The organism is Porphyrobacter sp. THAI-01a (assembly GCF_056868655.1).
This window is the reverse complement of record NZ_CP180579.1, coordinates 1,979,023-2,088,602: the sequence shown is the minus strand read 5'-3', so window position 1 is coordinate 2,088,602 and position 109,580 is coordinate 1,979,023. Positions and strand designations below refer to the sequence as shown.

At 69.1% G+C, this 109,580-nt stretch carries 108 protein-coding genes, 5 tRNA genes, 1 other RNA gene and 1 pseudogene (2 of these 115 only partly in view); 63 read left to right on the top strand and 52 right to left on the bottom strand.

Annotated elements, in window-relative coordinates:
* Positions 1-224: the 3' portion of a M20/M25/M40 family metallo-hydrolase gene (locus ACMX37_RS10170; RefSeq protein ID WP_483145811.1), read on the top strand. Its footprint begins 1,192 nt before the window's first position; 224 of the gene's 1,416 nt are visible here — the last part of the coding sequence; its start codon lies off the left edge, out of view; its stop codon occupies positions 222-224.
* A 26-nt stretch (positions 225-250) separates the two neighbouring features.
* Here ACMX37_RS10170 and ACMX37_RS10165 read toward each other — a convergent pair whose 3' ends face one another.
* From ACMX37_RS10165 to ACMX37_RS10110, 12 genes are all read right to left on the bottom strand, one after another.
* Positions 251-1,792 carry a methyl-accepting chemotaxis protein gene (locus ACMX37_RS10165; protein ID WP_483145810.1) on the bottom strand — a complete coding sequence of 514 codons (1,542 nt, stop codon included), beginning with the start codon at positions 1,790-1,792 and terminating at the stop codon, positions 251-253.
* On the bottom strand, positions 1,789-2,091 hold the full coding sequence (locus ACMX37_RS10160) for a hypothetical protein (RefSeq protein WP_483145809.1): 303 nt from the start codon (positions 2,089-2,091) through the stop codon (positions 1,789-1,791). Before ACMX37_RS10160 ends, ACMX37_RS10165 begins: the two co-directional genes overlap by 4 nt.
* Entirely contained in the window at positions 2,081-2,368 is a 288-nt protein-coding gene (locus ACMX37_RS10155) for a hypothetical protein (RefSeq protein WP_483145808.1), read from the bottom strand. Before ACMX37_RS10155 ends, ACMX37_RS10160 begins: the two co-directional genes overlap by 11 nt.
* A 2-nt stretch (positions 2,369-2,370) precedes the next feature.
* Entirely contained in the window at positions 2,371-2,811 is a 441-nt protein-coding gene (locus tag ACMX37_RS10150; protein WP_483145807.1) for a chemotaxis protein CheW, read from the bottom strand.
* Between the two features lie 22 nt (positions 2,812-2,833).
* A complete protein-coding gene (locus ACMX37_RS10145; RefSeq protein WP_483145806.1) occupies positions 2,834-3,217 on the bottom strand; it encodes a response regulator in 384 nt (127 codons plus the stop codon).
* 18 nt (positions 3,218-3,235) lie between these two features.
* Positions 3,236-3,805: a chemotaxis protein CheD gene (locus ACMX37_RS10140; protein WP_483145805.1), complete on the bottom strand. Its 570-nt coding sequence runs from the start codon at positions 3,803-3,805 to the stop codon at positions 3,236-3,238.
* A complete protein-coding gene (gene cheB, locus ACMX37_RS10135) occupies positions 3,802-4,866 on the bottom strand; it encodes a chemotaxis-specific protein-glutamate methyltransferase CheB (protein WP_483145804.1) in 1,065 nt (354 codons plus the stop codon). Before cheB ends, ACMX37_RS10140 begins: the two co-directional genes overlap by 4 nt.
* Positions 4,863-5,759: a CheR family methyltransferase gene (locus tag ACMX37_RS10130; protein WP_483145803.1), complete on the bottom strand. Its 897-nt coding sequence runs from the start codon at positions 5,757-5,759 to the stop codon at positions 4,863-4,865. Before ACMX37_RS10130 ends, cheB begins: the two co-directional genes overlap by 4 nt.
* Positions 5,760-5,761: 2 nt before the next feature.
* A complete protein-coding gene (locus ACMX37_RS10125; protein WP_483145802.1) occupies positions 5,762-7,894 on the bottom strand; it encodes a chemotaxis protein CheA in 2,133 nt (710 codons plus the stop codon).
* The gene (locus ACMX37_RS10120; RefSeq protein ID WP_483145801.1) at positions 7,891-8,148 is read right to left on the bottom strand and encodes an STAS domain-containing protein; all 258 of its coding nucleotides are present in this window, start codon (positions 8,146-8,148) and stop codon (positions 7,891-7,893) included. The genes ACMX37_RS10125 and ACMX37_RS10120 overlap by 4 nt, the downstream gene beginning before the upstream one ends.
* Positions 8,149-8,287: 139 nt before the next feature.
* Positions 8,288-10,042 carry a methyl-accepting chemotaxis protein gene (locus ACMX37_RS10115; RefSeq protein ID WP_483145800.1) on the bottom strand — a complete coding sequence of 585 codons (1,755 nt, stop codon included), beginning with the start codon at positions 10,040-10,042 and terminating at the stop codon, positions 8,288-8,290.
* Positions 10,043-10,082: 40 nt separating this feature from the next.
* Complete coding sequence (locus ACMX37_RS10110; protein ID WP_483145799.1) at positions 10,083-12,572, bottom strand: TonB-dependent receptor domain-containing protein; 2,490 nt, start codon at positions 12,570-12,572, stop codon at positions 10,083-10,085.
* 218 nt (positions 12,573-12,790) lie between these two features.
* On the opposite strand from ACMX37_RS10110, the gene ACMX37_RS10105 reads away from it, so the two are divergent.
* Together ACMX37_RS10105 and ACMX37_RS10100 are read left to right on the top strand one after the other, a co-directional pair.
* Entirely contained in the window at positions 12,791-13,906 is a 1,116-nt protein-coding gene (locus ACMX37_RS10105; RefSeq protein WP_483145798.1) for a DUF2332 domain-containing protein, read from the top strand.
* A gap of 138 nt (positions 13,907-14,044) precedes the next feature.
* On the top strand, positions 14,045-16,531 hold the full coding sequence (locus tag ACMX37_RS10100) for a TonB-dependent receptor domain-containing protein (protein ID WP_483145797.1): 2,487 nt from the start codon (positions 14,045-14,047) through the stop codon (positions 16,529-16,531).
* Between the two features lie 80 nt (positions 16,532-16,611).
* Here ACMX37_RS10100 and ACMX37_RS10095 read toward each other — a convergent pair whose 3' ends face one another.
* Complete coding sequence (locus ACMX37_RS10095) at positions 16,612-17,883, bottom strand: HD-GYP domain-containing protein (RefSeq protein ID WP_483145796.1); 1,272 nt, start codon at positions 17,881-17,883, stop codon at positions 16,612-16,614.
* Between the two features lie 127 nt (positions 17,884-18,010).
* On the bottom strand, positions 18,011-19,930 hold the full coding sequence (locus tag ACMX37_RS10090) for a methyl-accepting chemotaxis protein (protein WP_483145795.1): 1,920 nt from the start codon (positions 19,928-19,930) through the stop codon (positions 18,011-18,013).
* 212 nt (positions 19,931-20,142) lie between these two features.
* Here ACMX37_RS10090 and ACMX37_RS10085 point away from each other — a divergent pair, with 212 nt between their 5' ends.
* A complete protein-coding gene (locus ACMX37_RS10085) occupies positions 20,143-21,174 on the top strand; it encodes a response regulator (protein WP_483145794.1) in 1,032 nt (343 codons plus the stop codon).
* 47 nt (positions 21,175-21,221) lie between these two features.
* Positions 21,222-21,926 (top strand): VIT1/CCC1 transporter family protein, encoded by a 705-nt coding sequence (locus ACMX37_RS10080; protein WP_483145793.1) that lies wholly within the window; start codon positions 21,222-21,224, stop codon positions 21,924-21,926.
* On the opposite strand, the gene ACMX37_RS10075 is transcribed toward ACMX37_RS10080, so the two are convergent.
* The 8 genes from ACMX37_RS10075 to ACMX37_RS10040 form a co-directional block, all read right to left on the bottom strand.
* Positions 21,923-22,735 (bottom strand): helix-turn-helix transcriptional regulator, encoded by an 813-nt coding sequence (locus ACMX37_RS10075; protein WP_483145792.1) that lies wholly within the window; start codon positions 22,733-22,735, stop codon positions 21,923-21,925. The genes ACMX37_RS10080 and ACMX37_RS10075 overlap by 4 nt on opposite strands.
* Before the next feature lie 226 nt (positions 22,736-22,961).
* Positions 22,962-23,038 (bottom strand) — tRNA-Pro (locus ACMX37_RS10070).
* An 80-nt stretch (positions 23,039-23,118) separates the two neighbouring features.
* Positions 23,119-23,508: a hypothetical protein gene (locus ACMX37_RS10065; RefSeq protein WP_483145791.1), complete on the bottom strand. Its 390-nt coding sequence runs from the start codon at positions 23,506-23,508 to the stop codon at positions 23,119-23,121.
* Entirely contained in the window at positions 23,505-23,918 is a 414-nt protein-coding gene (locus ACMX37_RS10060; protein WP_483145790.1) for a hypothetical protein, read from the bottom strand. The genes ACMX37_RS10065 and ACMX37_RS10060 overlap by 4 nt, the downstream gene beginning before the upstream one ends.
* A gap of 96 nt (positions 23,919-24,014) precedes the next feature.
* Positions 24,015-25,877, bottom strand: coding sequence for an amidohydrolase (locus ACMX37_RS10055; RefSeq protein WP_483145789.1), 1,863 nt, complete (start codon positions 25,875-25,877; stop codon positions 24,015-24,017).
* A 149-nt stretch (positions 25,878-26,026) separates the two neighbouring features.
* Positions 26,027-26,099 (bottom strand) — tRNA-Ile (locus ACMX37_RS10050).
* An 80-nt stretch (positions 26,100-26,179) separates the two neighbouring features.
* Positions 26,180-27,181: a polysaccharide deacetylase family protein gene (locus ACMX37_RS10045; RefSeq protein ID WP_483145788.1), complete on the bottom strand. Its 1,002-nt coding sequence runs from the start codon at positions 27,179-27,181 to the stop codon at positions 26,180-26,182.
* 27 nt (positions 27,182-27,208) lie between these two features.
* A complete protein-coding gene (locus ACMX37_RS10040) occupies positions 27,209-28,987 on the bottom strand; it encodes a histidine kinase dimerization/phospho-acceptor domain-containing protein (protein WP_483145787.1) in 1,779 nt (592 codons plus the stop codon).
* A gap of 270 nt (positions 28,988-29,257) precedes the next feature.
* Between ACMX37_RS10040 and ACMX37_RS10035 the strand changes: the two genes are divergently transcribed.
* From ACMX37_RS10035 to ACMX37_RS10015, 5 genes are all read left to right on the top strand, one after another.
* Positions 29,258-29,719, top strand: a complete 462-nt coding sequence (locus tag ACMX37_RS10035; RefSeq protein WP_066525791.1) for an Lrp/AsnC family transcriptional regulator — start codon at positions 29,258-29,260, stop codon at positions 29,717-29,719.
* On the top strand, positions 29,716-30,102 hold the full coding sequence (locus tag ACMX37_RS10030) for a hypothetical protein (RefSeq protein WP_483145786.1): 387 nt from the start codon (positions 29,716-29,718) through the stop codon (positions 30,100-30,102). Before ACMX37_RS10035 ends, ACMX37_RS10030 begins: the two co-directional genes overlap by 4 nt.
* A 45-nt stretch (positions 30,103-30,147) precedes the next feature.
* Positions 30,148-30,609, top strand: a complete 462-nt coding sequence (locus ACMX37_RS10025) for a GFA family protein (protein WP_483145785.1) — start codon at positions 30,148-30,150, stop codon at positions 30,607-30,609.
* A gap of 24 nt (positions 30,610-30,633) precedes the next feature.
* On the top strand, positions 30,634-31,011 hold the full coding sequence (locus ACMX37_RS10020; RefSeq protein ID WP_483145784.1) for a hypothetical protein: 378 nt from the start codon (positions 30,634-30,636) through the stop codon (positions 31,009-31,011).
* A 64-nt stretch (positions 31,012-31,075) separates the two neighbouring features.
* Positions 31,076-31,603 (top strand): hypothetical protein, encoded by a 528-nt coding sequence (locus ACMX37_RS10015; protein ID WP_483145783.1) that lies wholly within the window; start codon positions 31,076-31,078, stop codon positions 31,601-31,603.
* Here the strand turns inward: ACMX37_RS10015 and ACMX37_RS10010 are convergent.
* The 8 genes from ACMX37_RS10010 to ACMX37_RS09975 form a co-directional block, all read right to left on the bottom strand.
* Positions 31,590-32,900, bottom strand: coding sequence for an NAD(P)/FAD-dependent oxidoreductase (locus tag ACMX37_RS10010; protein WP_483145782.1), 1,311 nt, complete (start codon positions 32,898-32,900; stop codon positions 31,590-31,592). The genes ACMX37_RS10015 and ACMX37_RS10010 overlap by 14 nt on opposite strands.
* Positions 32,901-33,132: 232 nt before the next feature.
* Positions 33,133-34,482, bottom strand: coding sequence for an acetyl-CoA carboxylase biotin carboxylase subunit (accC, locus tag ACMX37_RS10005; protein ID WP_483145781.1), 1,350 nt, complete (start codon positions 34,480-34,482; stop codon positions 33,133-33,135).
* A gap of 5 nt (positions 34,483-34,487) precedes the next feature.
* Entirely contained in the window at positions 34,488-35,003 is a 516-nt protein-coding gene (gene accB / locus ACMX37_RS10000) for an acetyl-CoA carboxylase biotin carboxyl carrier protein (RefSeq protein ID WP_483145780.1), read from the bottom strand.
* A gap of 106 nt (positions 35,004-35,109) precedes the next feature.
* Entirely contained in the window at positions 35,110-35,550 is a 441-nt protein-coding gene (locus ACMX37_RS09995) for a type II 3-dehydroquinate dehydratase (RefSeq protein ID WP_483145779.1), read from the bottom strand.
* A 43-nt stretch (positions 35,551-35,593) separates the two neighbouring features.
* Positions 35,594-35,896, bottom strand: coding sequence for an antibiotic biosynthesis monooxygenase family protein (locus ACMX37_RS09990; RefSeq protein ID WP_483145778.1), 303 nt, complete (start codon positions 35,894-35,896; stop codon positions 35,594-35,596).
* A gap of 64 nt (positions 35,897-35,960) precedes the next feature.
* The gene (locus tag ACMX37_RS09985) at positions 35,961-36,374 is read right to left on the bottom strand and encodes a holin family protein (RefSeq protein WP_483145777.1); all 414 of its coding nucleotides are present in this window, start codon (positions 36,372-36,374) and stop codon (positions 35,961-35,963) included.
* 71 nt (positions 36,375-36,445) lie between these two features.
* The gene (locus tag ACMX37_RS09980; RefSeq protein WP_483145776.1) at positions 36,446-37,348 is read right to left on the bottom strand and encodes an HpcH/HpaI aldolase/citrate lyase family protein; all 903 of its coding nucleotides are present in this window, start codon (positions 37,346-37,348) and stop codon (positions 36,446-36,448) included.
* 54 nt (positions 37,349-37,402) lie between these two features.
* Complete coding sequence (locus ACMX37_RS09975) at positions 37,403-39,529, bottom strand: TonB-dependent receptor plug domain-containing protein (RefSeq protein ID WP_483145775.1); 2,127 nt, start codon at positions 39,527-39,529, stop codon at positions 37,403-37,405.
* A gap of 224 nt (positions 39,530-39,753) precedes the next feature.
* On the opposite strand from ACMX37_RS09975, the gene ACMX37_RS09970 reads away from it, so the two are divergent.
* The 3 genes and pseudogenes from ACMX37_RS09970 to ACMX37_RS09960 all read left to right on the top strand — a co-directional run.
* Positions 39,754-40,236 (top strand): (2Fe-2S)-binding protein, encoded by a 483-nt coding sequence (locus ACMX37_RS09970; RefSeq protein WP_483145774.1) that lies wholly within the window; start codon positions 39,754-39,756, stop codon positions 40,234-40,236.
* Positions 40,236-42,500 carry a xanthine dehydrogenase family protein molybdopterin-binding subunit gene (locus ACMX37_RS09965; RefSeq protein WP_483145773.1) on the top strand — a complete coding sequence of 755 codons (2,265 nt, stop codon included), beginning with the start codon at positions 40,236-40,238 and terminating at the stop codon, positions 42,498-42,500. The genes ACMX37_RS09970 and ACMX37_RS09965 overlap by 1 nt, the downstream gene beginning before the upstream one ends.
* Positions 42,497-42,982 (top strand): annotated as a pseudogene (locus ACMX37_RS09960) (nucleotidyltransferase family protein); the annotation flags it as partial. The gene ACMX37_RS09965 and the pseudogene ACMX37_RS09960, both read left to right, overlap by 4 nt.
* A gap of 26 nt (positions 42,983-43,008) precedes the next feature.
* Here ACMX37_RS09960 and ACMX37_RS09955 read toward each other — a convergent pair.
* Both ACMX37_RS09955 and ACMX37_RS09950 read right to left on the bottom strand, forming a co-directional pair.
* Positions 43,009-44,013, bottom strand: a complete 1,005-nt coding sequence (locus ACMX37_RS09955) for an XdhC family protein (RefSeq protein WP_483145772.1) — start codon at positions 44,011-44,013, stop codon at positions 43,009-43,011.
* Positions 44,014-44,123: 110 nt separating this feature from the next.
* Positions 44,124-44,200, bottom strand: a tRNA-Pro gene (locus ACMX37_RS09950).
* Between the two features lie 198 nt (positions 44,201-44,398).
* Here ACMX37_RS09950 and yajC point away from each other — a divergent pair.
* From yajC to secF, 3 genes are all read left to right on the top strand, one after another.
* Positions 44,399-44,728, top strand: a complete 330-nt coding sequence (gene yajC / locus ACMX37_RS09945) for a preprotein translocase subunit YajC (RefSeq protein ID WP_088913888.1) — start codon at positions 44,399-44,401, stop codon at positions 44,726-44,728.
* Positions 44,729-44,790: 62 nt separating this feature from the next.
* Positions 44,791-46,389 carry a protein translocase subunit SecD gene (secD, locus tag ACMX37_RS09940; protein ID WP_483145771.1) on the top strand — a complete coding sequence of 533 codons (1,599 nt, stop codon included), beginning with the start codon at positions 44,791-44,793 and terminating at the stop codon, positions 46,387-46,389.
* A gap of 13 nt (positions 46,390-46,402) precedes the next feature.
* Complete coding sequence (gene secF, locus ACMX37_RS09935) at positions 46,403-47,380, top strand: protein translocase subunit SecF (RefSeq protein WP_483145770.1); 978 nt, start codon at positions 46,403-46,405, stop codon at positions 47,378-47,380.
* Positions 47,381-47,498: 118 nt separating this feature from the next.
* Here secF and ACMX37_RS09930 read toward each other — a convergent pair whose 3' ends face one another.
* Positions 47,499-48,680 (bottom strand): glycosyltransferase, encoded by a 1,182-nt coding sequence (locus ACMX37_RS09930; protein WP_483145769.1) that lies wholly within the window; start codon positions 48,678-48,680, stop codon positions 47,499-47,501.
* Positions 48,681-48,704: 24 nt separating this feature from the next.
* Entirely contained in the window at positions 48,705-49,283 is a 579-nt protein-coding gene (locus ACMX37_RS09925; protein WP_483145768.1) for a helix-turn-helix domain-containing protein, read from the bottom strand.
* Between the two features lie 126 nt (positions 49,284-49,409).
* Between ACMX37_RS09925 and ACMX37_RS09920 the strand changes: the two genes are divergently transcribed.
* A complete protein-coding gene (locus ACMX37_RS09920; protein ID WP_483145767.1) occupies positions 49,410-49,892 on the top strand; it encodes a DUF6456 domain-containing protein in 483 nt (160 codons plus the stop codon).
* On the opposite strand, the gene ACMX37_RS09915 is transcribed toward ACMX37_RS09920, so the two are convergent.
* On the bottom strand, positions 49,885-50,484 hold the full coding sequence (locus tag ACMX37_RS09915) for a uracil-DNA glycosylase family protein (RefSeq protein ID WP_483145766.1): 600 nt from the start codon (positions 50,482-50,484) through the stop codon (positions 49,885-49,887). The two genes, ACMX37_RS09920 and ACMX37_RS09915, sit on opposite strands and share 8 nt — an antisense overlap.
* Positions 50,481-52,316, bottom strand: a complete 1,836-nt coding sequence (locus tag ACMX37_RS09910) for an ABC-F family ATP-binding cassette domain-containing protein (protein ID WP_483145765.1) — start codon at positions 52,314-52,316, stop codon at positions 50,481-50,483. Before ACMX37_RS09910 ends, ACMX37_RS09915 begins: the two co-directional genes overlap by 4 nt.
* Before the next feature lie 119 nt (positions 52,317-52,435).
* Between ACMX37_RS09910 and ACMX37_RS09905 the strand changes: the two genes are divergently transcribed.
* The 8 genes from ACMX37_RS09905 (at position 52,436) to ACMX37_RS09870 (ending at position 58,764) form a co-directional block, all read left to right on the top strand.
* Positions 52,436-53,185, top strand: a complete 750-nt coding sequence (locus ACMX37_RS09905) for an SIMPL domain-containing protein (protein ID WP_483145764.1) — start codon at positions 52,436-52,438, stop codon at positions 53,183-53,185.
* 47 nt (positions 53,186-53,232) lie between these two features.
* On the top strand, positions 53,233-53,541 hold the full coding sequence (locus ACMX37_RS09900) for a PepSY domain-containing protein (protein ID WP_483145763.1): 309 nt from the start codon (positions 53,233-53,235) through the stop codon (positions 53,539-53,541).
* Between the two features lie 121 nt (positions 53,542-53,662).
* The gene (locus tag ACMX37_RS09895; protein WP_088913897.1) at positions 53,663-54,340 is read left to right on the top strand and encodes a response regulator transcription factor; all 678 of its coding nucleotides are present in this window, start codon (positions 53,663-53,665) and stop codon (positions 54,338-54,340) included.
* A complete protein-coding gene (locus tag ACMX37_RS09890) occupies positions 54,291-55,805 on the top strand; it encodes a sensor histidine kinase (protein WP_483145762.1) in 1,515 nt (504 codons plus the stop codon). Before ACMX37_RS09895 ends, ACMX37_RS09890 begins: the two co-directional genes overlap by 50 nt.
* A 92-nt stretch (positions 55,806-55,897) precedes the next feature.
* Positions 55,898-56,515 carry a sigma-70 family RNA polymerase sigma factor gene (locus ACMX37_RS09885; RefSeq protein ID WP_483145761.1) on the top strand — a complete coding sequence of 206 codons (618 nt, stop codon included), beginning with the start codon at positions 55,898-55,900 and terminating at the stop codon, positions 56,513-56,515.
* Entirely contained in the window at positions 56,512-57,480 is a 969-nt protein-coding gene (locus ACMX37_RS09880) for a hypothetical protein (RefSeq protein ID WP_483145760.1), read from the top strand. Before ACMX37_RS09885 ends, ACMX37_RS09880 begins: the two co-directional genes overlap by 4 nt.
* A 124-nt stretch (positions 57,481-57,604) precedes the next feature.
* Positions 57,605-58,159, top strand: coding sequence for a hypothetical protein (locus ACMX37_RS09875; RefSeq protein WP_483145759.1), 555 nt, complete (start codon positions 57,605-57,607; stop codon positions 58,157-58,159).
* A 233-nt stretch (positions 58,160-58,392) separates the two neighbouring features.
* Positions 58,393-58,764 carry a hypothetical protein gene (locus ACMX37_RS09870; RefSeq protein WP_483145758.1) on the top strand — a complete coding sequence of 124 codons (372 nt, stop codon included), beginning with the start codon at positions 58,393-58,395 and terminating at the stop codon, positions 58,762-58,764.
* A 6-nt stretch (positions 58,765-58,770) separates the two neighbouring features.
* On the opposite strand, the gene ACMX37_RS09865 is transcribed toward ACMX37_RS09870, so the two are convergent.
* Positions 58,771-59,079: a chorismate mutase gene (locus ACMX37_RS09865; RefSeq protein WP_483145757.1), complete on the bottom strand. Its 309-nt coding sequence runs from the start codon at positions 59,077-59,079 to the stop codon at positions 58,771-58,773.
* A 69-nt stretch (positions 59,080-59,148) separates the two neighbouring features.
* Between ACMX37_RS09865 and ACMX37_RS09860 the strand changes: the two genes are divergently transcribed.
* The 4 genes from ACMX37_RS09860 (at position 59,149) to ffs (ending at position 63,038) form a co-directional block, all read left to right on the top strand.
* Positions 59,149-60,159, top strand: coding sequence for a polyprenyl synthetase family protein (locus ACMX37_RS09860; RefSeq protein WP_483145756.1), 1,011 nt, complete (start codon positions 59,149-59,151; stop codon positions 60,157-60,159).
* A gap of 19 nt (positions 60,160-60,178) precedes the next feature.
* The gene (gene hrpB / locus ACMX37_RS09855; protein WP_483145755.1) at positions 60,179-62,614 is read left to right on the top strand and encodes an ATP-dependent helicase HrpB; all 2,436 of its coding nucleotides are present in this window, start codon (positions 60,179-60,181) and stop codon (positions 62,612-62,614) included.
* A gap of 15 nt (positions 62,615-62,629) precedes the next feature.
* Entirely contained in the window at positions 62,630-62,908 is a 279-nt protein-coding gene (locus ACMX37_RS09850) for an ETC complex I subunit (protein ID WP_483145754.1), read from the top strand.
* Between the two features lie 35 nt (positions 62,909-62,943).
* Positions 62,944-63,038, top strand: an RNA gene (gene ffs / locus ACMX37_RS09845) — signal recognition particle sRNA small type.
* On the opposite strand, the gene ACMX37_RS09840 is transcribed toward ffs, so the two are convergent.
* Positions 63,037-63,537 (bottom strand): DUF4188 domain-containing protein, encoded by a 501-nt coding sequence (locus ACMX37_RS09840; RefSeq protein ID WP_483145753.1) that lies wholly within the window; start codon positions 63,535-63,537, stop codon positions 63,037-63,039. The two genes, ffs and ACMX37_RS09840, sit on opposite strands and share 2 nt — an antisense overlap.
* Before the next feature lie 132 nt (positions 63,538-63,669).
* On the opposite strand from ACMX37_RS09840, the gene ACMX37_RS09835 reads away from it, so the two are divergent.
* From ACMX37_RS09835 to ACMX37_RS09820, 4 genes are all read left to right on the top strand, one after another.
* Positions 63,670-65,439, top strand: coding sequence for a DNA polymerase III subunit gamma/tau (locus ACMX37_RS09835; RefSeq protein WP_483145752.1), 1,770 nt, complete (start codon positions 63,670-63,672; stop codon positions 65,437-65,439).
* 14 nt (positions 65,440-65,453) lie between these two features.
* Positions 65,454-65,795, top strand: coding sequence for a YbaB/EbfC family nucleoid-associated protein (locus tag ACMX37_RS09830; RefSeq protein ID WP_483145751.1), 342 nt, complete (start codon positions 65,454-65,456; stop codon positions 65,793-65,795).
* A gap of 299 nt (positions 65,796-66,094) precedes the next feature.
* Positions 66,095-68,503, top strand: coding sequence for an endopeptidase La (gene lon, locus ACMX37_RS09825; RefSeq protein WP_483145750.1), 2,409 nt, complete (start codon positions 66,095-66,097; stop codon positions 68,501-68,503).
* Between the two features lie 241 nt (positions 68,504-68,744).
* A complete protein-coding gene (locus ACMX37_RS09820; RefSeq protein ID WP_086740315.1) occupies positions 68,745-69,017 on the top strand; it encodes an HU family DNA-binding protein in 273 nt (90 codons plus the stop codon).
* 89 nt (positions 69,018-69,106) lie between these two features.
* Here the strand turns inward: ACMX37_RS09820 and ACMX37_RS09815 are convergent, their stop codons facing one another.
* A complete protein-coding gene (locus ACMX37_RS09815) occupies positions 69,107-70,018 on the bottom strand; it encodes a hypothetical protein (RefSeq protein WP_483145749.1) in 912 nt (303 codons plus the stop codon).
* Positions 70,019-70,043: 25 nt separating this feature from the next.
* Positions 70,044-70,835 (bottom strand): 23S rRNA (guanosine(2251)-2'-O)-methyltransferase RlmB, encoded by a 792-nt coding sequence (gene rlmB, locus ACMX37_RS09810; protein WP_483145748.1) that lies wholly within the window; start codon positions 70,833-70,835, stop codon positions 70,044-70,046.
* A 171-nt stretch (positions 70,836-71,006) separates the two neighbouring features.
* Here rlmB and ACMX37_RS09805 point away from each other — a divergent pair.
* Positions 71,007-71,092 (top strand) — tRNA-Tyr (locus ACMX37_RS09805).
* Positions 71,093-71,213: 121 nt separating this feature from the next.
* On the opposite strand, the gene ACMX37_RS09800 is transcribed toward ACMX37_RS09805, so the two are convergent.
* Positions 71,214-73,592, bottom strand: coding sequence for a YbcC family protein (locus ACMX37_RS09800; RefSeq protein WP_483145747.1), 2,379 nt, complete (start codon positions 73,590-73,592; stop codon positions 71,214-71,216).
* Between the two features lie 32 nt (positions 73,593-73,624).
* The gene (locus ACMX37_RS09795) at positions 73,625-75,190 is read right to left on the bottom strand and encodes a proton-conducting transporter transmembrane domain-containing protein (RefSeq protein WP_483145746.1); all 1,566 of its coding nucleotides are present in this window, start codon (positions 75,188-75,190) and stop codon (positions 73,625-73,627) included.
* Positions 75,191-75,287: 97 nt separating this feature from the next.
* Here ACMX37_RS09795 and ACMX37_RS09790 point away from each other — a divergent pair, with 97 nt between their 5' ends.
* From ACMX37_RS09790 to pssA, 4 genes are all read left to right on the top strand, one after another.
* Positions 75,288-76,208, top strand: coding sequence for a LysR family transcriptional regulator (locus tag ACMX37_RS09790; RefSeq protein WP_483145745.1), 921 nt, complete (start codon positions 75,288-75,290; stop codon positions 76,206-76,208).
* 98 nt (positions 76,209-76,306) lie between these two features.
* Positions 76,307-77,452 carry a beta-ketoacyl-ACP synthase III gene (locus ACMX37_RS09785; protein WP_483145744.1) on the top strand — a complete coding sequence of 382 codons (1,146 nt, stop codon included), beginning with the start codon at positions 76,307-76,309 and terminating at the stop codon, positions 77,450-77,452.
* A 49-nt stretch (positions 77,453-77,501) separates the two neighbouring features.
* Positions 77,502-78,254, top strand: coding sequence for a phosphatidylserine decarboxylase (locus ACMX37_RS09780; protein ID WP_483145743.1), 753 nt, complete (start codon positions 77,502-77,504; stop codon positions 78,252-78,254).
* Positions 78,251-79,180 (top strand): CDP-diacylglycerol--serine O-phosphatidyltransferase, encoded by a 930-nt coding sequence (pssA, locus tag ACMX37_RS09775; RefSeq protein ID WP_483145742.1) that lies wholly within the window; start codon positions 78,251-78,253, stop codon positions 79,178-79,180. The genes ACMX37_RS09780 and pssA overlap by 4 nt, the downstream gene beginning before the upstream one ends.
* Here the strand turns inward: pssA and ACMX37_RS09770 are convergent.
* The gene (locus ACMX37_RS09770) at positions 79,104-79,382 is read right to left on the bottom strand and encodes a hypothetical protein (RefSeq protein WP_483145741.1); all 279 of its coding nucleotides are present in this window, start codon (positions 79,380-79,382) and stop codon (positions 79,104-79,106) included. The two genes, pssA and ACMX37_RS09770, sit on opposite strands and share 77 nt — an antisense overlap.
* Positions 79,383-79,682: 300 nt before the next feature.
* On the opposite strand from ACMX37_RS09770, the gene rpsB reads away from it, so the two are divergent.
* From rpsB to rpmE, 12 genes are all read left to right on the top strand, one after another.
* Complete coding sequence (gene rpsB, locus ACMX37_RS09765) at positions 79,683-80,465, top strand: 30S ribosomal protein S2 (protein WP_088913913.1); 783 nt, start codon at positions 79,683-79,685, stop codon at positions 80,463-80,465.
* A gap of 125 nt (positions 80,466-80,590) precedes the next feature.
* On the top strand, positions 80,591-81,517 hold the full coding sequence (gene tsf, locus ACMX37_RS09760; protein ID WP_088913914.1) for a translation elongation factor Ts: 927 nt from the start codon (positions 80,591-80,593) through the stop codon (positions 81,515-81,517).
* 145 nt (positions 81,518-81,662) lie between these two features.
* A complete protein-coding gene (gene pyrH, locus ACMX37_RS09755; protein ID WP_483145740.1) occupies positions 81,663-82,382 on the top strand; it encodes a UMP kinase in 720 nt (239 codons plus the stop codon).
* A 20-nt stretch (positions 82,383-82,402) separates the two neighbouring features.
* Positions 82,403-82,960 (top strand): ribosome recycling factor, encoded by a 558-nt coding sequence (gene frr, locus ACMX37_RS09750; RefSeq protein ID WP_285710900.1) that lies wholly within the window; start codon positions 82,403-82,405, stop codon positions 82,958-82,960.
* A 100-nt stretch (positions 82,961-83,060) separates the two neighbouring features.
* Entirely contained in the window at positions 83,061-83,744 is a 684-nt protein-coding gene (uppS, locus tag ACMX37_RS09745) for a polyprenyl diphosphate synthase (protein ID WP_483145739.1), read from the top strand.
* Entirely contained in the window at positions 83,731-84,495 is a 765-nt protein-coding gene (locus tag ACMX37_RS09740) for a phosphatidate cytidylyltransferase (RefSeq protein WP_483145738.1), read from the top strand. The genes uppS and ACMX37_RS09740 overlap by 14 nt, the downstream gene beginning before the upstream one ends.
* Before the next feature lie 7 nt (positions 84,496-84,502).
* On the top strand, positions 84,503-85,669 hold the full coding sequence (dxr, locus tag ACMX37_RS09735; protein ID WP_483145737.1) for a 1-deoxy-D-xylulose-5-phosphate reductoisomerase: 1,167 nt from the start codon (positions 84,503-84,505) through the stop codon (positions 85,667-85,669).
* Between the two features lie 16 nt (positions 85,670-85,685).
* Entirely contained in the window at positions 85,686-86,783 is a 1,098-nt protein-coding gene (gene rseP / locus ACMX37_RS09730) for an RIP metalloprotease RseP (protein ID WP_483145736.1), read from the top strand.
* A gap of 184 nt (positions 86,784-86,967) precedes the next feature.
* Entirely contained in the window at positions 86,968-89,688 is a 2,721-nt protein-coding gene (bamA, locus tag ACMX37_RS09725) for an outer membrane protein assembly factor BamA (protein WP_483145735.1), read from the top strand.
* Positions 89,688-90,377 carry an OmpH/Skp family outer membrane protein gene (locus ACMX37_RS09720; RefSeq protein WP_483145734.1) on the top strand — a complete coding sequence of 230 codons (690 nt, stop codon included), beginning with the start codon at positions 89,688-89,690 and terminating at the stop codon, positions 90,375-90,377. The genes bamA and ACMX37_RS09720 overlap by 1 nt, the downstream gene beginning before the upstream one ends.
* A gap of 20 nt (positions 90,378-90,397) precedes the next feature.
* Positions 90,398-90,874, top strand: coding sequence for a 3-hydroxyacyl-ACP dehydratase FabZ (gene fabZ / locus ACMX37_RS09715; RefSeq protein ID WP_088913923.1), 477 nt, complete (start codon positions 90,398-90,400; stop codon positions 90,872-90,874).
* A gap of 114 nt (positions 90,875-90,988) precedes the next feature.
* Positions 90,989-91,213, top strand: coding sequence for a 50S ribosomal protein L31 (rpmE, locus tag ACMX37_RS09710; RefSeq protein WP_088913924.1), 225 nt, complete (start codon positions 90,989-90,991; stop codon positions 91,211-91,213).
* A 71-nt stretch (positions 91,214-91,284) separates the two neighbouring features.
* Here rpmE and ACMX37_RS09705 read toward each other — a convergent pair whose 3' ends face one another.
* Both ACMX37_RS09705 and ACMX37_RS09700 read right to left on the bottom strand, forming a co-directional pair.
* Complete coding sequence (locus ACMX37_RS09705; RefSeq protein WP_483145733.1) at positions 91,285-91,602, bottom strand: TraR/DksA family transcriptional regulator; 318 nt, start codon at positions 91,600-91,602, stop codon at positions 91,285-91,287.
* A complete protein-coding gene (locus tag ACMX37_RS09700; protein ID WP_483145732.1) occupies positions 91,602-92,237 on the bottom strand; it encodes a prolyl hydroxylase family protein in 636 nt (211 codons plus the stop codon). The genes ACMX37_RS09705 and ACMX37_RS09700 overlap by 1 nt, the downstream gene beginning before the upstream one ends.
* Before the next feature lie 232 nt (positions 92,238-92,469).
* On the opposite strand from ACMX37_RS09700, the gene ACMX37_RS09695 reads away from it, so the two are divergent.
* From ACMX37_RS09695 to ACMX37_RS09650, 10 genes are all read left to right on the top strand, one after another.
* Positions 92,470-92,546 (top strand) — tRNA-His (locus ACMX37_RS09695).
* A 59-nt stretch (positions 92,547-92,605) separates the two neighbouring features.
* A complete protein-coding gene (locus ACMX37_RS09690) occupies positions 92,606-93,673 on the top strand; it encodes a Glu/Leu/Phe/Val family dehydrogenase (protein ID WP_483145731.1) in 1,068 nt (355 codons plus the stop codon).
* Positions 93,674-93,768: 95 nt separating this feature from the next.
* Entirely contained in the window at positions 93,769-94,533 is a 765-nt protein-coding gene (gene ccmC / locus ACMX37_RS09685) for a heme ABC transporter permease CcmC (RefSeq protein ID WP_483145730.1), read from the top strand.
* Entirely contained in the window at positions 94,533-94,673 is a 141-nt protein-coding gene (locus tag ACMX37_RS09680) for a hypothetical protein (protein ID WP_483145729.1), read from the top strand. Before ccmC ends, ACMX37_RS09680 begins: the two co-directional genes overlap by 1 nt.
* 13 nt (positions 94,674-94,686) lie before the next feature.
* Positions 94,687-95,148: a cytochrome c maturation protein CcmE gene (gene ccmE / locus ACMX37_RS09675; RefSeq protein WP_483145728.1), complete on the top strand. Its 462-nt coding sequence runs from the start codon at positions 94,687-94,689 to the stop codon at positions 95,146-95,148.
* Positions 95,149-95,190: 42 nt separating this feature from the next.
* Complete coding sequence (locus ACMX37_RS09670) at positions 95,191-97,176, top strand: heme lyase CcmF/NrfE family subunit (protein ID WP_483145727.1); 1,986 nt, start codon at positions 95,191-95,193, stop codon at positions 97,174-97,176.
* Positions 97,177-97,183: 7 nt separating this feature from the next.
* The gene (locus ACMX37_RS09665) at positions 97,184-97,711 is read left to right on the top strand and encodes a DsbE family thiol:disulfide interchange protein (protein WP_483145726.1); all 528 of its coding nucleotides are present in this window, start codon (positions 97,184-97,186) and stop codon (positions 97,709-97,711) included.
* Positions 97,708-98,136: a cytochrome c-type biogenesis protein gene (locus ACMX37_RS09660; protein ID WP_483145725.1), complete on the top strand. Its 429-nt coding sequence runs from the start codon at positions 97,708-97,710 to the stop codon at positions 98,134-98,136. The genes ACMX37_RS09665 and ACMX37_RS09660 overlap by 4 nt, the downstream gene beginning before the upstream one ends.
* A complete protein-coding gene (locus tag ACMX37_RS09655) occupies positions 98,133-98,780 on the top strand; it encodes a tetratricopeptide repeat protein (RefSeq protein ID WP_483145724.1) in 648 nt (215 codons plus the stop codon). Before ACMX37_RS09660 ends, ACMX37_RS09655 begins: the two co-directional genes overlap by 4 nt.
* Before the next feature lie 140 nt (positions 98,781-98,920).
* Positions 98,921-100,864 (top strand): potassium transporter Kup, encoded by a 1,944-nt coding sequence (locus ACMX37_RS09650; RefSeq protein ID WP_483145723.1) that lies wholly within the window; start codon positions 98,921-98,923, stop codon positions 100,862-100,864.
* Here ACMX37_RS09650 and ACMX37_RS09645 read toward each other — a convergent pair.
* The 5 genes from ACMX37_RS09645 to ACMX37_RS09625 all read right to left on the bottom strand — a co-directional run bounded on the left by ACMX37_RS09645 (position 100,861) and on the right by ACMX37_RS09625 (position 106,252).
* Positions 100,861-101,544 (bottom strand): inner membrane-spanning protein YciB, encoded by a 684-nt coding sequence (locus tag ACMX37_RS09645; protein WP_483145722.1) that lies wholly within the window; start codon positions 101,542-101,544, stop codon positions 100,861-100,863. The genes ACMX37_RS09650 and ACMX37_RS09645 overlap by 4 nt on opposite strands.
* 59 nt (positions 101,545-101,603) lie before the next feature.
* The gene (ftsY, locus tag ACMX37_RS09640; RefSeq protein WP_483145721.1) at positions 101,604-102,530 is read right to left on the bottom strand and encodes a signal recognition particle-docking protein FtsY; all 927 of its coding nucleotides are present in this window, start codon (positions 102,528-102,530) and stop codon (positions 101,604-101,606) included.
* Positions 102,527-103,702 (bottom strand): MiaB/RimO family radical SAM methylthiotransferase, encoded by a 1,176-nt coding sequence (locus ACMX37_RS09635; RefSeq protein WP_483145720.1) that lies wholly within the window; start codon positions 103,700-103,702, stop codon positions 102,527-102,529. The genes ftsY and ACMX37_RS09635 overlap by 4 nt, the downstream gene beginning before the upstream one ends.
* A complete protein-coding gene (dapF, locus tag ACMX37_RS09630) occupies positions 103,699-104,502 on the bottom strand; it encodes a diaminopimelate epimerase (protein ID WP_483148391.1) in 804 nt (267 codons plus the stop codon). The genes ACMX37_RS09635 and dapF overlap by 4 nt, the downstream gene beginning before the upstream one ends.
* Positions 104,503-104,593: 91 nt before the next feature.
* Complete coding sequence (locus ACMX37_RS09625; protein WP_483145719.1) at positions 104,594-106,252, bottom strand: putative bifunctional diguanylate cyclase/phosphodiesterase; 1,659 nt, start codon at positions 106,250-106,252, stop codon at positions 104,594-104,596.
* Positions 106,253-106,442: 190 nt separating this feature from the next.
* On the opposite strand from ACMX37_RS09625, the gene ACMX37_RS09620 reads away from it, so the two are divergent.
* A complete protein-coding gene (locus tag ACMX37_RS09620; protein WP_483148390.1) occupies positions 106,443-106,850 on the top strand; it encodes an EVE domain-containing protein in 408 nt (135 codons plus the stop codon).
* A gap of 139 nt (positions 106,851-106,989) precedes the next feature.
* Complete coding sequence (locus ACMX37_RS09615; protein WP_088913941.1) at positions 106,990-107,160, top strand: CsbD family protein; 171 nt, start codon at positions 106,990-106,992, stop codon at positions 107,158-107,160.
* A gap of 63 nt (positions 107,161-107,223) precedes the next feature.
* Here the strand turns inward: ACMX37_RS09615 and ACMX37_RS09610 are convergent, their stop codons facing one another.
* A complete protein-coding gene (locus tag ACMX37_RS09610; RefSeq protein WP_483145718.1) occupies positions 107,224-108,909 on the bottom strand; it encodes a thiamine pyrophosphate-binding protein in 1,686 nt (561 codons plus the stop codon).
* A gap of 184 nt (positions 108,910-109,093) precedes the next feature.
* Between ACMX37_RS09610 and ACMX37_RS09605 the strand changes: the two genes are divergently transcribed.
* Positions 109,094-109,285 (top strand): hypothetical protein, encoded by a 192-nt coding sequence (locus tag ACMX37_RS09605; RefSeq protein ID WP_483145717.1) that lies wholly within the window; start codon positions 109,094-109,096, stop codon positions 109,283-109,285.
* 2 nt (positions 109,286-109,287) lie between these two features.
* Here the strand turns inward: ACMX37_RS09605 and ACMX37_RS09600 are convergent, their stop codons facing one another.
* Positions 109,288-109,580 carry the 3' portion of an MFS transporter gene (locus ACMX37_RS09600; protein ID WP_483145716.1) on the bottom strand. It continues 1,027 nt past the right edge of the window, so 293 of the gene's 1,320 nt are visible here — the last part of the coding sequence; the start codon falls outside the window, past its right edge; the stop codon is at positions 109,288-109,290.

Below are 109,580 nucleotides of genomic sequence, written 5' to 3'. Positions count from 1 at the left end.
TGCGCGACCAGAAGGGCGCGCTGATCGATCTCCAGCAGGACGGGATGCGCTACTTCGACCTGCACCACACCCCCGACGACACGCTCGACAAGATCGATCCGGTGCAGTTGCGCCAGAACGTCGCGGTGTGGACGATGGTGGTGGGGATCCTCGCCAACGAGGCCAATTCGATCCTGACGGGCGGCCCGATTCCCTCTGCGCCCAAGATCATGCAGGCCCCCTGATACAGCCCGCCGAGTAGCGCCGCCCGTCAGGCTGCTGGGCGCAGGCGCATCGGGCGCGGTTCGCCATCCTCGCGGCGGAAGTGGCTCACCTGTCCGCGCAGGTCCTCCGCCCCGCGCAGCAATTCGACCGAGGCCGCGCTGGTCTGTTCGGCCATTGCCGCGTTCTGCTGCATCCCGCGGTCGAGCAGGCCCATTGCGGCATCGATCTGGCGGATCGCCTCGACCGCGCTGCCCGAGCCCTGCGCGATGCTGTCGACCTGGCTGGCGATGTCGGAGAAGCGGCTCACCAGCGAGCTGAGCAGGGCAACCAGCTGCTGCACCCGCGCAACGCCGAGCGCGACCTCCTCCTTCGAGGTCGCCACCAGCTGCTTGATCGCTCCGGCCGACTGCGCCGACCGCTGGGCAAGTTCGCGCACTTCGCCTGCCACCACGGCAAAGCCCTTGCCCGCCTCGCCCGCCCGCGCCGCCTCGACCCCGGCGTTGAGCGCCAGCAGGTTGGTCTGGAAGGCGATGGTGTCGATGAAGGCGATCATCTCGCCGATCTGGGTCGACGAAGTCTCGATCCGGGTCATCGCCTCGGCGGCGCCGGCAACATCGGCGGCGCCGCTGTCGGCGTCTGCCTTGGCACCGAGCGCGGTGTCGCGGGTCTCGGCCCACAGCCGGGCCTGGGCCTCGACGTCGCGGAGCAGCTCGGCGGCGGTGCGGGCGACGGTCTCGATCGCGGCGGTCTGCTGTTCGGTCTTGCCCGCCAGATCGCCCGAGGCCTCGCGCAGTTCGAGCGCGCCGGTGGCGACCTGATCGGCGGTGAGGGCCACGGCGCCGACCAGCGCGTCGAGCTGCGCACAGGTCTCGTTGAGCAGCGTGCGTGCGCTGTCGTAATCGCCCGGAAAGGGCACCTCGAGCCGACTCGAGAGGTCTCCCGCGGCAAGGGCGCGCAGGCGCTCGGAGAGGTTGACGAGCACGTGCCGCTGCTGCGCGGCAACCGTCTCGCGTTCGGCCTGGCGCTCGGCGTCGATGCTCGCCTGGGCGGAGCGCGCATCGGAGAGGCCGCGTACCAGTGCCTCGAAACGCTGGCACACGATCATCAGGATGCTTGCCTCCATCAGCACCACCACCGCGTGGAACAGCACCCGTTGCAGGTCGGCACCATCGGGAAACACATAGGCCGGGGCGACGAAGTTGAGCAGCAGGTGGTGGAGCGCGATGGTGATGGTGGCGGCGAGGATCACCCGCCAGCAGGCCATGATCACCAGCACCGCGAGGAAGGCGAAGAACACCATGTGCATGTCGATCAGCCAGCCGCCCTTGCTCGCCAGCGCCAGCAGCAGGCCGGCCTGTAACGGCAGGCTTACGGCGATCGAGAGGCGGGCGATGCCGTCGGACCTTTGCCTGAGGGCAAAGGCCGCCGGCGTCACGAGCAGCATCGCCGCCGCCAGCGCGATCGGCGGCTGGCCGGCGAGCAGGCTCCAGAGGATGATGATCGCGGCGACGAGGCCTTCCAGCATCACCAGCAGCCGCACGCCGTTGGCGCGCAGTTCGCTAATCTCGTAGACCGGCACGGGTTTCACTCGGGGCTCCTCTGCGAACAGGCGGGCGCACGCGCTGCGATGGGAAGGATGCCCGATGCGAGGGCGCCGGGCAGGCTGGTGCTGTCGTCGATGCGGGCGATGACGCGGCCGTTCGCAGTATCGAGTGCCAGCAGCGGGGCTCCCGCACGCTCGGCCCAGGCGAGCACCTCGCCGAGATCGGTGGCGCCGAGCGGCACCAGCAGCGCCGCCTGCCCCGGACGCGGCCAAACCAGCGCCGCGACCAGCGCGAAGGCCACGCCCGCGGCGTGCAGGCCGATCAGGGCGCGATCAAGCCGCACCGGCCTCCTCCAGCGCGTGACGCAGATCGCCGAGCCGGATCGCGGCTACCGCGGCGCGGGGATCGGGGGCGGCGAGCACGCCCGCCATTTCGCGCAGCGACTGGGCCAGCCGGTCGATCTGCTGCAGTTGCACCAGATACCGGCCAGCGATATCGGGGTCGCTGCACAGCACTATGCCGAAGGTCTCGGAATCCTCCGCCAGCGCGGCAAGGTGCGCGGCGATGCCTTCGAGCAGGGCCGGAGAGGGAGCCGCACGGGATTCGGCAGGCGGAACCATCCTCAGGCCGCCAGTTCGACCGGTTCGTCCGCCATCAGCCGGGCAAGATCGAGCACCATCACCATGTCCTCGCCCAGCGGGGCGATGCCTTCGAGGAAGTGGGTGATGGTCTCGTGCCCCATCGCGTCGGGCTGCTGGAGCGTCCCGGCCTCGATCCCGACGATGTCGGCGACATCGTGGACGATCAGCCCGCGCATCTGGCCCTCGTGCTCGATGACGATGATCGGGTTGCGGGGGGTCGCCTCGGTCGGCTCCCAGCCGAGCCGGGCGGCAAGGTCGATCACCGGCAGCACCGCCCCGCGCAGGTTGACGACGCCCGCGACATAGTCCGGCACGCGCGGCAGGCGAGTGACGGGCGACCAAGCGCGGATCTCGCGCACGGTCATGATATCGATTCCGAAGCGCTGGCTGGCGATCCCGAAGGTGATGAGTTCGTGGCGCATGGGGACGTTACCTCGGGCAGGGTCAGTGGATCACGCGGCGCAGCGCGGCGGTGAGCTTGTCGGCGTCGAAGGGCTTGACGATCCAGCCCGTCGCCCCGGCATTGCGGGCGCGCTGCTTCTTTTCCTCTGAGCTTTCGGTGGTCAGCACCAGGATCGGGCGTTCGGCATGGAGGGCGCTCGCACGCAGCTTCTCGATCAGGCCGAAACCGTCGAGGCGCGGCATGTTGATGTCGGTGATGATCACGTCGACCTCGTTCGAGGCGAGCCATTCGAGCGCTTCCTGACCATCCTCGCACTGTTCGACCGCGAAGCCGCGCGAGGTCAGGGCGCCGAGCAGCAGCGCGCGCATCGAGGCGCTGTCGTCGACCGTCAGGACACGGATAGTGGCGGGGTTGCTGGCTTGCATGATGTGCTCCGTTTGGCCCTAGAATAGCTCGACCGTCCCAAGTGCCGATTGCGGCCGCCCCAGTGGTTTCTGCGTAGGTGCGGTGTCGGCGGGGACCAGCCGGGCGCGCACCTGCCCGCTGGCGGGGCGGAACTGGATGCGCCGCGCCTGGGTGCCCTCGAGATCCTCGAACACCTTGGGGATGTTCTCGCGCTCGAGGAACTGGCGGGCGAAGGCGGCATTGGCGGTGCCGATCGGCGAGAGGTCGGGATTGAGGTTCGCGCCTCCGTAGAGCCGCGCGCGCATCCGGCTCTTTTGCGCGCCGAGAGAAAGCATCTCGTTGATCAGCAGCTCCATCAGGAACAGGCCGTAATCGCTGTCGAAGGTCTGGTTGCGGACATGGGCCGGCGGCTCGGCGAGCAGAAAGTGGTTCATGCCGCCCACCCGCGCCAAGGGGTCGAACAGGCAGGTCGCCACGCAGCTGCCGAGGATCGTGCTCATCTCCACCCGCGGATCGGTGCTCGCCTTGGCCTCGCCCTGGACGATGGTGATGCGGATCGCCTCGGGCGGTGATCCGGCCGGGGCGGGGAAGGGGGTCATGGCGGTCATGGCGCGGGTGCCTTGTTGGGTGTGAAGATGGCCGGGGCGATGCGATCGAGCGGCAACACCTCGCCGGCCGCGCCGAGCTCGATCGCCGCGCGCGGCATGCCGAAGACGACGCTGCTCGCCTGGTCCTGGGCGATGGTGCGCGCCCCGATGCTGGCGAGCTGGGCCATGCCCTGCGCGCCGTCCTGCCCCATGCCGGTGAGCAGGATGCCGAGCGCCCGCGGCCCGCGGGAAGGCCCGAGCGTGGAGGCGAGCGAGGCGAACAGACGGTCGACGCTGGGGCGGTGCCCGGAGACCGGATCGCCCTCGCGCAGCACGCAGCGCAGGCCCCGCGCACCGGCCGCCGCGACCTGAAGGTGCCGCTCGTTCCCCGGCGCGAGCAGGATCGTGCCGCTTTCGAGCGGCATGTCGCTTTCCGCCAGCATCACCCGCGGGCGCACCGTGCGGTCGAGGGACTGGGCGATGGCCCCGGCGAAGCAGCCGTTGATGTGCTGGACGACGAGGGTGGGCGGGCAATCCGCGGGGAAGCTTGCGAGGACGGTGTGCAGCGCTTCGACCCCGCCTGTCGAGGCGCCGATGACGATGGCCTCGGGCAGGGCGTGGACGGGCGCAGGTGACGGGGCCGGGGCCGAGAGCGTGCGGGCCGGTCGCGCCGGTGCGGGGGCAAACCGCACCCGCGCCGCCTCGCGCACCATCGCCGGCAGGGCGTCGTCGTCGGTTCCGCCTTGGGCCATCCGCAGCTGCGACTTGGGGATGCAGCCCACCGCGCCCAGCTGCAGCCCGCGCACCGTCGCGCTCGCGCCGGCCTCGGTTGCGCTGGACACGAGGATCACCGGCGTCGGGCGCAGGGCCATGATCTTCTCTAGGAAGGACAGTCCGTCCATCCCCGGCATCTCGATGTCGAGCGTCACCACGTCGGGATCGAGCGCCTTGATGAGCTGGCGCGCTTCGGCTGCGTCGGCGGCGGTGCCGGCGACGGTGATGTCGCTCTCGCGCTCGAGCCGGTGCTGGAGCAGCGCGCGCATCAGCGGGCTATCATCGACGATCAGGACGCGGATGCTCATTCTGCGCCCTTCCGGCGGTAGATGGTCGGCCCGACCGGTTCGAGCAGCACCGTCGCGGGGCCGCTGACCCTTTCGGAATGGCCGATGTAGAGATGGCCGCCCGGTGCCAGCTGACGGGCGAAGCGGGCGACCAGATGGTCCTTGGTCGGGGCGTCGAAGTAGATCATCACGTTGCGGCAGAAGATCACGTCGAAGGTTCGCCGCATCGGCCATTCGCCCATCAGGTTGAGCTCACGGAAGCGGACCATCGCCTGCAGCGCCGGATCGATCGCGAGGCGCGGCTCGCCGCCGCCTCCGGCAGCCGGAGTGCACCAGGTGCGCCGCAGCCCTTCGGGCAGGGCTTCGAGCGCGCTTGCCGGATAGGTCGCGCCCCGCGCGCCTGCGAGGGCGTTGACCGAGATGTCGCTGGCGAGCGCCAGCACGCGGCTCTGCGCGATCCTGAGGCCCGCTTCGCGTTCGGGCCCGAGCAGCACCATGAGCAGCGTCCAGATCTCCTCGCCGGTCGAACAGCCCGCCGACCAGATGCGCACCTCCTCGCCGGCCAGCGCGCGGCGCACGAGGCCGGGGCGCAGTTCGGCGGCGAAATGATCGAAGTGATGCGGCTCGCGGTGGAAATAGGTGTGGTTGGTGGTCAGCGCCGCGATCACCGCGGTCAGTCCCTGCGGGTCCTCCTCCAGCGCATCGAGAAAGGCGCCGAAGCTCGTCAGGCCGCTGCGCCGCACCAGCGGGGCGAGGCGCGAATAGGCGAGCATGCGCTTGCGGTCCGACAGGACGATGCCGCTGCGGTCATGGATCAGCGCGGCAATGCGGCGGAAATCGGCTTCGCTGTAGATGGCGGGGCTGACACCGGGCACGATGCTGTCGGTCGCCGCCGCGGCGGAGGGGGCCTGCATGGTCAGGCCGCAGCCGCCAGAGCCATGCCGGCGCCGCCCGCGTGTGCGGCGGTGCTGGCGATGAAATCGACATCGACGATCAGCGCCACCTTGCCGTTGCCGAGGATCGTCGCCCCCGCGACACTGTCGATCTGGCGGTAATGGGCATCCAATGCCTTGATGACGAACTGGCGTTGATCGGTGATCGAATCGACAAGCAGTGCGGCACGGCCGTGGCCTTCGGTCTCGACCAGCACCAGCACGCCCTCGCAGGGGTTCACGACCGCCGCGTTCGCGCCCGTCAGCGCGCCCAGCGGCACGATCGGCACGAAGCTGCCGCGGGCGTTGAGCATCTGGGCGCGGGTGCCCATGCCCTTCACATCGGCGGGGGTGGGCCGGAGGCTCTCGATCACGTGGGTGAGCGGGATCACCAGAGACTGGTCGCCGACCTGCACGATCATCCCGTCGGAAATGGCGAGCGTCAGCGGCAGGGCGAGGCTGAAGGTGGTGCCCTTGCCGGGCACGCTCTCGATGGTGATGCGCCCGCCAAGCTCCTTCACGTTCTGCTTGACCACATCCATGCCCACCCCGCGCCCGGAGATGTTCGAGACCTGCGCGGCGGTGGAGAAGCCGGGGGCGAAAATCAGCTGGTTGATGTCGTCGTCGGTCAGCTGCGCCTCGGGCGCGACGAGGCCGTTGGCGATGGCCTTCGCCAGCACCCGCTCGCGGTCGATCCCGCGCCCGTCATCGGCGATGCGGATGATGATGCGACCCGCCTTCTGCTCGGCCGAGAGGGTGAGGGTGCCCTCAGGGTCCTTGCCCGCGGTGCGGCGTTCCTCCGGAGGCTCGATCCCGTGGTCGACGGCGTTGCGGATGAGGTGGGTCATGGGCTCGGAGAGCCGCTCGATCACGGTCTTGTCGAGCTCGGTGGTCTCGCCGAACACCTCCAGCTTGACGTGCTTGCCGGTCGAGGTGCCGAGTTCGCGCAGCAGCCGGGGGACGCGGCCGAACACCGAGCTGATCGGCTGGGCGCGGAAGGCCATCGCGTGTTCCTGGATGTCGCGCACCAGCGTTTCGATCAGCGCCAGCTCCTCGATATGGGCGAGGTTCTCGTTGGCGAGCCGCTGGGCGAGCATCGCCTGCGCGATCACCAGTTCGCCGACGCCGTCGATCAGCATGTCGAGCTTTCTGAGGTCGATGCGCACCGACTGCGTCACGGGAGCGGCGGCGGCGGGTGTCGCCGGCCCTGCGCCCGCCGGGGCGGCCGGCGCGGGCGCAACCGGCGCGCCGGCAGCACTTTCCGCCTCAGCGGGCGCGGGTGCGGGGGTGGCGGACGCCAAGGGCGGCTGGGGCGCAGCGATGCGCGGGGGCGGCATGGTGCCCTCCGGCCCGTAGGCGACCGCGACCTCGTCACCGACGAAATCGAAGATCTCGGCGACGCTCTCGCGCGTGACATGGCCGGGCATCCGGAAGGTCCAGCCGAGATAGCCCTCGTTCACGGAAAGGCGCTCGAAGGTCGGAATGGCGGCGATGTCGCACAGCTCGCAGGTGCCGCCGAGGTCGCACAGTTCGCGCAGCCACAGCAGCGGCTCGCTGCCCTTGGTCATGGCGCCGGCATGGGGACGGATGTGGACCAGCCAGCTTTCGGGCGCTGCCTCGGGAGCCGGGGCTGGGGCGGCAAGCTCGTTCAGCAGCGCGTCGAGATCGTCGAGCGGATCGCTTGCGGCTGCCACCGGGGCCGCGGCGGGCGCGGGCGGGGAGACGGCAACCTCCCCGCCGTTGCCCGCCCGCGCAGCCTCCAGCCGCGCGAGAAGTTCGGCATCCTCGGGCGGGGTGCCGCCGCCGCGCGCGGCCTCGACATGGTCGCGCAGGCAATCGAGCGCCAGCAGCAGCAGATCGACCAGCCCGGGTTCGAGCGGCACCAGCCCCTCGCGGATGTCGCCCAGCAGGTTCTCGAAGCCGTGGGTGTAGGCGGCGAGCGCAGTGTGCCCGAAGGCGCCGGCGCCACCCTTGATCGAATGCACCGCGCGGAAGATCGCGTTGATCGTCTCGGCATCGTGGGTGCCCTCGCGGCAGGCGGCCAGCCCGCCTTCCGCCGCCTCGAGCGCCTCCTCGCACTCGACGAAGAAGATCTGCCTGATGTCGTCTTCGGTCATGCCGTCACGCCCTCCAGAAGGACGTGGTCGAGACCCGCGAGGCGCAGCGCGGAGGTGAAGGCGTCGCTGGGGTGCCGGATCGCGATCCCGCCCTCGCTGCGCGCTGCCGAGACCAGCAGTTGCAGCATCGCCTGCCCGATCCGCTCGACGCGGGCGGCATCGACCGGCAAGGGCGCGGGCCCGAGCGATTCCGCGATTTCAGGGTAAAGCGCGCTGGCGGCGCTCCGGTCGCAGATGGAGGGAAGAGTGATCATCCTTGCGGCCTCGCTGAGAGAGGGGAAGCAGTCGGCGGCTCCGGCCCCTTGCGGGGTCCGGAAGCCTGTCCAAGGTCATAAGCGACAGGGTTAAAGAGCGGTTTTCGCAGGGCCCGGGGGCAATCCCCTAGCCGCGCGCCTAGGCCGCGAGGGTGCCGCCCCAGCCGCCGCCTGCCGGCCCGGCACGCTCCGTATCCCTGCCGATCCGGAAGCCTGCGAAGGTGGCGGCCAGCTGGCGCGCTTCGTGGTTGAGGTTCTTGGTCGCCGCGTTGGTTTCCTCGACCATCGCCGCGTTCTGCTGGGTCATCTTGTCCATCGCCCCGATCGTCTCGGAGACCTTGCGCAGCGCGATGCTCTGTTCGCTGACGGCATCGGCGATGCTGGTGACGGCCTGCGTCACCTCGCCGACCCGGGCGATGATCGCCTCGAGTGCGGAACCGGTCTCGTTGACCAGCGAGACGCCCGTCTGGACATGCCCGCCGACCGCCTCGACCCGCGACTTGATCTCGCTCGCCGCCTCGGTCGCCCGCATCGAGAGCGCGCGGACTTCCGAGGCGACCACCGAGAAGCCCTTGCCCGCCTCGCCCGCGCGCGCGGCCTCGACCCCGGCGTTGAGCGCGAGGAGGTTTGTCTGGAAGGCGATGTTGTCGATCATTGCGGTGATCTCGGAGATCTCGACGCTCGCGGTCTCGATCTTGCCCATCGCCTGGATCGCGCGGCCGACCACCTCGCCGCCAGTCTCCGCCTCGGCCCGCGCCTCGCGCATCGAGCCGCTGACGCCGACCGCGAGGCTCGCGTTCTGCTCGATATTGGCGGTGAGGCTCGCCATCGTGCTGGAGGAAAGCTGGAGGCGCGCGGCCTGATCCTCGCTGCGGCTGGCGAGGTCGGTCATGGCATGCTCGATCTCGTTCGAGGTGAGGTTGATCGAGCCGATGCTGTCGTTGACGGCCCCCATCGCCTGCGAGAGGCGCTCCATCGCCCCGTTGAAGTCCCGCGCGAGCGCGGCGAAGGCGGGGGGCATGTCGGTGAGGCGCACGGTCAGGTCCGAATCCGCGACCGCCGCCAGGGTCCGGCCGATACGGGCGACCGCCTCCTCGCGCTCGGCCACGGCCTGCTGGCGCTCGACCGCGGCGTCGCGGAACACCAGCATCGCCTGCGCCATCGCGCCCAGCTCGTCGCTGCGCTCGGTGCCGGGAATGGCGATCTCGTTCGATCCCTTCGAAAGGTCGGTCACCGCCCTGGTGAGATCGACAATTGGCTGCGCAATCGACCTGGTCAGCCCGCGCGAGAGCACCAGCGCAAGCCCGATCAGGATCGTGCCGCCGAGGCCGATCGCGACCCATGCCATGGTGATGACACCGGCCTGGCGCTCGGTCTCGGCTGCAATAGCGGCATGCTGGGCATCGCGGATCTCGCGCAAGGGGTTGACGGCATCGGTCACCAGCACCCGCTTGCCCGCCGCACGGATCGCCTCCTGCGCGGCGTCACGGCCGCCGGCCTTGACCACGGCGATATACTTGTCGCCCCAGTCGCGGCGCCATTCGAGCGTCTCCTCGCGCGAGACGCGGGCGAGCTGCTTGAGCGCCGGGTCGGCGAGCGCGGCTTCGAGCTTGCGCGAGGCCTCGTCGTAATCGTCGCGGCCCTCGTAGTAGGACTTGAGGTAGCTTTCGTCGGCGGTGACGAGGAAGCCGCGCATCTGGCTGTTCTGGCGCAGAAGCGCCGTCTCCAGTGCCAGCACGTCGGCGAGGATTTCCTGGCTCGCGGTGTTCCTCGCGGTGACCGAGGAGATCATCGCGAGGCTCACCCCGCAGGCGATCATCACGGCCGCCGCGACGACGTTCAGCGCGATGAAGGCAAAGCCGAGACGGCGCGGGATGTTCATCCGGTCAAGCATGGCGGGGGTTCCTCTCGTCCAGGTTTTCGACGCCTGCCCCTCAGAAGGCGTAGCGCAGGGATGCGGTGACGGTGCGCCCGTTCATGACCTGCGCGTTGGCGAGGCCCGAGGGCGGGATGGTGGGGGCCTGGATCGCGACCACGGCCAGTTCGTCGAAGACGTTGAAGGCGTTGAGCGCGAGCGTCAGGCCCTCGGCGGGGCGGTATTGCACGAAGGGGCTGACGAGGACGTAGCCCGGCTGGCGCAGCTGGTTGGTATCCTGCGCATAGCTCGAGGTGGTGCCGTTGATCACCGCGCCGAAGCTCACCGCCTCGAGCGCGACCTCGGGCCGGGCGAAGAAGGCGAAGTCGGGGATGTGGCGGGGGGTGTTCCCGTCGAAGGCGGGGTCGATCGCGTCCCGGTCGATGGCGGCATCGGTCCAGGTCGCGCCGACGACGAGGGCGAAGGGCCCTTCACGCCACTCGCCCTCGAATTCGAGCCCCTTGGCGCTGTAGGTGCGGTTGACCGGCACCACCTGCGCCTGCCCGGCCGCATTGGCGTTGATCTGGAAATTGCGCTCGTCGGTCGAGGCCCAGAAGCCGGTGAGGAAGGCACTGAGGCCGTCCTTGCGGAATTTCACCCCGGCCTCGGCCTGCTTGACGATCGACACCTGCACGCCCGGATCGCGCGGGCGGCCGGTGACGGGATCGAGCGTTTCGGTGCCGATGGCGTTCTCCGCGCTCGCCCGCCCGCCGCGGCTGTAGCGGGCGAAGGCGGAGAGGTTGTCCGTGAAGCGGTAGTTCACCCCGGCGGAGTAGGAGAGATAGTCGTAATCGTAGTCGACCGGCGCGGGCTGGCTGAGCGGCAGGATCGGCACGGTGCGCTCGGGCACGGAGATCTGCCCGTTGCCGTTGACGTCGATCGGCGCGACGCCGACCCGTCCGGCGCCGAAGTTCGAGGAGAACACCTGCCCCTGCACGTTGCCACGATCCCAGCGGATGCTGGCACCGATGGCGAGCTTGCCGATCTGGTAGTTCACCGAGCCATAGGGCGCGAGGATGTCGTAGGTCACGTCGTAGCGGTTGTGATAGATGGTGAAGGGCAGGCCGACCGCGAAGCCGTAGGCAAGGGTCCCCGCGTCGGTCAGCGGCAGGCCGGCCGCCGTGGCGAGGTTCACCGGCGCGCTGCGCCCGCCGCCGGCGAGGTCCTGCAAGGTGCTGGTGAAGTTCCAGAACATCCTGATGTCCTGGCTCGAATTGTAGACCCCCGCGGTCGTCGTCAGCTTGCCTTCGCCCACGTCCCACACGCGGGTGGCGCGCAGGTCGTTGGTGGCGTTGTCGAGGCTCTCGAGATCGGCATGGATCCGCGCCGAAAGCGCCAGCAGGCGCGCGTCGGTGATGGCCTGGCCGGACTGCGGCCCGGCCGCATATGTCAGGCGGGCCCCCGGGCCGCCGAAGCCGGCGAAGAAGGGTGCCGGCGCCGCCACGAAGGGCACGTTGTCGTTGTATTCCCCGCTGATGTCGGAGAAGCGGAAGCGGTTGGTGACGGTGAAACCGGCGATCTCGAACTGGGCTTCCAGCCCGATCGCCGCGACCCGCGCGGCAAGGCCGTCGCCCGCGTCGAGCACGGTCGGCTGGTTGTTGCGGTCGACCTCGGCATAGGAGCGGGTGAGCGGCGAGAGATAGCCCTGCTCGCGGATGTCATAGCCGGGCAGGAAGCCGATATCAGGGTCGGCATCCGTCCCCCGGATGGTCACGGGCAGGGTGCCGTAATTGGGCTGACGGTCGTCGAGATACTTGCCGTAGAGGCGGATGTAGCCGCGCTCGAACTCGCGCGTGAGGTTGGCCTTGATCTGCCCGCCCTCGAAGCCGTTGAAGCCGATCTCGCGGGGGCCCTCTCCGGTGCGGTAGAAGCCGCCCGCATGGAACCGCCAGCCATCGCCGAGCGGCGCCCCATAGGCGAAATCGATGCGCTTCAGGTCATGGCCAACCCCGCTCGAGACCTGCATGAGGCCGCCCGCCGTCTCGCCGGTCTTGGAGATGAAGTTGATCAGCCCGCCCGGCGAGTTCGAGGCGAATGTCGAGGCCGAGCCGCCGCGGATCGCCTGGACCTGCGACAGCGTGAGGTCGGCGCGCAGGAACTGGTCGATCCCGGCGAACTGGATGTCGCCGAATTCGAGCACCGGCAGGCCGTCCTCCTGCAATTGCAGGAATTTCGAACCTTCCGCCGCCAGCGGCAGCCCGCGGATGGTGATCGCCGAGAAGCCGTCGATGTCGGAGGTCTCGGAGCGGATGCCGGGGATGTTCTGCATGATCCCGGCGATCGAGCTGACCGAGAGCTGGGCGAGATCGTGGTCGTCGAGCACGCTCGCCGAGATGGCGGTGTCGAGCAGGTCGCGGCCCTTGGCGACACCGGTGGTGAAGGCCTTGGGGGAAGGTGCCGGTGCCGGGGCGGCGGCTGTATCTTCGGAGAGGGTCGCGTCCTCCGCCCTGAGCGGGAGTGCGGCGGTGGTGGCGAACAGGGTGGCGACAAAGGCGGTGCAAAGGCGCATGCTTCGGGGAACTCCGGGATTGAGCCAAGTCGGTCGGAGCGTCGCCCTAGAACCGCTCCCTTTAACCGGGCGGCGCGGCGCGGATCGGTAGTGTTACGGGGCAGGCGATGGCCCCCCGAACGAGGCGCCTGCGCGCTTTCCCCTAGGCCGGCAGCCAGACAATTTGCCGGAGCGCGCCCTATGGCTGCGGTTCCTGTCCGTGATCCGAGGCCGCGCGCTTGACGTTCCAATTCCTTCCCGACCAGCTCGCCCTGGCACGGCCCGATCTGGCCGATCGCCCGGGCCGCGCGGTCCGCCAGCTGCGCATCGAGGCGCGCAAGGCCGCCGGTTTCGGCAAGCCGCTGGCCGCCGCCCTGATGGAGTCGCTGGCGCGGGTGCTGCCGCGCAGCGGGCCCGTGTTCGCGTGCATCGAGCACTGGCCGGGCGATCTCGCCAGCGACGGCGTGATCTTCCGGCTCAATGCCGGCCTGCACGCCCTTGCGCTGTCGGGGCAGGCGGAGAGGCTGGGCGCGCTTTATAACCAAGGCCTGCTGCTGCCTCCCGCGCTGCTCGACCGCACGTTGGCGCAGGCGCTTTCCCGCCATGCCGACGCGCTGCTCGGCTGGCTCGCCCATCCCACCCAGACCAACGAGGTCGCGCGCGTGGCGGGCCTTGTCGCCGCGCTGCTCGAACTCGGGCGCGAGCGGGCGATGCCCTGCGAGGTGCTGGAACTCGGGGCGAGCGCCGGGCTCAATCTCAATGTCCAGCACTATGCCGTCCGGCTCGGCGCCGTCGCGGCCTGCGCGCCGACGAGCGCCGTCACGCTGGCTCCCGCGTGGCGCGGGCGCGGGGCGGCTCCGGGCGAGCTGGCGATCACCGCCGCGCGCGGGGTCGATCTCCATCCGCTCGATGTCGCCTTGCCTGCCGACCGCCAGAGCCTCAGGGCCTATGTCTGGCCCGGGGAGGTCGCCCGCGCCGAGCGGCTCGAAGCCGCGATCGGGATCGCGCGCGGCCATCCGCCGCAGGTCGAGGCCGGACGTGCGAGCGCATGGCTTGCCCGCCGCCTTGCAGAGCCCCAGCCAGCGGACACGCGCCGCGTCGTGTTCCATTCGATGGTGCTGCAATATGCCGACGCCGCCGAGCGCGCCGCGATCGATGCCGCCTTCGCCGCGGCGGGCGCGGGGGCGCGGCCCGACCGCCCGCTGGCGCGGGTCGGCATCGAGTGGCGCGCCGACCGCCGCGCGGTCGAACTGCGGATCGCGCAGTGGGAGGGGGCGGGCCACGCGGGCGAGAGCCGCATTGCCGCGCACTGCCACCCCTATGGAGAATGGATCGACTGGCAGGGCCTCGCCTGAAGGCCCTCGGGGCCATTCCCTAGCGTCACTCCCTAGGTGGGGCTTTCAAGCCTGCCAATTCCCGCAGGTCTAACTGGCAGGCTGCACTCGATGAAGCCGGGCCGATCCCGGGCACGGCACAACCGGGGGGAGATTGCCATGAGAACGCACACCAGATTGCTGCTGCTTGCCGCCACCAGCGCCTTCGCCATGCCGGCGCTGGCGGAGGAGAATGCCGAGGCCGAAGCCGAAGCCGAAGCCGTCCAGTCCGCCGCGCCCGCCCGGCCGCCGGCCGAGATCTTCTCGACCGGCATGGCCAAGGGTCGCGACCGGCTCGACAGCGCGACCTCGACCTCCGCCCTCAGGGGCGAGGAGATCGACCGCTTCGGCCCGCGCCCATTGGGCGAGGTGCTGCGCACGATGGCGGGCCTGCGCGTTGCGACCGGCATCGGCGAGGGCAACAACAACTACACCGTGCGCGGGCTGCCGCTGGCGGCGGGGGGTTCCAAATACATGCAGTTCCAGGAGGACGGTCTGCCGGTGCTCGAATTCGGTGACCTCTTCAACGTCGCCACCGACGTCTACCTGCGCAACGACTTCACCGTCGGCGCGATCGAGACGATCCGCGGCGGTTCGGCCTCGACCTTCGCCTCGAACTCGCCGGGCGGGATCGTCAACGTGATCTCGCGCACCGGCGAGCAGGTCGGGGGCCGCGCGCAGGTGACCGCCGGGCTCGACTTTGACGAGAAGCGCATCGACTTCGACTATGGCGCCAAGCTGGGTGCGAACACCCGCATGTATATCGGCGGCTTCTACCGCCAGGGCGAAGGGCCGCGCGACATCGGCTTCACGGGCGTGCGCGGCGGGCAGATCAAGGCCAACATCACCCGCACCTTCGAGGGCGGCTATGTGCGCGCCTATTTCAAGCTGCTCGACGACCGCTCGCCGACCTTCGCGCCCTATGCGGTGAACATCACCGGCACGGATGCCGACCCTACGATCCGCAGCTTCCCCGGCTTCGACCTCAGGCGGGATTCGACGCTCTCGGGCTTCCTCGGGCCGGTCATCACGCTCGATCGCAACAACCAGCCGGTCGCCCTGCCGATCGCCACGGGGCAGAGCGCCAAGTCGCATTCGCTGGGTCTCGAGGCGCAGTTCGAACTCGGCGGCTGGACCCTCACCAACCGCATGCGCTACGCCGCCAACGGCGGCGATTTCAGCCGGATGTTCCCCAACCGCCAGAACACCGTCTCGGCCTTCGCGGCATCGATCGGCGGGGCGGGTTCGACCGCCGCCTATGCCAGCGGGCCGCTCGCCGGGCAGGCGATCCCGGCGGGGAGCGCGATCAACGGCAACGGGCTGCTGTCGCTCTATTTCGTCAGCTTCGTGCGCGCGCGCTCGCTCGACAACTTCACCAACGACCTGCGCGCCAGCAAGGTCTGGGAAGTGGGCGGCGGCAAGCTGACCACCACCGGCGGGCTTTACCTTGCGACGCAGGAGCTCGACACCACCTGGCTGCACACGGCGATGATCGTCGATGCGGCGGGCGGGGGGCGGACCGCGCAGGTCGACATCTTCAACGCCGCCGGGCAACCCCAGACCCTGAACGGCTATTTTGCCTTCGGACGCGAGAGTAGCCTGTTCCGGCGCATCTTCGATGTCGATTACCGCGTGCTCGCGCCTTACGGCTCGGTCAACTTCCACGTCGGCAAGCTCGCGGTCGGCGGATCGCTGCGCTACGACAGCGGGCGCGTGCGCGGGCAGCTGTTCGGGGCCGACCTCGGCGGCGGGCGGCAGGGGCTGACCAGCTTCGACTTCAACCGCGACGGGACGATCAACCCGGCCGAGCGCCGCACCGCCTTCCTCCCGCTCGACCGGCCTGCGCCCGTCGATTACGACTACGGCTATCTCAGCTACTCCGCCGGGGTGAACTACCGCGTGGCCGAGAGCTTCTCGGTCTTCGCGCGCTACAGCCGCGGGGCGCGGGCCAATGCCGACAAAATCCTGTTCACCCCGATCGTCGATCCGCTCACCGGCGGCGTCGCCGTTGGCGACCGCGAGGATGCGGTCACCCAGATCGAGGGCGGCTTCAAGCTGCGCCGGAACGGGATCACCGTCAACGGCACGGTGTTCCATGTCGAGGCCGACGACAAGAACGTGCTCAACGGCGCGGCCAATGCCACCAACCGCTCCTACGAGGCCGAGGGGGTCGAGCTCGAAGGCACCTTCACCCGCGGCGTGTTCAACCTGATGCTGGCCGCGACCTACACCCAGGCCAGGATCACCGAGGACCGGGTCGGGGGCGTCTTCACCGGCCGCGAGCCGCGCCACCAGCCGGACTGGGTGTTCGTCGCGGTGCCGCAGGTCGATCTCGGCCGGTTCGCCGCCGGAGCGAACATCGTCACCATTACCGGCAGCTACGCGCAGGACAGCAACCTCCTGCGGATGCCCGGCTTCACCACGGTCGGCGCCTATGTCGAATACGAACCTGCCGAGAACCTGCGCCTGACGCTCAGCGCGCAGAACCTGTTCGACACGCTCGGCATCTTCGAGGTCAACCAGGCGAGCGTGCCCGCCAACGGCATCGGCTTCGCCCGCGCCGCCAACGGGCGGACCGTGCAGGCCTCGCTGCGCCTCGCATTCTGACGACCGGCACCATCGACGAAACGGGAACGGGCCGGCGAGCGATCGCCGGCCCGTTCTGCTTGCGCCAGGGCGAAACCGGGTCAGGCCTCGGCGTGACTGCGATAGGCGCTGAGGAACACCAGTTCGCGCAGTTGCGCGTGGTCGGGAAGGTCGAGCCCTGCGAGATCGGCGATCCCCGTGATCCGTTCATTGTCGTTCCCGTGGGCGAGCGCGATGCGATAGGGCTTGATGCGCTCGCCCGTCTCGAAGGAATAGAAGGCCTGCACCACGGGGCGCAGCGGGTCCTTGCGGTCCTCGTCGATCACCATGGCGAGCTTGCGGCTGCTCAGCGCGACGAAGGAGCCGACCGGGTAGAAGCCGACCGTCTCGATGAAGGCGCGCAGGATCTCGGCGTCGAAGGCGCCCTCGTCCGCCCGCAGTGCCGCAATCGCCGCCGCCGGGTCGAGCGCCGGTGCGCGGTCCGATCCGGTCAGGTGGAAATCGAAGCTGTCGCAGATCGCCGCCATGCGCGCGACCAGCGGAATGTCCTCGCCCTTGCAGGCCTGCGGAAAGCCGCGGCCGTCCATCCGCTCGTGGTGGAACAGGCAGGCGTCGAGCACCAGTTGCGGCAGATCGCCATCGTTCCTGAGCGCCCGATGGCCGAGCAGCACGTGGCTCTGCCAGACGCGCGCCTCGAGATTGCGGTAATCGCCGCCCGGGGGATCGCTGGCCTGCGGCAGGTAGTTGACCCCGATATCGAGCAGCAGCCCCGCCAGCCCGCAATTGTGGATGTCCTGCGCGGGCAGCTTCAAGCGGTCGGCGAGCGCCACCATCAGTGCGCTGACCGACAGCGCATGGCGGAAGACCGCCTCGTTCTTGAGCTTGCAGCGCATCAGCCCGCTGAAGGCCTGGGGATTGCGCCGCACCGAGGCGAGGATGTCGCTCACCACGGGTTCGACCTTGCGCACGTCCAGTGCCTTGCCGAGGCGCGCGGCGATGAAGGCCCGGTTGAGCCGATCGCGCGCCTGTTCGGCGATCGCTGCGGCGGTTTCCAGCTCCTGCGCCATCGAGACCGGCGAGGTTGCGGTCAGCTGCACCGCGGTGCGTTGCCGGATGCTGCGGATGCGCGCGGCGGACGGCGGGGACGACGGCGCCGGGGCCTTCGCCGGGGGCGTTGCCGACGGAGCAAGATCCCGCCCCTTCGCCGTATCGATCACCACGCTGCGCACCCGGCTCGCCTTGATCGCTGCGAGCCGGTCCGCATCCTCGATCAGGAACTTCGCTTTCCAGAACGGATGCTCGAACCAGCCGCCCTCGAACTTGTGGACGAACATGCCCAGCTGGAGTTCGGCGACGGGGATCTGCTTCAACATCGGTATGTCCTGCTCCCGGTTGTTTCGCGACCCTAGCGATCCGGCCTTGGCAATTTGCAGGGCGCACCCCCGGCAGATCACCTAGGTGCGTGGCAAGGATCGGCGCGAAGCGGCGGCAGCAGAGGCATCAGAACTCGCTCCAGTCGTCCTCGTCGGGAGCCGCAACCGGAGCCGGTGCACGGGCGGGGACAGATTCTGCCTTGCGGGCGAGATTGCCGATCACCGGCGCGGGCGGCGCGCTTGCCGGCTTTCGCGCCGGGGCGGCCGGCGGGCGCGTCTGGCGCGCGGTGGGCGGGGGGGCGGGCGGAGCGAGCGCGGCGGGTGCGGCAAGGCCCTCGGGACCGCCCGCGCTCACCCTGAACTGCGCCACCAGCTCCGCAAGCCGCTGGGCCTCGCCCGAAAGGCTGCGTGTCGCCGCAGTCGCCTCCTCGACCATTGCCGCGTTCTGCTGGGTCATCCGGTCGATGGTGCCGACCGCGACGTTGACCTGTTCGAGATTGCTGGCCTGCGCCGCCGCCGTATCGGCGATCTCGCTGACTTGAGCGGTGACCGCGCCGACCTGTGCGACGATCTCGGCGAGCAGCGTGCCGGTTTCGCCGACGAGGCTCACCCCGTCGCCGACATGGGCGGTGGACTTGTCGATCAGGGCCTTGATGTCGCGCGCCGCCTCGGCGCTGCGCTGGGCGAGGGCGCGCACCTCGTTGGCGACGACCGCGAAGCCCTTGCCCGCCTCGCCGGCGCGGGCGGCTTCGACTCCGGCGTTCAATGCCAGCAGGTTGGTCTGGAAGGCGATCCCGTCGATCACGTCGATGATCTGGGTGATCTCGCGCGCGGACTGCTCGATCGCGCCCATCGCCGCGACCGCCTTGCCGACCACGGCGCCGCCTTCGGTGGCGCGGGCGTGGGTCTGGGCGATGGCGCTGCGGGCGGCGATGGCATTTTCGGCCGACTGGCGGGTGAGGCTGACCGTCGTGCCGACCGAGGCGGCGGTCTCCTCGAGGCTGGCCGCCTGCTGCTCGTTGCGCAGGGCAAGGTCCTCGCTCGCCGCACGGATCTCGTCCGAACTGGTGCGCACCCCGCTCGCGGTCGCGCGCACCGCCCCGATCATCGTCTCCAGCCGGGCAACCGACGCATTGAAGGCCTCCTGCAGCCGTTCATGCTCGCCCGCCGGCATCGAGGAGATGCGGTGGGTGAGATCGCCCTCGGCGAGCCGCGACAGGGCGCCGGAGAGCGTCTCGACCACCTCGGCCTGCACGGCAGAGCGGGCCTTGTCGGACTTGAGCGCGGCGCGGAAGGTCTCGATCGCGCGGGTCATGACGCCGATCTCGTCGTCGCGGTGATGGGCCGTGATCCCGCTGTCGTGGTTGCCCGCCGCCATGTCGCGCATGGTTTCACCGGTGGCCCAGATCGGCCAGAGCATCTTGCGCCGGAAAAACAGGTAGGCCCCGGCCAGCGCGCCGAGGATGACGAGCACTGCCAGGACCGCACCGGCGAGTACGAGCAGGGTCGTTGCGGCGTTCTCTTCGACGACCTCCGCAGACAGGCTTTCGCTGCGCGCCACGAGTGCATCGTTGGCCTTGCGGTGGGCGCGGTAGATCTCGAGCAGCCGCCGGTGGGAAGCGAGGATCGCCGCCTCGTCCCCGCGCCGGACGGCGGGTTTCAAGCTGTTGTTGACTTCGTCCCAGAAGGCTTTGCCGGTCGTTCGCGCATTGTCGGCAATGCCTGCCTTGAGCTCATCTTCGATCGGGCTCTGGGCCCATTTGCGCTCGGCCTCCCAAAACTCCCGCTCGAGCTTGGCCAGCCGCTCTTCGTTGATCGCGTAGGCATCGCGGTGGATGGTCATGATGCTGGCGTTGCCGAAGGCCTCGACCAGGAACATCGGCGGGGGCAGGATATCGGCGCGGAAGTCGGCGAGCGTCGTCTCCCGGCTGTCGAGCGCGCCGCCGTCCCTGATATGATTGACGCCGATGCCGGCGACCATCAGGATCGCCGCCACCAGACCGCCGAGCGCCATGGCGCCGACCCGCGATTTCTCCTCGATGTTCATGTCGTCTCACCCGGTTGCGGCCCCGCGCCTTCCCTCGCATCGGCCCTGTTGGAGACTGCCGTCTATCCGTGGGGGCCATAAGGCCGCTTTGCCGCCAGCCTATGCAGAGGCCCCTAACGGCGCGGGACGGATTTCTTCGCTCTCGCAACGGTAGAGCCTCGCCCTGCACCGCGCCTGCGGGCGTGCCGAATTCATCGAGAGGCTGAGCGAACATGGCCAATGTAAGGGTACTGGTAGTCGACGATTCCGCCGCGATGCGCGCGCTGTTCTGCGACATTCTCGACAACGCCAAGGGCGTGACGGTGTGCGGCACCGCGAAGAATGCCGACGAGGCGCGCGACCAGCTCGAGAAGCTCAAGCCCGACGTCCTCACGCTCGATGTCGAGATGCCCGGGATGAGCGGCATGGAGTTCCTCGAGGAGGTCATGGCGACGCGACCGATGCCGGTGATCATGCTCTCGAGCATCACCCAGGCCGGGACGGGCACCGCCCGCCGCGCGCTGGAGCTGGGCGCGGTGCACTGCTTCCCCAAGCCGCTGCACACCTCGCGCGAGGAGTTCGACGCGACCGTACGCCAGCTCGGCGATATCGTGCTGAGGGCCGCCTCGGGCGAGTTGCAGCCCGGTGGCGGCGGGGGCGCGGAAGGCGGTGCGACCGGCGGCTATCGCAGCGACGGCCGGATCGTGGCGCTCGCCTGCGGGGCTGCGGGGATCGAGACCGCGCGCCAGATCCTCGCCGCCTATGACGCCGGCTGTCCGCCGACCATCGTGCTGTTCGATGCCGATCAGGGCGCGGTCGAGAACGCGATGCGCGCGATGCGCCATTCGCTGCCCTGCCAGCTCGGCGATGCGGTGGACGGCGTCTCGCTGGAAGTGGGCAAGGTCTGGCTGGCGCATGATCCCACCCGCCACGTGATCGTCGAGGCGGGCGAGCCGCCGCGCCTCAGGCTGGTCGAGCGCGATCCGGTGAACGGGTGCCGTCCCTCGGCAGACCTGCTCTTCGGATCGCTGGCAAGGAGCGGCCTGCCCGCGCTCGGGGGCCTTCTGACCGGCAGCGGCACCGACGGGGTGCGCGGCCTTGCGATCCTCGCCGAGGCACAGGGCAAGGTCTTCCACCAGCGCCCCGCCGATTACGCCCCGCGCGACCGCTACGATGCGGTGCGCGCGCAAGGGGTGGAGCTGGCCGACCTCCGGCAGGAGGCGATCCCGGAGTGGATCCTCGCGGCGACCAACGCCGCCGGTTGAGCAGCCCGCTTGCCAAGCGGGCCAAGGCAGCGGACAAGACCCGCACCATGACCCCGCCCAGCGCCCATCCCGACGATCCGCACTATGTCCACCGCACCGGCTGGCTGCGCGCCGCGGTGCTGGGGGCGAATGACGGGATCATCTCGGTCTCATCGCTCATCATCGGCGTGGCGGCGGCGACACCCGATCGCGGGCCGGTGCTGGTGGCAGGCGTCGCGGCGCTGATCGCCGGGGCCATGTCGATGGCGGCGGGGGAGTACATCTCGGTCTCCTCCCAGGCGGATTCGGAAGCCGCCGACATCCGGCGGGAGGCAGAGGCGATCGCCGCCACGCCCGCCGACGAGGAAGCGGAACTCGCCGCTATCTATCGCGAGCGAGGGCTCAGCGCCGAGACCGCGGCGGCGGTCGCCCGCGAGCTGACGGCGCGCGATCCGCTGGCCGCGCATGTGCGCGACGAGCTTGGCCTTGCCGAGCATCTCGCCGCGCGCCCCTTGCAGGCGGCGCTCGCCTCGGGGGCGACATTCAGCACGGCTGCCGCGGTGCCGCTGCTGGCGGCGTGGCTTGCACCGGCAGGGGCGATCATGGCGAGCGTGGTCGCGATCTCGGTGCTCGCGCTGGCGGTGCTGGGCGCGCTGGGGGCGAGGGCGGGGGCGGCGCCGCTGGTCCCCGCGACCCTGCGGGTGGTCGGCTGGGGAATCTTCGCGATGGCGACGACCGCGCTGGTCGGGCGCCTGTTCGGGGTCAGCGTCTAGCAGGCGGGAGTCCCGAGATAGCCCAACTGGGCCGCGCGGAACACCGATTGCGCGCGGTTCACCGCGCCGAGCTTCGCGCAGGCGCGGGTGATGTGGTAGCGCACGCCCGCGTGGCTGCACCCCAGGATGATGCTGATCTCGTAGTCGGTCTTGCCGTGGGCGACCCAGTTCAGGCACTCGATCTCGCGGCCCGTGAGCAGGCCCTGTTCGGGCAGGTATCGCCCGTCGCGGCACAGCGTCGCATAGGCGGTCACGAAGCGGACGATCCGGTCGCCGAAGTCGCCGCTGCATGAATCGAGCGCCCAGTCGAGATCCTCGCCGTCGGAACTCATGCCGACTAGGATCGCCGCGCCCACCTGTCCAAGTGGCATGTGCACGGGCACCACGATGGCCTCACGGCCAAGCGGGCAGTGGTCGAGATCGACGAGGTCGATCTCGTCGAGCAGCCGGTTCGCGGTCGGCGCGTGGATGCCGCGATGCGAGACCAGCACCGGCTCCGCCGCCACCCGCGCCGCGCGCAGCAGCGGCGAGCGCATTGCCCGGTCGCGGTTCTCCCAGGCGGACAGCTCGGCAGCGGTCCAGCCGAAGACGGTCGCGTTGAGGCTGTGCCCCTCGGTGCAGGTCATCGGCGCCAGGCTGGCAAGATCGTGCCAGACCAGCATCCGCAGCCCGAGATCGCTGGCCTCGTGCGCCAGTTGCGCGGCTGCCGGTGCGATGTCGGCGCGGGTGCGCAGGGGCGGGCGGAACGCCTGTATCAGCCGCAGCGGGGTCCGGTCGAAGCGACGAAGTTCCAGCACGTTGGTGGCCATCGGCAATCTCCCTGACGGATGCTTGTCCGAACCCTCCGCCTGTGCTTGGGATCTGACCGCACATGAGGGATTGCCCAAGTGCGACGGCGCGTCCAATGTAAAATTGCAAATTTGCAAAGGCGCACTTTGCAAATTTCGGGCCTGATGGCCGCAAGGGGCAGTTTGCGGGCGGGCGCCCCCGCACGGCGCAGGCGCCCGCCGGCAAATCCGGGGATCATGGGAGAAGTGGTCGGGGAGACAGGATTCGAACCTGCGACATCTTGCTCCCAAAGCAAGCGCGCTACCGGACTGCGCCACTCCCCGACGTGGAGGACGCCTTAGGTTTCCTGCCGCTGCGGGGCAAGGGGCAAGCGCGCTCAGCGGACGCTTGCCCCGGCACGGCCTCAGTCGCGCACGATCTCGCGCACGCCGAGCCCCACCACCACACCCGTGCGCCGCGCCGCGCGCCGGCCGGCGGCGCGGTCGTAGTAGTATTGCTCGCGGCAATAGCGGTCGTAGCCATAGTCGCGGCCGTAGTACTCCATGCACTCCTCGTAGTCCTCGCGCGCGTTCTCGCGGGCCGCGCCGGCCGCGACTTCGGCGGCGACAGTGCCCGCGATCACCCCCGCGCGCCGGGCGTCACGGCGGTTGTCCCAGTCCTCCCAGCGATCGTAATGGCGGTGGCGCCGGTCGCGGTCGCGATCCCAGCGGTCCTTGGCAAGCGCATCTGCCGCGAAGCCGGCGAAGCCGATCGCGGCGATCACCGCGAGGGCGATGGTCTTCGTCCCTTTCATGACACGGCCACCTCGAACAGGCTCGTCTCGCCGGGCTTCTCCGCGGCCGAGCAGGCCTCGAACACGCGTTTGGCGGTGGTCTGCATCCAGGTCTGGCTGAGCGGCTCGATGGCGCCGTCCGTCCTGGCGTAGAGATAGCCGTGGAGCCAGGTCAGCCCGTTGGCGAGCTCGTCCTGCGCGGCGAGAGCAGCATCGTCGGCGGGCTGGCTGGTGGCGACTTCGGCGGTGGCGAGGAAATCGGCGCAGGTGACCCGAGTGAGCGGATCGTCGGGTGCGAGCTTGGGCCTTTCGGCAGGCGCTTGCGCAGCGTCCTCCGCCTCGTTGCCGCCCCCCGTCTCCCCTTGCGGCGCGCAGGCCGCGAGCATCAGCAGCGCCGCCATCGGCCCTGCCAGCATGTGTCGTTTCGTCATGTTTCGCCCTCCCCTCATCAGAAATGCAGCGCCAACCTGGCGCCGAGTGCCAGCGTGCGGCGCATGGCAGAGTTCATCATCTGCGCGTCGCCGGCATTACCGGCGGCCGTCGGCGCGCGCGAACAGCGCGGCGAGCGCGATCGCCGCATCGCCCGGGCACTCGCTCCCGTCTTCGTGCCTGTGGCCCGGGCTGCCCGCGACGAGCGCATGCAGCATCGGGGAGATGTCGGCCGGGGGCGCTTCGGCGCGCTTGCCGGCGGGCATGGCATAGACCGTGCGGCCCTCCTTGATCGTCTCGGCGACCTTGAGCGTGTCGAGCGCCTCGGGATCGACAGCCGTGGGATCGCCGGTGAGGATCACGAAGTCGGCCAGCTTGCCGACCTTGAGCGAGCCTTTGCTGTCCTCCTCGAAGTGCTGGTAGGCGGGCCAGATCGTCATCGCCTTCAATGCGGTGATCACGTCCACCCGCTGGTCGGGGCCGACCACCACCTGCTTGCCGCGGCTTCGGCGGGTGACGGTGGCATCGAGCACCCGCATCGAATCCGGGAAGGCCACCGGGGCATCGTGATGGCTGGTGAAGATCATGCCGCGCTCCCGCGCCCAGCCGGTCGGCGAGATGTTCTGCCCCTCATCCGGCCCGACGGTGTGTTCGAGATGCCAGTCGCCCCAGTAGAAGGTGTGCATCGGGAACAGCGAGGGGATCACGCCCAGCTCCTTGAAGCTGTCCATCTGGTCCTCGCGCAGGAACTGGCCGTGGATCAGCACCGGGCGCCTGGCCTTCATCGCGGGGAAGCGCGCTTGCGCCCCCGCCAGCGCCGCGATCAGCAGATCGGACGCGCGCTCGCCGTTGGAGTGGGTGAGCAGCTGGATATCGTTCTCGGCGGCCCATTTCACCGCGTCGAACACCTGCTCGGCATTGGCCGCGGCATAGCCCGAATAGCCCTCGGGATAGTTGCCGACCGGATCGTAATAGGGCTTGTCGCGCCACGCGGTGAAGCCCTGCGGACTGCCGTCGATGGTGAGCTTGGCCCCCGCGATGCGGACGCGGCCCGCATAGGTGTCGGACCGGTTGGCCTTGATGTAGTCGCGGTCGACTAGCACATCCGGGTAAACCGCCACGTCGATCGCCAGCCCGCCCTCGGCGCCGACCGCGCGGATCACGTTGGCGACATTCGGGATCGCGCGCCCTTCCTGCGCGGTGGTGTAGCCGAACCGTGCCCACAGCTTGGAGCCTTCGCGCACGAAGGTCTTTAGCCCTTCCGGCCCGGCGTTCCTGAGCACCATCGGGATCGCGGTGAAGAACGCGGTTTCCTCCAGCGTGCCGTTGGGCTCGGTGGTGCCGGGCTTGCGCTGGATCACACCGCCTTCGGGGTCCTTGGTGTCGGCATCGTAGCCCAGCAATTCGAGCATCTTGGAGTTGGCCGTGCCGATATGCGCCGACTGGTGGATCACCAGCACCGGGTATTCGGTCGAGACCTGGTCGAGCTCTTCTTTGGTCGGATGGCGCTGTTCGGCCAGCGTGGCGTTGTCATAGCCGAAGCCGATGATCATCCTGCCCTTGGCGACGACGTCACGGTTGGTGGCCTGCCACTCCCTGAGCGTCCGGATCATCGCGGGGATGTCGGTCACATCGCCATCGGGCGCGGCGAGCATGTTGGCCGCCAGCGCCTGCAACCCGCCGAGGAACACGTGCCCGTGGGCATCGACGAAGCCGGGCAGCAGGGTGCGGCCCCTGAGGTCGATCACCTGCGTGCCCTTGCCCTTCAGCTTCATCACCTCGGCGCGGGTGCCGACGGCGATGATCCTGCCGTCGTCCTCGGCGATCGCCTCGGCGCGCATGGCATCGTCTTCCATGGTGATGATGGTGCCGCCGGTCCAGATCCGGTCGGCGGTCTGGGCCATTGCCCCGGTGCTGGCCGACAGCATCAGCGCAGCGGTCGCGTAGTGAAAGGCACGCATCCTGGTTCCCCCGTTTGCCGCCGGCAAGACCGGGGGCGCGATGGAGAGTATCAGATGGCTTGCGCCGGATTGTCGAATTCGGGACAATCTCCCGCGGAAAAGGCCCGGTGCGTCTGTCCTTTGCCGTTCCGGATGATCGCCCCCTCCGGTGGGCCCGGCAGGATTCGAACCCGCGACCTAGCCGTTATGAGCGGCCAGCTCTAACCGCTGAGCTACAGGCCCATGCGCGCAAGGCGCCGGGAGGCGGGGCGATGGCCAGCCTCTACGCGCGCGGAAGGCCGCAGACAAGCGCCGCAGAGCTTCTATCCGCCGGTGGCGGCGATGATGTCGGCGACCGTGCAGGTCGCAACGCCGCGCGCGCCGAGGTGGCGGTAGACCCCTTCGAGCCAGGCGTAGAGCGCCTCGACCTCGGCCTCGTCTGCCGCATAAGGCGTGTGGCCGGGGGCGAGGGTCGGGCTGTGGAACGACAGCACCAGCACCGGCAGGCCTTGGTCGAGCGCGATATCGACCCCGCGCAGCGCCTCTTCGAGCGACACGCCTTCGGGGGTGAGCGCGATGCGTTCCAGCAGACCGAGGCGCGAGAGCGCGCCCATCGCCTTGGGGATGCGCTCGCCGAGCGGCTGCACCTGCCGTCCGGCGCCGCGCAGCAGGCCGGAATGGACGGTCGTGACCGGCAGCTCCAGCAGGCGCATCGCCCCGTCGACCCAGTAGGGCGCGAGCGGGTGGCGGCTGTAGTCCGGCCCGCCCTGGTCGCTGTAATCGAACAGCGAACGGACCGACGTGTCGACCCTGATGCCGGCCCGCTTCAGCAGTTCGGCGGTGTGGGGTCCGAGTCCATAGCGGCCCGCACGGTAGATCAGCGGCGCGCCGCCGAAGGCTGCCTCGATCGCGTCGCGCAGGGCCATGAACTTGGCCGCTTCCAGCTCGCGCGGGAGGTTGCCGGCATAGGAGTTGTGCACGCACACCTCCTCCTCGAAGGGCGGGTTGACCCAGGGGTGGAGCTGCACGCCCACCTCGGCCGTCCCGCGCCGCACCGCATCGCCGATGATCTCCACCGCGCGCGGGTCCTGAACGATCGGCCAGTCGACGAGGTAGACGGGATGCGCCCCGATCCCCTCGCAGAAGGCCTGGAAGCGCGGGATCGCCTCGACATGGCTGAGGCCGTAGCCATCGCGCCGGAAGGGGCCGGTCCAGTCGAATTCCTCCTCGGTATCGACGGTGAGCAGCACCCGCTGGCCGAAGCCGGGGGCGAAGGCAGCGCCGCGCCCGGCGGGCGGCACATCGAGCATCGATCCTGTGGTCATCCCTGCGCCCCCTCCCGATGCCGCCTGTCAGGCAGCCCCGGCGCTAGGCAGGGCGGCGATATCGGTCAAGAGAGGCAGGGTGAGCACCAGCGTGTCGCCCTCGCGTCGCAGCGCGCCGCCTGCCGCACGCGCCTCGGCCCGCGCGAGGCGCAGGGCAAACCCGGTGCCGAACAGCCCCGGGCTGATCGCGCTGCCACCGGCGCGCGTTGTGGCCGAAAAAAGGTTCTCCTCCTCCGCCAGCCGGGGCGGGAGCGTGCAGGCGATCCGCGCCAGCGCGCCGCCGGGTCCGATCAGCGGGTCGGAGCGCACCGCGATCCGTTCGCCCGGCGCGGCGGCGGCGGCAAGGCTCGCCAGCAGCCGCCACACCAGCGCCTCGGCATCCTCGGCATCGAGCGCGACGAGGAGGCTCGCACCGGGCGCAAGGCCGAGCGCGAAGCCGGCGTCCTGCGCCTCGAGCACCGGGTCGAGCTGCGCGGCGGTGCGGTGCAGAAGGGCCGCCAGATCGGTTGTGCCCGGCTCGACCCTGAGCGCCCCGGTCTCGAGCCCCGCGAGGCGGTCGAGCTCCTCAAATCCGGCGAGGATCCGCGCGGCATCGGCGGCGATGGCAGCGGCGAGCGCGCGGTACTCGTGCGGGGCGGGGCCGAACAGCTGCTGCTGGATCACCTCGGCATAGCCTTGCACCGCGGTGACCGGCGTGCGCAGCTCGTGGAGCAGCTGGCGGATACGATCGGCCTCGTGCGCCTCGGGGCCGGGGAGCGGGGCGGCGGCGTCGGGCACGCGGCGGAAGCGACCGAAATAGCCGGTGAAATGCCCTTCCTCACTGAAGCGCGGCTCGGCATCGACGATCCAGTCACCGGCGATGGCCGGCGCACCGGCAAGGGCGATCTCGGCGCGAGTCACCGGCTGGCGGCGGGCGAAGGCCCGCGCGAGGCCGGCATTGCCGGGTGCGTCCTCGCCGCCGGGATGGGCGGTGAAGAGCCGGGTGCCGATCACCATCGGCGCAGCCTCACCCGCCGCCCAGGTGATGCGCCCGCCGGTATCGGCGACGAATCCGAAGCTGCCGATCGCGCGTTCGGCCCGTTCGGGCAGTTCCCCGAGCGGCAGGCGCGGCGAGCGTTCGAGTTCGGCCTGGCTCTCGCCGCGCTCGCGCGTGAAGCGCGCGATGCGCTCGACGAGGGCGGAGATTTCGGTGCGCCCGCTGTCGTCTCGCGCCCGCTCGCGCACGCGGTCGGGCTCGGGCGGCGGGACAGGGGCGCGGACGGGGCGCAGCGGGATTGGCGCGGCAGCGGGCGGCTCGGACGCGGGCGGCTCGGACGCGGGCGCGGCGACGTCGGCGGCGGCATCGGCGGCGGGCGCGGGCAGGCCGCGGTCATGCACACCGAGCCGTGCCAGCAGCGCCTCGACATCGACCGGCAGGTCGCGGCGCAGGCGCAGGAAGCCGCGGGCACGCACCGGCAGGCGGGGGATGAGCGCGCTCCAGTCCTCCCCCGACAGGTCCGCCCGGGTCAATGCGGCCGCCGCCACCTCGGGTTCGTGATCGGCGAGATGGGCGGCTAGATTGGGGCTGCGGAAGCGCCAGCCGGGCTCGCGGATCATCCGTGCGCGCGCCTCGGCGGGGATCGCCCCGGCGAGTGCGTCCATCCGCAGCCACGCCGCCGCCAGCAGGCTCCGGTCACCGCCGGGCGCGGCCACGCGGTCGCGACCGAGCAGGTCGAGCAGCTGGCGGTATTGGGTGCGCAGGCTCGCCTCGCCGGTGGCGCGCTGGCGCAGCACGGTGGCAAGGCGGTCGTCGAAAAACACACTCACTCCTCGAGGAGCGGCGCGCGGAGCCGAATCGCGCAACCGCGTGGCGGGGCAGATGGCGACCATAGCGCGGGCCGGCCCCGCCGTCTTATCAGGATGGAACGATTGTCACAGTCTGACGCGAAAGGTGCGTTGCAAAGCGGGACAATTGCTGGCAGACCTAATAATATTAGCCGTGGGGGGCATCCGTCACGCGTCTTGTTACTTTTCCGGGATCAACTCGCGCGCGCCGTGCCTTGGCAAGCGGCGCGCTGCTGCAGGAGCTTACATCACGTGGCCAATCTCGACGAAATCGATCGCCGCCTGCTGGCGGAACTGCAGGCGGAAGGCCGCGTCACCAATGTCGAACTCGCCCAGCGCGTCGGACTGACCGCGCCGCCGTGCCTGCGCCGCGTGCGGGGGCTGGAGGAGGACGGGGTGATCCGTGGCTACCATGCCGATCTCGACCCTTCCAAGCTCGGCTTCGCGATCACTGTCTTCGCGATGGTCAGCCTCAAGAGTCAGGCCGAAAGTTCCCTGCGCGAGTTCGAGGAGCACATGCGTGCCCTGCCCGAAGTGCGCGAGTGCCACATGCTCAACGGCGAGATCGACTTCATCCTCAAGATCGTGAGCAAGGATCTTCAGAGCTTCCAGGAATTCCTGACCGGCAAGCTGACGCCCGCGCCCAACGTGGAAAGCGTCAAGACCTCGCTCACCATCCGCACCGCCAAGCAGGAACCGGGCGTCCCCTTGTGAGGATCGCCGCTGGGCCCGGCCTTCTGGCTGCGGTGGTGGCCGTGACGGGGTGTTCGGACGGGACAGGCGGCGCGATGTCGGGTCCGGCAAGCTTCGACGACATGACGGCGCAAGAGCATCTCGCCTGCGCGGTGGACATCAGTGCCTGGACCTACCTCGTGTCGGACGGGAAGCTCCCCGAGGAGCGCGAAATGCTGTCGCAGGCCGTGCTTGCCGTGGCGTGGCATCACAATGCCTATGCGGTCCCCCAGAGCAAGGGCGAGCAATACGATCTCGTCAATCGCAAGCGCGATGAACTCCTCGCCGGTGACCGGCCCGATGCGATCGCCGCGCGCGCGCGCATCTGCATCGAAGCTGCGCTTGCCAAGAGCGAGGCGAAGTAGGACCTTCGCGGCGGGGTCGACACCGCGACTCCGGAGAACAGGTCCATGAGCCACGAAAACGCCGCAGATGTCCCGCGCCTCGCCGAACCCGTCACCGGGCACTGCCTGTGCGGAGCGGTAACGATCACCGTCACCGCGATGCGCGCCGAAGTCGACATCTGCCACTGCGCGATGTGCCAGCGCTGGGGCGGGGCCTTCTATGCCGGGGTGAAGGGGGAGGCGGCCGAGGTCGGCGGCGAGGCGGCGGTGACGGTCTACCGCTCGAGCCCGTGGGCCGAGCGCGCCTTCTGCGGCACCTGCGGCAGCAACCTGTGGTACCGCTTCCTGCCGACCGGCGGGCGCTCGTTCCTCGCGGGCCTGTTCGACCTGCCGGAAGGCTTCGGCATCGAGCAGCAGATTTTTGTCGAGGAAAAGCCCGACTGGTATGATATCCTTCAGGAAAGCCCGATGAAGACGGGGCCCGAAGTCATGGCCGAGGCGATGGCGCAGGGTCTGAGCTTCGATTGACGAGCGAGAGGAGGGCGGTGCCCCATGTTCGACGAGCCGCCTCCGCCCGAACCCGCTCCGCTTCGCGCCGAGGCCGAAGCGCAGGCGTTGCTGCCGGAACCCGCCGAGGGGCGTGTGGTGATCGACCTCACCCGGCTCGTCCCCCAGCCGCCGCCCGGGGACTGCATCGCGGACGAACCTGATCCGCTCGACCCTGCGATCGTCGTGTGCGAAACCGCGACCGGCCCCTCGCCGCGCCTCGGCCCTATGGTGGGGCCGGTGGATGAGGAATTCGGCAGCGCCATTCCCCGCGCGCGGATCAAGCTTTCCGAGCGCACCGAGGCCGAGGCGAACCTCGCCAAGACCCCGGTCGGCGGGTTCGATGCCGACGGGGCCGAGGTGCGCGTGAAGATCGATTTCTGACGTCTTTGCAAAGCCCTCGCCGCGCGGTTGACCGCGCTTGCCGCGCTGTCCTACGCCTTGCCCGATGCCTGACCCCTCCGACAGCACCGGCGCTCCCACGCCACTCGAAGTGGGGTTCGACACCGGCTGCCTCGGATGCCTGCTGGTCGTGATGCTGTTCAGCGGTGGCCTGTTCGCGATTTCCGCCTTCGAAGCGCAGCTCTTTACCGAATTGGCCGACAGTCCCGCTCCGCGAAACTGGCTGGGCGCACTCGCGCCGTTCCGTTCGGGCGGGGTGAACATCGCGGTCTTGCTGCTGGTCGTCTATCTCGGCTGGGAGGCGATCAGGATGGCGCGGAAGTTCGTCGACCCGCGCGCCGTGTGGATCGAGGGCGAGACGATCCGCTTCCATCCGGCCCTGCGCCAGCCGCCGCTGCCACTCGCGTCGCTGGTGGACGTGAGCCACGATGCGGACGATATCCGCTCGTCACTGGTGCTGCGGCAGGCGAACGGGCGGCGGGTCGAGGTGGCGATGGTCGATCACGAGGCAGCCGCCGCCTTCGTCGGCGAAGTCGAACGGCGGCTTTCGCGCGATCCGCCTAGTGCAGCTTGAGCCGGGGCCGCACGATGCGGTTGACCCGGCCCACCAGCATCAGGAAGGTCGCCTTCACCCAGCCGTGGATGCCGATCAGGTGCAGCCGGTAGAGCGAGGTGTAGATTAACCGCGCCAACCGCCCCTCGATCGCCATGCTCCCGCCGATGAGGTTGCCCATCAGGCTCCCCACGGTCGAGAAGCGCGAGAGCGACACCAGCGAGCCCTTGTCGCGGTAGACGAAGTGCTTGAGCGGCTTGCCTTGCTGCATCCGCACGATGTTGGCGAAGACCACCTCGGCCATCTGGTGCGCGGCTTGCGCGCGCGGGGGGACGGGGCGGTCCTCGCCCGGGGGCGTGTAGCTGGCGCAGTCGCCGAGCGCGAATATGCAGGGATCGGCCGTGGTCTGGAGCGTGTCGGTGACGATGATCTGGTTGCGGCTGTTGGTCTCCAGCCCGAGGTCCGACAGGAACTCGGCGCCCTTCACCCCGGCCGCCCAGACGATGAGATCGGCCTCGATCACTTCGCCAGTCTTCGTGATCAGCTGGCGCGGGCACGCCTCGACGACCTGCACACCAGGCCGCACCTGAACACCGAGCACCTCGAGCTCGTGCTTGGCGGCAGCAGCCAGCTTGTCGGGGAGGGCGGGGAGGATGCGCGGTCCCGCCTCGAGCAGGGTCACGTGCATGCGGCTCTCGTCGAACACCTCGAGCCCGTAGTGCCTGAGAGCGCCCGCCGCGTTGTAGAGCTCGGCCGCCAGTTCGACCCCCGTCGCGCCGCCGCCGACGATCGCGATGCGCACCTGCTCGTTCGCGGTCGGATCGTTCATCATCGCGCGGCTGACGCGCAGGCAGTGGTTGAGCAGGCGCGTGCGGAAGCGGTCGGCCTGGGTGCGGCTGTCGAGGTAGAGGCAGTGCTCCTTGACCCCCGGCACCCCGAAATCGTTCGACACCGATCCCACCGCGAGCGCGAGGATGTCGTAGCGGATGGTGTGTCCGGCGATCAGCTCGCTGCCGTCCTCGTCCATCACCGGTGCGAGGCTGACCGTCTTGGCCGTGCGGTCGATGTGCTCGAGGCTGCCCTGGAAGAAGCGGTAGCCCCAGCGGTAGCAATGCCCGCGATAGCCGACCTCGTCGAGATTGGCATCAAGGGATCCTGCCGCGACCTCGTGCAGCAGCGGCTTCCAGATATGGCTGAGGTTCTTGTCGACAAGGATGATGTCGTGGCGCCTGCGGCCGTACTTGGCGCCCAGTCTGCGAACCAGCTCGAGCCCGCCCGCGCCTCCGCCGACGACGACAATCTGGGTCTTGCGGCTCATCCGTCACTCCTTCGCACAGCTGTGCAGCGCAATCCCGGCGCCATGTTAGCCGGACTGCAAAACAAAATCGCGTCAAATCATGCTGCTGGGTGGCAGCGATGATCGTTCTCGAAGGGGAGGTCGGTCCTTGGAATAAACGTGCGGGCGGAAGGGACAACCCCTCCCGCCCGCGCGGAGTATCGATTTTTGTTGCGGTGCAACATAAATGCACCGGTAGGCTTGCTGCGGCCGCTCAGACCTCGCGTTCCTCCAGCCACTTCTCCAGCCACTTGATCGAGTAGTCGCCGTTGAGCACGTCGGTCTGGCGCAGCAGTTCCTGGTGGAGCGGGATGTTGGTCTTCACGCCCTCGACCACCATTTCCTCCAGCGCGCGGCGCAGGCGCATGATGCAGCCTTCGCGGGTGCGGCCATAGACGATCAGCTTGGCGATCATGCTGTCGTAGTAGGGCGGGATCTTGTAGCCGGCGTAGAGCCCTGAATCGACCCGCACATGCATGCCCCCTGCGGCATGGTAATAGGTCACGAGACCCGGCGAGGGCGCGAAATTGAAGGGGTCCTCGGCGTTGATCCGGCACTCGATCGCGTGGCCGTGGAACTCGAGCTCGTCCTGGCTCACCGAGAGCGGGCGCCCTTCGGCGATGCGGATCTGCTCGCGCACCAGATCGACCCCGGTGATGAGTTCCGTCACAGGGTGTTCCACCTGGAGGCGGGTGTTCATCTCGATGAAGTAGAACTCGCCGTTTTCCCACAGGAACTCGATCGTCCCCGCGCCGCGATAGCCCAGGTCGCGCATCGCCTGGGCGCAGACCTCGCCCATGCGCATCCGCTCCTCGGCGGAGATGACGGGGGAGGGGGCCTCTTCCAGCACCTTCTGGTGGCGGCGCTGGAGCGAGCAGTCGCGCTCGCCGAGGTGGATGGCGTTGCCGTTGCCGTCGCCGAATACCTGGAATTCGATGTGGCGCGGGTTGCCGAGATACTTCTCGATATAGACGGTCGCGTCCCCGAAGGCGGCCTTCGCCTCGGAGCCGGCCTGCTGCATCAGGGTTTCGAGCTTGTCCTCGCTCTCGCACACCTTCATGCCGCGCCCGCCGCCGCCGCTGGCGGCCTTGATGATGACGGGATAGCCGATCTCGGCGGCGATCCGGCGCGCCTCGTCGAAGTCGCTGACCGCGCCGTCGGAGCCCGGCACCAGCGGCAGGCCGAGTGCGCCTGCGGTGCGCTTGGCCTCGACCTTGTCGCCCATCGTGCGGATGTGTTCGGGCTTGGGGCCGATCCAGATGATGTCGTGCGCCTCGACGATGTCGGCGAAGCGGGCGTTTTCCGACAGGAAGCCGTAGCCGGGGTGGATCGCATCGCACTGCGCGATCTCGGCCGCCGAGATGATGTTGGCGATATTGAGATAGCTCTCCGACGCCGGCGGCGGGCCGATGCACACGGCATGGTCGGCGAGGCGGACATGCATCGCATCGGCATCGGCGGTGGAGTGCACCGCGACCGTCTCGATCCCCATCTCGTGCGCCGCGCGGTGGATGCGCAGCGCGATCTCGCCGCGATTGGCGATCAGGATGCGTTTGATGCCCATGGCTCTTACGCGATCACGACCAGCGGCTGGTCGAATTCGACCGGCTGGGCATTGTCGACGAGGATCGCGCTGACCGTGCCCGACTTGGGCGCGGTGATCGGGTTCATGACCTTCATCGCCTCGACGATCAGCAGGGTGTCGCCCTCCTTGACCGGCTTGCCGACGGCGATGAAGTTCGCCGCGCCCGGTTCGGGGGCGAGGTAGCAAGTGCCGACCATCGGCGACTTGACCGCGTTGGCGAGGTCAGGCCCAGCGGGCGCGGCCGGTTCGGCCGGAGCAGGTGCGGCGGCGGCCGGAGCGGGCGCGGCAGCCGCAGGGGCCGGTGCGGAGGCATAGACGGGCGCGGCGGCTGCCACGGCCCCGCGCGAGACGCGGATCTTGCGATCGTCGTCCTCGACCTCGATCTCGGTAAGACCCGTCTCGTTGAGCAATTCAGCCAGTTCGCGCACCAGCGCGGTATCGATGTTCATCCCGGACCTGCGCCCGTTCGACTTGCTGCCCTGGCCAGCGTCGTTTGCCATGTATGCCCCTTATGGATTGGTGCGACCGTGAAGTCCGGGCGTCTATTGCCGCCAATTGCGGCAGGCAAGTGGCAGCGGTGCAAAATGTGAAAGTCCGGTGACGTTTTCAGACCTCACCCGACGCTACGGCTTCGAGCGCGATGCGGTAGGAGTCTGCACCGTGGCCCTCGACGGTCATGGCAGCGGCCATGCCGACATAGGAGAGGTGACGGAAGCTCTCGCGGGTCTTGGGGTCGGACAGGTGCACCTCGATCACCGGCGTGCGGATCGCCTTGATCGCGTCCAGCAGCGCGATGGAGGTGTGGGTATAGGCCGCCGCATTGAGCAGCACCGCCCGCGCGCCTTCGGCCTGCGCCTCGTGCAGCCAGTCGACCAGCATCCCTTCGTGATTGGTCTGGCGCATGTCGATTTCAAGGCCGAGTTCGCGGGCGCGGTCCTCGAGCATCCCGGCGATGTCGTCCAATGTGGTGGTGCCGTAGATCTCCGGCTCGCGCGTGCCGAGGAGATTGAGGTTGGGGCCGTTGAGGACGTAGACGAGGTTGGTCATGGGGGGATCGATAGCGCCGAGCAGCCGCAGGGGGAAGGGCGCCTCAGGTCTCTTCCCAGGTGGTGTAGTGATGGACCGAGCAATCGGCCACATAGCGTTCCATGCCCGGCGGGATCACGGCGCGGTTCCAGTCCTCGCCGGCGAATGCCGCGAGCGCGGCTTCGTCACGCCAGCGCGAGATCATCAGGTATTCGTCGGGCGCCCAGCGCGCCGGCTTCAGGATCTCGACTGCCAGAGCGCCTTCGGCGCTTCGGACGGCATCGACGGATACCGTGGCGAACTTCCGCACGAATTCGGTGTGCAGGTCGGCGTGGATGCGAACCCTGAATAGCCTGACGATGGGCATGATGCCGGTCTCTCCCGCGCCGATCCGCGACGGCTTAGGTCACGGCGGCGCGGTTGGAAATCCCCTACCGGTCCACCCCCTTGACCTTCCCCCACTGCCGCGCGGCGGTGTAGCCGAGGTAGCCGGTGCCGAAGAGCGCGTAGAGCGGCTCGGGCAGTCCGGCCAGATAGGCGTTCATGCCTGCCGCGATCTCGTGGGCGGCAGCGGGGTTGAAGGCGGAGAGCATCCCCATCGGCAGCGAGGCGAGCAGCAGGATGTACATCACGTAGAGGAAGCTCGGGCGGGCGCGGCTGGTCCAGGGGTCTTTCGAGTTCGCCTCGGCGACAATCGCCTGAAGCTGCGCCTCGATCATCTTCATCTCCTGCGTGCCCTCGAGCGCGATCAGTTCGAGCTTGGCCTTGGCGCGGGCCTCCTTGTCGGGGATGATCTTGTCGATGATCGAGGCGATGGGTCCGACAAGGACGTCGACGAGGGACATGGGCGCGCTCCTTCACAGGTGAGTCGCGCCAAGAAATGACCAAATAGGTTAGAGTAGGAAAGTGATTTAACCTATTCAGCATCCGCCTCGGCGAGCAAACGCTGCGCCAGCACGAGATGGGGCCGGTCCAGCATCGCCCCATCGAGCGCCACTACGCCGGCGCCGGGATGGTCGGCAAAGGCCTGCACCACCGCGCGGGCGTGGGCGAGTTCCTCGGCGCTGGGCGTGAAAGCCGCGTTGATCGGTTCGACCTGCGCGGGGTGGATTGCCAGCATCCCGCGGAAACCCTGCGCCCGCACCCGCCGCGCGCGCGCGGCCAGCGCGTCGAGGTCGCGGAACTCGGGCTGCACCGTCTCGATCGCCGCCACGCCCGCCGCCGCCGCGCCGATCAGGCACAGGCTGCGGGCCATTTCGTAGGTGTGGGAATATTCCCCGTCCGGCCCCCGCTGCTCGCGCGCGCCGAGGGCCGAGGACAGATCCTCCGCCCCCCAGCTCATCGCCACCAGCCGCTCGCGGCCCGGATAGTCGCCTGCATAGTCGCCCGTCCGGAACATCGCCGCCGCCGTCTCGGTGACGAGCGCCGCGATCAGTGTGCGCCCCTGCGGAATGCCGTTCGCGGCCTCCAGCGCGGTGAGATAGTGGTGCAGCCGGGTGATGTCGGCGGCCCCTTCGGCCTTGGGCAGGAACACCCCGCCGGGGCGCGAGGGGATCACCGCAACGAGATCGGCGATGCAGTCGGACGTCGTGACCGGATTGATCCGCACCCACAGCCGCGCCCGGCCATCCTCCGCCGCGATCGTCTCGGCCACCATCGCGCGGGCGGCCGCCTTGTTCTCGGGGGAGACCGAATCCTCGAGGTCGATCAGCGCGATGTCGGCCGGGCCGGCAATCGCCTTGCCCATCTTCTTCTCGCTGTCCCCCGGCGCGAACAGCCATGAGCGCATGCGGGGCGGGGTCGGTGTTGTCCGGGCCATGTCGGGTTCCTCTCTTGCCCCGTCGCTTACGGAGCGCAAGTCAGCGCGACAAGCCTAGAACGAGCCCTCGATATCGAAGCTGAAGATCGTCCCGAAGCGCCGGTCGCGGCGTTCGCTGAAGGCGGCGATGCCGGCCGCGCGGTCGGCGAAGACCGTGCGCTCGAAGCGGTCGCGCTGGCCCAGCAGGTTGCCGACCCGTGCCCGCACCGTCATGCCGGCCACGTCCTTGTTCTCGAGAAAGGCGAACATCTGCGCGAAGCTCGGCTGGTTGAGCGAGATTTCGTCGAGCCGCACGTTGCGCACATTCTTCGTCCAGTCGCCGCGCGTGCCGAAGGCCCAGTCGCTGTTCGGGACATCGTGACGCACGCGGAATTCGAGCGTGAACAGCTCGTTGCCCGAGACCTGGCGCAGGAAACCCAGCAGCGGATCGCGCACCGAGCTCTCGTTCCAGCCCAGAGTGAGGTCGACGCGCGTGCCCTTCCAGCCGAGCCCGTCCGACAGCAGCGTCGTCTGGCCCTCGATCCCGTAGAGCCGCGCCGAGGGCAGGTTGCCCGGCGCCTGTCCGCCGCCCGGCAGGGGGATCTGGTCGACCACGTCGACGAGGTCCTCGAGATAGGCGCTCACCGTCAGGTTGCCGAGCGCGCCCATCCGCCAGCTCGCCTCGACGTCGTAGAGCCAGCTCTGCTCGGGTCGGAGGTCGGCGTTGCTCGCGTCGGCGCGGTCCTGATCGAGATCGACCGAGGCGATGAAGTCGAAGAAATCGAGCTGCCCGACCACGCGTTCGATGCGGCCGGCGAGGTTGAGGTTTGGCGTCACCTTCCAGTCGAGTGCGGCAAAGCCCTTGGGCCGCCAGAAGCTGCGGGTGAGGCCGAAGGGCCCCGACTGGCTGATGCGCGAATATTCGCCCCCCGCCGAAAGCTGGAGCTGGAGGTTGGCCGCCAGCGCGCGGCTCCAGGTGAGGCCCGCATCGACCCGGTCCTCGTCCACCCGCGCGCTCGATCCGGCAAGGTCGACCGGTTGCAGCACGCCCGCCGCATCGCGGGCCGAGAGGGCCGAGACGATCTCGAGATGGTTGCGCGCGCCCTCGACCGCCGCGACCAGATTGCCGCCGCCCGCCTGCACCGAATATTCCGACCGCAGGATCGTCTCGCCCTCGTCGGCGTCCTGCACGAAGCGCGTTTCGGTGTCGGGGCTGCCGTCGGTGAAGGTTGTCAGCACCGTGTTGGTGAAGGGGCTGTCCTCGTAGCGGTGATAGCCGATCAGCTTCAGGCGCCCCGGGCCGAAACCGAACTCGTAATCGGCGCCGATCTCGTAGTTGAATTCGTCCTCCGTGCGCCGCAGCGAGCGCGTGCGGGCGAGGGTTCCGCCGGGCGGACGCTGGAACGATATCTCGCGCTCGCGGAACAGGTAGCCCTGGACCTGGCCGGTGAGGTTGAGGATCGCGCCATTGTCGGCGTTGCGGGTGAAGGAGCCGGACAGGCTGAAGCGGTCGGTGTCGAAATTGACCTTCTCGTCGCGCAGCGCGACGAGCGTCCCGCTGCCGTCGAAGACCTCTTCCGGCCCCTCGTTGCCGCGACGGTTCGAATCGTTGCGGAGCGCGAGGTTCCATTCGTTCTTCGCGCCCCCGCCCGCGAGCGCGACGCTGCCCTGAAACAGGCGCGCCGGCGTGCCGAAGGTGCGGAATTCGGGGTTGTAGCGGAACTGGCCGCTCACCCGTCCGCTCGCGCTGGTGACGACATTGAGCACCTGCCCGGTCAGCCCCCCGATCCCGAGGCTGGCGCCGTCGACCAGTTCGAGCCGCACCACATCCTCGAGCGGGATGCGCCGCAGCGCCTCGGTCGGGCCGTTGGACTTGCCCGAGATCCGGCGGCCGTTGATCAGCACGTTTGTGTCGGCCTGGCCGAGCCCGCGCGCCCCGTCGCCTTCCTGGATCGAGAAGCCGGGGACATTGCGCGCCATGTCGAAGGCGCTGCGCGGGGCGAAGCGGGCGAAATCGGCGGGCAGGAAGGTGCTGCGGGTGGTCGCGCTTGCGCCACTCGGGGCGGTCGCGGCCGTCCCGGCTTCGGGTTCGGGCGCGGCGGGCGCGTCCTGCGCGGCCGCCGGCGCGGCCATGCCGCCCGCGCAGGGCAGGACGGCGGCAGCGGCCAGAAGCATCGAACGTCCGGGAATGTGGGGAATCATCGGCAGCCCTTGCCCGCAAGCGCCCTGCGCTGTCGAGAGGCAAGGGCGGGCGGCCTCGTCGAAGCGGCTACCGCCATCGACCAGCGTTGGCCGTCAATGGGGCGTCTGACCGATGGACGCGAGGGCGCGAAGCGGGCTTGCCCGGGCAGCGTCTCTTTCCATTGGCTCCGGGGTGATCCGGTTGCTATGTGAGACGGGATAACCATCCAGCGGGGGAGCCGGCAGTGGCAATCGCATTTTCCGTGAACGGCAAGCAGGTCGAGGTGGAGGCCGAGGCCGACACGCCGCTGCTGTGGGTCCTGCGCGACGATCTCGGCATGACCGGAACCAAGTTCGGCTGCGGCATCGCCGCCTGCGGGGCCTGTTCGGTGCATGTCGACGGGGCGGTGACCCGCTCGTGCAGCGTGCTGCTCTCCGAGGTCGCCGGCAAGGCGGTGACCACGATCGAGGGGCTCAAGGCCGCCGACGGGACGTTCCACAAGGTGCAGCAGGCCTGGATCGATGCGCAGGTGCCGCAATGCGGCTATTGCCAGTCGGGCCAGATCATGGCCGCGGTCGCGCTGATCGAGGCGGTGGGCACGCCCTCCGACGCGCAGATCGACGAGGCCATGACCAATATCTGCCGCTGCGGCACCTATCCCCGCATCCGCAAGGCGATCCTCGCCGCGACCGGCGCCGCTGCCGCCGCCCAGCAGGGAGACGCGTGATGGCCGACAATCCCAATCCCGATCTCGATCTGCCCGAAACCGCCGCTCCGGCCGAAAAGCCCAAGCGCAAGGGCATCAAGCGCCGCATCTTCCTCGCCGGCTCCGCGCTGGTCGTCGGCGGCGGTATCTTCGGCGTGTGGTGGACCGACAGCAACGCGAAGGCGCGCGGCAACCAGCTCATCGGCGGCGACGGCAAGCAGGCCTTCAACAGCGTCATGACCATCGCCGAGGACGACACCGTCACGGTCTATTCGCCGCATATCGATTTCGGGCAAGGCTCGCACACCGCGCTGGCGCAGATGCTCGCCGACGAGCTCGATGCCGCCTGGGACAAGGTGAAGGTCGAGCAGGCCCCTTCCGATCTCGCCTTCGCCAATGCGGCGCTGGCCAAGGGCTTCCTGCCCGAGATGGTCGGCCAGTCCGTCGCGGGGCTGCTGCCCGACGCGGTGGTGGGGATGATGGCGCGCTCGATGCCGTTGCAGATCACCGGCGGTTCCTCGGCGATCCGCTTCACCGGCGAGGTCGGGATGCGCAAGACCGGCGCAGCGGTGCGCGCGGCGCTGGTCGCGGAAGCCGCCGACCGGCTGGGCGTGCCGGAGAGCGAGCTGACCACTGCCGATTCCGTCGTCACCCACGCCAAGTCGGGCAGGTCGCTGCGTTACGGCGAGCTGGCAGCAGGCGCGGCGGAGCGGTCGCTGGCGAGCGATCCCGTGCTCAAGACCCGCGACCAGTGGAAGCTGATCGGCCAGCCCGTTGCCCGCCGCGACATTCCCGCCAAGGTGGATGGCAGCGCCGTCTACGGCATCGACTTCACCCTGCCCGAGATGCGGGTCGCGACCGTCGCGGCGGCCCCCGTGCGCGGCGGCAGGCTCGAAAGCGTCGACGAGGCGCCCGCGCTTGCGGTCAAGGGCGTCGAGAAGGTGGTGAAGCTTGATGACGCGGTGATCGTCGTTGCCAAGGGCTACTGGCCGGCGAAAAAGGGCCTTGATGCGCTTTCGCCGAAGTTCTCCGACGGCGGTCATGCGGCAGTTTCGACCCCGGCGATCTACGCCGCGCAGGGCAAGCTTATCGCCGGCGGCAAGGCCGACAACGAGGGTGGCGAGGGCGATGTCGATGCGGCCTTCGGCGCGGCCGGTGCCAAGCTGGTCGAGGCCGAATACCGCGTTCCCTTCCTCCACCACGCGATGATGGAGCCCTTCGCGCTCACCGGCCACTTCAAGGACGGCAAGCTCCACCTGTGGGGCGGGATGCAGGACCCGCTGAGCACCCGCACCAAGGCGGCGAAGGCCGCAGGCCTTTCGGTCGACGACGTGATCTTCACCCCGATGATCATGGGCGGCGGCTTCGGCCGGCGCTTCCCCGATCTGGTCGAGATCATCGATCAGGTGGCGCTGCTGGCGAAGCAGGTGCCATACCCCGTGAAGCTGGTCTGGAGCCGCGAGGAGGAACTGCGCCACGGCACCTACCGCCCGCAGTCGCTGGCGCGGCTCAAGGGCGCGGTGAAGGATGGCGCGATCACCGCGCTGCGGATCGACTACGCCCAGAGCGGCAGTGCCGAGGGCGAGGTGCCCTTCATCTACAACCTGCCCGCGACCTCGCGCCGCCACTTCGCCTACCAGTCGAACCAGATCGATGGGCCGTGGCGCTCGGTCAACGCGACGCAGCTTGGCTTCTACACCGAAAGCTTCATGGACGAGCTGGCGGCGGCGGCGGGGGCGGACCCCTACGAGTTCCGGCGCAAGCATCTCCCGGCCGATTCCCGGCACGTGAAGGTGCTGGACGAGGTGGCCAAGCGTTCAGGCTGGGGTACGCCGCTCCCGGAAGGCACGGGACGCGGGATCGCGATCGTTGAGAGCTTCGGCACGATCGTGGCCGAGGTGATCGAGGCGGGCGTCAGGGAAGACGGCAGCCCCAGGGTGCTGAAAGCCTGGGCGGTGGTCGACTGCGGCACCACGGTGAACCCCCTCAATGCCCAGGCGCAGATCATGGGCGGGCTGATCATGGGTCTGTCCTCGGCGATCGGCGAGGCGGTGACGCTCGACAAGGGCGCGGTCGTCGAGAGCAATTTCAACGACTACCCGATCCTCACGCTCGCCGACGCGCCGCCGCAGATCGATGTGCATTTCGTCGAGAGCGGGGCCAAGACCGGCGGCATCGGCGAACCCGGCCTGCCGCCTGCCTCGCCGGCGCTCGCCAATGCGCTGGCGGCGGCGACGGGCAAGCGGATCCGCAGCCTGCCGGTGCTCGCCCAGGCCAAGGCTTGAGCCTCGACGGCTGGTCGGCGCTGATCCTCGCCGGCGGGGCGGGGCGGCGCTTTGGTGGCGGCAAGCTGCTGGCCGATCTGGCGGGCGCGCCGGTGATCCGGCGGGTCACCGAGCGCGTGCTCGGGGCGGGTTTCGCCAAGGTTGTCGTCGTCACCGGTGCCGATGGAGCCTCGCTTCGCCCGGCCCTTGAGGGACTTGCCTGCCGGATCGTCGACGCCCCCGACTGGGACGAGGGCATGGCCGCGAGCCTGCGCGCCGGGGTCGGCGCGCTGGCGCCCGGGGCGCGCGGGGTCTGCGTCTTTCTCGGCGACATGCCGCTAGTCCCGGTTGCGCTGTGCGCCCCGCTTGCGGCGGCGGCGCAGGCGGCGGGCTATGCCGCAAGGCCGCGCCATGCGGGCAAGCCGGGCCACCCGGTCGCCTTCACCCGCGCCGCCTTCGCCGATCTCGTGAAGCTGGAGGGTGACACCGGCGCGACGGCGCTGCTCAGGGCGCGTCCCGAGGCGATCGCCTACCTCGACACCGCCGACAGGGGCGTGCTGCTCGACATCGACACGCCCGCCGACCTCGCCGTCGTGACCGCCGCGTGGAAGGCCTGCGCGACCTCGGCGACGACCGACAGCGCAACCTCGCGCGGGGCCTTCCCGAAGCCATAGAGCCCGATCGGTGCGCGCAGCCGCGCGATCTGCGCCTCGCTCACGCCCTGGGCGCGCAGCCGCGCGATCCGGCCCTCGAGCCGCGCCCGCGCGCCGATCGCACCGACGTGGAAGGCCTCGCTGCACAAGGCGGCGGCAAGCCCGCGTTCGTCGTCCTCGCGGTCGTGCGAGAGCACCGCGATCGCCGTCCAGCGGTCGATCCCGATCGCCGCCAGCGCGGCTGCCGGATCGCCGCGATGATAGGCGATGCCGGGGAGGGGCGCTGTCTCCGGCCCGCCCGGGGTGACGAGCGCCACCTGCCAGCCCATTGCCTGCGCCAGCGCAGCGGCCGTGAGCGTCGCGCCGTCCTCGCCGATCAGCACGAGACGCAGCGGGGGCGCGAACAGGCGGGTGTAGCGCGTGCCGTCCCAGGCATCGGCGGCCGCCTCGTCTGGGGCTTCGGCGCGGCGGGTGACGCCATCGCTTGACCAGAGCACCGCGCGGCGCGCGTGCCAGCCATCGAGCAGCGCCGCGACCGCCGGTTCCGCCGCCGCGACCGGCTCCACCAGCACAGAAATCCCCGATCCGCAGGCGAGCCGGATGTCGATCCACGGACTGCCCTCGCCATAGCGCAGCAGGCTCGGCGCGCCCTCGGCGAGGGCTTCGCGGGCATGGCGGGCGACATCGTCCTCGATGCACCCGCCCGAGAGGAAGCCCCAGTGTTCGCTGTCGGTAACGAGCATCTGCGCGCCGACATCGCGCGGTGCCGAACCGTCGACCGCCACCAGCGTCGCGATGGCGAAGCGGTCCGGCAGCACGGGCGCAGCCAGCAGCGCCTCGCGCATGTCGTCGACGGGAGCGGCAAGACGCCAGCGGCTCATGGGACGGGCACGGCTTTCGTGAGAGGCGAAGACCCGCAGCCTACCGCGCGCGCCGCCGCCGCGCAATCGCGGCGCCGCGCATTGGAGCTGTGACAGAGGGGGGAAACCACTGGTCGGGACGAGAGGATTCGAACCTCCGACCCCCACACCCCCAGTGTGATGCGCTACCAGGCTGCGCTACGTCCCGACACCAGTGGAGCGGCGCCTATAGGGCGGCAGGTTGGGGCTGGCAAGCGGGTTTGGGCCGGGACGGGGTGTGGCCGGTTCACAACGCTCTCGGGCACCATGATTGCGGCTTCCTTGCATTGCTGCTAGGCGCGCCCACTTGGACGCAAGGGGCGCACGCCTCGCACGATATTCACGGGATCCGACAGGCTTAACACGCATGACAATCGACCTTCTCGCCGCCGCCGGAGCGGGCGCCGCCGCTGCCCCGCCCGCCTGGATCAGCTTCCTGCCGATCATCGGCATGATCGCGATCTTCTGGTTCCTGATCATCCGCCCGCAAATGAAGCGGCAGAAGGAGCACCAGCAGAAGATCGCCGCCGTCAAGAAGGGCGACCAGGTCGTCACCGCGGGCGGGCTGGTGGGCAAGGTCGTCAAGGTCGACGACACCTATGCCGAGCTCGAACTCGGCCCCAATGTCCGCGTCAAGGCGATCAAGGCGACGCTCGGCGACATCATCCCGCCCGGCGGCTCGCCCGCCAACGACTGATCCGGCCGCCGGCCCCGCCTGCGCGCCTCACCCCTTTCCTTTGCGTGTGAGACCCTGACGCAATGCTCGACTTTCCCCTATGGAAAAAGCTCAGCCTGTGGGCGCTGACGCTGGCGGCCTCGCTGCTGGCGCTGCCCTCGCTGTTCAATGTCTCGGGGCTGGACTGGCCTTCGGCGCTGCCTGACCCGCAGGTCAATCTCGGGCTCGACCTTGCCGGCGGTTCGCACCTGCTGCTCGAGGCGAAGGCTAGCGACGTGCGCGCCCAGCGGCTCGAGAACATGGAGGAGACCGTCCGCCAGCTGATGCGCAACGCCAAGCCGCGCATCCGCATCGGCGATGTCTCGACCGCGGGCGGGCAGCTGTCCTTCATCCTCGAGAACGCCGCCGACATCGACCGTGCGCGCGGGCTGATCGAGCCGGCGATGCAGGGCGCGACCACGGTGCGCGAGTGGGAGCTCAACGTCGTCGACGGCCAGCGCATGGTGCTCAGCCAGACCGATGCGGGCGTCAACCAGGCGATCGACGATGCAATGGCGAGCGCGACCGAGGTGGTGCGCCGCCGCATCGACGAACTCGGCACGCGCGAGCCGACCATCATCCGCCAGGGCGACACCCGCATCGTGGTGCAGGTGCCGGGGCTTCAGGACCCCGAGGCGCTCAAGGCGCTCGTCGGCCAGACGGCGCAGCTCGAATTCAAGCTGGTCGATCTCAACGCCCTGCCGAGCAACGTGCAGGCGGGGATCGCGCCGGCGGGCAGCGAGATCTTCCCCTTCGCGCCGGGCACGCCCGAACAGGGCAGCTTCCTCGCGGTGCGCCGCCTCGGCGGGATCCGCGGCGAGAACCTCACCGGCGCGCAGGCCGGGGTCAATCCGCAGACCAACCAGAACATCGTCAACATCACTTTCGACGCGCAGGGCGGGGCCAAGTTCGCCAAGCTGACGACCGAGAACGTCAACAAGCCCTTCGCGATCATCCTCGACGGGCAGGTGCTCTCGGCGCCCAACATCAACGAGCCGATCATCGGCGGCAGCGCGCAGATCTCGGGCAGCTTCACGCCCGAAAGCGCCAACAACCTCGCGATCGCGCTGCGTTCGGGTGCGCTGCCGGTGCCGCTGGCGGTGGTCGAGGAACGCACCGTCGGGCCGGACCTCGGGGCGGATTCGATCAGGAAGGGCCTGATCGCGATGGGCATCGGCAGCCTCGCGGTGATCGCGCTGATGATGGCGACCTATGGCCGCTTCGGGGTCTATGCCACCGTGGCGCTGGTGTTCAACGTGCTGATGCTGCTGGGGATCATGGCACTCGGCGGCTTCACCCTGACCCTGCCCGGGATCGCCGGCTTCGTCATCACCATCGGCGCGGCGGTCGACGCCAACGTGCTCATCAACGAGCGCATCCGCGAGGAGCGGGCGCGGGGACGCAAGGTCGTCGCCGCGGTCGAGACCGGCTACAAGGAAGCCAGCCGCGCGATCTTCGACGCGAACCTCACCAACGTCATCTCGGGCGTGGCGCTGTTCGCCTTCGGCTCGGGGCCGGTCAAGGGCTTCGCGGTGGTGCTGATCATCGGCATCGTCACCTCGGTCTTCACCGGCGTGACCCTGACCCGCATGTTCGTCGCCGGGTGGCTGCGCAAGGCGCGCCCCAACGACATCACGATTTGAGGAGCGCGGACGCATGAAACTCCTGAAGCTCGTCCCCGACAACACCAACATCAAGTTCCTCAAGCTGCGCGTGCCGTTCTTCGTGCTCAGCCTCGTGCTGATCCTCGGCAGCTGGGCGGCGGTGGCGGTCAACGGCCTCAACTTCGGCGTCGATTTCGCCGGGGGGCAGGAAGTGCGCATGACCTTCGAGGAGCGCGAGACCGCGCCGATCCCGAGCCTGCGCGAGCTCGTCGGCGGGCTCGGGTACGGCGAGCCGGTGGTGCAGGAATTCGGCGCGCCCAACCAGGTCTCGATCCGCGTGCCCCTGCCTGAGGGGGCCGAGGACACGCCGGGCGCGGCGACCGCAATCGGCGACAAGGTGATCGCCAGCATCGCCGCCGAATATCCCGACGCTCGGAAGGACGGCAACGACACCGTCTCGGGCAAGGTCGCGGGCGAGTTCCGCAACTCCGCGATCCTCGCGCTGCTGGCGGCGATGGCGGCGGTCTCGATCTACATCTGGGTGCGCTTCGAATGGCAGTTCGGCGTCGGCGCGATGTTCGCGCTGGTGCACGACGTGTCGGTGACGCTCGGCCTGTTCGCGCTGACGCAGATGGAGTTCAGCCTCCAGATCGTCGCCGCGATCCTCGCCATCATCGGCTATTCGCTCAACGACACCATCGTCGTCTACGACCGCATCCGCGAGAACCTCAAGAAATACCGCAAGATGGAGATGGGCGCGCTGCTCGACCTGTCGGTCAACGAGACGCTCGCGCGCACGGTGATGACCTCGCTGACGCTGTTCGTGGCGCTGATCCCGCTGCTGATCTTCGGCCCGCCGAGCCTGTTCGGCATGGTCGCGGCGATCACCGTGGGCCTGTTCATCGGGACCTATTCCTCGATCTACATGGCCGGCCCGCTGCTGATCTGGATGGGGGTGACCTCGAACAGCTTCGTGCCGACCGAGAGCGCCGCCGACCGGCAGGAAAAGATCGCCCGCGGGGAAGCTTAGCTTTCGGGTTCGCTGACGCGAACCGCAGACCCCCCGCCCCGCCTCCCCACCCGGCCACCATAACATAGTGGTACTATTGGTGGCCGGGCGGGGAGGCGGGGCGGGGGTCTGTCCGCCGTCAGGCGGCCGACAAAAGCTCGTAATGCGCCGCGAGCTGGGCGGCGTTGGCCTCCCAGCTGAAATGCTCGGTCAGCGCCGCCACCGCCTCGCGCGGGGGCGGGTCGGCGAGGATCGCGTTGACCGCCGCCGCCACCGCCGCCGGATCGCGCGGGACCAGCCGCCCGGCGGTGTCGCAGGAAATCAGCTCGCGCGCCCCGCCGACATCGGTGGTGACCACCGGCGTCCCGCAGGCGAGCGCCTCTACCCAGGCATTGGCGAGCCCCTCGCTCACCGTCGGCAGCACCATCACGTCGGCCGCCGAGAGGATCAGCGGCATCAGGTCGTGATCGATCGACCCGGCGAAGAACACCCGCTCTCCCATCCCCTCGCGCGCGGCGAGGGCGCGCAGGCGGGCCTCGTCCTCGCCCTTGCCGACCAGCACCAGCCGCGCCTCCGGCACCGCCTTCAGCGCGGCGATGGCGATGTCCTGGCCCTTGCGCTCGATCAGCGCCCCGACGCAGGCGAGGAGCGGCACCCTGTGGGGCAGGGCAAAGCCCAGCTCCTCGGAGAGCTGGCGGCGCAGCTGCGGATGGGCGAAGGGGCGGAAGCGGTCGCGGTCGAGCCCGGTGTAGTGGACCGTGATCTTGCCCGCATCCATCCCCATCGCCGCCATCTGTCCGGCCAGATCGCGGCTCACCGCCAGCAGCCCCGTCGCCGCGCGCGCCGCATCGAGCATCTGTTCGCGGGCGAAATCCTGCTCCCCCCAGAAGGCGATGTCGCTCCCGCGCGCCTTGATCGAGAGCGGCAGGCCCGTCGCCCGCGCGATGGCGGCGGCGGCGGGGCCATCGGGGAAGAAGAACTGCGCGTCGAGCACGTCGACCGGCGCTGCGGCATGGATGCGCTGCACCAGCGGCAGCACGGCGCGCGCGATGGCGGCGGCGTTGCGGCGCGCGCCGATGCGCGGGATCAGGGTGAATCGCGGGCGGTGGATGGTGATGCCGCCTTCCTCGGCCAACTCGGGCAGGGTGGCGAGCGGGCGGTAGCGCCCCAGCGCGAGCGGGGGCAGGCCGATGGGGCTCACCACCGTCACCCGCCAGTCGCCGCGCTTTGCCAGCGCCTCCAGCGAGCGCGCTACGAAGGTGCCGAACCGCGGGTTCACCGGGTTGGGATAGAGCGTCGAGATGGCAAGGACGTGTTTCACCTGGGGCGTCCTAGCACGGGTGGCTTAAAGCGTCCTCACCAGCATGAAGGCGACCGCCACCCATGCCGGATCGTCGACCACCACCTGCTTCTGCCCCGCGCCCGGCGGCAGCAGGCCGACCAGCGAGCCCTTGCGGTCGATCAGCCGCCCGAAGGCGAAGCGCCCGCCCGGGCGCGGCACGAGGCAATCGCGGTTGATCGCTGCAGCCGTGTCCGCCGGATCGAGCCGCCGCAGCCACACGAGATCGCCCGGACGGTATTCCCCGACGCTGGCGGTGACTTCGAGCACGAGCGGTGCGGGGCCGTCCTGCAGCCCGAGCGCGTTCGGGAGCAGCGCCTCGCGCGGGGCGGTGAGGGCTTCCGGCCCGCCCGCGCCCAACTGGGCGACGACCTGCGCGGGCGCGCCGCTTTCGGCCCGCATCAGGCTGGCAGGCTCGACCTCGAGCGCGGCGGCAATGCGGTTCATCCATCCGAGCGAGAGCTGGCGCATTCCCGTCTCGAGCCGCCCGATGGTCTGGGCGGTGGTCGGCGGCGTGCAGGCGGCGGCGAGATCGGCGAGGGTAAGGCCCTTGGCCTTGCGGATGTCGCGGATGCGGTTGGTCATGACACGCCCTCATGTAGCGAAGCGATAGGGCAACTAAAAGCTGCTCCTTTAACCGAATTGGTTTTCTCTTTCCTACAGATGCGCCTGATTGGCAAGCCCTGCGCCGCAACAAGCGGAGGAACAGCCATGACTCGCCATCTCGCCGAACGCGAACTCACCCCCGAAGGCCCGCGCCGCCGTCCCGCCGCGCCCGGCGGACTGCGCCGCTCGCGCTCGGTGACGGTCAACCTCGCCGAAAGCCCGCTCGCCTGGCTGCATGCACGCGGGCACCTCTCCGACCGGCTCCACGACGCGGGCGAGGCCCTGCGCGCCGACTACGAGCGCGCGCAGCTGCCCGCCAGCGTCACGATGCGCTGGGACCCGGTGCGGGTGAAGGGCACGGGCGAGCGCGGTCTCGCCCCGACCGAGAAGCAGATCGCCGCGCGCCAGCGGTTCGACGGGGCGATCAAGGCGGCGGGCAAGGGGCTGGAGGACATCCTGTGGCGCGTCGTCTGCGCCGGCGAGGCGCTGCCCGATGCCGAAAAGAGCCTCGGCTGGCCGGCGCGCAGCGGCAAGCTGGTCCTGCGGATCGCGCTCGAGCGGGTGGCGGAATTCTACCGCATCACCTGAGCCTCTGCGCGATCATGGCACGCAGCATCGGCAGCACCTCGGCCTCGAACCAGGGGTGCTTCGCCATGAACAGCCGGGAGCGCCAGGCCGGGTGGGGGAGGGCGACGAAGGGCAGGTCCTTGCCGAACCGCGCGACCCGCTCCGCGAGCGAGAGGCGCTTCAGGTGCGGCAGATAGCGCGCCTGCGCATGGATGCCGACCAGCAGGGTCAGCCGGTCCTCGGGCAGCACCTCCAGCACCGCATCGTGCCACTGCGGCGCGCATTCCCGGCGCGGCGGCATGTCGCCCCCGCTTGCCTTGCCCGGATAGCAGAAACCCATCGGCATCTGCGCGACCTTGGCCGCGTCGTAGAAGGTCGGCTTGTCGATCCCGAGCCATCCGCGCAGCCGGTCGCCGCTGTCGTCGTCCCACGGAATGCCGCTCGCATGGACCTTGCTGCCCGGCGCCTGCCCGATGATGAGGATGCGCGCGGTGGCGGAAAAGCGGGCGACGGGACGGGGGCCCGCTGGCAGGTGCGCGGCGCACAGGGTGCAGGCGGCGATGCGGCGCCTCAGGTCCTCGACGTGATCGTGCCCCGGTGCGGGGGCGCTCACCCCTCGACCATTTCCGCGAGCATCAGCCAGCGTTCCTCCGCCGCGTCCTTCTCGGCCCGGGCGTTGGCGATCCCCTGGCTGATCGTCGCGAACTTCTTCGGGTCCTTCGCGTAGAGGTCAGGGTCGGCCAGCAGCGCCTCGCCTTTCGCGATGGCGGCTTCGAGTTCCTCGATCCGCTTGGGCAGGATTTCGTAATCGCGCTGGTCCTTGTAGGACAGTTTCACGCTGGCCGAGGGGGGCTTGTCGTTGCCGCTCCGTGCCGCAGTCGTTGCGTGGTCGTCGCGCGGTCGTTGCGGGGTCTTCGCCGTGCCGGGTGCAGGCCGTCGCCGCGCTTCCCAGTCGGCATAGCCGCCCGCCACGATATCCACCTTGCCGGACCCGTCGAGGCCGAGCGTGATCGTCACGGTGCGGTCGAGGAAGTCGCGGTCGTGGCTGACGATCAGCACGGTGCCCTCGAAATCGGCGATGACTTCCTGAAGCAGATCAAGGGTTTCGAGGTCGAGGTCGTTGGTCGGCTCGTCGAGCACGAGGAGATTGGCGGTGCGCGCGAACTCGCGGGCGAGCAGCAGGCGCGAGCGTTCGCCGCCCGACAGGATGCCGACCTTGGTATCGACGAGGCCGGGATCGAACAGGAAGTCCTTGAGATAGGCCTGGACGTGCTTCCTGACCCCCCGCACGTCGATCCAGTCGCCCCCCTGGGCAAGGATCTGGCGGACGGTCGCGCCCGGTTCGAGGATCTTCCTCTGCTGGTCGATCATCACGCCCGAAAGCGTGCGGGCATGGGTGACGCTGCCGGTGTCGGATTCGAGCTCTTTCGTGAGCAATTTCAGCAAGGTGGTCTTGCCGGCGCCGTTCGCGCCGACGATCCCGATGCGGTCGCCGTTCTGGATCCTGAGGGAGAACGGCTTGATGATTGCGCGCTCGCCGTAAGTTTTTGAAATATTGTCGGCGACGATCACGGACTTGGACTTGAAGTCGTCGTCCGAGGCAAGCTTGAGCTTGGCCGTCCCCGCGCCCGAGATCATCGCCGCCCGCACGGCGCGCATCTGGTGGAGCTTCTCGAGCCTGCCCTGGTTGCGCTTGCGCCTTGCGGTAACCCCGCGTTCGAGCCAGTGCGCCTCGATTTTCAGTTTGGCATCAAGGCGTTCCGCCGCACGGGCCTCCTCGGCATAGACCTGTTCTTCCCACGCCTCGTAGCCGCCGAAGCCGATCTCCTTGCGGCGCAAGGTGCCCCGGTCGAGCCACAGGGTCGCCCGCGTCAGGCGGGTCAGAAAGGTGCGGTCGTGGGAGATGGTGATGAAGGCCCCGCGGTAGCGCGAGAGCCAGTCCTCCAGCCAGTCGATCGCGCCGAGGTCGAGGTGGTTGGTGGGCTCGTCAAGCAGCAGCAGGTCGGGTTCCTGCGCCAGCGCGCGGGCGATGGCGGCGCGCCGCTTCTCGCCGCCGCTGGCGGTGGCGGCAGGGCGGCTCATGTCGATGCCGAGCTGGCCGGCGATGGCCTCCACCTCGTGCACGGCGGGTGCATCCTCGCCTCCGATGGCGAACTCCATGAGCGTGGAAAAGGGCGTGAAATCAGGTTCCTGTTCGAGGAACACGATCCGCGTTCCCGGCTTGACCCGGCGCTGCCCGCGATCCGCCTCGATCCGCCCGGTGATGAGCCGCAGGAGCGTCGTCTTGCCAGCCCCGTTCCTCCCGATCAGCGCCAGCCGGTCGCCGGGGAGCACGTGGAGATCGATCGGGGCGGCGCCCGTCGTCGGGGTCGGGCCGCCGAACAGCCAGCGCCCGCCCTGTTGCAAGGCGAGGCCCTCGAACGAGAAGATGGGTGGTTGCGCCATGGTGCGCAGCCCCTAGGGACTGGGCTGGCCGGCGGCAAGCCTGCTGCCGCGATCCGGTTCAGTCGCGCGAAAGGCCGTCCGGTCCAAGGGCGCGGCGAACCGAAGAAGGATGCTGCACCATGATCAAGCCCGCCCTCGCTCTCGCTGCCGCCTCGTCGCTGGCCCTGCCCGCCGCGGCGGTGGCCGCGCCGCAGGTCACCATCGCCCCCGCAGGGCCAGTGGTCGAACTCAACGTGTTCGAGAGCGTCGAGGTCGCGCCGGACACCGCCACGATCGGTGCGGGCGTCACCACCGAGGCGCCCACCGCGACCGCGGCGCTGCGCCAGAATTCGGAAGAAATGCAGAAGGTTGTCGCGCGCATCAAGGCGCTCGGCATCGCCGAGCGTGACATCCAGACGACCGGCATCAACCTCAATGCCCGCTACGATTACGACCAGCAGACCCAGCGCCAGGTGTTCCGCGGCTATCAGGCGGCGAACCGGGTCAGCGTGGTGCTGCGCAAGATCGACGATACCGGCCGGGTGCTCGATGCGCTGGTCGAGGCGGGGGCGACCGACCTCAGCGGTCCGAGCTTCGGCATCGACAATGACGAGCCGGCCAAGGCCGAGGCGCGCAAGCGCGCCTTGGCGCGTGCCGCCGGGCAGGCCGAGGCCTATGCCGCGATGCTCGGCTATGACGGCGTCAGGGTGCTCGCGATCAGCGAGAGCATGGGGGGTAGCGGGCCGATGCCCGAGATGACGATGGTCAAGCGTTCGTTCGACGTCGCCGCCGCACCGCCGCCGGTGCAGCCCGGGCTGGTGGCGGCGGGGATCAGCGTCACCGTCACCTACGAACTGGTCGGGAAGGGCGGCGCTGCAACCCCGCGCTGAACCATTCACGGCTTGTTCAATGGACACAGCCTAGGCATGATCGTGTCATGAAATTCCGTCCCGCCCTGATATCCGGCCTTTTTGCCGCCGCCGTCCTCGCCGGTTCCCCCGCCGGCGCGCAGGAGCAGGCGCGCGGCGATCAAGGCGAGGCGCGGCGCGAGGCGCAGGCGGGCACGATCATGCGCTCGGGCGAGATCGAGGCGCGCATCCTGCCGACGATGCGCGATGCCGAGTATCTCGGCTTTGCCTATGATTCGACCGCGCGGGCCTATCGTCTGAAGTTCATCAAGGATGGCCGCGTGACCTATGTCGATGTCGATGCCCGCACCGGGCGGATCATCGGCCGCTCGCGCTGACGGCCGGACGCATGGGTAATCGGCGGGGGACAGCAGGGCCGGGCGCGCGAGGGGTTCGCTTGACGCCCCCGCGCCAAAAGCGCACCACGCGGCCCATCATCACGCAGGAAATTGGTGGATCATGCGCATTCTGATCGTCGAAGACGAACCCACTCTCGGCGCCCAGCTCAAGGCGACTCTTGAAGGGCAGGGCTATGCGGTCGACCTTTCGACCGATGGCGAGGACGGGCACTTCATGGGCTCGACCGAGGATTACGACGCGGTGGTGCTCGACCTCGGCCTGCCCGAGATCGACGGGCTGACCGTGCTCGGCATGTGGCGGCGCGAGGGGCGCACCTTCCCGGTGCTGGTGCTGACCGCGCGCGACAGCTGGTCGGACAAGGTGGCGGGCCTCGATGCAGGGGCGGACGATTATCTCGCCAAGCCCTTCCAGACCGAGGAACTGATCGCCCGCCTGCGCGCGCTGATCCGCCGCGCCTCGGGCAACACCTCGTCCGAACTGACCGCCGGCGACGTGCGCCTCGACACGCGTTCGGGCCGGGTGACGCTGGCCGGCGAGCCGGTGAAGCTCACCGCGCAGGAGTACAAGCTCCTGAGCTACCTCATGCACCACAAGGGCAAGGTGGTAAGCCGCACCGAACTGATCGAGCATATCTATGACCAGGATTTCGACCGGGATTCGAACACCATCGAGGTCTTCGTCACCCGCATCCGCAAGAAGCTCGGCGCAGACGTGATTACGACGATCCGTGGCCTCGGTTACAGCCTCGACGACCCCGCCGACCAGCCGCGCGCCTGAGGCGCCGGCAGCCGGCGGCGATGGCGCATCGGCCTTGCCTGCGGGCGGGGCCGTGATCGTGCCGGAAGAGAGCGTCCCGCCGCCGCCCGCCGCAAGGCCCCGCGCCAGTCTCGCCCGGCGCATGACGCTGATCGCGGCCGGGTGGATCTCGGTGCTCCTGCTGGGCGGCGGCATCGCGCTCGAACGCACCCTGACCACGCAGGTCGAAGCCAATTTCGACGAGCAGCTCGACTACATCCTCACCGCCATGATCTCCGCCGCCGAGATCGACGCCTTCGGCGAAGTGCAGTTCTACCGCACGCTCGGCGACCAGCGGTTTCTCGAGCCGGGCAGCGGGCTCTACTGGCAGGTCAGCGGCGTCGGTCATGATCCCTGGCCCTCGCGCAGCCTTTGGGACCGGACGCTGCGCCTTCAGGGTGTCGAGGCCGGGGGCGACCATTTCGACAGCGACGTGCATTTCTACAATTCCGACCAGTTCCCCGGCGAGCCGCTGCGGATCGCCGAGCGGACCATCATCCTGCCGGGGAGCGAGACGCGCTGGACCTTCGCGGTCGCCAGCGCCACCGAGCAGATGGACACGCAGATCGGGCGCGTGCGGCTGATCCTGATCTGGAGCTTCGCCATCCTCGGCCTTGGCCTCCTGCTGATGGCGGTGATGCAGGTGCGCTACGGCCTCTCACCGCTGAGACGGGTGCGCGCGGCGATCCAGAACCTGCGCACCACGGGCGCGAACCGCATCACCGAACCCCTGCCGCTGGAAGTGCAGCCGCTGGTGGAGGAACTGAACGCACTGCTCGAACACTCCGAGAAGCAGGCCGAGGAAGCGCGCCGCCATGCGGGCAATCTGGCCCATGCCTTGAAGACCCCGCTGACCGTGCTCACCAACGCCGCCACCGCCCGCGCGCCGGATCTCGGCGATGCGGTGATGCGCGAGACGCGCACGATGCAGCGTCATGTCGACCACCACCTCGCCCGCGCCCGCGCGGTCGGTCGCCGGGCGGTGGGTCATGCGCGCACCAATGTCATGGCGAGCGCCGAGGCGGTGAGGCGCGCGGTCGAGCGGCTCTATCCGCAAGGCCGCCTCGACATCGCCGGTGACAGGTCTGCGACGGTTGCGCTGGAGCGGCAGGACCTCGACGAGCTGCTCGGCAACCTGATCGAGAACGCCGCGAAATATGGCGGCGGCAGCGTGTTCGTCACCATCGACCCCGACGAGGACGAGACCCCGCGCGATCCGAAGATGTGCCTTATCTGGGTCGAGGATGACGGCGCCGGCATTCCCGAGGCCGAGCGCGTCCGCATCTTCGACCGCGGGGTGAGGCTCGACACCGACAAGCCCGGCACCGGCCTGGGCCTTGCGATCGTGCGCGACGTGGCGGAAATCTACGGCGGCAGCGTCACTCTGCGCGAGAGCGAGGACCTGGGCGGCCTGCTGGTTGAACTGCGCCTGCCGCGCGCGGACTGAATTTCGCGCGCGTCCGCCGCGAAGGGTTTGGGCAGGCGCGGCGTTGGGGCAGCGACAGACTGACGCAAACGGGGCCATTTGCGCGAGACGAGATGACCGCAGGCAATGAGCCTTCCTTCCATGCACCGCGCGTCGCCGGCCCCGGCGACGATGCGGTGCTGGCAGCGCGGCTGGCGGCCCGCGACCCCGCGGCGCTGCGCGACCTCATCGCGCGGCATGCGGGCGCGCTTCACCGCACCGCCTTCCGGATGACGGGCGACGCGCATGAGGCGGAGGACATCGTGCAGGAGGCCTGCCTCAGGCTTTGGGATCAGGCCCCGGCAATTGCCGCGCGCCATCCGGTCGGCAGCCAAGCGGCGGGCACCCTGCGGCTCGGCGGGTGGTTGCAGCGAGTGGTGACGAACCTCGCCATCGACCGCCTGCGCCGGTCGCGGCGGCTGTCGGACGGGGAAGTGCCCGACCGAGAGGACGAGGCGCCGCTTGCCGACACGCTGATCGAGGCGGACGAGCGCGAGGGGCTGGCCCGCCGTCTCGTGCTGTCGCTGCCCGACCGCCAGCGCGCGGCGATCGTGCTGACCTACTACGAGGAATTGTCCAATGCCGAGGCGGCAGAGGCGATGGAGATGAACATCAAGGCCTTCGAATCCCTGCTGCATCGCGCCCGCGCGGCGCTGCGGCAGGCCTTCGCGGCGCAAGGAGGCACGCCATGAGCGTGAACGATCAGGACGAGGGCGCGCCGATCCGTTCCGGCAGCCCGCTCGCGCGGGCGCTCGACGGCTACGCGCCGCCGCCGCTGCCGCCCGGCTTTGCCGAGCGCGTGCTGGCGGCTGCCGAGGCGCGTCCGGCGCCGTTGCCCGATCTGCGCCGTCCTGCACGCGGCGGGCGGGGCTGGCGGATGGGCCGGCGCATCGCGATCGGCCTCGCCAGCTTCGGCGCCCTCGCCACGGCGGCGGCGGCGACGGGCCTGCTCGGGAGGCTCGACCTTCCCGTGCCCACCGCGGGCAAGGTCTGGGCGAGCCTGACCGGCACGGCCGCCGCCGCGCCGGCGCCCGCGCCGTCGACGCCGCGCCCCGCTGCTGCCGATCCCGTCACCCCGGCCCCCGTCGCAATCGTCGGCCCGATCGACACGCCCGAGGAACTCGGCGAGGCTTTCCGCCGCATTGACGAGGTGCGCAAGGGCCGCCGCGAGGAGCGGGGCCAGATCATCGACCAGCGCATCGCCAGCGAGATCGAGCGCCGCCGCGCCGCAGGCCTGCCCGTACCGACCGCGGAACAGGAGGCTCGCCTGCGCCAGCGGATCGAGGACGCCCGCACGCGCCGCGAACAGGCTTTCGACGAACGCGTGAAGCTGCGCCGCGAGGAAATGGAACGCCGGGTCGAGAGCGGGGAGGCCCTCACCCGCGAGGACATCCTGCGGCCGCTGCGCGAGGACAGTCAGACGCACCAACGCCGCGAGCGGATCGAACGCCTGCGCCGGATGCCGCCCGAGGAACGCCGCCGCGCCTTGCAGCAGGTCTCTCCCGAGGAGCGCCGCGCCCTGATCGAGGAATGGCGCCAGCGTCGTGCCGAACGCCTGCGCGGTGCGGCGCCCACTGCTGCCGAACCCGATCAGGCCACCGACCTGCACCAATCCGGCACGGCACCCGACGAACCCGGCGGTGTCCCGGAGAACTGAGCGAAAAAGCGCACCCGGCGCGAAGGGTCATCGCCCCCGCCACGTTTCCTCCATGTCACCGGCGGCATCACCCCCTTGCCTGCCGAAGAACCCGCAAACCCATGATTGCACGGAGGATTATGCCATGTTCAAGACCCGCCTGATGCTCGCCTCGCTGACCGCCCTGGCCTTCGCCGCGCCTCTTGCCGCGCAGGAACAGAGCCCCACGAAGACTTACGAAGGTCCCAACGTCAGCGCCGTCCGGACCACCACCGTCAACCCCGACACCGGCACCGCCACGCGGGACCGCAGCGTGACCAGCACCGCCACCGTAAACACCGCCACCACCAGCGCGGTGCGCCAGCGAACCGAAACGGGCGCCACCCTCGATGTCGTTCAGACCGGCCCGCGCGGCAATTCGCGAAGCTTCGCCGGCGAGCGCACGCGGACCGAGAACGGGTCGACCTTCGAAGGCACCACCATGGATGCGAGGGGGCAGAGCTATGGTGTTGCAGGCAGCCGCAGCCGCGACGGCCAGGGCAACTCGCAGGCGAGCCAGAACGTCACCAATCCGGCTGGCGAGGTGATCGGCTCGCGCAGCCGTGCCACCACCCGGGCCAATCGCCAGGTGAACAGCTCCGTCTCGCGCAGTCGCGCCCAAGGCACCCGCCCGCCGCGTGTGCGCCGCCCGCGCGGCTGACACGCAGATCCGGCGTGCCGCTCTGGCAGGCCTTGCGCCCCGCAGGCCTGCCACCCCGATGGAGCGCGCGCAGGCAGCGAGAGCGAGGCGGTCTGGTGGAACGCCTCGTCTCCTGCACGGGGGCACGCTTGCTCGGCAACGGGCCCGCGTGCCCCCGCTCGGCATCTCCGGTTCACCCGCGGTTCACAGCTGGCAAGCCACTGAAAAAGCATCGCATGCGGGAGGTCCGGGACATGGCGACGGCAAAGTGCAGCATGATCATTGCGGCGCTCGCAATGACCGGCTGCGCCAGTCCCGACCCGCAAGCGGGCCAGCGCACCGTCTTCAACAATCCCTATGCGGTGCCGGTTCTCGACCGCACCGGTATCGGCCCGCAATGCGACGAGGAACTGGGCCGCGACGCCACGTGTCTCGGTGCGCCGCTTGGCTATGACGGGCGCGGGCGGCGCATCCTGCTGGGCAATGGAGAGACCGACCGCCTGACCCGCAACCAGGCTCGGATACTGCGCGAGCGCGCCGAACTGCTCGAAAGCTTGCGCGATCAGGCCGCGCCGCCGCCTCCGCCCACTTTTCCGCCCAGCGAGCCGCAGGACGAGACGCCCTGACGCGCCTCAGCCCGCCTGCGCGCGCTCGTGATGGCGGATCACTTCGTCGATGATGAACCGCAGGAACTTCTCGGAGAATTCGGGGTCGAGATCGGCCTCTTCCGACAGCTTCCTCAGCCGCGCGATCTGGCGGGCCTCGCGGTCGGGATCGGCAGGGGGAAGGGTGGCCTTCGCCTTGTATGCGCCAACGGCCTGCGTGATCCGGAACCGCTCGGCGAGCATGTGGATCAGCGCCGCATCGATGTTGTCGATGCTCTTGCGGAAGGCCGCGAGCACCGGATCGGGTGCGCCGGAGTGTTGCGGATCGTGCGCCATGGCGCGCAGGATTAGCAGCAATTCTGCGCTTGCCAAGCACGCTGGGGCCGCCCTAGAGCCTTGGCCAGCATGAGTGCCGACATCATTCCCCTGCCGCGCAAGGCACCGACACTCGATCCCATGCTGTCGCTCACGGCAGCGGGCATGAACTCGGTCAACGCCGTCATCCTCGAGAGGATGCAGAGCGAGATCCCGCTCATCCCGCGCCTCGCCGGGCACCTCATTTCGGGCGGCGGAAAGCGGCTGCGGCCGATGCTGACGCTCGCGGGCGCGGAACTGGTCGGCTACAAGGGCACGCGTCACCACAAGCTGGCCGCGGCCGTCGAGTTCATCCACACCGCCACGCTGCTCCACGACGACGTGGTCGACGGCAGCGAACTGCGGCGCGGCAAGGCGGCGGCCAACATCATCTTCGGCAATCCCGCGACCGTGCTGGTCGGCGATTTCCTGTTTTCCCGCGCCTTCGAACTGATGACCGAGGACGGGTCCCTGCGCGTCCTCTCGATCCTCAGCCGCGCGAGCGCGGTGATCGCCGAAGGGGAGGTCTCGCAGCTCTCCGCCCAGCGCCAGATCACCACGAGCGAGGAACAATACCTCCACATCATCGGCGCCAAGACCGCCGCCCTGTTCGCCGCCGCCAGCCAGATCAGCGCGGTGGTGGCGGAATGCTCAGAGGAGCAGGAGCGCGCGCTCGAGGCCTACGGGCGCAATCTCGGGGTCGCCTTCCAGTTGGTCGACGATGCGATCGACTACGATTCCGATGCCGCCGAGATGGGCAAGGACCAGGGCGACGATTTCCGCGAGGGCAAGATGACCCTGCCGGTGATCCTCGCCTATGCCCGCGGCACCGAGGACGAACGCCGGTTCTGGAGGGACGCGATCCTCGGCCACCGCACCTCCGACGCGGACCTCGCCCATGCGATCGGGCTGATCGGCCGGCACAACGCGGTCGAGGACACCCGCGAACGGGCACGCCATTTCGCGCACCGCGCCATCGACGCGATCTCGATCTTCCCCGACGGCAAGGCCCGTGCGGCGATGGCCGAAGCCGCGCAATTCGCGGTCGCGCGGGGGCATTGAGCAGGCTATCGGGCGGGGCGTGAAGCCCGACCTTCCCATCCACGCCGTCCTGCCGCAGATCCGCGCCGCGTTGGCCGGGGCGGGGGCCGCCGTGCTGATCGCGCCGCCGGGGGCGGGGAAGACCACTGCGGTCGCTCCCGACCTGCTGGGCGATGCGTGGTGCACCGGCCAAATCATCCTCACCTCGCCCCGCCGCGTCGCCGCCCGCGCCGCCGCCGAGCGCATGGCCGAGATGCTCGGCGAGAAGCCCGGCGAGACGGTCGGCTACATGACCCGGCTCGACAGCAAAACCTCCGCGCGCACCCGGATACTCGTCGTAACCGAGGCGATCCTCGTGAACCGGCTGGTGGAGGATCCGGAATTGCCCGGCGTCTCGGCGCTGCTCTTCGACGAGGCGCACGAGCGCGCGCTCGACAGCGATCTCGGCCTCGCGCTGGCATTGGAGACCCGCGCCGTACTGCGCGAGGACCTGCGCGTGCTGGTGATGTCGGCCACCATCGACGGCGCGCGCTTCGCCCGGCTGCTGGGCGAGGGCGCGGCCGTGATCGAAAGCGAGGGGCGCAGTTTTCCCCTGACGATCAAATGGCTTGGCGGCGATGCCTCGCAAGGCATCGAGGATCGCATGGCCGGTGCCATCCTCACCGCGTGGCGCGAGGAGGCGGGCGACATTCTCGCCTTCCTCCCCGGCGTGCGCGAGATCGAGCGGGTGCGCGAGCGGTTGGAGCCGCGCTTGTCAGATGTGCCGATCCATGCCCTGCACGGACAGGTCGAACCCGCTGCCCAGCGCGCCGCGATCCGGCGCGATCCCGAAGGGCGGCGGCGCATCGTCCTTGCGACCGCGATTGCCGAAACCTCGCTGACATTGGACGGGGTGAGCGTGGTGGTCGATTCCGGTCTCGCCCGCCTAGCCGAGTTCGACCGCGCGGCGGGGACCACGCACCTCGTCACCCGCCGCGCCTCACAGGCCTCGGCGGCGCAGCGGGCCGGGCGCGCGGCGCGGCAGGGGCCCGGGGTCGCCTATCGGCTCTGGGAGGAGGCGGGACATGCCGGTCGGCCCGAATTCGCGCCGGCCGAGATCATGCAGGCCGACCTTGCCCCTTTGCTGCTCCGGCTGGCGAAATGGGGCACTGCCGATCCGGCTTCCCTGCCGTGGCTCGATCCGCCGCCGGAGGCTTCCGTCGTGGCAGCGCGGCGCGCGCTGGAGGCGCTGGGCGCGCTCGACGCAGGCGGGCGGATCACGCCGCTCGGGCAAGCCGTCGCGAGCCTGCCGATGGCCCCCGACCAGGCTGCCGCCGTTCTCCACGGCTCCGCCGCCGGCGTGGGCGAGGATGCCGCGCGTCTGGTGATGCTGCTCCAGGAACGCGGGCTCGGCGGACGGGGCGAGGACCTGATGCAGCGCCTCGCCCGCTGGCGCAGTGACCGCGCGCCGCGCAGCAGCGCTGCGGCTGGGATTGCGAGGGGCTGGGCAGGGCAGGCGGCCAAGCTGGCGGGTGTGATCGGCGAAAGCCCCGCGAAGGACGCCGCCGAAGCCCTCGCGCTCGCCCGTCCCGATTTCGTCGCCCGCCGCCGCGACCCCTCGGGCGAGAGCTGGATCAGCGCCGGGGGGAGGGGCTATATCCTCGACCCCGCCTCGCCGATTGCCCGCGCCGAGTGGATCGTGATCGGCGATGCCCAGGGGCAGGCCAAGGGCGCGCGCATCACCGCCGGGGCCGAACTCGCACCCGATCGGATCGCCGCCCTGTTCGCGAACGAACTTCAGGAGCGTGTCACAACCCGCTGGAACAATGAAAAGAACCGGGTCGAGGCCCGGCGCGAACGGCGGCTCGGGGCGATCGTTCTGGCAAGCGTGCCCGAGCCTGCGCCAGATCCGGCGCTGCTTGTGGATATCCTCGTGGAAAAAGCGCTGGAGAAGCTGGGGGAACTCATGCCCGAAGGCTTTCTCGCCCGAGGCCGCTTCGCCGGGGTGGAGGCGCTCTCGCCCGAGGCCCTGTCCGCCCGCGCCGGCGAGTGGCTCGCACCGCTGCTGTCGGGCCGCCGCGATCTCGACCTGCCGCCGCACCGCTTCGCCGAGGCCGCGCTGGGAATGCTGGACTGGAACGCCCGCGCCACGCTCGACAAGGCTGCGCCCACCCACTTCACCTCGCCCGCAGACACGCGCCACGCCATCGACTATGCCGGTGATGACGCACCGAGTGTCGAGGTGAGGGTGCAGGGCCTGTTCGGGCTCGACGCGCAGCCGATGATCGGCAGCACCCCCCTGCTGCTCAAACTCACCAGCCCGGCGGGCCGCCCGATCCAGTCGACCCGCGACCTTCCCGGCTTCTGGCGCGGCAGCTGGCGCGATGTGGTGAAGGACATGAAGGGCCGCTATCCCAAGCACCGCTGGCCCGATCAGCCGTGGCTGGAAAAGCCGAGCATGAAGACCAAAAACGCCTTCAACCGCAGCGATTCGTGATTTAAGGGGCGGGTCATGAGCGCACGTATCTACCAGAAGCCCAAGCACGCGATGCAGTCCGGCAAGGCCCATACCGATGAATGGGTGCTGGAGTTCGAGCAGTCCGAGGCGCGTTTCGCCGATCCGCTGATGGGCTGGACCGGGAGCGCGGACACGCAGTCGCAGGTGAAGCTCACCTTCCCTTCGAAGGAAGCGGCGCGGGCCTATGCCGAGAAATACGGCATCCCGGCCCGCGTGATCGCCACGCCGCCGAGGCGGTTGAAGCTCCAGGCCTACGCGGACAATTTCCGCTGAGTTGACGTTTCGCCTGACGGACGCCATATGCCCACCCGGGAGTCGGGTGGACGTTTGCGTCCGCTCACCGGGTCAGGGCCGGAAGGCAGCAGCCCAGGTGGATTGCGGCGGGTCGCCCGGCTCCTTCCTCACGCATCGTCGGCAATTGCACCGGAGCCTGCGCGCATCCGCTCGCGCGCCGCATTGCGCGATCCGGTCGCCGGCACCAGCCCGCTGACGCGCCCGAGGCCGAAGGGCGGCATGTTGCCATAGACCGTCTCGTGCGCGCCGGCCGCGACGACGTACGTCTCGTGGTAGATCCCCACCGTCCCGTCATTGCCGATGCTGCGGTTGAAGGCGGTCCATGCCGGCCAGTGCTGCGCGTCGCGGTTGCGGGCATAGGCCTCGAGGCTGTCGAAATCGCGCCAGTATTGCAGCAAGAGAATCTGGCGCGGTGAGCACAGGGCGAACTCGGTGCCGAGGAAGCCGCTCTCGGGATTGCGGCTGAGTTCGCGGATCATCGGGCCCATCGCCCGGAACACGGGCCACCACCGGCCGATCTTGTGGAAGTGGTTGATCCGCATGCCGATCAGGAACACCACGAGAGGGCCGGTATGGCTGTCGGTCATTCGGCCCGGAATGATGCTCATCACGGTCTCCCTTCGCGCTCAATTCAATTGCGAATTGCAACCGGAGTCAAGGGCGAGGCGCGCGCGAAGTTCGGGTGATGACCGGCCGCAAGTCTTCGACATTGGGCGATGCCGGGCCTAAGATGGCAGGCGATGAGCGATTCCGATCCTGAACTGCCCGAGGAAGAGACGGGTCCGAGCCTCGCCGAGCTCGAGGCTGCGGGGCAGAACGCCCTTTTCGGCGATCCCGCGCCCGCGCCCGCAGCTGCGCCCGCACCGACGCCCCCCGCGCCGAAGCCGGGCGCCGCGCAGCCTTACCGCGTCCTCGCTCGCAAGTACCGGCCGCAGACCTTCTCCGAGCTGATCGGGCAGGATGCGATGGTGCGGACCCTCGCCAATGCCATCGCCCGCGACCGGCTGGCCCACGCCTTCCTGATGACCGGGGTGCGCGGGGTCGGCAAGACCTCGACCGCGCGCCTCATCGCCAAGGCGCTCAACTGCGTCGGGCCGGACGGGCAGGGCGGGCCGACGATCAACCCTTGTGGGCAGTGCGAGCCCTGCACCGCCATCGCCGAGGGCCGCCACATCGACGTGATCGAGATGGACGCGGCCTCCAACACCGGGGTCGACGACGTGCGCGAGATCATCGAGCAGGTCCGGTATGCCGCGGTCTCGGCGCGCTACAAGATCTACATCATCGACGAAGTCCACATGTTGTCCCGCAATGCTTTCAACGCCTTGCTCAAGACACTTGAGGAGCCGCCGCCGCATGTGAAGTTCCTGTTTGCCACCACCGAGGTCGACAAGCTGCCGGTCACGGTGCTGAGCCGCACCCAGCGTTTCGACTTGAGGCGCATCCCGGCGGGTCTGCTCGCCGAACACTTCGCCAAGGTCTGCGCCCTCGAAGGTGTCGAGGCGGAGGGCGAGGCGCTCTCGATCATCGCCAATGCCGCCGAGGGATCGGTGCGCGACGGCCTTTCGATCCTCGACCAGGCGATCGCCCATGCCGACCTCGACGGCGAGGGCAAGGTCGCGGCTTCCCGGGTCCGCGACATGCTCGGCCTCGCCGACAAGAGCGCGCAGCGCCGGTTGCTCGGGCACCTGCTCGAAGGCGATGCCAGGGCGCTGCTCGCCGCGGTCGAGGAGCAATATGCCCTCGGCGTCGAGCCGCTCGCGCTGATGCGGGCGCTGATGGACCTCGTCCACCGCATCACCCTCGCGCAGGTCTCGGGCGCCGAGCCCGAGGCCCCGGCCGAGGACGAGCGCCGGGCGCTCGCCGATTTCGCCGCGCGGATGGGGGCGGGGGAACTGCACCGCCTGTGGCAACTGCTGCTCAAGGGCCACGACGAGGTGCGCACCGGCCCCGATCCGCTGGTCTCGCTCCAGATGGCGCTGCTGCGCATCCTCCATGCCGCGCAAATGCCCGATCCGGGCAAGCTGGCAAAGCGGATCGAGGAACTCGCCGCGAACGGGATCGCCGCTGCCCCCCCCGCCGGACCGGACGGCGCGCCCGCCACGGCCCCGGTCGCCGCCGCGCCCGCCCGATCATGGGCCGCGCTGGTCGACGAGGTCGATGCCTCGGGCCAGCTGCGCGTCGCCCAGATCATGCGCGACCGGGTGCGGGTGATCGAACTCGGGCCCGAACGCCTCGTCTACCAGCAGGCCGACAGCTTCCCCGACGACCCCGCGCCCGATATCCGCGAGGCGCTGTTCAGGCTGACGGGCAAGCGCTGGCAGGTCGAGCGCGGCACCGGGGAAGCGCAGCCTTCCCTGCGCGAGGCCGCCGAGGCCGCCGCCGCGGCCGAGGATGCGCGCATCCGCTCCGACCCGCTCGTCAAGGCCGCCTTCGAGGCCTTCCCCGATGCCGAGCTGATCGGCACCGCCCCCCGTGCCGCTGCTGGCGGCAGCCCCCCGTGGAACTGAGGAGACCCCCCGCGATGAAATCGATGGAAGAGATGATGGCCGCAGCCCAGAAGGCCGCCGAGACCATCCAGAAGCAGATGAACGAGATGCAGGTGAAGCTCGACTCGATCGAGGTCGAGGGGAGTGCGGGCGGCGGCCTCGTCAAGGTCCGCGCCAGCGCCAAGGGCCGCATCCTCGGCGTGTCGATCGACGACAGCCTGATGGTGCCCGACGACAAGCAGATACTCGAGGACCTGGTGGCGGCCGCCTTCAACGACGCCCGCGACCGCGCCGACCGTGTCTCGGAACAGCAGATGCGCGAGATGCAGGGCTCGATGGGCCTGCCGCCCGGGTTCAACCTTCCCGGTCTGGGGTGAGGGCCGAGGCCGGGCGAAGTTTACAAAGTTGACACTGTAAACTTCGCAATCCTACAGGAATTCCCGAGCCAATTCAGAAGCTTTCGGGCCAAAACCGAAGTTGACACTGTGCACGGCGTTTTTCGCCTGCGTGCCAGCGAACCGACGATGGGAAAGAGCCCGACCACCCTGCCGCGCCGCACGCCTGTAGGAAAGCCCCGCGAACCGCTCCGCCCGCTTTCGGCAGGGCGGGGCGACCGTCCACAGTCTAGCCTCTGTGCCCCATTGCGGGACCGCGTGGCCCTTCCCATATCTCGGGCATGACCCAGACCTATCCCCTTCTTCCCCTGCGCGACATCGTCGTTTTCCCCGGCATGGTCGTTCCCCTCTTCGTCGGGCGCGACAAGTCGGTCGCGGCGCTCGAGGCGGCGATGGAAGCCTCCAAGGACATCGTCCTCATCGCCCAGCTCGATCCGGGCTGCGACGATCCCGAGGGCGACGACCTCTACGATGTCGGCGTGATCGCGCAGGTGCTCCAGCTGCTGAAGCTGCCCGACGGCACGGTGCGCGTGCTGGTCGAGGGCAAGACCCGCGCGCGGTTGGCGGCGCTCGAGAACACGGGCACGTATCTCCTTGCCGAGGTCGAGCCGATCGAGCCCGAGACCGTGTCGGGCAGCGAGGTTACCGCGCTGATGCGGCAGGTGACCGAGCAGTTCGGGGAATATGTCAAGCTCAACAAGAAGATGGGCGAGGATGCGGGCGTCGACCTCGGCGAGGTCGATGATGCCGGCCAGCTCGCCGACACCATCGCCGCCGCGATCAGCGCCAAGGTCGCCGACAAGCAGTCGCTGCTGACCGAGGCGAGCCCGCTCAAGCGGCTCGAACTCGTCATGGCCTTCATGGAAGGCGAGCTGTCCGTCCTCCAGGTCGAACGCCGCATCCGCGGGCGCGTGAAGCGCCAGATGGAGAAGACCCAGCGCGAATATTACCTCAACGAGCAGTTGAAGGCGATCCAGTCGGAACTGGGCGGCGGCGATGACGGCGAGGGCAACGAGATCGCCGAACTCGCCGAGAAGATCGAGAAGGCCAAGCTTTCCAAGGAAGCCCGCGCCAAGGCGCAGGCGGAACTGAAGAAGCTGCGCTCGATGCAGCCGATGAGCGCCGAGGCGACCGTCATCCGCAACTATCTCGACGTGCTGCTCGGCCTGCCGTGGGGCAAGAAGTCGAAGCTCAAGAAGGACATCGCGCGCGCGCAGGCGGTGCTCGATGCCGATCACTACGCGCTCGAGAAGGTAAAGGACCGGATCGTCGAATATCTGGCCGTGCAGGCGCGCACCAACAAGCTGAAGGGCCCGATCCTGTGCCTCGTCGGCCCCCCGGGCGTGGGCAAGACCTCGCTCGGTAAGTCGATCGCCAAGGCGACGGGCCGCGAATTCGTGCGCCAGTCCCTGGGCGGGGTGCGCGACGAGGCCGAGATCCGCGGCCACCGGCGTACCTACATTGGCTCGATGCCGGGCAAGATCGTTGCCAACCTCAAGAAGGCCGGCACGTCCAACCCGCTGTTCCTGCTCGACGAGATCGACAAGCTCGGCCAGGATTTCCGCGGCGATCCGGCCTCGGCGCTGCTCGAGGTGCTCGACCCCGAGCAGAACGCCAAGTTCCAGGATCACTATCTGGAACTGGACCTCGACCTTTCCGACATCATGTTCGTGTGCACCGCGAACAGCCTCAACCTGCCCCAGCCGCTGCTCGACCGCATGGAGATCATCCGGCTCGAGGGCTACACCGAGGACGAGAAGGTCGAGATCGCCGAACGGCACCTGATCGAAAAGCAGGTCAAGGCGCACGGGCTGAAGAAGGGCGAGTTCACCCTGACGCAGGAGGCCCTGCGCGACCTGATCCGCTACTACACCCGCGAGGCGGGGGTGCGCACGCTCGAGCGCGAGATCGCCAAGCTGGCGCGCAAGAGCCTGCGGCAAATCCTCGAAGGCAAGGCGCAGAGCGTCACCATCACGCCCGAGAACCTCGGCGACTTCTCCGGCGTGCGCCGCTTCAAGCACGGCGTGTCCGAGGAGGAGCCGCAGGTCGGCGCGGTGACGGGGCTGGCGTGGACCTCGGTCGGCGGCGAGCTGCTCACCATCGAGAGCGTCACCACGCCTGGCAAGGGCGAGATCAAGACCACCGGCAAGCTCGGGCAGGTGATGAACGAGAGCGTCCAGGCCGCCTTCAGCTTCGTGAAAGCGCGCAGCACGGCCTACGGGATCAAGCCAAGCCTGTTCAACCGAAAGAACGTCCACATCCACCTGCCCGAGGGCGCGGTGCCCAAGGACGGGCCGAGCGCGGGGATCGGCATGGTCACCTCGATCGTTTCGACCCTCACCGGCGTTGCGGTGCGCCCCGATGTGGCGATGACCGGCGAGGTCACGCTCAGGGGCCGGGTGCTGGCGATCGGCGGCCTCAAGGAGAAGCTGCTGGCGGCCCTTCGCGGCGGCATCAAGACCGTCCTCATCCCCGAGGAGAACGTCAAGGACCTCGCCGACATTCCCGCCAATGCCAGGGAAGGGCTGGAGATCATCCCGGTCTCGCACGTCGACGAGGTTCTGGCCCGCGCGCTGACCGAGCCGCTGGAACCGATCGAATGGACCGAGGCCGACGATCTCGCCAGCCAGCCGACTGCTTCCGCTTCGGGTGCATCGGGCGCATCGGGAGAGGTGCCAACCGCCCACTGACACGCTAAGAGGGCCTCGCTTGCCGCGATTCGCGGCAGGGTCGCATTTTTCGACGACGCATTTGTGCAGACCGCTTCCGTGTCCAACCCAAGTTAGGCGCGGGAAGTTGCACGGCTTTTTTCAAGGGCAGCCCGCTCGGGCTATTTGCCTTTGACAGGCCTAGCAAAAAGGTCTCAATTTGCCGGCTTTCGACAAGCGCGATTCACCGACACAACGAAATCCTGAAGCGAGGGGGTCCCCGATGAACAAGAACGACCTTATCAGCGCCGTTGCCGACGCAAGCGGTCTTTCCAAGAACGATGCTTCGAATGCCGTCGAAAGCGTGTTCGACGCGATCACCAAGGCGCTTTCGGGCGGCGACGAGGTGCGACTGGTGGGCTTCGGCACCTTCTCGGTCGCCAAGCGCAAGGCCTCGACCGGGCGCAACCCGCGCACCGGCGAGCCGATGAAGATCAAGGCTTCGAATCAGCCCAAGTTCAAGGCTGGCAAGGGCCTCAAGGACGCGGTCAACTGATCCGCGCCTGACGCCGCCTTACCGAAAAAAGAGCGAACCCCGTCGGCCTTGCGGCCGGCGGGGTTTCTCTTTGCGCAGGCCCGCAGGCCTCAGCGGGCGGTGGCGATCAGCGCAGTGGGGGCCTGGGTGGTGGCCTGCGAGATGCTCCAACGCAGCACTTCGCCGCCGCCGGGCGCGGTCTCGGGCCCTTCGTCAGTGTTGTTGGCGAGGATTCGCATGCCCGGTCCGGTGCGGATGGTGAAGGTGCCCTCGAGCACCGGCACGCCCGGAGGCAACGCGGTCGCCCCGCCGTCCGCCGCATCGCCCTCTGGCGCAGCCCCGATCGCCGCAAGCCCGGCGAGCGTGCCCATGCCGCCCATCATGCCGCCGACCGGATTGTCGCCGTTCTGGATCGCGAAGCCGGGGGCATTGATCCGCGCCTGGCTGCCATCGCGCAGGAACATCTGCACGAAGGGATTGAGCGGCGGAAAGCCCTCGATCATCGGGAACATGAAGTCGTGGCCCGTCGTGCCGCTGATGGCATAGCTCACCTCGAACAGCCCGTCGCCCTTGTGGACCACGCGGTTCCAGCCCTTCTGGCGTTCGAGCAGCCTGACCAGCTGTTCGGCGGCCTTGGGATCGGACGGGTCGATCCCGCCCATGATCGCCTTCATCGTCTCGGCGTCCTTCTTCGCCTTGGCCGCGCGCTCGGCCGCTCCGGCGTCCCATTCGGCGCGCTGCGCGTCGAGTTCTTCCTTCGTGCATTCGCGCGGCTCGAAGGTCTCGTCGCTGTAGCATTCGGAGGGCGTGAAGGCCTCCTCCGCCGCCGCGCCCATCTGCGCCAGCTTGGAGAGGCCGAGGAAGAAGATCTCGCCCTCGTAGCTGAAGGTGAAGCTGTCCAGCCCGGTCAGCGCGAGCTCGGACGTGAACTTGCCCGGCGACATGAAGCACCCGGCAAGCGCCAGCGCGAGCCCTGAAAGCAGCGCCGCGGCGCGCAGGCGGATGGTGGTCGATATGGTCATGGCTTCCCCTCCCTATGCCGCGAGCTTACCCCCGCGTCGCCGTCGCATAAAGCGCAATCGCCGCCGCGTTCGAGACGTTGAGGCTCTCGATCGCAGAGGAGATCGGCAGCTTTGCCAGCACGTCGCAATGTGCGGCGATGTTGTGCCTGAGGCCCTCGCCCTCGGCGCCGAGCACGATCGCCAGCGGGCCGGTGGGCATGATGTCGGCCAGCACCGCCTCGGCCTCGCCCGCCAGCCCGATGCGCCAGTAACCGGCATCGGCCAGCTCCTCGAGCGCGCGGGCAAGGTTGACGACCCGCACCCACGGCACGGTCTCGAGCGCGCCCGATGCCGCCTTGGCCAGCACGCCGCCCTCGGGCGGGGCGTGGCGATCCTGCGTCACGATCGCCGCCGCCCCGAAGGCCGCCGCCGAGCGCAGGATCGCGCCGACATTGTGCGGATCGGTGACCTGGTCGAGCACCACGATCGGATGCGCCGCCTCGCCCAGCGCGACCTCGTCGAGGAACACGTCCTCGAGCGGGGCGCATTCCAGCACCAGCCCCTGATGCGGCGCGTCCTTGGCGACGAGGCGGGCGAGATCGGCGCCGTCAGCATATTCGACCGGGAAGTCGGCCGGCAGTTCGCCGTCGAGGCTGTCGATTCCCTCGCGCGTCGCCCACAGCTTGCGGTGGGACCGCTCGGGGTTCTTCAGCGCCGCCTCGACCGCGTGGCGGCCCCACAGGCGCACCTGCCCGCTCGAGGCCCGGCCCGAACCGCGCCCGCCCTTCATGCGTCCCGCACGGCCCCTGAGGGCGCGCTTTCTTTCACCTTTGCTCATCATCGTTCCCCGGCTGGGCCATTCCAGACCGCCCCCTGCCAGCAGGGCCATTGACAGGCAAGCGACGCTTCGCCAAAGGGGCGCCTCTCGGCGGCAGGCCCCAAGCGGGACTCGCACGATTTCAGGGCCTCATGAGGCCCGGGACGCCCCCCTGACGACAGGGGACTGTGTGGACAGGTGGCCGAGTGGTTAAAGGCAGCAGACTGTAAATCTGCCCGTGCAAGCGTACGCTGGTTCGAATCCAGCCCTGTCCACCACTTCCCTTCCGGTCGAAAGCACCTTCGGGCGGTTCCCGTGATGAACCCGAACGCAAACCGCCCGCACCGCGGGGGCGGTGCGGGCGGTGCCACCAGCGTTGCGACCCGCCGGGCTATCCGGTCACGCGGCGAGGCTGTGTTCGGTCGCCTCGGCGAAGGCGAGGCCGGGCAGATAGCGTGCATCGACCTTGCCGTCCTTCAGGGCGAAGAGGTGCAGCCAGCCATTGTCGAACAGCGCGCGCACGCTCGGGTGCTTCTCGAGGATCGCCAGCATCTGCTCGCGCGGGGCCTCGATCATCACGCTGAGGCGCAGCGGCTCGTGCTGGAGCGCCTCGCCGTCGTGGACCGCCTGCCAGGGAAGCCCGGCGCGCAGGCGGCCGCCATTGCCCTCGATCACCCCGATCCCGCCGACGACGTTGTGGATCAGCTTGTTGCCGCCGCCGAACATCTCGGGCGCGACCGACGAGCCGTAATATTGCAGGCTGATCCAGCTCGCCACCACCACCGGCGCGGTGATGATGAGTTCGAGCGTGCCGAAGCCCTCGTCCGCCTGCCAGTCGTAGGAATGGAGGAAGGCGCGGCCCCCGAGGTCGCGGCCCGCAGTCGCAGCGCGCGGGGCGGCGATGAAGGCGGCGCAGCCGGCAAGGCCCCATTCCGGGCGGATCTCGGCCCAGTTCTGGGCGCGCGCCGGAAGGCTTTCGCCGCGCGCACCGGGGATGCGCAGCGCGCGCTCGGCCCGGGCGATCTTGGCCGCCTGTGCGAGCATGGTGCGCACCTTGGCGAGGTCGCCGGCGCGGCCGGCGGGCAGGCCGTCCTCGTAGATCGTGATCGCATCGGTCGTGGTGTCGTGGAGACCCGCGACGAACAGCGTGTCCTCGGCCACCTCGACCCCGCGTGCGGCGAGGCCTGCGCGGGTCTCGGGATCGTTGAGCAGGATCGCCAGCAGGCGGGCCGAGACCTCGCCGGTGTAGCCCCCGCAGGCGCCGCAGTGATAGGCGCTCTCGTGCGGATTGTTGGTGACGTTGCCGCCGTGGCCGAGCAGCAGGACGATCTCGCCGTGGCCCTTCGTCAGGCTCATCGCCTTGAGCACGGCCGCACCGGTGTCGGCCTTGGCCTCGGCGCTCATGCCGCCGATGACTTCGGGAGCGGGTTCGGCCTTCGGCTTGGGGGTGAAGCCCAGCGCCGACTTGACCAGCTTGACCGCATAGACTGGCCCCGCCGCCTCCACGAAGGCGAAGGAGGAGACCGCCGCCTGGCGGAAGCGACCCCATGCGCGCGCCCCGCGGGCGGCGATGCGGTCGGCCTGGTCCCTGGCCGGATCGCCCGCGCTGGTGGTGGTGATCGCCGGGTTGAGCAGCACCGGCAGGCGCGCCTCGAGGATGTCCGAGCCGTGGGCGTGGTGCGCCAGCGGCAGGCCGAAAAAGCCAGCAAAGCCGATGGTGGCGATCGAGGGGTCGACGCTTTCCAGCGCGCGGCGGAACACCTCCGAGCGCACGTCGATGCAGAAGGCAGCCTGGAGGAAGGGGCGGGTCTCGTCGGCCAGCGCGGCGCCGTCCAGCGCGGCGGCGAGGCGGCGCTGGTGGCCGCGGTCGGCGGCATCCTGGAGGATGGCAAGCGCGACGTCCTCGGCCGTCGGCGCGACCGGCGCGGCGTGGGCGGCGACGGTGGCGGCCCACTGCTCGGCGATGGCGGGGGTCTGGACCAGCAGCGCCTCGTCCCAGATCAGGCGGATCGCGAGGAGGTCCATGAGGGTGCGGTCGGTGTCGCCCACCAGTTCCGCCTGCCACAGCAGCCAGCGCGCGTGCTGCGCCCAGCCGCCGAGGCTCATGGCGAGGCGGTGGAAGGCGGTCGGCGCGGCGGCCTCGGAAATGCCGAGGGTCTCGGCGGCCGAGAGGATCGCGCGCTCGGTGGTGTCGGGCGCGCAGGCGACATGGGCGCAGAAGCCCTTGAGACCGGCGATCTCGGGGGTGAGGTCATGCATCGCCCAGGCCCGCCAGGCGGCGAAGGCCTCGGCGCCGGGGGCCGGGCTCCACAGCGCCTGTCCGCGGTCGAAGTGCCCGGCGGCCCACAGCCCGATGCACTTGTCGATCAGCGCCGGCCAGTCGATCCCGGTCGCCTGCGCGGCGAGATCGGCGACCGTCGGCAGGGCGCGCGGGGTGGGGCCGTCGCCCAGTTGCCGGGCCAGTTCGCGCAGGGCCAGCGTGCTGCTCGGCTTGAGCGGCGAGTTGCAGGCGGCGAAAGCCTCCGCGAGGTCGTCGGGGCTGATCCGGCCCTCGGTGATGGCGGCGGCATAGTCCGCGCCGGTCCGCGTCACGCGCACCCCGGCGACCCGGGCGAGCCGCGCGGCGGCGGTGGCGAGGTCCTCCCCGGTCTGGCCAAGGAAGGGGTTGACCGCCACGGTGGCGTCGAGCGGGAAGGCGGGCGGAACCATGCGCCCGGCGGCTTCGGCGGCTTCGAGCACCGCCGAGAAGCGGGCCGGGGCGATGTCGGCGTGGTTCATCAGCATGGCGTTGTCTCCGATGGTAGCGTTCGTCAGCGGGTGGTTGTGGTGCGGAAGCCGCCGATCGCGCGGTCGAGCAGGGCGTTCATGTAAAGGCCGTTGGCGAGGTGGACGCGCAGGCCCGCGGTCGCCGGGTGGTGCGCCCAGAGCGGGAACAGCGCCTGGGCGAAGGCGACGAGGCCGAAGCTCGCCACCGCGATCACCAGCAGCGCCCATTCGAGCTCGGTCGGGGCGGGTGCGGCGGGCAGCAGCGGGCCCCAGATGCCCTGGGCAATGGTCTGGAAGGTGAAGTAGCCCACCGCGGCGGCCAGAGCGGCGGTGATGGTGCGGGTGGTGAGCGCGGCCGGAGCACGGCCGGCGAGGCCCTGTGCGACGAGGTAGGCCACCCCGAAGATCAGGATCGCGCCCAGCGCCAGCGCCTGCGGGGACTTGGGGCCGAAGGCGAAGGTGAAGCCGGCGGCGATGGCGGCGAAGATCGCCAGCGCGAGGGCGAAGCTCTTGAGCACCGCAGCGACGCTCGGCACCGCGACCGGGCCGGGGCGGCGGATGCTGGCGACCTCGGCGACCGCGTTCCCGGAGGAGAGGAAGGCGTGGGCCTTGTAGAGCGAGTGGGCGACGATGTGGAGCAGCGCGAGCGTCCACAGGCCGAGGCCGCACTGGAGCAGCATGAAGCCCATCTGCGAGACCGTCGACCAGGCAAGCGCGGTCTTGATCGCGCTCTGGGTGAGCATGACGGCAGCGCCGAACAGCGCGGTGAAGCCGCCGATCATCACCAGCGCTGCCATCGCCCCGGTGCTCTGCTGGACGAGGCCGGCGGCGGTGATCAGCAGGACGCCGCCCGAGTTGATGATCCCGGCGTGGAGCAGCGCGGAGACGGGGGTGGGGGCCTCCATCACCTCGGTCAGCCAGCCGTGGAGCGGGAAGGCGGCGGTCTTCAATGCGGCCGCCGCGACGATCGCGGCGATGCCGAGCGTGCCGGCAAAGTCGAGGTCGGTGGCGGTCGCGGCAGCGGGAAGCGCGGTCACGTCGAGGGTGCCGAACTTCGCGTAGAGCAGCCCGGCGGCGCAGGCGAGCATCACGTCTCCGGCGAACCAGACGCGCGAAAACTTGGTCGCGGCGCGCTGCGCCTCGGGGCGGTCGGGATAGAACAGCAGCAGCTGCTTGAGCGTCAGGCCAACCGCGAAGGTGGCGATGACCAGCGTGGGGAGGGTTCCCGCCTGCACGAACACCAGCACTGCGGCGAGCGTGGTCAGCATCAGCCCGTGGAAGGCGCCCTCGCGCGCCTCGCCGTCGAGATAGGTGCGGCTGTAGCGCATCACGATCCAGCCGATGAAGCCGACGAGGCTCGCCATGCTGGCGGCGACGAGGTCGCTGCGCAGGCCGAGCGCGAAAGGCCCGTCCAGCAGCGAAAGACCTGGGGAGGAGACGACAGCTGCCTGGGCGAGCCCCGCGAGCGCGATGGCGAAGCTGGCGAAGGCCGCACCTTCCGACCAGCGCGGCAGGCTGCCGGGGCGCTTGCCCGGGCGGGCGAGGGCAAGCAGGATGACCGGCACGAGCGCCAGCGGCGCGAGCATCGAGATGGCGAGGGCGTCGGGCATGGACGGGCACTCCGGCAGCGAGAGGTTTGCGGATGCCGTCGGGATAGGGGGTGGACGAAATTAAAGAAAATACATATTTTGCGCTGAAACGTTCGGCATGAACGAACGATCAGGCGGGAAATCGACCATGGCGAGCCTCAATCTGCATCACTTGCGCCTGTTCCGCGCCACCGCGCGCGAGGGCACCCTGACCGCTGCCGCCAAGGCGCTTAACATCTCGCAGAGCGCGGTCTCGACCCAGATCAAGGCGCTCGAGGCCGATCTCGGCCACGACCTGTTCGAGCGGCGCGGCCGCAATCTCGTGCTGACCGAGGCGGGGCGGATCGCGCTCGACTATGCCGACCAGATCTTCCGCGCCTCCGAACAGCTCCAGGCGACCTTCCGCGCGGTCGGCGGGCAGAGGAAGGTGCTGCGCATCGGCGCGCTCGCCACGCTCTCGCGCAACTTCCAGATGGGTTTCCTCGCGCCGCTGCTGGGCCGCGACGATGTCGAGGTGGTGCTGCGCTCGGGCACGCTGGCCAGCCTGCTGCGGGCGCTCGACGCGCTCAGGATCGACGTGCTGCTGACGAACCAGGTCCCCGCGCGCGATGCCGCCAGCCCCTATCTCGTCCGGCGCATAGCCGAGCAGCCGGTGAGCCTCGTCGGCGCACGCAGCCGGCTGGCGCTGGCGGCGCAGGGCCTGCCCGTCCTCCTGACCCGCGCGCCGCTGATCCTGCCCACGCCCGAGACGCAGCTGCGCGCCGGGTTCGACGCGCTGATCGAGCAGCTCGGCATCGTCCCGCGCATCGCCGCCGAGGCCGACGACATGGCGATGCTGCGCCTGCTCGCGCGCTCGGATGCCGGGGTGGCGGTGATCCCGCCGATCGTGGTGCGCGACGAGCTGGCGAGCGGCACGCTCTACGAGCTCGCCCAGCTGCCCGGGCTGACGGAGGAGTTCCATGCCGTCACCATCGCCCGCACCTTCCCCAATCCGCTGCTGCGCGAGGTGATGGGCGAGGCGCAGGCGGAGAGCGCCTGACCTGCGCGCCGCGCATCGTGCGGACAGCGGCGGTGCGGGGCCTTGCGGGGGGCGGCGGCGCGCAGTAAGGCCGCGCCCTTCGCAAGCCAGAGAGTTCCATGCAGGAATCGCAAGTGTCGCTCACCGGACGCCCCGTCATCTCCGCCACCGGACTGTTCACCCCGGCCGAGAGCATCACCAACGAAGAGCTGGTCGCCAGCTTCAACGCCTTCGTCGATCTCCACAACGCGGCCAACGCCGATGCCATCGCGGCCGGGGACGCCGAGCCGCTGGCCTATTCCTCGGTCGAGTTCATCGAGAAGGCGAGCGGGATCAAGGCGCGCCACGTGATGAGCAAGGCCGCGATCCTCGACCCCGACATCATGTGTCCGCGCCTGCCCGAGCGGCCGAACGACGAGTTGTCGGTGATGGCCGAGATCGGCGTCGCCGCCGCGAAGCAGGCGCTGGAGCGCGCCGGTCGCAAGCCCGAGGATGTCGACGCCGTGCTGTGCGCCGCATCGAACATGCAGCGCGCCTATCCGGCGATGGCGATCGAGATCCAGCAGGCGCTCGGCATCGAGGGCTTCGGCTTCGACATGAACGTCGCCTGCTCCTCGGCGACCTTCGGCATCCAGACGGCCGCCGACTACATCCGCGCCGGCAACGCGCGGTCGGTGCTGGTGGTCAGCCCGGAGATCACCTCGGGCCACCTCAACTGGCGCGACCGCGACAGCCACTTCATCTTCGGCGACGTGGCGACCGCGGTGCTGGTCGAAGATGCCGCCATCGCTCCGGCGGCGCACTGGGAGATCCTCGGCACGAAGCTGAAGACGGTGTTCTCGAACAACATCCGCAACAATTTCGGCTTCCTCAACCGCGCCGCGCCCGAGGGCGAGGGCAAGGCCGACAAGCTGTTCGTGCAGGAGGGCCGCAAGGTCTTCAAGGAAGTCGTCCCGATGGTCGCGCAGATGATCGTGGACGAGGCCGGGCGGCTGGGAATCGATCCGGCGGCGCTCAGGCGCCTGTGGCTGCATCAGGCCAACGCGGGAATGAACCGTCTGATCGCGCACAAGGTGCTCGGCCACGAGGCTTCGGAGGACGAAAGCCCGACCGTGCTCGACACCTATGGCAACACCTCGAGCGCGGGCTCGATCATCGCCTTTCACCAGCATTGCGAGGATCTTGCCGCCGGTGACACCGGACTCATCTGCTCCTTCGGGGCAGGCTATTCGGCCGGCACGGTCTTCGTGCGCAAAGCAGGTTAGGGTGGTGTCGCTTGCGGGCGCCGGCGCGTCTGCCTAGAAGTCATAGCCGATGGCAGGCGAAATCGTCGATAACAAGGGCCGCGGCGAGGCGGGCTGGGATTGGCCCGCAATCCACCCGGAAGGGCGCAGGTTCGGCCTGATCGCGCTGGCCGCGAGCCTGTTTGTGCTGCTCGTGCTGGGGTGGGAGCTGCTGGGCTGGCCGATGCTGGTGCTCTCGGCCGGTGTCTTCGCCTTCTTCCGCGATCCCGAACGCGTCGTGCCGCAGAGCGACACCGCGATCCTTTCGCCCGCCGATGGCCGGGTGACGCTGATCACCGAGGTCGAACCGCCGCTGGAACTCCAGATCGATGACGGCTCGGGCTTTCCCGGCCTGCCGGCGGGGCCGGTGACGCGGGTCTCGATCTTCATGAGCGTGGCCGATGTCCACATCAACCGCACGCCCGTGGGCGGGACGGTGCGGCGGGTGGTCTACATCCCGGGCCGCTTCATCAATGCCGAGCTCGACAAGGCGAGCGAGGAGAACGAGCGCCAGCATTTGCTGGTCGAGCGAACCGACGGGCTGCGCATTGGCTTCACCCAGATCGCGGGGCTGGTGGCGCGGCGGATCGTGCCCTTCGTCAAGCCGGGCGACATCCTCGCCAAGGGCCAGCGCGTCGGGCTGATCCGCTTCGGCAGCCGGGTCGATGTCTATCTCCCCGCGGGCACCGACCCCCGGGTGATGATCGGCCAGACGGTGATCGCGGGCGAGACGGTGATCGCCGAGATCGGCGAACGCTGCCTCATCGAGGGCATCGCGCAATGAGCCGCCCGCCGCGCAAGGCCCCGGCACGCGGGCGCGGGGTGCGCCGGCTTCCGGGCGCGCGCTTCCTGCCGGCGCGGCTCGGCCCCAAGGCGGCCGAGGACGAGGATCAGGACGAGCTGCGCGCAGGCGATCTGCGCGGCGGGGGGCTGACGCTGCGGGCGATGCTGCCCAACGCGGTCACCGCGGCGGCGCTGTGCTCGGGCCTTACCGGCATCCGCTTCGCGATCGACGCACAGTGGACCTTCGCGATCGGGCTGGTCGTGCTGGCGGGCGTGCTCGACGGGATCGACGGGCGCATCGCGCGGCTGCTGAACGCGCAATCGCGCTTCGGTGCCGAGCTCGACAGCCTTGCGGATTCGCTGTCTTTTGGCGTCGCCCCGGCGCTCATCCTGTTCCTGTGGTCGCTGCAGGACTGGGAGCGGTTCGGCTGGTTCGCGGCGCTCGCCTTCGCAATCTGCTGCGCGCTCCGGCTGGCGCGCTTCAACGCCCGCATCGACGTCGACGATCAGCCGCACAAATCGGCGGGCTTTCTCACTGGCGTTCCCGCGCCGGTCGGGGCGGGGCTGGCTTTCACGCCCTTCTACCTGTGGCACGAGACCGGGATCGGTTTCTTCCGCGATCCGGTGCTGATGGTCGTGTGGCTGACGCTGATCGCGATCCTGATGATCTCCAACCTGCCGACGCTGAGCTGGGCCTCGCTGCGCCCGCGCCGTTCGGTCCGCCTGCCGCTGATCGCCTTCATCGGCCTGGCCTTCGCCGCGCTGCTGCTCGAGCCGTGGTGGACGCTGGCGGCGATCAGCACGGTCTATCTCGCGCTGATGCCCTGGGGCCTCGTCAAATATGCCCGGATCAAGCGGCGACGCAGGCTCGATGCGCTCGCGGCCGCGGCTGTGCCGCCGCAAGCGCCGGACGCCGCGCGGCCATAGCCCGCCCGACCGCCGGGCGCGGGGCGGGCCGCAGGCTCATCTCGACCGCCGCCGCCTTGAGCGCAAAGCCGGCCCGCAGCACCTCGCCCTCGCGCAGCAGCCGCAGATAGGCCGCGCGCGCCTTCACCAGGCTGTCGGCAATGACCGCGGCGGCGACGAGCGCGGCGAAGGTGAACAGGGCGGTGATGGCAAGCGCGAGCATGGCGGGTCTCCGATTCGTCCGACGGTTAATCGTTCGTTCTTTGTTCCTCTGCCTTGTTCCCTACATGTTCTAGCCTGTCAAGCGTCATTTTCCCGGCCGCCGAAACGGAATCTTGCGCGACCCGGCAATCGGGGCTGGATTTCGCGGCGCAAGGCGGCTAAGGGCCCGCTCGCCCCGGCTCGGGCACGAGGTCCGGCCGGTCGGCAAATTCGCATGGAAGGCGCACATACCGGTGCCGCGGCGGGATCTCCGCCAGCGCGGTTCCAGCCTTCCAGAGGAACAACCGGAAAGGAAATGACTATGGCGGCTCCCGTCGTCACCATGCAGCAATTGATCGAGGCCGGTGCCCACTTCGGCCACCAGACCCACCGCTGGAACCCGCGCATGAAGCCGTACATCTTCGGCGCGCGCAACGGGGTTCACATCATCGACCTGTCGCAGACCGTGCCGCTCTTCGCGCGCGCTCTGGACTTCGTGGAAGCCACCGTGCGTTCGGGCGGCAAGGTGCTGTTCGTCGGCACCAAGCGTCAGGCGCAGGAGCCGATCGCGGAAGCTGCGCGCATGTCGGGCCAGCACTTCGTCAACCACCGCTGGCTGGGCGGGATGCTCACCAACTGGAAGACCATCTCGGGCTCGATCCGTCGTCTCAAGTCGCTGGAAGAAATGCTCTCGGGCGACACCTCGGGCTTCACCAAGAAGGAAGTCCTCCAGCTCACCCGCGAGCGCGAGAAGCTGGAAATGTCGCTCGGCGGCATCCGCGACATGGGCGGCATCCCGGACGTGATGTTCGTGATCGACGCCAACAAGGAAGACCTCGCGATCAAGGAAGCCAACGTGCTCGGCATCCCGGTGATCGCGATCCTCGACACCAACGTCGATCCCAACGGCATCGCCTTCCCGGTCCCGGGCAACGACGATGCGAGCCGCGCGGTGCGCCTCTACTGCCAGGCGGTCGGTGAAGCCGCGCTCGCCGGCAAGGGCAAGTTCCAGGCCGACGTGTCGAGCGATTTCGGCGCGATGGCCGAGCCCCCGGCCGAAGACGTGGTCGCCGAAGAGCCGGCCGCGGAAGACGCCGAAGCCTGATCTTCCGGCACGGGCGGTTGCTCCGTCAATCGCCCGTCACAATCCCCCTCTAGCGCGCCCGGCATTGCCCTCCATCCGGAGAGAGCAGGGCCGGGCGCCCGAACACACACGAAAAGGAAACACCCATGGCCGATATTTCCGTCGCCGACGTGAAGAAGCTGCGCGAGCGCACCGGCGCTGGCATGATGGACGCCAAGAAGGCGCTGACCGAAGCCAATGGCGACATCGAGGCTGCGGTCGACGCGCTGCGCGCCAAGGGCCTCGCCACCGCCCAGAAGAAGTCGAGCCGCACGGCCGCTGAAGGTCTGGTCGGCGTTCTGGTGCAGGGCACCAAGGGCGTGGCCGTCGAGATCAACTCGGAAACCGACTTCGTCGCCAAGAACGACCAGTTCCAGAGCTTCGTGCGCAACGCCACCGCGGTCGCGCTCGAAACCGGCACCAGCGACGTCGAAGCCCTCAAGGCGGCGGCCTATCCGGGCGGCGGCACCGTGGGTGACAAGCTGACCGAGAACGTCGCCACGATCGGCGAGAACCAGCAGATCCGCCGCATCAAGCAGGTCGCGGTGACGCAGGGCGCGGTCGTGCCCTACATCCACAACGCGGCCGCCGACGGGCTCGGCAAGATCGGCGTGCTCGTCGCGCTGGAATCGGATGCCGACGCCGACACGCTCAACGCCCTGGGCAAGGACATCGCCCAGCACGCCGCGGCGATGTTCCCGCAGGCGCTGGATGCTGACGGCCTTGATGCCGACGTGATCGAGCGCGAGCGCAAGATCGCCGCCGAAAAGGCTGCCGAAAGCGGCAAGCCCGCCGACGTGCAGGCCAAGATGGTCGAAGGCGCGGTGAAGAAGTTCGCCAAGGAAAACGCGCTCCTCAGCCAGATCTTCGTCAAGGACGGCAAGGCGACGGTCGAGGAATACATCGCCAAGGCGGCCAAGGACGCCGGCAAGTCGATCAAGCTGGTCGACTACGTCCGCTTCCAGCTCGGCGAAGGCATCGAGAAGGAAGAAGTCGATTTCGCCGCGGAAGTCGCCGCGACCCTCAAGGGCTGATCCGGCTTCGAACACACAAGGCGGCCGCCGCAGCGACATGCTGCGGCGGCCGTTTCCGTGCCAGGCATCGCGCTTACCCTTTGCGATTTGGCGCTGGTCCCGTTAAGTGCCCCCCACCCGATTTCAGCAGGAGCCCCGAGGCCTCATGTCTCTCCCCACGATCAAGCGCGTTCTCCTGAAGCTTTCGGGCGAGGTCTTGATGGGCAACCAGCAGTTCGGGATCGATCCCGAATTCGTCGCCGAGCTCGCCAAGGAGGTGAAGGCGGCCAAGGAAACCGGGCTCGAGATCTGCCTCGTGATCGGCGGCGGCAACATCTTCCGCGGCATGGCGGGGGCGGCCAAGGGGATGGACCGCGCGCAGGCCGATTACATGGGGATGCTGGCGACCGTGATGAACGCGCTCGCCATGCAGAATGCGCTCGAGCAGCTCGGCGTGCAGACCCGCGTGCAGTCGGCGATCGAGATGGACAAGGTGTGCGAGCCGGTGATCCGCCGCCGCGCCGAGCGCCATCTGGAGAAGGGCCGCGTGGTGATCTTCGCCGCCGGCGTCGGCGCGCCCTATTTCACCACCGACAGCGGCGCGGCCCTGCGCGCGGCGGAAATGCGCTGCGACGCGCTCCTGAAGGGCACCAGCGTCGACGGGGTCTATGACAGCGATCCCAAGCACAACCCTGAGGCCGTGCGTTTCGAAACCGTCACTTACGACAAGGTGCTCGCGGACAACTTGAAGGTTATGGACGCCTCCGCCGTGGCGCTGTGCCGCGACAACAAGATTCCGATCGTGGTCTTCTCGATCCGCGAGAAGGGCAACCTTGCCCGCGTGCTGGCGGGCGAGGGTGTCCAGACCATCGTTCAAGACAACTGACATCAGAGAGGAACCCAGCCATGCCGCAATTTGACAAGGCCGATGTCGAGCGCCGGATGAAGGGCGCGGTGGAATCGCTCAAGAGCGACCTTCAGGGCCTGCGCACCGGCCGCGCCAACACCACCCTGCTCGATCCGGTGCAGGTCGAGGTCTACGGCTCGATGATGCCGCTCCAGCAGGTCGCCACCGTCTCCGCGCCCGAGCCGCGGATGCTCTCCGTACAGGTGTGGGACAAGTCGAACCTCCACGCGGTGGAGAAGGCCATCGCCTATGCCAACCTCGGCCTCAACCCGATCATCGACGGCCAGACCCTGCGCCTGCCGATCCCCGACCTGACGCAGGAGCGCCGCAAGGAGCTGGCCAAGCTCGCGGGGCAGTATGCCGAGAAGGCCAAGATCGCGATCCGCAACGTGCGCCGCGATGCGATGGAAAGCCTCAAGACCGACGAGAAGAAGAAGGAAATCTCCGAGGATGAGCGCAAGCGCGCCGAGGATCAGGTCCAGAAGCTGACCGACCAATACGTCAAGGAAACCGACGAGGCGGCGGCCAAGAAGGAACAGGAAATCCTGACGCAGTAAGGCGATCCTGAGGTCCGCCTCCCGTTCGTGTCGAGCGCAGTCGAGACACAAGGGCGGGCAGGGCCTCTCGACTTCGCTCGAGGCGAACGGACATTTGGGGATGGTATTGGACCAGACGCGCGCCAGACATGTCGCCATCATCATGGATGGCAATGGCCGCTGGGCCAAGAAGCGGGGCCTGCCGCGTGCGGTCGGCCACCAGCGCGGCGTGGAGGCGGTGCGGCGGCTGGTCCGCGCGCTGGAGCCGACCGGGCTCGAATGCCTCACGCTCTATGCCTTCTCCTCGGAAAACTGGAAGCGGCCCGACGAGGAGGTCGACGACCTGATGAACCTGATGCGCCGGTTCATCAAATCGGACCTCCCCGAATTCGTCGCCAACAACGTCAAGCTCAAGATCATCGGCGACTGGCAGAGCCTCGCGCCCGATATCGTCGCGATGCTGGAAGATGCCCTCGCGCAGACCGCGAACGGCCGGCAGACGCTCGCGGTCGCGCTCAATTACGGCGGCCAGCACGAGATCGCGCGCGCGGCGGCCAAGGCGGCTAGCGAGGGCGAGATCAGCATCGAGACCATCGCCGCCCATCTCGACACTGCCGATCTGCCCCCGCTCGACCTCTTGATCCGCACCAGCGGCGAGATCCGCCTGTCGAACTTCCTGCTGTGGCAGGCGGCCTATGCCGAGATGCTGTTCGTGGACACGCTGTGGCCCGACTTCGCGCCCGAGCACCTCGCCCGCGCGCTCGACGATTTTGCCCGGAGGGAGCGGCGCTATGGCGGACGGTGATGCGCGGGTGCGCGATCCCAAGGCGGGGGTGAGCGACCTGCCGGTGCGGTTCGCAAGCGCCATCGTCATGCTGGTGCTGGCCGGCGGGGCGCTGTGGCTGGGCGGCTGGTTCTGGACCGCCTTCGTCGCGCTGCTCGCGCTCGGCGTGCTGTGGGAGTGGAACCGTCTGGTCGGGCGCTTCGGCCAGTCGGCGGTGGCCGAGACCCTGTGGTTCTTCGGCGGGGTGGTCTATGTCGGCGGGGCGGCGCTGGCGATGATGGCGGTGCGCAACGGCCGCCAGATCCTGCCCGACCCCGAGCTGTCGGGCTATGCGCCGCTGGGCGTGCTCGCGGGCTTCATCCTCCCCATCATTGCGGTCGATGTCGGCGCCTATTTCGCGGGACGCGCGATCGGCGGACCCAAGATCGCGCCCCGCATCAGCCCGGCCAAGACTTGGGCGGGGCTGGGCGGCGGGGCCGCGCTGGCGGCACTGGTGGGCGTGGTCGTCGAACTGCTGGATATCGGCCCTGCCGCGCTCGTGCCGGGCTATACGGCCCTCGATCTCGCGATGGCGGGCCTTGCCGGACTGCTGATCGCGGTGATCGCGCAGGCCGGGGATTTCTTCGAAAGCTGGATGAAGCGGCGCGCGGGGCTGAAGGATTCGGGTGCGCTCATTCCGGGACACGGCGGATTGTTCGACCGGCTCGACGGCTTCATCGCGGTGTTCTTCGTGCTGTTTGTGATTGCCACGCTGCCCGCTTTGCTGGGATGATGCAGCGATGACGCGGACGCTCACCCTGCTTGGCGCGACCGGCTCGATCGGGGCATCGACGCTCGATCTGGTGCGGCGCAATCGTGACGAATGGCAGGTGGAGGCCCTGACCGCGCAGTGCAGCGCGGCGGAGCTGGCTGCGCTCGCGATCGAATTCGGCGCCAAGCTCGCGGTGGTCGGCGACGAGACCTGCCTGCCCGAACTGCGCGAGGCGCTGGGTTCCAGCGGGATCGAGGCCGCGGGTGGCCGCGCGGCGCTGGTCGAGGCGGCGGCGCGGCCGGTCGACATGACCGTGGCGGCAATCGTCGGCTGCGCGGGCCTTGCCCCTGTCATGGCGGCGGTCGATCGCGGCGGCACCATCGCGCTCGCCAACAAGGAGGCGCTGGTCTCGGCGGGCGAGGTGCTGATGGAAGCGGTCGCGAAGCACGGCGCGACCCTGCTGCCGACCGATTCCGAGCACAACGCGATCTTCCAGTGCCTGGCCGGCAACCGGATCGAGGACGTGGCGAAGATCACCCTCACCGCCAGCGGCGGCCCCTTGCGAACCTGGTCGCAGGCGCAGCTCGACGCGGCGACACCGGCCGAGGCGGTCAAGCACCCCAACTGGTCGATGGGCGCCAAGATCAGCGTCGATTCCGCGACGATGATGAACAAGGGGCTCGAATATATCGAGGCCTATCACCTCTTCCCGGTGGGGCTCGACCGGCTCGGGATCGTCGTCCACCCGCAGAGCGTGATCCATTCGATGGTCGAATTCCGCGACCGTTCGACGCTGGCGCAGCTCGGGCCTTCGGACATGCGCGTGCCGATCGCCTCGTGCCTTGCCTGGCCGCAGCGGATGGAGACGCCGCTCCCGCCGCTGGATCTCGCCGCCATCGGCGAGCTGACCTTCTTCCCGCCCGACGAGGACCGCTTTCCCGCCACCCGCCTTGCGCGCGAGGCGATTGCGGCAGGGGGCAGCGCGCCCGCGATCCTCAACGCCGCCAACGAGGTCGCGGTCGCGGCCTTCCTCGCCGGTCAGATCAGGTTCACCCGCATTGCGGCACTGGTCGAGGAAACCCTCGCGCGCAGCAACGACGCGCCGCGCCCGGCGAGCCTCGAGGAAGTGCTTGCCGTCGACAATTCCGCAAGGATGCAGGCACAGGCCCTGCTGGAGACCAACGCCCTTGTTTGAGAGCCCGCCTTTCTGGATGTACGTGATCGGCTTCCTGCTGCTGCTGGGACCGCTCGTCACCCTCCACGAACTCGGCCATCTGCTCGTCGGGCGGCTGTTCGGGGTTCGCGCCGAGGCCTTCTCGGTCGGGTTCGGCAAGGAGCTGGCGGGCTTCACCGACCGGCAGGGCACGCGCTGGAAGCTCTCGGCGCTGCCGCTGGGCGGCTATGTCCAGTTCAAGGGCGACATGAACCCCGCCTCGGTGCCCGATCCGGACGCGCCGGTCGAGGAGGGCAGCTTCCAGAGCGCCGCGCTGTGGAAGCGCGCGCTGATCGTGGCGGCGGGGCCGGTCACCAACATCCTCGTCGCGCTGGCGATCTTCTTCGCCTTCAACCTCGCTTTCGGAAAGCCCCTGCCGGTCGAGCCCGACGAGGTCGGCACGGTCGCCGCCTTCACTGAAGGCTCGCGGGCGCAGGCGGCGGGTTTCCGGGTCGGGGACCGGATCGTGGCGATCGACGGCGTGGACATGACCAGCTGGCGCGAGATCCAGCAGACGATCATGCTGCGGCCCAACCACCGCTTCGTCATCACCGTGGAGCGGGGCGGCGCGCGCCGTGACCTGCCGGTGACGACCGCCTCGCAGCAGCTCACCGACAATTTCGGCAACAGCCAGACCGTCGGCCTGATCGGGATCCGCACGCTCGAGACCGAGGAACGCTATGCGCCCCTTTCGGTCGGCGAGGCGGCGGCGATGGCGGTGCAGCAGTGTCTCGACACCGGACGGATGATGATCACCGGCATCGCCCAGATCATCCGTGGCGACCGCTCTTTCAGCGAGATGGGCGGCCCGCTCAAGATCGCGAAGTTCTCGGGCGAGCAGATGAGCCTCGGGCCGTTGAACTTCATCAGCCTTGCCGCGCTGATCTCGCTTAATTTGGCATTCATCAACTTCTTGCCAATCCCCGCGCTCGATGGCGGGCACCTGATGTTCTACCTGGCCGAGGCGATCCGCCGCAAGCCGGTGGGGCCGCGGGCGACCGAGTGGGCCTATCGCACCGGGATTGCGCTGGTGCTGATGCTGATGGTGGTGGTGACGGTGAACGACATTGTCACGCTGCCGATCTTCGGCAGCTGATCCGGGCGGTGGATAGGCACGCCGGGGCGAGGCGGTCGCGGCTTGATTGCGCGGGGCACATCGGGCAGAGGCGTGGCTCGGGACACAAGGCGGCGCGAGGGCGGGCGCGGCAGGTAGCTGGCAGGTTGGCATCACGGGCCGCAAGGCACGCGGCGCACAGGGTTGAGAACGGGATTTTAGCTGCATGAACCGATTGAGCGAGACGGGCGCGGTGCCGGCCGATTGCAACCCTGCCCACCTGCGCCCCGCCGTGCGGCTGGCGAGCCTGCTGTGCTGCGGCTCGATCCTTGCGGGCGTGCCCTCGCTCGCGATGGCGCAGCAGCAGGCCGAGCCTGCTCCCGCAGCGCAGCCGGCGGCGCCTGCCCCGGCCCCGCGCGGCAACGTGATCCGCACCATCACCGTGGTCGGGGCCGAGCGGCTCGAGCCGACCACCATCCTCAGCTACATCCGCCTGCGCGTCGGACAGGAATACACCGCCGCCGCCGCGGACGAGGCGATCAAGGATCTCGGCGCGACCGAGCTCTTCGCCAATTCCTCGATCCGCAACGAGAACGGCAACGTCGTCATCAACGTCACCGAAAACCCGGTGATCAACCGCATCGTGCTGGAAGGCAACGAGCGGCTCAAGAACGACAAGATTGTGCCCGAGATCAAGCTCGCGCCGCGCCAGATCTTCACCCGTTCCAAGGTCCGCGCCGACGTTGCGCGCATCATCGAGCTCTACAAGCGCCAGGGCCGCTTCGCCGCCAAGGTCGAGCCCAAGCTGGTGCAGCTGCCGCAGAACCGCGTCGACATCGTCTTCGAGATTTCCGAGGGCCCCAAGTCCAAGGTCCGCCAGATCAACATCCTCGGCAACGAGAAGTTCTCCGACGGGCAGCTGCGCGGCGAGATGGTGACCAAGCAGGCGCGCCTCACCAGCTTCTTCAGCTCGAACACCAGCTACGACCCCGATCGCCTCGCCTTCGACCAGCAGAAGCTGCGCCAGTTCTACCTGACCGAGGGCTATGCCGATTTCCGCGTCGTCTCGGCCGTCGCCGAGCTGACCCCCGACCAGCGCGACTTCATCATCACCTACGTGGTCGAGGAAGGCGAGCAGTACAGCTTCGGCGATGTCAAGGTCGACAGCCAGCTCCGTGACTTCGACAGCGAGGTGATGAGCACCCAGCTGCCGATGAAGAACGGCGATGTCTACAACGCCAAGACGGTCGAGGACACGGTCGAGCAGCTGACCGAACTCGCCGGCCGCTACGGCTATGCCTTCGCCGACGTCCAGCCGCGCTTCAACCGCAACCCGGCCGACCGCAAGATGAACGTCACCTTCGTCCTGCGCGAGGCGCCGCGCGTCTATGTCGAACGGGTCGACATCAACGGCAATACGCTGACGCAGGACAAGGTCGTGCGCCGCGAGTTCCGCCTGGCCGAGGGCGACGCCTTCAATTCGCTGGGCGTGCAGCGCACCACCGCGCGCATCAACTCGCTGGGCTATTTCCAGGAAAACTTCGAGGTGACCCAGACCGAGGGCAGCGCCCCCGACCGGATCATCCTCGAGGCCAACGTGGAAGAGCGCCCGACCGGCGAACTCCAGTTCTCGGCGGGCTTCTCCTCGATCGAGCAGTTCATCCTTGCCGGCTCCATCCGCCAGCGCAACTTCCGCGGGCGCGGGCAGACCATCGGCCTATCGGTCAACTACTCGCAGTTCTCGCGCTCGGCGCAGGTGAGCTTCTCCGACCCCTATATCTTCGATCGCAACATCTCCGGCGGGATCGACATCTACCGGCGCGATTTCAACAGCTTCAACTTCACCGGCAACAACCGCAACACGACCTTCCAGCAGGCCACCACGGGCTTCTCGATGCGCGCGGGCGTGCCGCTGACCGAATACATGTCGCTCGTCGGCAGCTACACGCTCAACTACGACGATGTGTCGCTCGACGAGAACCTGTTCTTCTCCGACATCAACGGCGACGGCACGCTGGAATGCGATCCGCTGCGCGCGGGCCGCTTCCTGTGCGACGCGATCGGTGAGCGGCTGAGCTCGATCGTCGGCCTCAGCATCAACTACAACTCGCTCAACTCGCGCATCCGCCCGACGCGCGGCAAGACCATTTCGCTCAGCGCCGAGTTCGCCGGCCTCGGCGGCGACGTGCGCTACACCCGCTTCCGCGGCCGCGCGCAGCAGTTCTGGAACGTCGGCAATTCGGGCTTCATCTTCTCGGTCCTCGCCGAGGGCGGGACGATCATCCCGCTGCAGGAACGCCCCGGCGCCGGCGTCGACGACGTGCTGCTGACCGACCGCTTCTTCCTCGGCGAACCGCAGTTCCGCGGCTATGCGATCCGCGGGGTCGGCCCGCGCATCCTGACCCAGACCTCGCAGCTCGACCAGTTCAACCGCCCGCTGCTCGACGAGAACGGCAACATCCTGTTCTTCACCGAGCGGCGCCAGGTGCGTGACGACGCGATCGGCGGGCGCAACTACTACCTCGGCCGCGCCGAGCTGGAGATTCCGCTCGGCACCGGCGCGCGCGAACTGGGCCTGAGGCCCTCGATCTGGGCCGACGTCGGCGCGCTGTGGGGGGTCGAGACCCCGGTGCTCACGGTCAATCCGGGCGGCACCCCGATCGTGGATGACCAGGGCCGTCCGCTCTATCAGGTCCCGGGCACCAACACGACCACCATCGATGCCACCCAGCCGGACGGCGCGCCCAACATCCGCCTGATCCAGCCCAACACCAACATCCGCGAGCTCTTTCTCGGCAACACCCCCAGCCCGCGCATCACCGCGGGGATCGGGGTCAACTGGAACTCGCCCTTCGGTCCTTTCCGCATCGACTTCGCCCAATCCATCCGCCGGGTGGAAGGCGACGACGAGCGGCGCTTCACCTTCAACGTAGGAACCCAATTCTGATGACACGTCTTGCCAAACTGATCGCCCCTGCCGGCCTGATCCTCGCTGCCACCGCCGCGCTGCCCGCGCAGGCGCAGGTCGAAGGCCGGATGGCCACGGTCGACATCTCGCGCACCATCATCGGCACCACCGCCTTCCAGACCGCCTACGAGCAGGTCAACACCACCTATGCCCAGCAGAACGAGCTGCGCCGCACCAAGGCGCAGGAGCGCCAGACCCTGCTCGCCAAGTTCGACAAGAACGGCGACAAGCAGGTCGACGACACCGAGCAGCAGGCGATGCAGAAGTCGCCCGATTTCCCCAAGCTCCAGACCCTCGAGCAGGAAATCCAGGGCCTCAGCAACCAGATCGATTCCGCCCGCGTCTACGCGATCGAGCAGATCATCATGCAGTATCCGGCCGCGCTTCAGGACGTGACGACCAAGCAGCAGATCAAGTTCGTGATCGAACCGTCCTCGCTGCTTTTCGCTCCGCCCGAAGCCGACATCACCCAGCAGGTGACCGCGGCGCTCAACACCAAGGTTCCGGCCGTCGGCGTGGTGCCGCCCTCGGGCTGGCAGCCGAGCCGCGAGGGCGTGCAGATTTTCCAGGACATCCAGCAGCGTCTCGCCATTGCCGCGCAGCTCGCCCAGCAGCAGCAGGCCGCGGGCGCCCAGCAGGGCAACCCGGCCGCGCCGGTCGGTCGCTGAACGCAGGCGGAGCAGGCAACATGAGCGAAGCGGGGAGCGCGCCGGCAGAGGTGCTCGATTACGATATCGTCAAGATCCTCAAGGCCTTGCCGCATCGTTACCCGCTTCTGCTGGTCGACCGCGTGAAGGCCATCACCCTTGGTGAGCGCATCCACGCGGTCAAGGCCGTGAGCATGAACGAGCAGTTCTTCCAGGGCCATTTCCCGGGCGCGCCGATCATGCCCGGGGTGCTCCAGATCGAGGCGCTGGCGCAGGCCGCCGGCATCCTCGGGATCGAGACGATGGAGCTGGCCGGGACCGGAAAGCTCGTCATCTTCATGGGGATCGAGAACGCCAAGTTCCGCGCCCCCGTGACGCCGGGCTGCCTGCTCGACCTCCACGTCGAATTCACCCAGAAGCGCAGCCGCGTCTACAAGTTCAAGGGCGTGGCGAGCGTCGAGGGCAAGACCACCTGCGAGGTCGAATTCACCGCGATGATGACCGATCCCCCCGCCTGATCGGCGAGCGAGAATATCGAGGTTGCATTCCGGTGCGTTGGCCACTAAGGCGCGCGCTTCCCATTCATAGCTGTGCCGGTCGGAACCGGCGCCACGCTGACAAGGAACTGCACCATGAAGGCCGAAGGTCACCCCGATTACCACATGATCACGGTCAAGATGACCGATGGCACCGAATTCCAGACCCGCTCGACCTGGGGCAAGGAAGGCGACGTGCTCGCGCTCGACATCGATCCGCTGAGCCACCCCGCCTGGACCGGCGGCAAGCAGCAGGTTTCCGAAGGTGGCCGCGTGGCCGCGTTCAACAAGCGCTTCGGCGGCCTCAGCCTCAAGAAGTAAGCTTCATCACAAGCTGCGCGGGCTTCGGCCCGCAACGAGGAGGGCGGCCCGACGGGGTCGCCTTTTTCGTTTCAGGCCGCGCACCTGATGCAGCGCGTGGCGACCGGCTGGGCCTCGAGCCGCCCGCGGGGGATGTCGGCGCCGCAATTGGCGCAGGTGCCGTAGGTGCCTTGCGCGATCCGCGCGAGTGCCGCGCGCACCTGCACCGCTTCGGCCCTGAGGATCTCGTCGACACCCTCCAGCGCCTCGTCATCGGCGAGGTCGATCGCCTGCTCCGCAAAATCCGCATCGAGCGGCCCGCGCAGGTCATCCTCGATCCCCTCGGCCCGCGCCGTCAACTCGGCGAGCCGCGCCTGCAACCGTGCCGCGATGTCCGCATAGTCCGCCATCAACCCCTCCATTCGCGCTCGCGATACCACTTGGTGATCACGTATTTGACGCCCTTCCTGACCTTCATCCCGTGGTGGAGCGTCGCATGGTTGATCCCGCCATCGGCCAGCCGGTTGTTCCAGCACAGCAATTTGCCGGCCTCGGGCTGGAAGGTCTTGTCGAGCAGCTTGAACCGGGTAGCGCCGCCCGCGGCAACGTCATTGAGATAGATCATGAAGGTCCAGGTGCGATTGCCCGACAGGGCGCAGTAACGCTCGAAATCGCGGCCACCCGGCGCGAAATAGTCGGTGTGGGGCTTGAACTCCTGCCCCTCGGCATAGCGCTGCCCCTGGAGCGGCTCGCCGAAGGCCGGATCGATGCCCGACAGCGTGGTCAGCATCGTCTCGATGCGCTGGACGGCCGGAAGGCTGGCGGCGAGATCGCAGGTCTCGCTGGTGCGGAAATAGGCATCGCCGTTGTCGTCGGCGATGGTCGAGGGGCGGCGGTCGGCATCGATCAGCGCGATCAGCTCGGCGGCGAGATCGGGCGCGACGAATCGGCGCAGCTGGAACAGCTCGGCCTTCGGGGTGGGCACGCGCTGCATGGCGGGCTGCGCGGCCAGCCGCGCGGCGACGGATTCGCTGGTCGTGGTCATGGCACGGCAGGATAGGACGCGCCCCGTCCGTCGCAACGGTTTTGGGCCCGCGAAACATTCTTGCGCGAACGCCCCGCCAGCGCAGTTTTCGCTTCCCTTCGGCAGGGCTTTGTGCAAGAGGCGCGCCTCCCTTGTCGGCGCACTTGACGGTGTGCCCGCCTTGCGTCAACCGCAGCGCTTCGCGCAGGGCTTGGCAGCAACCGGAACGGTGGTATGCGGGCAGGGGCGTGTGGCGATCATAGCTCAGTTGGTTAGAGCGCCGGTTTGTGGTACCGGAGGTCACGGGTTCGAACCCCGTTGGTCGCCCCATCTTCCCCCTCTCGTCCCCCAGTGGTTGCCTCATGTCCCGCGCCGGACAGGGGACTGACATGACCGCATTCTGGGCCGAGCCCGATTTCGACGCGCACGAGCAGGTGACACTGGTTCACGACCGGGCGAGCGGGCTTACGGCGATCATCGCGGTCCATTCGACCCATCTCGGCCCGGCAGCGGGCGGGACCCGCTTCTGGCACTACAACGACCCGGCCGGCGCCATGCGCGACGTGCTGCGCCTGTCCCGCGGGATGAGCTACAAGAACGCCATGGCCGGCCTGCCGATGGGTGGCGGCAAGGCGGTGATCCTCGCCGACGAGCAGCGCATCAAGACCCCCGAGATGCTCGCCGCCTTCGGTGACGCAGTCGAGGCTCTGGGCGGGCGTTACGTCACTGCCGAGGACGTCGGTATCTCCGAGGCCGACATGGTCGCGGTCTCCAAGCGCACCGCTCATGTCTCCGGCCTGCCGGTCACCGGCGCGGGCAGCGCGGGCGGCGATCCTGGCCCGTTCACGGCGCAGGGCATCTATCTCGGCATCAAGGCGGCGGTCCGGCACAAGCTCGGCAAGGACAGCCTCGCTGGCGTCCATGTCGCGGTGCAGGGCACCGGCTCGGTCGGCGGCGGCGTCGCCCGGCTGCTGGCGAAGGACGGCGCGAAGCTGACCCTCGCCGACATCAACGCGGCCCGCGCCGCCGCTCTGGCCGCGGAACTGGGCGGCGTTGCGGTTGCGAGCGATGCGATCATGGCGACCCCGTGCGACGTGTTCAGCCCCAATGCGCTGGGCGCGATCCTCGACGATGCCGGCATCGCCGGGCTCGACTGCGCGATCGTCGCGGGCGGGGCGAACAACCAGCTTGCCCGCCCCGAGCACGGCGCGGTGCTGGCCGCGCGCGGCATCCTCTACGCCCCCGACTACGTCATCAATGCGGGCGGCATCATTTCGGTCGCGACCGAATACCTCGCCCGCCGCGACGGGCGCGACGGCGACATCGCCGAGGTCGAAGCGCTGATCGCGCAGATCCCCGGGCGGCTCGAATCGATCTGGGCCGAGAGCGCCGCGAGCGGCGTGTCCTCCGATGTCGTCGCCGATCGCATGGCGCAGGCCCTGATCGGCCGCGGCTGAAGGGGCGGGCGGCGGGAACATTTCCGCCCCGGTGCCATTTGCGCTCTTGTCGGGAACGGGTGTAAGGCTACAAGCCCGCCCTGACTGCGAAACCGATGCACATCTACGCGAACCCCACCCGATTCCTTGCCCTTGCGAAGTGGCTGATGCCGCTCCTGTTCTGGAGCGGGCTGGCGCTGTCGCTGGGGGCGGTCGCCTGGGGCCTGTTCGTGGTCCCGCCCGACCGGCTGATGGGCGAGACGGTGCGTATCCTGTTCATCCACGTGCCCGCCGCCTGGCTCGGCATGGGCGGCTGGGCGGGGATCGCGATTTCCAGCGCCATGCTGCTGATCTGGAAGCACCCGCTGGCGGCGCTCTCGGCCCGCGCGATCGCGGTGCCGGGCATGGTGTTCTGCGCGATCTGCCTTGCGACGGGATCGATCTGGGGCCGCCCGACCTGGGGCACCTGGTGGGAGTGGGATGGAAGGCTCACCTCGATGCTGGTGCTGCTGTTCCTCTATGCCGGCTACATCGCCCTGACCGAGGCGGCCGAGAAGGAAGGCTCCTCCAGCAAGATCGCCGCCATCTTCGGCATGGTGGGCGCGATCAACGTGCCGATCATCAACCGTTCGGTGGTGTGGTGGAACTCGCTCCACCAGCCGCCGAGCATCACCGCCGGCAAGAGCGCGATCGAACCGACCTTCCTCGTGCCGCTGCTGATCGCGGTGCTCGGCTTCTCGCTGCTGTTCGGCGCGATCGTGCTGATGCGGATGCGCACCCTGATCGCCGAGGCGCAGGTCGAGGCGCGCCTGCGCCGCCGCGCGCTCGACGATGATGCACCCGCGCCCGCCGCCGCCGCGCCCGCGATGGAGCAGGCGTGATGCGCGAGGAGCTCAACCAGTGGGATTTCGTGTGGTTGGCCTATGGTGTGGGTGGCCTTGCGCTCGCCCTGCTGATTATCTGGGCGTGGCGCGCGATGGTGCGGGCCGAGGCGCGACGCGACGCGACCAGGCGGCGCTGATGAGGGACGCAGCATGAAGGCCAAGCATCAACGTCTGGTCCTGGTGATCATCGCGCTTCTCGCGATCCTCGGCGCGGGGCTGCTCGCGGCGTGGTCGCTGCGCAACCAGGCGAACTATTTCTACCTCCCCGAACAGATGGCCTCCGATCCGCCCGAGGTGGGCCAGGCGGTGCGCCTCGGCGGGATGGTGCAGAAGGGCTCGATCAGGACCGAGGCGGATGGCGTGACGGTCAATTTCCTCGTCACCGGCAACACCGCCGATGCCGTTCCGGTGCGCTACAGTGGCATCCTGCCCGATCTGTTCGTCGAGGGTTCAGGCGTGGTCGCCGAGGGCAGCCTCGGCCCCGACGGGGTGTTCATGGCGACCAACCTGCTCGCCAAGCACGACGAGAACTACGTCCCCAAGGAGCTCGAGGGCATGGGCAGCCAGCAGGCCGTCAAGATGGCCGCCGAGACGACGGTGGGGCTGAAGTAGCGCAGTGACGCAAGGGATCGGAACCGGGGTGAGGGCCAGCACATGATCGCGGAAATCGGCCTTGCCGCGCTGTGGCTCGCCGCCGCGCTGGCCGTGCTGCAGATGGTCTCGGGCGCCTTCGCCCTGCGCAGCGCAGAAGGAGAAGCCAATCCGTTGGCGATCTATGCGCGTCCGGCGGCGGTGGTGCAGGCTTTTCTTGCGGTGCTGGCCTTCCTGCTGCTGCTCTATGCCTTCGCGATCACCGATCTGTCGATCAAGCTGGTCGCGTCCAACTCGCACTCGATGAAGCCGCTGCTCTACAAGCTGACCGGCACCTGGGGGAACCACGAGGGCTCGATGCTGCTGTGGGTCGGGGTGCTGGCGCTGTCGGGCGGCCTGCTCGCCGGTTTCGAGAAGCGCCTGCCCGAACGCACGATGGGCGCGACGCTGGCGATTCAGGGCTTCGTGGCGCTGGGTTTCTATGCCTTCCTGCTGCTGTCCTCGAACCCCTTCGAGCGCCTGCCGGTCCCCGCGGCCGAGGGGACGGGGTTGAACCCGCTGTTGCAGGACATCGGCCTCGCGATCCACCCGCCGACGCTCTATGCGGGCTATGTCGGCCTTTCGGTGGCCTTCTCCCTTGCGATGGGCGCGCTGCTGACGCGCGAGGTCAACCCCGCCTTCGCCCGGGTGATGCGCCCCTGGGTGCTGGGCGCGTGGGTGCTGCTGACGCTGGGGATCACGGCGGGCTCCTACTGGGCCTATTACGAACTGGGCTGGGGCGGCTGGTGGTTCTGGGACCCGGTCGAGAACGCCTCGCTGATGCCATGGCTCGCGGCGACGGCGCTGATGCATTCGGTGAGCGTGCTCGCCGCGCGCGACGCGCTGCGGACGTGGACGATCATGCTCGGCGTGCTCGCCTTCTCGATGTCGATGCTCGGCACCTTCCTGGTGCGTTCGGGCGTTCTGACCAGCGTCCATGCCTTTGCGGTCGATCCGGAGCGTGGGGCCTTCATCCTCGCCCTGCTCGGCCTCTACATCGGCGGGGCCTTCACCATCTTCGCCCTGCGCGCAGGGGCGGTTGCCGAAGGGAAGCGGTTCGCCGCTATGAGCCGCGAGGGCGCGCTGGTGTTCAACAACGTGATGCTCTCGGCGATCCTCGCGATCGTGCTGCTGGGCACGCTCTATCCGCTGCTGACCGAGGCCTTCGACGTGCGGGTGTCGGTCGGCCCGCCCTATTTCAACCCGGCCTCGGCGATCTTCGCCATCCCGATGCTGCTGGTGATGGCAGTCGGCCCGCTGCTGCGCTGGAAAAGCGACAAGCCCGCCCGGCTCCAGTTCGAGCTGGCGCTGATCGCGGCGCTGGTGATCGGCACCATCGCGCTAGTCAGCTTCTTCGGGCAGTTCCCGCTGCTGCCGCTGCTCGGGCTTGGCCTCGCGGCGGCGCTGGCGGTGGCGGCGCTGTTGCCGCTGCGTGGTCGCAATGTCATGCGCATGCCGTTGTCGACCTGGGGCATGGTCATTGCGCATTTCGGTGTCGCGGTCTCGCTGTTCGGCATGGCCTGCGAGGGTGCCTTCTCGCAGGAGCGCCTCGCCGCGGTCGCCCCGGGCGGGACCGAGCAGGTCGGCGATTTCGCGGTCACGCTCGAGAGCGTCACCCCTGTGGCCGGACCCAACTGGACCGCGATCGAGGCGCGGCTGGCGGTCAGCCGTGACGGCGGCAAACCGGTGATCCTCAACCCCCAGGCGCGCAGCTTCTGGTCGCCCCCGCAGGCGACCTCCGAGAGCGCGCTGCTGACCCGCTGGGACGGCCAGCTCTACGCCGTGATCGGCAATCAGGCCGAGGACGGGCGCTGGCAGATCCGCGTGTGGTGGAAGCCCTTCGTCACCTTCATCTGGTATGGCGGGCTGCTGATCGGGCTGGGCGGCATCCTCGCCATCGCCGGGCGCGTGCAGGTCGACGTCCGGCGCCGCAAGGCCACCGCCATGGGCGACCAGCGGCGCGCGGATATCGAAGCGCTGGGTGCGGCCACGCCGCTGCCTGCGGAATAGGCACGAGATGCGCTCGCTCTATCTCTGGGTGCCGCTCGCCCTTTTCGCCTTCTTCGCGGGGCTCGCCGGCTACATGCTGACGCAGGAGAAGGACCAGTTCGTCGAGAGCACGATGATCGGGCAGCCCCTACCCGCCTTCGCGCTCGAGCCCGCCTTCGCAGGGCTGCCCGGCGCATCCACTGCGGATTTTACGGGGGGCAGGCCGCGGCTGCTCAACATCTGGGCAAGCTGGTGCCTGCCCTGCATCGCCGAGGCTCCCCAGCTCGAGGCCCTGAAGGCGCAGGGTGCCGAAATCATAGGCATCGCCATCCGCGACCGGCCCGAGGATGTCGCCAATTTCCTCAGCCGCCACGGCAACCCCTATGCCCGCATCGGCAGCGATCCCATCTCCGAGGTGCAGCTTGCGATCGGCTCCTCGGGCGTGCCGGAGACCTTCGTGATCGATGCCAGGGGCGTGATCCGCTACCAGCACATCGGCGACATCCGCGAGAGCGACGTGCCCAAGCTGCTGGCCGAACTGGAGAAGGCGAAATGATCCGCGCCCTTGCCGCGCTGCTGCTCGCCGTGCTGGCGCTGCCCGGGCAGGCGCAGGACACCATGCCGCCCGCGCCCTACGCCTATACCCAGCTCGAAGACCCCGCGCTCGAGGCCGAGGCGACCGCACTGATGCACACGCTGCGCTGCCTCAAGTGCCAGTCGCAGAGCATCGCCGATTCCGATGCCCCGATGGCCGGCGACATGCGCCATCAGGTGCGGAGCCGCATCCTCGCAGGCGAAAGCCCCGCAGAGATCCGCCGCTGGCTGATCGCGCGCTACGGTGACTATGTCAGCTACGAGCCAGAGGTCAGCGCCACCACCTGGCCACTTTTCGCGGTGCCGGTGCTGGTGATCCTTGTCGTGGCGGGTGTGCTGCTGCGGCGGCTCGGCCGGCGGCGCGGCGATCGGGGGGATGCGGCATGATCGACGGCTGGCTCGCGGTCGGATCGCTGACGCTCGCCGCCTTCGCGCTGGCGGTGCTGCTGCTCAAGCTCCCGCGCGAGGGGTTCACCCTGTTCGGCGCGGCGCTGGTATTCGGGCTTGCGGGCTATGCCTGGCAGGGCTCGCCCGGCCAGCCTGCCGCACCCAAGCCCCCTGCCGCCCAGGCAGGCGAGCAGGGCGTGGCCATGGTCGAGGGCCGCGCGGCCCTGTTCAGCCGCACGCTCCCGCCGCCCAATTACCTCATTACCTCCGACGCCTTCGCCCGCCGTGGCCAGTTCGCCGATGCTGCCGCGCTGCTCCAGAAGGGGCTGCGCGACAATCCCGACGATCTAGAGAGCTGGCTTGCGCTCGGCATGGCGCTGGTCGGCCATGCCGATGGCTTCGTCACCCCGGCCGCGGTGCAGGCCTTTGGCCGCGCGCGTGCGATCGATCCGGGGCATCCGGGGGCGGAATACTTCCTCGGCTTCGCCTATCTCCAGAGCGGCGAGGTGGTTGCCGCGCGCAATGTCTGGAAGGGGCTGGTCGAACGTTCCCCTGCCGATGCGCCGTGGCGCGAGGGCCTCGCGGCGGAAGTCGCCCGGCTCGACGACATGATAGCCCGCGCGCCGATGTTGCAGGGACAGTGAGGCAGGACGTGTCCGTCACGTGTCAGGACGGAGCCGTTGTTGCAGGTGCGAACTGACGGTGCTAGGCGCGCCGCCTTACCGGCGGTGAGTCGTTCGCGCCGAATGGGCAGTACCGGGGGGATACGGGAAATCCGACAGTCATGAGCACCTCACCCGCCTCCACATTTGCCCCTGCCCAGGCCCCGGGCGGGCATGGCCACGGCGCCTCCACGCTCACGCTCGCCGTGGGCGCGGTGGGGGTGGTGTTCGGCGACATCGGCACAAGCCCGCTCTACGCCTTCCGTGAAACCTTCGCCTCGCACCACGGCGCACCCGGGATCTCACCCGATGCGGCGCATATCCACGGGGTGCTGAGCCTCGTGTTCTGGTCGATGATGATGGTGGTGACGGTCAAATACGTTCTCACCATCACCCGCGCCGACAACAAGGGCGAGGGCGGGAGCCTTGCGCTGCTGGCGCTGATCCGCCGCGCCTCCGACAGCGCCGGATGGACGGCGCCGCTGGTGCTGTTGGGCGTGTTCGCGACCGCGCTGTTCTACGGCGACAGCATGATCACGCCTGCCATCTCGGTGCTTTCGGCGACCGAGGGCCTGCAATACATCGTCCCCGGCTTCGAGCGGTGGATCGTGCCGACGGCGATCGCGATCCTCGTCTGCCTGTTCGCGCTGCAATCGCGCGGGACAGAGCGGGTGGGCAAGCTGTTCGGCCCGATCATGCTGACCTATTTCGCGATGCTGGCGACGCTGGGCGTCATGCATCTCACGGCCAATCCGGCGATCATCCTCGAGACGATCAATCCGCTCAACGCGCTCAACTTCTTCCTCACCGACGGCTTCACCGCCTTCATCGCATTGGGGAGCGTGGTGCTGGCCGTGACCGGGGCCGAGGCGCTCTATGCCGACATGGGCCATTTCGGGAGGAAGCCGATCGGGATTTCCTGGCTGACCTTCGTCTTCCCCGCGCTGATGCTCAACTACATGGGGCAGGGCGCACTGGTGCTCTCGCAGACCTCGCCCGAGGCGACCGCGGCGCTGATCAAGGATCCCTTCTTCCTGATGATCCCCGATGTCGTACGCGTGCCGGTGATCATCCTCGCGCTGCTCGCCACGATCATCGCCAGCCAGGCGGTGATCTCGGGTGCGTTCAGCCTCACGCAGCAGGCGATCCAGCTGGGCTTCATCCCGCGCATGGAGATCCACCACACCAGCGCCACGGCCGCGGGGCAGATCTACATCCCGGCGATCAACTGGGGCCTGATGGTCATGGTGATCCTGCTGGTGCTTTTCTTCCAGTCCTCGAGCAACCTCGCCGCCGCCTACGGTATTGCGGTGACGGGGGCGATGTTCATCGACACCCTGCTGCTCGCCGCCGTGCTCACCGCGCTGTGGCGCTGGCCCCTGTGGAAGGCGCTGCCGCTGGTGGCGGTCTTCCTGATCGTCGACATCGCCTATTTCGGCGCGAACCTCATCAAGGTGCCGCAGGGCGGGTGGGTGCCGCTCGCGATCGGCTTCGTGATCTTCACCCTGCTCACCACCTGGGCGCGCGGGCGCAAGCTGATGCGCGAACGCATGAGCGAAAGCGCCCTGCCGCTCGAGATCTTCGCCAAGTCGGCCAAGAACTCGGCCCAGCGGGTGCCGGGCACGGCGATCTTCATGGCCTCGACCACCGCCGGGGTGCCGAGCGCGCTGCTGCACAACATCAAGCACAACAAGGTGCTGCACGAACGGGTGGTGATCCTGACGATCAACATCGCCGACATGCCCTTCATCGACCCCGAAACCCGCTGCGAGATGACCGATCTGGGCGACGGCTTCTACCGCGCGGTGCTGCATTACGGGTTCATGGAGGAGACCGACGTGCCGCAGGGCCTGACGACGATGCAGCGCTGCGGCGGCGCGTTCGACATGATGCACACCAGCTTCTTCCTCTCGCGCCAGACCCTGATCCCCAGCGAACATCCGGGCATGCCGATCTGGCGCGAGAAGGTGTTCGCGTGGATGATGCGCAATTCGGCGAGCGCGATGGATTTCTTCAAGCTGCCCACCAACCGCGTGGTGGAGCTGGGGAGCCAGATCGAGATCTAGCTGCCCGTCGGCGGCTCGTTCTTGAGCGGCTCGTCCCGGTCCTCGAAGCTGAGGCCGTGCTTTAGCAGCATCGGGATCTGGCTGAAGGTGAACAGGAAGGTCAGCGGCAGGAACACCCAGATCTTCGCCCACAGCCAGCTCTCGAAGGAAAGCTGGGCGCGCAGGGCCTCGTTGAGGCCCGCAAGCGCGAGGAAGAACACGCCCCAGTTGCGCGACAGCTTGAGCCAGCCTTCCTCGTTCAGGCCCTCGAACGCCGCTCCGAGCAGGATGCGCAGCAAGGCCTTGCCCGCGAGGAATCCGCCCAGCAGGGCCACGCCGAAGCTGGCGTAGATGATGGTGGGCTTCAGCTGTACGAAGGTCGGGTCGCCGAAGAAGATCGTCAGGCTCCCGAAGCCGACGATCAGCGCGGTCGAGAACCACAGCATCGGCGAAACCTTGCCGAGCCGCCACCGCGACACCAGCAGCGCCGCGACTGCCGCGACCATGAAGGCGCCCGTTCCCGCCACGATGGCGGCAAGCTCGCCGACCGGGTTGGGATCGGCCGGCGACTGCCAGCGATAGACGCCGAGGAACACCAGCAGCGGGCCGTAATCGACCGCGACGTTGAGCCAGCTGGAGGCGGCCTTTTTCCCCTCGTCCGTTCGCTCTGAGCCTGTCGAAGGGCCGTTCTTCTCTTCCAACGCTTCGCTCCAAAAAGAAAGTGCGGGGCTTCGACAAGCTCAGCCCGAACGGTTTGGGACTATGCCACCCCCGCGATCACGCGAGCCACGAGGTCCGGGTCGAAGGGGCGCAGGTCCTCCATCTTCTCGCCGACGCCGATGGCGTGGATGGGCAGGCCATATTGCTCGGCGGCCGCAACCAGCACGCCGCCGCGCGCGGTGCCGTCGAGCTTGGTCATGATGAGGCCGGTGACGCCCGCGACCTCCTTGAACACATCGATCTGCGAGAGCGCGTTCTGGCCGTTGGTCGCGTCGAGCACCAGCACCACGTCGTGCGGCGCCTCGGGGTTGAGGCGGCCGAGCACGCGGCGGATCTTGGCGAGTTCCTCCATCAGCTCCTTCTTGTTCTGGAGGCGCCCGGCGGTGTCGACGATCAGCGCATCGATGCCGGTGTCGGTGGCCTGCTTCACGGCGTCGAAGACGATCGCCGCCGGATCGCCGCCCTCGGGGCCGCGCACCAGGTCCACCCCGATGCGCCCCGCCCATGTCGCGAGTTGCCCGATGGCGGCCGCGCGGAATGTGTCGCCCGCCGCCAGCAGCACGCCGTAATCATCCTCCTGGAACAGGTGCGCGAGCTTGGCTATGGTGGTGGTCTTGCCGCTCCCGTTCACCCCGATCACGAGGATCACCTGCGGACGCGGGAAGGCGGTGATCTCGAGGGGCTTCGCCACCGGGCGCAGGATCGCGGCGATTTCCTCGGCCACCGCCTCCTTCAGCTCGCGGGTGGTGATCTCGAGCCCGAACCGCTTGTCCGAAAGCCGCGCGCGGATGCGGGCGGCGGCGGCCGGGCCGAGGTCGGAGAGGATCAGCGCGTCCTCGACCTCGTCAAGCGTCGCATCGTCGAGCTTCGCCGTCCCCCCGCTGCTGCCGGGCAGGTTGGCGGCGAGCCGCTCGGAGGTCTTGGCGAACCCGCCGAACAGGCGCTGGGTCCAGCTGGTTTCACTCATGCGAGCAGGCCCTCCCTGAGGCCGCTTGGGGTCACTTCGACGATCGTGCCGGCCGCCGTGTCGGGGGGCAGGGCGACGGGGGCGTAGTTCGGGGCATAGCCGGTGCCGCCCCTTTCGGCGAGGACCGGCAGGGTTTCGCCCACAAGCCCGGCCAGCCACGCGGCCCGGCGCTGCGCGGCGCGCGCGCGCAGGTCTGCAGCGCGGGCCTTCACCACCTCGCGCGGCACCTGCGGCACGCGCGCGGCGGGGGTGCCGGGGCGAGGGGAGTAGGGGAAGACATGCGCGTGGACGATGTCGAGCTGGTCGATGATCGAAAGGTTCGCTGCGTGGTGCGCCTCGTCCTCGGTCGGAAAGCCGGCGATGAGGTCTGCGCCTATCGCGATGCCGGGGCGCACCGCCTTCAGCCGCGCCACCAGCTCCACCGCATCGGCCCTGAGGTGCCGCCGCTTCATGCGCTTGAGGATAAGGTCGGCCCCGTGCTGCAAGCTGAGGTGAAGGTGCGGCATCACCCGCGCCTCGTGCGCCAGCAGCTCGAACAGCTGTGAATCGATCTCCACGCCGTCGACAGAGGACAGCCGCAGCCGCGGGAGCCCGGGGAAAGCGGCAAGGATCGCCTCGACCAGCGCCCCCAGACGCGGCGTGCCGGGCAGGTCATGTCCCCAGGATGTGAGGTCCACGCCGGTGAGCACGACTTCCTTCGCGCCAGCACCGGCATGGGCCTCGATCTCGGCCAGCACCTGCGGCACCGTCAGCGAACGGCTCGGGCCACGGCCCTGCGGAATGACGCAGAAGGTGCAGGCATGGTCGCAGCCGTTCTGCACCGCGACGAAGGCGCGGGTGCGCGCCGGGGCGAGGGGAGGGGCCTCGCCGGGCACGTTCCACGCGCGCGGATCGAGCTTCGCCGCATTCGCCACCAGCGCATCGACCTCGTCCATCGCGCCGAGGCTCTCGCGCTCGATCTCCGCCGCGCAGCCCGTCACCACCAGCCGCGCGGCCGGATGATCGCGCCGCGCGCGCCGGATCGCCTGCCGGGTCTGGCGCAGCGCCTCGGCGGTGACTGCGCAGGAATTGACCACAACCAGGTCCCGCTCGCCCGCGAGCATCGCACGCATCCGCTCGCTTTCCGCGATGTTCATGCGGCAGCCCAGGCTGATGATCTGCGGCGCGTTCAACTTGCGGCCCCCGCCGCGTAGTCGTCCCAGTCGAAGGTGCCGCGGAAGCTTTCGGTCGCGGGGCCGCTCATCATGATGCTGCCGCCCGGTTCCCACGCGATCACGAGGTCGCCGCCGGGCAGGCTCACGCGCACCGGGCTCGCGGCGAGGCCGCGCCGGATCGCCGCGACGGCGGTGGCGCAGGCCCCGGTGCCGCAGGCGCGGGTGAGGCCGGCGCCGCGTTCCCAGACCCGAAGCCTGAGATGGTCGGGCCCCGCAAGGCTGGCGACATTGACGTTCACCCGCTCGGGAAAGAGCGGGTCGTGCTCGATCACCGGCCCGAGGGCCGCGAGATCGACAGCATCGGCATCCTCGACGAAGAAGATCGCGTGCGGGTTGCCGACATTGACCGCCATCGGCCCTTCCAGCGCGTCCCAGCCGACCGGCATCGCGAAGGTGTCCATCGCATAGGCGAGCGGGATCGCGTCCCAGTCGAAGCGGGGCGCGCCCATGTCGACCCGCGCGCCGCCCTCCTGGGGTTCGAGCGCGATCGGCCCGCTGCCGGTCTCGACCACCGCAGGCGCGCCGTGGAGCAGGGCGACGGCGCGGCTGCCATTGCCGCAGGCCCCGGATTCGCTGCCGTCGGAATTGAAGAAGCGGACGCGGAAATCATGCGTCTCGCTGGGTTCCAGCAGCACCAGCTGGTCGAAGCCGATCCCTGTCCGCCGGTCCCCGAGCGCACGCGCCACCTGCGGCGTCATCGCGGGCAACGGCGCGGCGCGCGCATCGAGCACGACGAAGTCGTTGCCGAGGCCGTGCATCTTGATGAAGGGGATCGTCTGCGTCACGCCCGTGCATCTATGCACGGCGGGCGGGCGCGTCCAGCCCCCCGGGGCCGTATCCGGTAGCGCGTCAGGGCCGCGCGATGCGGTAGAGCGTCGGCTCGTCCTCGCCCGCCGTGCGCTGCGCGGCCGCATCGCCGGGTATGCCGGTGAGCTTGCCCGCCGCCTTCAGCCGGGAACGCACGCCCTCGGCATCCTCGGGCTGGCCGTAGAAATAGCCCTGCGCCTTCAGCCGGCCCATAGACTTCAGCGCGGTGAGGATCGCCTCGTCCTCGACCCCTTCGGCGGTCAGCGGCAGGTCGAGCCCGCGCCCGAGCGAGATGATCGCCTCCACGATGCGCGAACGGTTGGTCGGGTCCTTCAGCTCGCTCACGAAGCTGCGGTCGATCTTGATCCGGTCGAAGGGCAGGTTGCGCAGCTGTTCGAGGCTCGAATAGCCGGTGCCGAAATCGTCGAGGCTGATCTGCACGCCCTGGTTGCGCAAGCTCATGATCATCGAGCGCACCAGGCCGATGTTCTCGTGCAGGCAGCTCTCGGTGATCTCGATTTCCAGCCGGCGCGGCGGGAAATTGGCGGCGACCAGCTTCTTCAGCAGGCGCTGGGCGAACCACGGGTCGCGCAGCTGCACCGGCGAGATGTTGATCGACAGGGTCAGCGAATCGTCCCATTCGCGCGCGTCGGCGAAGGCCTGCTCCATCAGCCGCTCCGACATCTCGTTGATGAGGCCGATCTCCTCTGCGATCGGCACGAAGATGTCGGGGCTGATGAGGCCCAGTTGCGGCGAACGCCAGCGGGCGAGCATCTCGAAGCCGACCAGCGCGCCGGTTTCGAGGTCGACCTGCTGTTCGTAGAAGGGCACGAACTCCCCGCGCGCCAGACCGCGGCGGATGCCGGTCTCGAGCTGGTTGCGGAACCTCAGTTCGCTCTCCATGCTCGGCTCGAACCAGAAGTAGCGGTTCCGGCCCTGCTTCTTGGCATGGTAGAGCGCCATGTCCGCCCGGTGCATCAGGGTCGCGGCGTCGACCACGAGGCCGATGGTGCCGTCCGCGTCGTGATCGGCGGCAAGGCCGATCGACATGGTCAGCTCGACCGTCAGTTCGGGCATGCGGAAGGGCTGGGTCATGCTCTCGAACAGGCGGATGACGAGATCGTCGATGCGGTCCGCGTGGCCTGCGGGATAGGGCATGACGAAAGAGAATTCATCGCCCCCGAGCCGTGCCAGCCTGGCCTCGCGCGGGAGCAGGGCGCGGATCCGCTCGCACAGCATCACAAGCACCGCGTCACCTGCGGAATGGCCGTGCATGTCGTTGATCTGCTTGAAATTGTCGAGATCGATCATGCAATAGGCAACCGCCTCGCCGCGCACCGCGGCGCGCCCGCGCAGTTCCTCGGTGGCTTCGAGCATCGAGCGCCGGTTGAGGCACTGGGTGAGCGGGTCGGTCGCGGCGAGCAGTTGTGCGCGCGCCTCGGCGCGGCGGCGCTCGGCAATTTCGCGGGTCAGCTCGCGGTAACGCCGCCAGCCGAAGATGATCAGCGCGATGTTGAGCAGCATGGCATTGACCAGCACGACATCGGGCTGCCGCCCTTCCCCGAGCAGCGCGGCCAGGGTCTGCGGCAGCACCGGTCCGGCGGTGCCGATCAGGAGGATGATCGCGGCCACGGCGATGCCCAGCGCGATGATGTCGCGCTCGGCCGCCTTGAGTGGATCGTCTCGATTGTGCTCCGTCAAGTCGGTTGCCTTGTGAGTCCCTGCGTCCCGAACATGCCGAGCATTGCAGCCACGGCACGCCTCATTTCGCGGTTTATCGCAGAGCGCGCTAAAGATCGGGTTAATCGCCGGTTGCACGCAACGGGGCTTGGCGAAGCGCGCGGCGGCGGGCTATCGGGGCGCGACGCAACACGGGGAGCAGACGCAGCGCATGGCCTACTGGCTGATGAAATCCGAACCCTTCAAATACAGCTGGGACGACCTTGTCGCCGAGGGCGAGGGGACGTGGGACGGGGTGCGCAACTATCTCGCGCGCAACAACCTGATGGCGATGCAGGTTGGCGACGAGGCGTTCTTCTACCACAGCCGCGAGGGGCTGGAAATTGTCGGTATTGCCGAGATCACGGTGACTGGGATCGGCGACCCGACCGACGAGACCGGCAAGTGGGCGGCGGTGAAGCTGAAGGCGAAGGAGAAGTTCGCAAGGCCCGTCACGCTCGCCGCGATCAAGGCCGAGCCGCGCCTGGCCGAGATGCAGCTCGTCCGCCTTTCCCGCCTGTCGGTCTGCGGCGTCACGCCCGAAGAATGGGCGGTGATCCGCGAGATGGCCCAAGGCTGAGCGATCTGCCGCTGGGCCCGGCCCCGGCGGTTTGCCCCGCCTCGGCCACCGCCTGCCTTGACGGCAGGAACGATGGGCCCCTCCACCCATTGATCTCTTGAAAGCCAATAATTTCATTGGCTTAACATAGGAGGTCAACATGGGTGAATTCACCGACAAGATGAAGGGCAGTGCCAAGGAAGCCATCGGCGAGGCCAAGCAGCATTCGCGCGATCCCGAAACCCGCGCCGAAGGCACGGCCGACAAGATCGACGGCAAGACGGACAAGATGAAGGGTGCCGTGAAGGGCGCCACCGGCGACAAGATCTGATCGCCGCGCAAGCAAAAAAGGCCGCCTTCCCGATGGGGGAGGCGGCCTTTTTCTGTGCCGGGTTCAGCCCTTCGCCCGCGCGCGCAGGCCTGTGATCGTCGCCCCGCTCGCCGCGATGCGTTCGAGGTCGGTCACGGCGTGGATCAGGCGGATGCCGGAGCGGCCCTTCGCTTCCTCCAGCGCGGCGACGAACTCTTCGGTCGTCTCCGCCCGCGCGCTCCATGCCCCGAAGGCCGTGCCCAGCATCGCGAAATCGGGGTTGGCGAGCGCGGTGGCCGAGACACGGCCCGGATATTCGCGCTCCTGATGCATCCGGATCGTGCCGTAGGCGCCGTTGTCGACCACGACCACGATCAGGTTTGCGCCATACTGCGCCGCCGTCGCCAGCTCCTGACCGTTCATCAGGAAATCCCCGTCGCCCGCCACCGCCACGACCGTGCGATCGGGGAAACGCAGCGCCGCCGCGACCGCTGCGGGAACGCCGTAGCCCATCGCCCCGCAGGTCGGCGCAAGCTGCCCGGGATAGGCTTCATAGCGCCAGTAGCGGTGCCACCAGCCGGCAAAATTGCCCGCGCCGTTGCAGATAATCGTGTCGGCGGGGAGCGCCTCGCGCATCGCCGCGACACAGGCGCCAAGGTCGATCGCCGCGTCGGAGGGCTGGGGGGTTGCCCATGCCAGCCACTCGGCATGGGCCTCGGCCCCGGCATCGAAGGGGATGATGTCCTCGCTGTCCCACAGCGCCGCGCATTCGGCGAATTCGTCCACGGCGCAGCACAACGAAAGGTCGGTGCGGTAGACGCGGCCGAGTTCCTCGGGGTCGGGGTGGACGTGGACGAGCAGCTGCCCCGGATGCTCAAGCGTGGGCACGGTGTAGCCGTCGGTCGTCGCCTCGCCCAGCCGCGCGCCCACGGCGATGATGAGGTCCGCCTGTTTTACCCGCTCGACCAGCTTCGGGTTGGGGCCATAGCCGAGGTTCCCGGCATAGACCGGGCTATCGGGCGCTATCGCGTCCTGGCGACGGAAGGCGGTCGTTACGGGAAGGCCGATGCGTTCGGCGAACTGCTGGAAATATTCGCGCGCCTTGGCATTCCAGCCCGCGCCGCCGATGATCGCGATGGGACTCGCGGCATCGGCAATCATGTCGAACAGGGCGCGCATCGCATCAGGGCAGACGGCCTGCGCCGGGCGCAGCGCGGGCGGGCGCGGGGCGAGGCTGGCGGGCACCTGTTCGACCAGCATGTCCTCGGGAAGAGCCAGCACCACCGGGCCGGGCCGCCCGCCGATGGCCACCTGATGGGCACGGGAGATGTATTCCGGGATGCGCATCGGATCGTCGATCCGCGCCGCCCATTTGCAGATGGGTCCGAAGAAGGCGGGGAAGTCGACCTCCTGGAACCCCTCGCGCCCCTGCGCCCCGCGCGCGACGTCGCCGACGAAGAGGATCATCGGCTGCGAATCCTGATGCGCCACATGGACGCCGATGCTGGCATTGGTCGCGCCGGGCCCGCGGGTCACGAAGGCGATCCCGGGCCTGCCCGAACCTGCCGCATTCATCGCCCCGTCGGCACAGGCCATGAAGGCCGCGCCGCCTTCCTGGCGGCAGGTGACGACCTCGATCTCGGGCCGGTCGGGCAAGGCGTCGAGCACCGCGAGAAAGCTCTCGCCCGGCACGGTGAAGATCCGCGTCGCGCCCTCGGCGGCGAGGCAGTCAACCAGCAGGGCCGCCGCGCTGCGGGTGGAATCGGTCATCGCATGTCTCTCCCGTGATCCGTCGGACTGCGCCTCTACCCGCGCGCGCCATGTGGCGCAAATCCGCCCGCCCCGGGCTAGGCCCGTCACGCCCTGTCCCAGCTTGCGACAGCTTCGCCGCAAAGCGTTTCCAATGGTTAAGAAAGTCCTAAAACTGGCGCTCCTGCCACGGGAGAATCGCGAAATGCGCCGCAGCCTGGTCCTCACTGACGAGACCGCCCGTCACTGGTTCCGCGCCAGTCTGCCGCCGCATGTGAAGCGCGATCTCATCCCGATCCCGGCCGAGGCGATCTGGCGGCTGACGCTCGAGGATGTGCGCGGCGTCGCCAACACCTATGTGGCGATGACGCTGGCGATCTTCGCTTTCATCGCCTGACCCTAGGCCAGCTCCGGTACCCGAAGCGCCTCGGTCGCGTGGAGCTTGCGCGCGAGATGCGCGGAGAGCACGCAGAGCACGAGGCTCAGCAGCAGCTGCTCCTGCAGCGGGATGCCGAGCGGGCCGAGCGCGCCCGCGATGCCTGCGCCGATCACCATGAACACCGAGGAGATGAAGTTGTTGGCCGCGACCGAGCGCGAGGCTTCCGACTTGTCCACGCGGGTGGTGAGGAAGGCATAGAGCGGCACCACGAACATGCCCCCCGCGACCGCGATCAGCAGCAGGTTGACGAGCA

What these genes read in the sequence shown, in the direction of transcription:
- ACMX37_RS10155 (WP_483145808.1), bottom strand. Translation starts at nt 2,368, where the DNA reads ATGGTTCCGCCTGCCGAATCCCGTGCGGCTCCCTCTCCGGCCCTGCTC.
- ACMX37_RS10150 (WP_483145807.1), bottom strand. Translation starts at nt 2,811, where the DNA reads ATGCGCCACGAACTCATCACCTTCGGGATCGCCAGCCAGCGCTTCGGA.
- ACMX37_RS10145 (WP_483145806.1), bottom strand. Translation starts at nt 3,217, where the DNA reads ATGCAAGCCAGCAACCCCGCCACTATCCGTGTCCTGACGGTCGACGAC.
- ACMX37_RS10140 (WP_483145805.1), bottom strand. Translation starts at nt 3,805, where the DNA reads ATGACCGCCATGACCCCCTTCCCCGCCCCGGCCGGATCACCGCCCGAG.
- cheB (WP_483145804.1), bottom strand. Translation starts at nt 4,866, where the DNA reads ATGAGCATCCGCGTCCTGATCGTCGATGATAGCCCGCTGATGCGCGCG.
- ACMX37_RS10130 (WP_483145803.1), bottom strand. Translation starts at nt 5,759, where the DNA reads ATGCAGGCCCCCTCCGCCGCGGCGGCGACCGACAGCATCGTGCCCGGT.
- ACMX37_RS10125 (WP_483145802.1), bottom strand. Translation starts at nt 7,894, where the DNA reads ATGACCGAAGACGACATCAGGCAGATCTTCTTCGTCGAGTGCGAGGAG.
- ACMX37_RS10120 (WP_483145801.1), bottom strand. Translation starts at nt 8,148, where the DNA reads ATGATCACTCTTCCCTCCATCTGCGACCGGAGCGCCGCCAGCGCGCTT.
- ACMX37_RS10115 (WP_483145800.1), bottom strand. Translation starts at nt 10,042, where the DNA reads ATGCTTGACCGGATGAACATCCCGCGCCGTCTCGGCTTTGCCTTCATC.
- ACMX37_RS10110 (WP_483145799.1), bottom strand. Translation starts at nt 12,572, where the DNA reads ATGCGCCTTTGCACCGCCTTTGTCGCCACCCTGTTCGCCACCACCGCC.
- ACMX37_RS10100 (WP_483145797.1), top strand. Translation starts at nt 14,045, where the DNA reads ATGAGAACGCACACCAGATTGCTGCTGCTTGCCGCCACCAGCGCCTTC.
- ACMX37_RS10095 (WP_483145796.1), bottom strand. Translation starts at nt 17,883, where the DNA reads ATGTTGAAGCAGATCCCCGTCGCCGAACTCCAGCTGGGCATGTTCGTC.
- ACMX37_RS10090 (WP_483145795.1), bottom strand. Translation starts at nt 19,930, where the DNA reads ATGAACATCGAGGAGAAATCGCGGGTCGGCGCCATGGCGCTCGGCGGT.
- ACMX37_RS10085 (WP_483145794.1), top strand. Translation starts at nt 20,143, where the DNA reads ATGGCCAATGTAAGGGTACTGGTAGTCGACGATTCCGCCGCGATGCGC.
- ACMX37_RS10080 (WP_483145793.1), top strand. Translation starts at nt 21,222, where the DNA reads ATGACCCCGCCCAGCGCCCATCCCGACGATCCGCACTATGTCCACCGC.
- ACMX37_RS10075 (WP_483145792.1), bottom strand. Translation starts at nt 22,735, where the DNA reads ATGGCCACCAACGTGCTGGAACTTCGTCGCTTCGACCGGACCCCGCTG.
- ACMX37_RS10065 (WP_483145791.1), bottom strand. Translation starts at nt 23,508, where the DNA reads ATGAAAGGGACGAAGACCATCGCCCTCGCGGTGATCGCCGCGATCGGC.
- ACMX37_RS10060 (WP_483145790.1), bottom strand. Translation starts at nt 23,918, where the DNA reads ATGACGAAACGACACATGCTGGCAGGGCCGATGGCGGCGCTGCTGATG.
- ACMX37_RS10055 (WP_483145789.1), bottom strand. Translation starts at nt 25,877, where the DNA reads ATGCGTGCCTTTCACTACGCGACCGCTGCGCTGATGCTGTCGGCCAGC.
- ACMX37_RS10045 (WP_483145788.1), bottom strand. Translation starts at nt 27,181, where the DNA reads ATGACCACAGGATCGATGCTCGATGTGCCGCCCGCCGGGCGCGGCGCT.
- ACMX37_RS10025 (WP_483145785.1), top strand. Translation starts at nt 30,148, where the DNA reads ATGAGCCACGAAAACGCCGCAGATGTCCCGCGCCTCGCCGAACCCGTC.
- ACMX37_RS10020 (WP_483145784.1), top strand. Translation starts at nt 30,634, where the DNA reads ATGTTCGACGAGCCGCCTCCGCCCGAACCCGCTCCGCTTCGCGCCGAG.
- ACMX37_RS10015 (WP_483145783.1), top strand. Translation starts at nt 31,076, where the DNA reads ATGCCTGACCCCTCCGACAGCACCGGCGCTCCCACGCCACTCGAAGTG.
- ACMX37_RS10010 (WP_483145782.1), bottom strand. Translation starts at nt 32,900, where the DNA reads ATGAGCCGCAAGACCCAGATTGTCGTCGTCGGCGGAGGCGCGGGCGGG.
- accC (WP_483145781.1), bottom strand. Translation starts at nt 34,482, where the DNA reads ATGGGCATCAAACGCATCCTGATCGCCAATCGCGGCGAGATCGCGCTG.
- accB (WP_483145780.1), bottom strand. Translation starts at nt 35,003, where the DNA reads ATGGCAAACGACGCTGGCCAGGGCAGCAAGTCGAACGGGCGCAGGTCC.
- ACMX37_RS09995 (WP_483145779.1), bottom strand. Translation starts at nt 35,550, where the DNA reads ATGACCAACCTCGTCTACGTCCTCAACGGCCCCAACCTCAATCTCCTC.
- ACMX37_RS09990 (WP_483145778.1), bottom strand. Translation starts at nt 35,896, where the DNA reads ATGCCCATCGTCAGGCTATTCAGGGTTCGCATCCACGCCGACCTGCAC.
- ACMX37_RS09985 (WP_483145777.1), bottom strand. Translation starts at nt 36,374, where the DNA reads ATGTCCCTCGTCGACGTCCTTGTCGGACCCATCGCCTCGATCATCGAC.
- ACMX37_RS09980 (WP_483145776.1), bottom strand. Translation starts at nt 37,348, where the DNA reads ATGGCCCGGACAACACCGACCCCGCCCCGCATGCGCTCATGGCTGTTC.
- ACMX37_RS09975 (WP_483145775.1), bottom strand. Translation starts at nt 39,529, where the DNA reads ATGATTCCCCACATTCCCGGACGTTCGATGCTTCTGGCCGCTGCCGCC.
- ACMX37_RS09965 (WP_483145773.1), top strand. Translation starts at nt 40,236, where the DNA reads ATGGCCGACAATCCCAATCCCGATCTCGATCTGCCCGAAACCGCCGCT.
- ACMX37_RS09955 (WP_483145772.1), bottom strand. Translation starts at nt 44,013, where the DNA reads ATGAGCCGCTGGCGTCTTGCCGCTCCCGTCGACGACATGCGCGAGGCG.
- yajC (WP_088913888.1), top strand. Translation starts at nt 44,399, where the DNA reads ATGACAATCGACCTTCTCGCCGCCGCCGGAGCGGGCGCCGCCGCTGCC.
- secD (WP_483145771.1), top strand. Translation starts at nt 44,791, where the DNA reads ATGCTCGACTTTCCCCTATGGAAAAAGCTCAGCCTGTGGGCGCTGACG.
- secF (WP_483145770.1), top strand. Translation starts at nt 46,403, where the DNA reads ATGAAACTCCTGAAGCTCGTCCCCGACAACACCAACATCAAGTTCCTC.
- ACMX37_RS09925 (WP_483145768.1), bottom strand. Translation starts at nt 49,283, where the DNA reads ATGACCAACCGCATCCGCGACATCCGCAAGGCCAAGGGCCTTACCCTC.
- ACMX37_RS09920 (WP_483145767.1), top strand. Translation starts at nt 49,410, where the DNA reads ATGACTCGCCATCTCGCCGAACGCGAACTCACCCCCGAAGGCCCGCGC.
- ACMX37_RS09910 (WP_483145765.1), bottom strand. Translation starts at nt 52,316, where the DNA reads ATGGCGCAACCACCCATCTTCTCGTTCGAGGGCCTCGCCTTGCAACAG.
- ACMX37_RS09905 (WP_483145764.1), top strand. Translation starts at nt 52,436, where the DNA reads ATGATCAAGCCCGCCCTCGCTCTCGCTGCCGCCTCGTCGCTGGCCCTG.
- ACMX37_RS09900 (WP_483145763.1), top strand. Translation starts at nt 53,233, where the DNA reads ATGAAATTCCGTCCCGCCCTGATATCCGGCCTTTTTGCCGCCGCCGTC.
- ACMX37_RS09895 (WP_088913897.1), top strand. Translation starts at nt 53,663, where the DNA reads ATGCGCATTCTGATCGTCGAAGACGAACCCACTCTCGGCGCCCAGCTC.
- ACMX37_RS09885 (WP_483145761.1), top strand. Translation starts at nt 55,898, where the DNA reads ATGACCGCAGGCAATGAGCCTTCCTTCCATGCACCGCGCGTCGCCGGC.
- ACMX37_RS09880 (WP_483145760.1), top strand. Translation starts at nt 56,512, where the DNA reads ATGAGCGTGAACGATCAGGACGAGGGCGCGCCGATCCGTTCCGGCAGC.
- ACMX37_RS09875 (WP_483145759.1), top strand. Translation starts at nt 57,605, where the DNA reads ATGTTCAAGACCCGCCTGATGCTCGCCTCGCTGACCGCCCTGGCCTTC.
- ACMX37_RS09870 (WP_483145758.1), top strand. Translation starts at nt 58,393, where the DNA reads ATGGCGACGGCAAAGTGCAGCATGATCATTGCGGCGCTCGCAATGACC.
- ACMX37_RS09865 (WP_483145757.1), bottom strand. Translation starts at nt 59,079, where the DNA reads ATGGCGCACGATCCGCAACACTCCGGCGCACCCGATCCGGTGCTCGCG.
- ACMX37_RS09860 (WP_483145756.1), top strand. Translation starts at nt 59,149, where the DNA reads ATGAGTGCCGACATCATTCCCCTGCCGCGCAAGGCACCGACACTCGAT.
- ACMX37_RS09850 (WP_483145754.1), top strand. Translation starts at nt 62,630, where the DNA reads ATGAGCGCACGTATCTACCAGAAGCCCAAGCACGCGATGCAGTCCGGC.
- ACMX37_RS09840 (WP_483145753.1), bottom strand. Translation starts at nt 63,537, where the DNA reads ATGAGCATCATTCCGGGCCGAATGACCGACAGCCATACCGGCCCTCTC.
- ACMX37_RS09835 (WP_483145752.1), top strand. Translation starts at nt 63,670, where the DNA reads ATGAGCGATTCCGATCCTGAACTGCCCGAGGAAGAGACGGGTCCGAGC.
- ACMX37_RS09830 (WP_483145751.1), top strand. Translation starts at nt 65,454, where the DNA reads ATGAAATCGATGGAAGAGATGATGGCCGCAGCCCAGAAGGCCGCCGAG.
- lon (WP_483145750.1), top strand. Translation starts at nt 66,095, where the DNA reads ATGACCCAGACCTATCCCCTTCTTCCCCTGCGCGACATCGTCGTTTTC.
- ACMX37_RS09820 (WP_086740315.1), top strand. Translation starts at nt 68,745, where the DNA reads ATGAACAAGAACGACCTTATCAGCGCCGTTGCCGACGCAAGCGGTCTT.
- ACMX37_RS09815 (WP_483145749.1), bottom strand. Translation starts at nt 70,018, where the DNA reads ATGACCATATCGACCACCATCCGCCTGCGCGCCGCGGCGCTGCTTTCA.
- rlmB (WP_483145748.1), bottom strand. Translation starts at nt 70,835, where the DNA reads ATGAGCAAAGGTGAAAGAAAGCGCGCCCTCAGGGGCCGTGCGGGACGC.
- ACMX37_RS09800 (WP_483145747.1), bottom strand. Translation starts at nt 73,592, where the DNA reads ATGAACCACGCCGACATCGCCCCGGCCCGCTTCTCGGCGGTGCTCGAA.
- ACMX37_RS09795 (WP_483145746.1), bottom strand. Translation starts at nt 75,190, where the DNA reads ATGCCCGACGCCCTCGCCATCTCGATGCTCGCGCCGCTGGCGCTCGTG.
- ACMX37_RS09790 (WP_483145745.1), top strand. Translation starts at nt 75,288, where the DNA reads ATGAACGAACGATCAGGCGGGAAATCGACCATGGCGAGCCTCAATCTG.
- ACMX37_RS09785 (WP_483145744.1), top strand. Translation starts at nt 76,307, where the DNA reads ATGCAGGAATCGCAAGTGTCGCTCACCGGACGCCCCGTCATCTCCGCC.
- ACMX37_RS09780 (WP_483145743.1), top strand. Translation starts at nt 77,502, where the DNA reads ATGGCAGGCGAAATCGTCGATAACAAGGGCCGCGGCGAGGCGGGCTGG.
- pssA (WP_483145742.1), top strand. Translation starts at nt 78,251, where the DNA reads ATGAGCCGCCCGCCGCGCAAGGCCCCGGCACGCGGGCGCGGGGTGCGC.
- ACMX37_RS09770 (WP_483145741.1), bottom strand. Translation starts at nt 79,382, where the DNA reads ATGCTCGCGCTTGCCATCACCGCCCTGTTCACCTTCGCCGCGCTCGTC.
- rpsB (WP_088913913.1), top strand. Translation starts at nt 79,683, where the DNA reads ATGGCGGCTCCCGTCGTCACCATGCAGCAATTGATCGAGGCCGGTGCC.
- tsf (WP_088913914.1), top strand. Translation starts at nt 80,591, where the DNA reads ATGGCCGATATTTCCGTCGCCGACGTGAAGAAGCTGCGCGAGCGCACC.
- pyrH (WP_483145740.1), top strand. Translation starts at nt 81,663, where the DNA reads ATGTCTCTCCCCACGATCAAGCGCGTTCTCCTGAAGCTTTCGGGCGAG.
- frr (WP_285710900.1), top strand. Translation starts at nt 82,403, where the DNA reads ATGCCGCAATTTGACAAGGCCGATGTCGAGCGCCGGATGAAGGGCGCG.
- uppS (WP_483145739.1), top strand. Translation starts at nt 83,061, where the DNA reads ATGGTATTGGACCAGACGCGCGCCAGACATGTCGCCATCATCATGGAT.
- ACMX37_RS09740 (WP_483145738.1), top strand. Translation starts at nt 83,731, where the DNA reads ATGGCGGACGGTGATGCGCGGGTGCGCGATCCCAAGGCGGGGGTGAGC.
- dxr (WP_483145737.1), top strand. Translation starts at nt 84,503, where the DNA reads ATGACGCGGACGCTCACCCTGCTTGGCGCGACCGGCTCGATCGGGGCA.
- rseP (WP_483145736.1), top strand. Translation starts at nt 85,686, where the DNA reads ATGTACGTGATCGGCTTCCTGCTGCTGCTGGGACCGCTCGTCACCCTC.
- bamA (WP_483145735.1), top strand. Translation starts at nt 86,968, where the DNA reads ATGAACCGATTGAGCGAGACGGGCGCGGTGCCGGCCGATTGCAACCCT.
- ACMX37_RS09720 (WP_483145734.1), top strand. Translation starts at nt 89,688, where the DNA reads ATGACACGTCTTGCCAAACTGATCGCCCCTGCCGGCCTGATCCTCGCT.
- fabZ (WP_088913923.1), top strand. Translation starts at nt 90,398, where the DNA reads ATGAGCGAAGCGGGGAGCGCGCCGGCAGAGGTGCTCGATTACGATATC.
- rpmE (WP_088913924.1), top strand. Translation starts at nt 90,989, where the DNA reads ATGAAGGCCGAAGGTCACCCCGATTACCACATGATCACGGTCAAGATG.
- ACMX37_RS09705 (WP_483145733.1), bottom strand. Translation starts at nt 91,602, where the DNA reads ATGGCGGACTATGCGGACATCGCGGCACGGTTGCAGGCGCGGCTCGCC.
- ACMX37_RS09700 (WP_483145732.1), bottom strand. Translation starts at nt 92,237, where the DNA reads ATGACCACGACCAGCGAATCCGTCGCCGCGCGGCTGGCCGCGCAGCCC.
- ACMX37_RS09690 (WP_483145731.1), top strand. Translation starts at nt 92,606, where the DNA reads ATGACCGCATTCTGGGCCGAGCCCGATTTCGACGCGCACGAGCAGGTG.
- ccmC (WP_483145730.1), top strand. Translation starts at nt 93,769, where the DNA reads ATGCACATCTACGCGAACCCCACCCGATTCCTTGCCCTTGCGAAGTGG.
- ACMX37_RS09680 (WP_483145729.1), top strand. Translation starts at nt 94,533, where the DNA reads ATGCGCGAGGAGCTCAACCAGTGGGATTTCGTGTGGTTGGCCTATGGT.
- ccmE (WP_483145728.1), top strand. Translation starts at nt 94,687, where the DNA reads ATGAAGGCCAAGCATCAACGTCTGGTCCTGGTGATCATCGCGCTTCTC.
- ACMX37_RS09670 (WP_483145727.1), top strand. Translation starts at nt 95,191, where the DNA reads ATGATCGCGGAAATCGGCCTTGCCGCGCTGTGGCTCGCCGCCGCGCTG.
- ACMX37_RS09665 (WP_483145726.1), top strand. Translation starts at nt 97,184, where the DNA reads ATGCGCTCGCTCTATCTCTGGGTGCCGCTCGCCCTTTTCGCCTTCTTC.
- ACMX37_RS09660 (WP_483145725.1), top strand. Translation starts at nt 97,708, where the DNA reads ATGATCCGCGCCCTTGCCGCGCTGCTGCTCGCCGTGCTGGCGCTGCCC.
- ACMX37_RS09655 (WP_483145724.1), top strand. Translation starts at nt 98,133, where the DNA reads ATGATCGACGGCTGGCTCGCGGTCGGATCGCTGACGCTCGCCGCCTTC.
- ACMX37_RS09650 (WP_483145723.1), top strand. Translation starts at nt 98,921, where the DNA reads ATGAGCACCTCACCCGCCTCCACATTTGCCCCTGCCCAGGCCCCGGGC.
- ftsY (WP_483145721.1), bottom strand. Translation starts at nt 102,530, where the DNA reads ATGAGTGAAACCAGCTGGACCCAGCGCCTGTTCGGCGGGTTCGCCAAG.
- dapF (WP_483148391.1), bottom strand. Translation starts at nt 104,502, where the DNA reads ATGCACGGCCTCGGCAACGACTTCGTCGTGCTCGATGCGCGCGCCGCG.
- ACMX37_RS09620 (WP_483148390.1), top strand. Translation starts at nt 106,443, where the DNA reads ATGGCCTACTGGCTGATGAAATCCGAACCCTTCAAATACAGCTGGGAC.
- ACMX37_RS09615 (WP_088913941.1), top strand. Translation starts at nt 106,990, where the DNA reads ATGGGTGAATTCACCGACAAGATGAAGGGCAGTGCCAAGGAAGCCATC.
- ACMX37_RS09610 (WP_483145718.1), bottom strand. Translation starts at nt 108,909, where the DNA reads ATGACCGATTCCACCCGCAGCGCGGCGGCCCTGCTGGTTGACTGCCTC.
- ACMX37_RS09605 (WP_483145717.1), top strand. Translation starts at nt 109,094, where the DNA reads ATGCGCCGCAGCCTGGTCCTCACTGACGAGACCGCCCGTCACTGGTTC.